The organism is Geopseudomonas sagittaria (assembly GCF_900115715.1).
Lineage (GTDB): Bacteria > Pseudomonadota > Gammaproteobacteria > Pseudomonadales > Pseudomonadaceae > Geopseudomonas > Geopseudomonas sagittaria.
In genome coordinates this window covers 57,303-169,706 of record NZ_FOXM01000004.1, presented here as the reverse complement: position 1 = coordinate 169,706, position 112,404 = coordinate 57,303, and the positions used below count along the sequence as shown (strand labels likewise).

105 protein-coding genes and 1 pseudogene (2 of these 106 running past the window's edge) are annotated in these 112,404 nt (G+C 68.2%); 50 read left to right on the top strand and 56 right to left on the bottom strand.

All coding sequences use genetic code 11. The features are described 5' to 3' along the window. From BM297_RS06760 to BM297_RS06745, 4 genes are all read right to left on the bottom strand, one after another. On the bottom strand, positions 1-61 hold the 5' end (the start) of the coding sequence (locus BM297_RS06760; protein ID WP_092429577.1) for a DUF2790 domain-containing protein. It extends 200 nt beyond the left edge of the window; only the first 61 of its 261 coding nucleotides appear in the window; its start codon is at positions 59-61; the stop codon falls past the left edge of the window. 199 nt (positions 62-260) lie between these two features. After that, a complete protein-coding gene (locus tag BM297_RS06755; RefSeq protein ID WP_092429575.1) occupies positions 261-779 on the bottom strand; it encodes a hypothetical protein in 519 nt (172 codons plus the stop codon). Between the two features lie 274 nt (positions 780-1,053). After that, positions 1,054-1,500, bottom strand: coding sequence for a thioesterase family protein (locus BM297_RS06750; protein WP_092429573.1), 447 nt, complete (start codon positions 1,498-1,500; stop codon positions 1,054-1,056). 56 nt (positions 1,501-1,556) lie between these two features. Then, complete coding sequence (locus BM297_RS06745) at positions 1,557-2,183, bottom strand: DNA-3-methyladenine glycosylase family protein (RefSeq protein ID WP_092429571.1); 627 nt, start codon at positions 2,181-2,183, stop codon at positions 1,557-1,559. 157 nt (positions 2,184-2,340) lie between these two features. Between BM297_RS06745 and BM297_RS06740 the strand changes: the two are divergent. Beyond that, positions 2,341-2,850 (top strand): annotated as a pseudogene (locus BM297_RS06740) (methylated-DNA--[protein]-cysteine S-methyltransferase); the annotation flags it as partial. Positions 2,851-2,909: 59 nt separating this feature from the next. Here the strand turns inward: BM297_RS06740 and BM297_RS06735 are convergent. Both BM297_RS06735 and BM297_RS06730 read right to left on the bottom strand, forming a co-directional pair. Further along, positions 2,910-3,212 carry a hypothetical protein gene (locus BM297_RS06735; RefSeq protein WP_092429567.1) on the bottom strand — a complete coding sequence of 101 codons (303 nt, stop codon included), beginning with the start codon at positions 3,210-3,212 and terminating at the stop codon, positions 2,910-2,912. A 175-nt stretch (positions 3,213-3,387) separates the two neighbouring features. After that, positions 3,388-4,335 (bottom strand): LysR family transcriptional regulator, encoded by a 948-nt coding sequence (locus BM297_RS06730; RefSeq protein WP_092429565.1) that lies wholly within the window; start codon positions 4,333-4,335, stop codon positions 3,388-3,390. Between the two features lie 242 nt (positions 4,336-4,577). Between BM297_RS06730 and BM297_RS06725 the strand changes: the two genes are divergently transcribed. The 4 genes from BM297_RS06725 (at position 4,578) to BM297_RS06710 (ending at position 9,524) form a co-directional block, all read left to right on the top strand. Then, entirely contained in the window at positions 4,578-6,047 is a 1,470-nt protein-coding gene (locus BM297_RS06725) for an efflux transporter outer membrane subunit (protein ID WP_245768223.1), read from the top strand. A gap of 41 nt (positions 6,048-6,088) precedes the next feature. Then, positions 6,089-8,269, top strand: a complete 2,181-nt coding sequence (locus tag BM297_RS06720) for an FUSC family protein (protein ID WP_092429563.1) — start codon at positions 6,089-6,091, stop codon at positions 8,267-8,269. A 137-nt stretch (positions 8,270-8,406) separates the two neighbouring features. Then, positions 8,407-8,607: a DUF1656 domain-containing protein gene (locus BM297_RS06715; RefSeq protein WP_092429561.1), complete on the top strand. Its 201-nt coding sequence runs from the start codon at positions 8,407-8,409 to the stop codon at positions 8,605-8,607. A 23-nt stretch (positions 8,608-8,630) separates the two neighbouring features. Beyond that, positions 8,631-9,524: an efflux RND transporter periplasmic adaptor subunit gene (locus BM297_RS06710; RefSeq protein ID WP_092429559.1), complete on the top strand. Its 894-nt coding sequence runs from the start codon at positions 8,631-8,633 to the stop codon at positions 9,522-9,524. Positions 9,525-9,578: 54 nt separating this feature from the next. Here the strand turns inward: BM297_RS06710 and BM297_RS06705 are convergent, their stop codons facing one another. From BM297_RS06705 to BM297_RS06665, 9 genes are all read right to left on the bottom strand, one after another. Further along, positions 9,579-9,911: a hypothetical protein gene (locus tag BM297_RS06705; RefSeq protein ID WP_092429557.1), complete on the bottom strand. Its 333-nt coding sequence runs from the start codon at positions 9,909-9,911 to the stop codon at positions 9,579-9,581. Between the two features lie 136 nt (positions 9,912-10,047). Further along, complete coding sequence (locus BM297_RS06700; protein ID WP_092429555.1) at positions 10,048-10,449, bottom strand: MerR family transcriptional regulator; 402 nt, start codon at positions 10,447-10,449, stop codon at positions 10,048-10,050. A 332-nt stretch (positions 10,450-10,781) separates the two neighbouring features. Then, on the bottom strand, positions 10,782-11,411 hold the full coding sequence (locus tag BM297_RS06695; protein ID WP_092429553.1) for a CoA transferase subunit B: 630 nt from the start codon (positions 11,409-11,411) through the stop codon (positions 10,782-10,784). Between the two features lie 2 nt (positions 11,412-11,413). Further along, positions 11,414-12,127: a CoA transferase subunit A gene (locus BM297_RS06690; RefSeq protein ID WP_092429551.1), complete on the bottom strand. Its 714-nt coding sequence runs from the start codon at positions 12,125-12,127 to the stop codon at positions 11,414-11,416. Between the two features lie 148 nt (positions 12,128-12,275). Further along, a complete protein-coding gene (locus tag BM297_RS06685; protein ID WP_092429869.1) occupies positions 12,276-13,175 on the bottom strand; it encodes a hydroxymethylglutaryl-CoA lyase in 900 nt (299 codons plus the stop codon). 162 nt (positions 13,176-13,337) lie between these two features. Beyond that, on the bottom strand, positions 13,338-15,290 hold the full coding sequence (locus BM297_RS06680; protein WP_092429549.1) for an acetyl/propionyl/methylcrotonyl-CoA carboxylase subunit alpha: 1,953 nt from the start codon (positions 15,288-15,290) through the stop codon (positions 13,338-13,340). Next, on the bottom strand, positions 15,287-16,087 hold the full coding sequence (locus tag BM297_RS06675) for a gamma-carboxygeranoyl-CoA hydratase (protein ID WP_092429547.1): 801 nt from the start codon (positions 16,085-16,087) through the stop codon (positions 15,287-15,289). Before BM297_RS06675 ends, BM297_RS06680 begins: the two co-directional genes overlap by 4 nt. 124 nt (positions 16,088-16,211) lie before the next feature. Beyond that, a complete protein-coding gene (locus BM297_RS06670; RefSeq protein ID WP_092429545.1) occupies positions 16,212-17,819 on the bottom strand; it encodes a carboxyl transferase domain-containing protein in 1,608 nt (535 codons plus the stop codon). 113 nt (positions 17,820-17,932) lie between these two features. Next, on the bottom strand, positions 17,933-19,096 hold the full coding sequence (locus tag BM297_RS06665) for an isovaleryl-CoA dehydrogenase (RefSeq protein ID WP_092429543.1): 1,164 nt from the start codon (positions 19,094-19,096) through the stop codon (positions 17,933-17,935). A gap of 272 nt (positions 19,097-19,368) precedes the next feature. Here BM297_RS06665 and BM297_RS06660 point away from each other — a divergent pair, with 272 nt between their 5' ends. From BM297_RS06660 to BM297_RS06615, 10 genes are all read left to right on the top strand, one after another. Next, positions 19,369-21,048 carry an AMP-binding protein gene (locus tag BM297_RS06660; RefSeq protein WP_092429541.1) on the top strand — a complete coding sequence of 560 codons (1,680 nt, stop codon included), beginning with the start codon at positions 19,369-19,371 and terminating at the stop codon, positions 21,046-21,048. Between the two features lie 182 nt (positions 21,049-21,230). Next, positions 21,231-21,824, top strand: a complete 594-nt coding sequence (locus BM297_RS06655; RefSeq protein WP_092429539.1) for a peroxidase-related enzyme — start codon at positions 21,231-21,233, stop codon at positions 21,822-21,824. Between the two features lie 132 nt (positions 21,825-21,956). Beyond that, positions 21,957-22,733, top strand: coding sequence for an ABC transporter ATP-binding protein (locus BM297_RS06650; RefSeq protein ID WP_092429538.1), 777 nt, complete (start codon positions 21,957-21,959; stop codon positions 22,731-22,733). Further along, complete coding sequence (locus BM297_RS06645) at positions 22,730-23,455, top strand: ABC transporter ATP-binding protein (RefSeq protein ID WP_092429536.1); 726 nt, start codon at positions 22,730-22,732, stop codon at positions 23,453-23,455. Before BM297_RS06650 ends, BM297_RS06645 begins: the two co-directional genes overlap by 4 nt. A gap of 102 nt (positions 23,456-23,557) precedes the next feature. Then, positions 23,558-24,784, top strand: a complete 1,227-nt coding sequence (locus BM297_RS06640; protein WP_092429534.1) for an ABC transporter substrate-binding protein — start codon at positions 23,558-23,560, stop codon at positions 24,782-24,784. Positions 24,785-24,882: 98 nt separating this feature from the next. Beyond that, positions 24,883-25,770 carry a branched-chain amino acid ABC transporter permease gene (locus BM297_RS06635; RefSeq protein ID WP_092429532.1) on the top strand — a complete coding sequence of 296 codons (888 nt, stop codon included), beginning with the start codon at positions 24,883-24,885 and terminating at the stop codon, positions 25,768-25,770. A gap of 2 nt (positions 25,771-25,772) precedes the next feature. After that, positions 25,773-26,780, top strand: coding sequence for a branched-chain amino acid ABC transporter permease (locus BM297_RS06630; protein ID WP_092429530.1), 1,008 nt, complete (start codon positions 25,773-25,775; stop codon positions 26,778-26,780). 26 nt (positions 26,781-26,806) lie between these two features. Further along, complete coding sequence (locus BM297_RS06625; protein ID WP_092429528.1) at positions 26,807-27,556, top strand: electron transfer flavoprotein subunit beta/FixA family protein; 750 nt, start codon at positions 26,807-26,809, stop codon at positions 27,554-27,556. Then, on the top strand, positions 27,556-28,485 hold the full coding sequence (locus tag BM297_RS06620; RefSeq protein ID WP_092429527.1) for an electron transfer flavoprotein subunit alpha/FixB family protein: 930 nt from the start codon (positions 27,556-27,558) through the stop codon (positions 28,483-28,485). Before BM297_RS06625 ends, BM297_RS06620 begins: the two co-directional genes overlap by 1 nt. A gap of 114 nt (positions 28,486-28,599) precedes the next feature. Further along, complete coding sequence (locus BM297_RS06615) at positions 28,600-30,018, top strand: homospermidine synthase (protein ID WP_092429525.1); 1,419 nt, start codon at positions 28,600-28,602, stop codon at positions 30,016-30,018. Between the two features lie 55 nt (positions 30,019-30,073). Here BM297_RS06615 and BM297_RS06610 read toward each other — a convergent pair whose 3' ends face one another. The 6 genes from BM297_RS06610 to BM297_RS06585 form a co-directional block, all read right to left on the bottom strand. Next, positions 30,074-30,814 carry an ABC transporter ATP-binding protein gene (locus BM297_RS06610; protein ID WP_092429523.1) on the bottom strand — a complete coding sequence of 247 codons (741 nt, stop codon included), beginning with the start codon at positions 30,812-30,814 and terminating at the stop codon, positions 30,074-30,076. Next, on the bottom strand, positions 30,807-32,027 hold the full coding sequence (locus BM297_RS06605; RefSeq protein ID WP_092429521.1) for an ABC transporter permease: 1,221 nt from the start codon (positions 32,025-32,027) through the stop codon (positions 30,807-30,809). Before BM297_RS06605 ends, BM297_RS06610 begins: the two co-directional genes overlap by 8 nt. 4 nt (positions 32,028-32,031) lie before the next feature. Next, positions 32,032-33,204 carry an efflux RND transporter periplasmic adaptor subunit gene (locus BM297_RS06600; protein ID WP_394328009.1) on the bottom strand — a complete coding sequence of 391 codons (1,173 nt, stop codon included), beginning with the start codon at positions 33,202-33,204 and terminating at the stop codon, positions 32,032-32,034. A 96-nt stretch (positions 33,205-33,300) separates the two neighbouring features. Then, positions 33,301-33,657, bottom strand: coding sequence for a histone-like nucleoid-structuring protein, MvaT/MvaU family (locus BM297_RS06595; protein WP_092429517.1), 357 nt, complete (start codon positions 33,655-33,657; stop codon positions 33,301-33,303). A gap of 228 nt (positions 33,658-33,885) precedes the next feature. Beyond that, positions 33,886-34,572, bottom strand: a complete 687-nt coding sequence (locus BM297_RS06590; RefSeq protein ID WP_175526610.1) for a UPF0149 family protein — start codon at positions 34,570-34,572, stop codon at positions 33,886-33,888. 134 nt (positions 34,573-34,706) lie between these two features. Beyond that, complete coding sequence (locus BM297_RS06585) at positions 34,707-35,054, bottom strand: YajD family HNH nuclease (protein WP_092429513.1); 348 nt, start codon at positions 35,052-35,054, stop codon at positions 34,707-34,709. Between the two features lie 404 nt (positions 35,055-35,458). On the opposite strand from BM297_RS06585, the gene BM297_RS22370 reads away from it, so the two are divergent. Then, positions 35,459-35,791: a restriction endonuclease gene (locus BM297_RS22370; protein WP_092429511.1), complete on the top strand. Its 333-nt coding sequence runs from the start codon at positions 35,459-35,461 to the stop codon at positions 35,789-35,791. Between the two features lie 54 nt (positions 35,792-35,845). Further along, positions 35,846-36,631 carry an HNH endonuclease gene (locus BM297_RS06575; protein WP_092429509.1) on the top strand — a complete coding sequence of 262 codons (786 nt, stop codon included), beginning with the start codon at positions 35,846-35,848 and terminating at the stop codon, positions 36,629-36,631. A gap of 48 nt (positions 36,632-36,679) precedes the next feature. Here the strand turns inward: BM297_RS06575 and BM297_RS06570 are convergent, their stop codons facing one another. Continuing rightward, a complete protein-coding gene (locus tag BM297_RS06570; RefSeq protein ID WP_092429507.1) occupies positions 36,680-37,324 on the bottom strand; it encodes a TetR family transcriptional regulator in 645 nt (214 codons plus the stop codon). 203 nt (positions 37,325-37,527) lie between these two features. Between BM297_RS06570 and BM297_RS06565 the strand changes: the two genes are divergently transcribed. From BM297_RS06565 to adeC, 3 genes are read left to right on the top strand one after another with little or no spacing between them, the layout of a single operon-like run. Continuing rightward, positions 37,528-38,703, top strand: a complete 1,176-nt coding sequence (locus BM297_RS06565) for an efflux RND transporter periplasmic adaptor subunit (protein ID WP_092429505.1) — start codon at positions 37,528-37,530, stop codon at positions 38,701-38,703. A 12-nt stretch (positions 38,704-38,715) separates the two neighbouring features. Continuing rightward, positions 38,716-41,856, top strand: a complete 3,141-nt coding sequence (locus tag BM297_RS06560) for an efflux RND transporter permease subunit (protein WP_092429503.1) — start codon at positions 38,716-38,718, stop codon at positions 41,854-41,856. Beyond that, positions 41,853-43,247: an AdeC/AdeK/OprM family multidrug efflux complex outer membrane factor gene (adeC, locus tag BM297_RS06555; protein WP_092429501.1), complete on the top strand. Its 1,395-nt coding sequence runs from the start codon at positions 41,853-41,855 to the stop codon at positions 43,245-43,247. The genes BM297_RS06560 and adeC overlap by 4 nt, the downstream gene beginning before the upstream one ends. Before the next feature lie 143 nt (positions 43,248-43,390). On the opposite strand, the gene BM297_RS06550 is transcribed toward adeC, so the two are convergent. From BM297_RS06550 to BM297_RS06515, 8 genes are all read right to left on the bottom strand, one after another. After that, positions 43,391-44,605: a methyltransferase gene (locus BM297_RS06550; protein WP_092429499.1), complete on the bottom strand. Its 1,215-nt coding sequence runs from the start codon at positions 44,603-44,605 to the stop codon at positions 43,391-43,393. 8 nt (positions 44,606-44,613) lie between these two features. Then, entirely contained in the window at positions 44,614-45,306 is a 693-nt protein-coding gene (locus BM297_RS06545; RefSeq protein ID WP_092429497.1) for an ABC transporter permease, read from the bottom strand. Further along, complete coding sequence (locus BM297_RS06540; RefSeq protein ID WP_092429495.1) at positions 45,303-45,998, bottom strand: ABC transporter permease; 696 nt, start codon at positions 45,996-45,998, stop codon at positions 45,303-45,305. Before BM297_RS06540 ends, BM297_RS06545 begins: the two co-directional genes overlap by 4 nt. A gap of 47 nt (positions 45,999-46,045) precedes the next feature. Next, a complete protein-coding gene (locus tag BM297_RS06535; protein ID WP_092429493.1) occupies positions 46,046-46,798 on the bottom strand; it encodes an ABC transporter substrate-binding protein in 753 nt (250 codons plus the stop codon). A 61-nt stretch (positions 46,799-46,859) separates the two neighbouring features. Next, on the bottom strand, positions 46,860-47,633 hold the full coding sequence (locus tag BM297_RS06530) for an ABC transporter ATP-binding protein (RefSeq protein WP_092429492.1): 774 nt from the start codon (positions 47,631-47,633) through the stop codon (positions 46,860-46,862). A gap of 111 nt (positions 47,634-47,744) precedes the next feature. Continuing rightward, the gene (gene trmA, locus BM297_RS06525) at positions 47,745-48,824 is read right to left on the bottom strand and encodes a tRNA (uridine(54)-C5)-methyltransferase TrmA (RefSeq protein ID WP_092429490.1); all 1,080 of its coding nucleotides are present in this window, start codon (positions 48,822-48,824) and stop codon (positions 47,745-47,747) included. A 107-nt stretch (positions 48,825-48,931) separates the two neighbouring features. Continuing rightward, positions 48,932-50,152, bottom strand: coding sequence for a serine/threonine transporter SstT (sstT, locus tag BM297_RS06520; protein WP_245768222.1), 1,221 nt, complete (start codon positions 50,150-50,152; stop codon positions 48,932-48,934). Positions 50,153-50,316: 164 nt separating this feature from the next. After that, positions 50,317-51,444, bottom strand: a complete 1,128-nt coding sequence (locus BM297_RS06515) for a methyltransferase (protein ID WP_092429488.1) — start codon at positions 51,442-51,444, stop codon at positions 50,317-50,319. A 71-nt stretch (positions 51,445-51,515) separates the two neighbouring features. Here BM297_RS06515 and BM297_RS06510 point away from each other — a divergent pair, with 71 nt between their 5' ends. Together BM297_RS06510 and BM297_RS06505 are read left to right on the top strand one after the other, a co-directional pair. Beyond that, positions 51,516-52,292: a ferredoxin--NADP reductase gene (locus BM297_RS06510; RefSeq protein WP_092429487.1), complete on the top strand. Its 777-nt coding sequence runs from the start codon at positions 51,516-51,518 to the stop codon at positions 52,290-52,292. Between the two features lie 287 nt (positions 52,293-52,579). Then, the gene (locus tag BM297_RS06505) at positions 52,580-54,142 is read left to right on the top strand and encodes a TerC family protein (protein ID WP_092429485.1); all 1,563 of its coding nucleotides are present in this window, start codon (positions 52,580-52,582) and stop codon (positions 54,140-54,142) included. A 66-nt stretch (positions 54,143-54,208) separates the two neighbouring features. Here the strand turns inward: BM297_RS06505 and mscL are convergent, their stop codons facing one another. Together mscL and BM297_RS06495 are read right to left on the bottom strand one after the other, a co-directional pair. Next, positions 54,209-54,619 carry a large-conductance mechanosensitive channel protein MscL gene (mscL, locus tag BM297_RS06500; RefSeq protein WP_092429483.1) on the bottom strand — a complete coding sequence of 137 codons (411 nt, stop codon included), beginning with the start codon at positions 54,617-54,619 and terminating at the stop codon, positions 54,209-54,211. A 76-nt stretch (positions 54,620-54,695) separates the two neighbouring features. Beyond that, on the bottom strand, positions 54,696-54,947 hold the full coding sequence (locus tag BM297_RS06495) for an HP1242/YdcH family protein (protein ID WP_092429481.1): 252 nt from the start codon (positions 54,945-54,947) through the stop codon (positions 54,696-54,698). Positions 54,948-55,066: 119 nt separating this feature from the next. On the opposite strand from BM297_RS06495, the gene radA reads away from it, so the two are divergent. Continuing rightward, the gene (radA, locus tag BM297_RS06490; RefSeq protein ID WP_092429479.1) at positions 55,067-56,428 is read left to right on the top strand and encodes a DNA repair protein RadA; all 1,362 of its coding nucleotides are present in this window, start codon (positions 55,067-55,069) and stop codon (positions 56,426-56,428) included. A gap of 169 nt (positions 56,429-56,597) precedes the next feature. On the opposite strand, the gene glyA is transcribed toward radA, so the two are convergent. Beyond that, positions 56,598-57,854, bottom strand: coding sequence for a serine hydroxymethyltransferase (glyA, locus tag BM297_RS06485; protein ID WP_092429477.1), 1,257 nt, complete (start codon positions 57,852-57,854; stop codon positions 56,598-56,600). A 272-nt stretch (positions 57,855-58,126) separates the two neighbouring features. Here glyA and ettA point away from each other — a divergent pair, with 272 nt between their 5' ends. Next, a complete protein-coding gene (ettA, locus tag BM297_RS06480; protein ID WP_092429475.1) occupies positions 58,127-59,791 on the top strand; it encodes an energy-dependent translational throttle protein EttA in 1,665 nt (554 codons plus the stop codon). A gap of 73 nt (positions 59,792-59,864) precedes the next feature. Here the strand turns inward: ettA and BM297_RS06475 are convergent, their stop codons facing one another. Then, positions 59,865-61,511 carry a response regulator gene (locus tag BM297_RS06475; RefSeq protein ID WP_092429473.1) on the bottom strand — a complete coding sequence of 549 codons (1,647 nt, stop codon included), beginning with the start codon at positions 61,509-61,511 and terminating at the stop codon, positions 59,865-59,867. A 229-nt stretch (positions 61,512-61,740) separates the two neighbouring features. Here BM297_RS06475 and BM297_RS06470 point away from each other — a divergent pair, with 229 nt between their 5' ends. Continuing rightward, positions 61,741-62,064, top strand: a complete 324-nt coding sequence (locus tag BM297_RS06470) for a TraR/DksA C4-type zinc finger protein (protein ID WP_092429471.1) — start codon at positions 61,741-61,743, stop codon at positions 62,062-62,064. Positions 62,065-62,079: 15 nt separating this feature from the next. Here BM297_RS06470 and BM297_RS06465 read toward each other — a convergent pair whose 3' ends face one another. Further along, the gene (locus tag BM297_RS06465) at positions 62,080-62,580 is read right to left on the bottom strand and encodes a GreA/GreB family elongation factor (RefSeq protein ID WP_092429469.1); all 501 of its coding nucleotides are present in this window, start codon (positions 62,578-62,580) and stop codon (positions 62,080-62,082) included. Between the two features lie 300 nt (positions 62,581-62,880). Between BM297_RS06465 and BM297_RS06460 the strand changes: the two genes are divergently transcribed. The 7 genes from BM297_RS06460 (at position 62,881) to BM297_RS06430 (ending at position 69,538) form a co-directional block, all read left to right on the top strand. Then, positions 62,881-65,370 (top strand): Lon protease family protein, encoded by a 2,490-nt coding sequence (locus tag BM297_RS06460; protein WP_092429467.1) that lies wholly within the window; start codon positions 62,881-62,883, stop codon positions 65,368-65,370. Positions 65,371-65,579: 209 nt separating this feature from the next. Further along, a complete protein-coding gene (locus BM297_RS06455) occupies positions 65,580-65,915 on the top strand; it encodes a PA4575 family protein (protein WP_092429465.1) in 336 nt (111 codons plus the stop codon). Positions 65,916-66,096: 181 nt separating this feature from the next. Further along, positions 66,097-66,585, top strand: a complete 489-nt coding sequence (locus BM297_RS06450; RefSeq protein ID WP_092429463.1) for a TIGR00645 family protein — start codon at positions 66,097-66,099, stop codon at positions 66,583-66,585. Positions 66,586-66,728: 143 nt separating this feature from the next. Then, on the top strand, positions 66,729-67,034 hold the full coding sequence (locus tag BM297_RS06445) for a DUF6482 family protein (RefSeq protein ID WP_092429461.1): 306 nt from the start codon (positions 66,729-66,731) through the stop codon (positions 67,032-67,034). Positions 67,035-67,098: 64 nt separating this feature from the next. Continuing rightward, positions 67,099-68,634: a cryptochrome/photolyase family protein gene (locus BM297_RS06440; RefSeq protein ID WP_092429459.1), complete on the top strand. Its 1,536-nt coding sequence runs from the start codon at positions 67,099-67,101 to the stop codon at positions 68,632-68,634. Then, positions 68,631-68,780, top strand: coding sequence for a DUF2256 domain-containing protein (locus tag BM297_RS06435; protein WP_092429457.1), 150 nt, complete (start codon positions 68,631-68,633; stop codon positions 68,778-68,780). The genes BM297_RS06440 and BM297_RS06435 overlap by 4 nt, the downstream gene beginning before the upstream one ends. Before the next feature lie 140 nt (positions 68,781-68,920). Then, positions 68,921-69,538, top strand: a complete 618-nt coding sequence (locus BM297_RS06430; RefSeq protein ID WP_092429455.1) for a BamJ family beta-barrel-assembly machinery protein — start codon at positions 68,921-68,923, stop codon at positions 69,536-69,538. Positions 69,539-69,623: 85 nt separating this feature from the next. Here BM297_RS06430 and BM297_RS06425 read toward each other — a convergent pair whose 3' ends face one another. Beyond that, complete coding sequence (locus tag BM297_RS06425) at positions 69,624-70,592, bottom strand: polyprenyl synthetase family protein (RefSeq protein ID WP_092429453.1); 969 nt, start codon at positions 70,590-70,592, stop codon at positions 69,624-69,626. Between the two features lie 243 nt (positions 70,593-70,835). On the opposite strand from BM297_RS06425, the gene rplU reads away from it, so the two are divergent. The 5 genes from rplU (at position 70,836) to BM297_RS06400 (ending at position 74,409) form a co-directional block, all read left to right on the top strand. Continuing rightward, positions 70,836-71,147 (top strand): 50S ribosomal protein L21, encoded by a 312-nt coding sequence (rplU, locus tag BM297_RS06420; RefSeq protein ID WP_092429451.1) that lies wholly within the window; start codon positions 70,836-70,838, stop codon positions 71,145-71,147. 26 nt (positions 71,148-71,173) lie between these two features. Further along, positions 71,174-71,431: a 50S ribosomal protein L27 gene (gene rpmA, locus BM297_RS06415; RefSeq protein WP_090308561.1), complete on the top strand. Its 258-nt coding sequence runs from the start codon at positions 71,174-71,176 to the stop codon at positions 71,429-71,431. A gap of 97 nt (positions 71,432-71,528) precedes the next feature. Further along, positions 71,529-72,749, top strand: a complete 1,221-nt coding sequence (gene cgtA, locus BM297_RS06410) for an Obg family GTPase CgtA (RefSeq protein ID WP_092429449.1) — start codon at positions 71,529-71,531, stop codon at positions 72,747-72,749. Positions 72,750-72,811: 62 nt separating this feature from the next. Then, the gene (gene proB, locus BM297_RS06405; RefSeq protein ID WP_092429447.1) at positions 72,812-73,930 is read left to right on the top strand and encodes a glutamate 5-kinase; all 1,119 of its coding nucleotides are present in this window, start codon (positions 72,812-72,814) and stop codon (positions 73,928-73,930) included. An 8-nt stretch (positions 73,931-73,938) separates the two neighbouring features. Then, a complete protein-coding gene (locus BM297_RS06400) occupies positions 73,939-74,409 on the top strand; it encodes a CreA family protein (protein ID WP_092429865.1) in 471 nt (156 codons plus the stop codon). A 195-nt stretch (positions 74,410-74,604) separates the two neighbouring features. Here the strand turns inward: BM297_RS06400 and nuoN are convergent, their stop codons facing one another. The 16 genes from nuoN to BM297_RS06320 all read right to left on the bottom strand — a co-directional run bounded on the left by nuoN (position 74,605) and on the right by BM297_RS06320 (position 95,609). Then, on the bottom strand, positions 74,605-76,062 hold the full coding sequence (gene nuoN / locus BM297_RS06395) for an NADH-quinone oxidoreductase subunit NuoN (RefSeq protein ID WP_092429445.1): 1,458 nt from the start codon (positions 76,060-76,062) through the stop codon (positions 74,605-74,607). Between the two features lie 8 nt (positions 76,063-76,070). Next, a complete protein-coding gene (gene nuoM / locus BM297_RS06390; protein WP_092429443.1) occupies positions 76,071-77,600 on the bottom strand; it encodes an NADH-quinone oxidoreductase subunit M in 1,530 nt (509 codons plus the stop codon). A gap of 15 nt (positions 77,601-77,615) precedes the next feature. Further along, on the bottom strand, positions 77,616-79,466 hold the full coding sequence (gene nuoL, locus BM297_RS06385; protein WP_092429441.1) for an NADH-quinone oxidoreductase subunit L: 1,851 nt from the start codon (positions 79,464-79,466) through the stop codon (positions 77,616-77,618). Beyond that, positions 79,463-79,771, bottom strand: a complete 309-nt coding sequence (gene nuoK, locus BM297_RS06380) for an NADH-quinone oxidoreductase subunit NuoK (protein ID WP_090308544.1) — start codon at positions 79,769-79,771, stop codon at positions 79,463-79,465. Before nuoK ends, nuoL begins: the two co-directional genes overlap by 4 nt. Next, positions 79,768-80,277 carry an NADH-quinone oxidoreductase subunit J gene (nuoJ, locus tag BM297_RS06375; protein ID WP_092429439.1) on the bottom strand — a complete coding sequence of 170 codons (510 nt, stop codon included), beginning with the start codon at positions 80,275-80,277 and terminating at the stop codon, positions 79,768-79,770. Before nuoJ ends, nuoK begins: the two co-directional genes overlap by 4 nt. 12 nt (positions 80,278-80,289) lie before the next feature. Continuing rightward, the gene (nuoI, locus tag BM297_RS06370; RefSeq protein WP_090308538.1) at positions 80,290-80,838 is read right to left on the bottom strand and encodes an NADH-quinone oxidoreductase subunit NuoI; all 549 of its coding nucleotides are present in this window, start codon (positions 80,836-80,838) and stop codon (positions 80,290-80,292) included. Between the two features lie 12 nt (positions 80,839-80,850). Beyond that, a complete protein-coding gene (gene nuoH / locus BM297_RS06365) occupies positions 80,851-81,840 on the bottom strand; it encodes an NADH-quinone oxidoreductase subunit NuoH (protein ID WP_092429437.1) in 990 nt (329 codons plus the stop codon). After that, entirely contained in the window at positions 81,837-84,545 is a 2,709-nt protein-coding gene (nuoG, locus tag BM297_RS06360) for an NADH-quinone oxidoreductase subunit NuoG (protein ID WP_092429435.1), read from the bottom strand. Before nuoG ends, nuoH begins: the two co-directional genes overlap by 4 nt. Positions 84,546-84,694: 149 nt before the next feature. Then, positions 84,695-86,047, bottom strand: coding sequence for an NADH-quinone oxidoreductase subunit NuoF (gene nuoF / locus BM297_RS06355; RefSeq protein WP_092429433.1), 1,353 nt, complete (start codon positions 86,045-86,047; stop codon positions 84,695-84,697). After that, positions 86,044-86,544: an NADH-quinone oxidoreductase subunit NuoE gene (nuoE, locus tag BM297_RS06350; RefSeq protein WP_092429863.1), complete on the bottom strand. Its 501-nt coding sequence runs from the start codon at positions 86,542-86,544 to the stop codon at positions 86,044-86,046. The genes nuoF and nuoE overlap by 4 nt, the downstream gene beginning before the upstream one ends. A 17-nt stretch (positions 86,545-86,561) precedes the next feature. Beyond that, positions 86,562-88,343: an NADH-quinone oxidoreductase subunit C/D gene (gene nuoC / locus BM297_RS06345; RefSeq protein ID WP_092429431.1), complete on the bottom strand. Its 1,782-nt coding sequence runs from the start codon at positions 88,341-88,343 to the stop codon at positions 86,562-86,564. A gap of 54 nt (positions 88,344-88,397) precedes the next feature. Next, a complete protein-coding gene (locus tag BM297_RS06340) occupies positions 88,398-89,075 on the bottom strand; it encodes a NuoB/complex I 20 kDa subunit family protein (protein WP_092429429.1) in 678 nt (225 codons plus the stop codon). 10 nt (positions 89,076-89,085) lie between these two features. Next, the gene (locus tag BM297_RS06335; RefSeq protein WP_092429427.1) at positions 89,086-89,499 is read right to left on the bottom strand and encodes an NADH-quinone oxidoreductase subunit A; all 414 of its coding nucleotides are present in this window, start codon (positions 89,497-89,499) and stop codon (positions 89,086-89,088) included. A 323-nt stretch (positions 89,500-89,822) separates the two neighbouring features. Further along, entirely contained in the window at positions 89,823-92,633 is a 2,811-nt protein-coding gene (locus BM297_RS06330; protein ID WP_092429425.1) for an FAD-binding and (Fe-S)-binding domain-containing protein, read from the bottom strand. 68 nt (positions 92,634-92,701) lie between these two features. After that, on the bottom strand, positions 92,702-93,847 hold the full coding sequence (lldD, locus tag BM297_RS06325; RefSeq protein WP_092429423.1) for an FMN-dependent L-lactate dehydrogenase LldD: 1,146 nt from the start codon (positions 93,845-93,847) through the stop codon (positions 92,702-92,704). A 67-nt stretch (positions 93,848-93,914) separates the two neighbouring features. Continuing rightward, entirely contained in the window at positions 93,915-95,609 is a 1,695-nt protein-coding gene (locus tag BM297_RS06320; RefSeq protein WP_092429421.1) for an L-lactate permease, read from the bottom strand. 310 nt (positions 95,610-95,919) lie between these two features. Between BM297_RS06320 and BM297_RS06315 the strand changes: the two genes are divergently transcribed. Beyond that, entirely contained in the window at positions 95,920-96,696 is a 777-nt protein-coding gene (locus BM297_RS06315; RefSeq protein ID WP_092429419.1) for a GntR family transcriptional regulator, read from the top strand. A gap of 56 nt (positions 96,697-96,752) precedes the next feature. Here BM297_RS06315 and smpB read toward each other — a convergent pair whose 3' ends face one another. Then, on the bottom strand, positions 96,753-97,235 hold the full coding sequence (gene smpB, locus BM297_RS06310) for an SsrA-binding protein SmpB (RefSeq protein ID WP_092429417.1): 483 nt from the start codon (positions 97,233-97,235) through the stop codon (positions 96,753-96,755). A 121-nt stretch (positions 97,236-97,356) separates the two neighbouring features. On the opposite strand from smpB, the gene BM297_RS06305 reads away from it, so the two are divergent. Together BM297_RS06305 and BM297_RS06300 are read left to right on the top strand one after the other, a co-directional pair. Then, positions 97,357-97,791, top strand: a complete 435-nt coding sequence (locus BM297_RS06305; RefSeq protein WP_092429415.1) for a type II toxin-antitoxin system RatA family toxin — start codon at positions 97,357-97,359, stop codon at positions 97,789-97,791. Beyond that, entirely contained in the window at positions 97,784-98,104 is a 321-nt protein-coding gene (locus BM297_RS06300) for an RnfH family protein (protein ID WP_092429413.1), read from the top strand. The genes BM297_RS06305 and BM297_RS06300 overlap by 8 nt, the downstream gene beginning before the upstream one ends. Positions 98,105-98,201: 97 nt before the next feature. On the opposite strand, the gene BM297_RS06295 is transcribed toward BM297_RS06300, so the two are convergent. Next, complete coding sequence (locus BM297_RS06295) at positions 98,202-98,771, bottom strand: outer membrane protein assembly factor BamE (protein WP_092429411.1); 570 nt, start codon at positions 98,769-98,771, stop codon at positions 98,202-98,204. Positions 98,772-98,867: 96 nt separating this feature from the next. Here BM297_RS06295 and fur point away from each other — a divergent pair, with 96 nt between their 5' ends. Next, on the top strand, positions 98,868-99,272 hold the full coding sequence (gene fur, locus BM297_RS06290) for a ferric iron uptake transcriptional regulator (protein WP_092429409.1): 405 nt from the start codon (positions 98,868-98,870) through the stop codon (positions 99,270-99,272). A 72-nt stretch (positions 99,273-99,344) separates the two neighbouring features. Here the strand turns inward: fur and recN are convergent, their stop codons facing one another. Then, the gene (gene recN / locus BM297_RS06285) at positions 99,345-101,018 is read right to left on the bottom strand and encodes a DNA repair protein RecN (protein WP_092429407.1); all 1,674 of its coding nucleotides are present in this window, start codon (positions 101,016-101,018) and stop codon (positions 99,345-99,347) included. 169 nt (positions 101,019-101,187) lie between these two features. On the opposite strand from recN, the gene grpE reads away from it, so the two are divergent. The 8 genes from grpE to BM297_RS06245 all read left to right on the top strand — a co-directional run bounded on the left by grpE (position 101,188) and on the right by BM297_RS06245 (position 111,404). Further along, positions 101,188-101,730, top strand: a complete 543-nt coding sequence (gene grpE, locus BM297_RS06280; protein WP_092429405.1) for a nucleotide exchange factor GrpE — start codon at positions 101,188-101,190, stop codon at positions 101,728-101,730. Positions 101,731-101,851: 121 nt separating this feature from the next. Further along, positions 101,852-103,774, top strand: a complete 1,923-nt coding sequence (gene dnaK / locus BM297_RS06275) for a molecular chaperone DnaK (RefSeq protein ID WP_092429403.1) — start codon at positions 101,852-101,854, stop codon at positions 103,772-103,774. 123 nt (positions 103,775-103,897) lie between these two features. Continuing rightward, positions 103,898-105,028 carry a molecular chaperone DnaJ gene (dnaJ, locus tag BM297_RS06270; RefSeq protein WP_092429401.1) on the top strand — a complete coding sequence of 377 codons (1,131 nt, stop codon included), beginning with the start codon at positions 103,898-103,900 and terminating at the stop codon, positions 105,026-105,028. A gap of 58 nt (positions 105,029-105,086) precedes the next feature. Next, on the top strand, positions 105,087-105,890 hold the full coding sequence (gene dapB / locus BM297_RS06265) for a 4-hydroxy-tetrahydrodipicolinate reductase (RefSeq protein ID WP_092429399.1): 804 nt from the start codon (positions 105,087-105,089) through the stop codon (positions 105,888-105,890). A 228-nt stretch (positions 105,891-106,118) separates the two neighbouring features. After that, positions 106,119-107,255: a glutamine-hydrolyzing carbamoyl-phosphate synthase small subunit gene (gene carA / locus BM297_RS06260; RefSeq protein WP_092429397.1), complete on the top strand. Its 1,137-nt coding sequence runs from the start codon at positions 106,119-106,121 to the stop codon at positions 107,253-107,255. Positions 107,256-107,291: 36 nt separating this feature from the next. Further along, positions 107,292-110,513, top strand: coding sequence for a carbamoyl-phosphate synthase large subunit (gene carB, locus BM297_RS06255; RefSeq protein ID WP_092429395.1), 3,222 nt, complete (start codon positions 107,292-107,294; stop codon positions 110,511-110,513). Further along, positions 110,510-110,986: a transcription elongation factor GreA gene (gene greA, locus BM297_RS06250; RefSeq protein WP_092429393.1), complete on the top strand. Its 477-nt coding sequence runs from the start codon at positions 110,510-110,512 to the stop codon at positions 110,984-110,986. Before carB ends, greA begins: the two co-directional genes overlap by 4 nt. A gap of 22 nt (positions 110,987-111,008) precedes the next feature. Next, entirely contained in the window at positions 111,009-111,404 is a 396-nt protein-coding gene (locus tag BM297_RS06245; RefSeq protein ID WP_092429861.1) for a DUF4149 domain-containing protein, read from the top strand. A 43-nt stretch (positions 111,405-111,447) separates the two neighbouring features. Here BM297_RS06245 and yhbY read toward each other — a convergent pair whose 3' ends face one another. Beyond that, positions 111,448-111,759, bottom strand: a complete 312-nt coding sequence (gene yhbY / locus BM297_RS06240; RefSeq protein WP_092429391.1) for a ribosome assembly RNA-binding protein YhbY — start codon at positions 111,757-111,759, stop codon at positions 111,448-111,450. Positions 111,760-111,841: 82 nt separating this feature from the next. On the opposite strand from yhbY, the gene rlmE reads away from it, so the two are divergent. After that, positions 111,842-112,404 carry the 5' portion of a 23S rRNA (uridine(2552)-2'-O)-methyltransferase RlmE gene (gene rlmE, locus BM297_RS06235; protein ID WP_092429389.1) on the top strand. 61 nt of this gene lie beyond the right edge of the window, so 563 of the gene's 624 nt are visible here — the first part of the coding sequence; its start codon is at positions 111,842-111,844; its stop codon lies beyond the right edge, outside the window.

Below are 112,404 nucleotides of genomic sequence, written 5' to 3'. Positions count from 1 at the left end.
CGGCCGCCAGGGCCACGGCCGAGCAGGCCACCAGGGGCAGCAGGATGTATTTGATGTTCATGGGTACCTCAGCGATGCGACAGGAAACCTCCCTACCAGGCGAGTCAGCGGTCCCGTGCTGCTTACAGCGTCACGCCTTGGTCAAATTCTAGTCGGCTTGCGGATACGCAAAGGCCAGCGGCGTGGCCGCTGGCCAATCGATAGGAAGTAGCACCAGGGCTACTGATTGCCGGATTTTCTGAGGGCCAAGCCGCGGCGCCTCAGCTCGGCGGCGTGGCCGGCCTGGACGGCGGCGGTGCGCCGTCCGGGGTGCCGAAGCGGCAGCGGGCCACCTGGTTGTCGAGCAGGTTGCTGCCGCGCGGCAGGCAGCGCTCGAGATCCCTGGGGGCGGTCGCTCTGGTTGGCGCGGCGGCCTGCTGGGCCGGAGTCGCGGGCGGCGCGCCGTCCGCGGTGCCGAAGCGGCAGCGGGCCACCCGGTTGTCGAGCAGGTTGCTGCCGCGTGGCAGGCAGCGCGCAAGGTCCTTGGGCGCGGCCGCCTTGATCGGCGGTGGAGCCTTGGGCGCAGCGACCGGCGCAGCTGGCGGCGGGGGCGGCTCCGGCGGCGGGCTGCTTTCCACCAGCGGCGCCGGTGGCGGGGGCGCTGCCGGTGGCGGCGGGCTCGGGCGCTCCAGGCGCATGACCAGCAGCAGGGCCAGGCCGAGACCGAGCACCAGGGCGGGCAGGATGAACCTCTTCTGGCCGGCCTGGGACGCGCGAGTCCGCGCAGTCTGGCGGTTCATGGCCACAGCCCGGCAAGCGGCGGGAGGGTGGGGCAGGCCAGCCGGGCTGGCCGATCAGGGGTGACGCGCATGGCAACCTCGGGAGCCGACAGGCAATCTCCTTACCGGGCCCAGCCGACGTTCCCCTGTACCGCCCAAGGCGCGAGGCCTCGATGCAAGTCTAGCCAGTGCGCAGCGCCCGAGGCGGCAGGAGCGGCGCTGGCGGTCAACCGATGCGTGCTAGCGGCGCCGGCGCTGATAACCGTTGGCGCTGACAAGCGTGGCTGCCGAGCCGTCAGGTGGCCTGGCTGACACCGGGGAAGCGCGCGCGGAAGGCCTCCGGCATCGCTGTCACCTTGCCGGCGCGGTAGTCGAAGAACACGAAGCCGTTCTTGGCCAGAGCGACCAGCGTGCCGTCGGCCGGGCGGCTGACGCGGAAGGTGATGTCGCCGCCATACTTGTTGAAGTCCATCACGCCGACCTCGAATAGCAGGACGTCGCGCTCGTGGGCCTCGGCCTTGTACAGGGTGGCGAGGTCGGTGACCACGACGCCGAGGCCTTCGGCATTGCCGCCGCCGGCGATGCCGTGTTCAAACAGGAAGCGCGAGCGCGCCTCGGAGAGCATGGAGATCAGCGCATCGTTGCCCAGATGGTTGCCGGCGTTGATGTCGGTGCTGCGCACGGTCATGCGCGTGGTGTAGCGGAAGGCGTCTTCGGGGAGTTCGAGCTGCAGGCGGGCCATGGGCGATCCTCGCGTGATGGGCGTGTGGCGAGTCTAATCGGCGCCGCCGGTCGCCGTCATGTCGGCACCCGCCACAGATACCAGGCCGCCACCGTGCGCCACGGGCGGTACGCCTGGCCGATGCGCGCCAGCTCGCGCGGCGTCGGCAGCTGGTCCAGGCCCTTGAGGCGGCGATAGCCGCTGCGCACGCCGAAGTCGTCGACCGGCAGCACGTCGGGGCGCTCGAGGGTGAAGATCAGCAGCATCTCCACCGTCCAGCGGCCGATGCCGCGCAGGCTGACCAGCCGCTCGATCAGCGCCTCGTCGTCCAGCGCCATGGCTTCCTCGCGGTCCGGCACCAGGCCGCTCAGCGCGCCGGCGGCGATGCCCTGCAGGGTCTCCACCTTGCGCGCCGACAGGCCGCTGCCGCGCAGGGCGTCGAACTCGGTGGCCAGCAGCTGCGCGGGCGTGGGGAAGTCGCTGTCCGGGTAGAGGGCCAGCATCCGGGCGAGGATGCTCTCGGCGGCGCGGGCGTGCAGCTGCTGGTAGGCCACCGCGCGCACCAGTGCCTCGTAGGGTTCGCGCGCTGCCCTGGGCTGCAGGGTGCAGGGGCCGACCTGTTCGATCAGCCGCGCCCAGTCGGCATCGAGCGCCGCCAGATGGGCGCTGGCGGCGCGGTAGTCGGGGGTGGCGCTGCTCGGCATGGGCAAGTCTTCCAGGAGGTGAGGGCAGGCGGCCGATCGGTGGCGGGATGCGGCCGCGGCCGGTCGCGAGTACAGTCATCTTTACCCAGAGACCCCGCGAAAGGAACGTCCGATGCACAGCGTCCGCAAGATTCCCCAACCCGGCCAGCCGGCCATGCCGATCCGTTTCGCCCTCGGCGAGTGCGCGCTGGGCGCGTTGCTGGTGGCGCACAGCGAGCACGGGCTGTGCGCCATCCTCCTCGGCGACGAGCCGGAGGCGCTGCGTGCCGAGCTCCGCCAGCGCTTCCCGCAGGGCGAGCTGGTCGACGGCGACGTGGACGCCGAGCGGCTGCTGGCGCAGGTGGCCGCCTTCGTCGAGGCGCCGCAGCTCGGCCTCGACCTGCCGCTGGACCTGCGCGGCACGGCCTTCCAGCAGCGCGTCTGGCAGGCCCTGCGCGCCATCCCGCCGGGCAGCACGCTCAGCTACGCCGAACTGGCCGAGCGCATCGGCGCGCCCAGGGCGGTGCGCGCGGTGGCCGGCGCCTGCGCGGCCAATGCCCTGGCGGTGGCCATCCCCTGCCACCGCGTGCTGCGCAGCGACGGCGGCCTGTCCGGCTACCGCTGGGGCGTGGCGCGCAAGCGCGCGCTGCTGGAGCGTGAGGGGCGGGTGCAGCGTTTTCCGAGTTGACGCACGCCGGGTTCGGCGCGCTCTGGTGATCGCCTGGTCTTCAGCGGTCGCCTGACCGCCTACCAGCGACGGTCGCTGTAGTAGTGGTCGCGATGATGGCGGCGGTGGTGGTGGTGATGGCGGTGCGCATGGCGATAGCGCTCGTGGCGGTAGCGGGGCGCGTCGCGGTAGACCGGTGCCGGCCGGTAGTAGCGGTCGCGGTAGACGGGGCGCGGCTCGTAGTAGTACGCCGGCGCGCGATGGACCTCGACGTAGCGGTCGTGGCGGTAGTAGCCATCGCGGTCGGAAGCGTGCGCGGGGGACTGGATGAACAGCGCTGCACCGGCGAGCAGGGCGATGACGAGGACAAGACGCGAAAGCATGATCGGGGCTCCTGTGGTGCCGGTATGGCCGGCCACTTCCTATGACCACCGCGCCGGCGGAAATTTCAGTCCGCCGCTGTAAAACTTTGTGTCGGCGCGGCCAGCTCGGCCGGCGAGAGGGCTGCGGCGTTGCGCCGGCCCCGCTCCGGAGTCCGCTGCAGCCTTTGGCGGTCGATCACTTGCCGGGTGGCACGCTGCACGCCAGCAACTGCTGCTCGTCGGCGGCGAGGCGCGCCGGCAGGCAGTCGCGCAGGAACTCGACCCAGGTGCGGATCTTGGCGTCCAGGTACTGGCGCGACGGGTAGAGCGCGAAGACCCCCAGCGGATACAGGGTGTGCCCGGGCAGGACGCGCACCAGGCTGCCGTCCAGCAGGCTGTGCAGCGCCGAGTACACCGGCAGCGCGCCGATGCCCATGCCGGCCTTGAGTGCCACGGTCATGGCGTCGACGGTGTTGACCTGGAAGTGGGTGCGCTCGACGCTGACCAGCTGCTGGCCGGCGGGGCCGTCGAGCAGCCACTGGTCGAGGCTCATCACCGGGTAGACCAGGCGCAGGCAGCGGTGCTGCTGCAGGTCGGCGGGTTGCTGCGGTGCGCCGTGCCTGGTGAGGTAGCCGGGCGCGGCGCACAGCACGCTGTAGGTGCTGCCCAGCTGCTTGGAGATGAAGCCGGAGTCGGGCAGTTCGCGGGCGGTGATCACCGAGACGTCGTAGCCCTCGTCGAGGATGTCGGTGGTGCGGTTGGCCAGGGTCAGGTCGAAGCTGACCTCGGGGTAGGTCTCGCTGTACTCGGCGGCCGCCTGGATCAGGTAGTGGTGGCCGATGCCGGTCATCGCGTGGACCTTGAGGTTGCCGGCCGGGCGCGCGTGGGCGTCGCTGGCCTCCGCCTCGGCTTCCTCGATGGCGCCGAGGATCTGCTGGCAGCGCAGCAGGTAGCGCTGGCCGGCCTCGGTCAGGGCGATGCGTCTCGTCGTGCGGTGCAGCAGGCGCGTGCGCAGGTGGGTTTCCAGGGTGGCGACCGCGCGCGAGATGTAGGAGGTGGTCAGGTCGAGGCGCACGGCGGCGGCGGTGAAGCTGCCGGTCTCCGCCACGCAGACGAAGGCACGCATGTTGAAGAGAGTGTCCATCGGTCGCCTTTCTGGCAGGGGTGAGCGGTGCGGCTGCGTGGGACATCCCTGATCGTGCGGCGCGGTCGCGGCCGTGGCGCACACGGCGGCGGCTGGCGGCGCCGATTCTGTCACGAAGCCTGCCAGGGATTATGACCTGTCAGTACACAATCCATCATCCAACCGTGCGCTTATCCTCGCCTCCGGCCGGTCCTAGAATCGCCATCCCTCCCGGCTTCCCGCCCCTTCCAGGATCCGCTGCAGTGCCCGCCATCGTTCGGCCCGGTCTGTTCCTCGCCAGTCTGCTGGTTTCCGTGTTTTCTTCCCTGTCCGGCTGCATCGCCAGCGGCGGCATAGCCCCGCAGGCCGAGCTGGCCGACGGCGGCGAATTGCCCACCGACGCGGCCATCCGCCACGCCGCGCAGAGCGCCGACTGGCCGCGCGCGCAGTGGTGGCAGGCCTACGGCGATGCGCAGCTGAACGCCTGGGTCGAGCGCGCGCTGGCCGGCAGTCCCGGCCTGGCCATGGCCGCGGCGCGGGTGCGCCGGGCGCAGGCGCTGGCCGGGGTCGCCGCGGCGGCGCAGGCACCGCAGGTCGGCCTGGAGGCCAGCGTGCAGCGCAAGCGCTGGCCGGACGACAACTTCTACGGCCCCGGTCCGCTGGCGCGCACCACCAGCTGGAACAACACCGCCGCCTTCGGCCTGAGTTACGACCTCGACCTGTGGGGCCGCCTGCGCAGCCAGCGCGCGCAGGCGCTGAGCCAGGCGCGGCTGGCGGCCACCGAGGCGCGCGCCGCGGCGCTGGAGCTGCAGGGCAGTGTGGTGCGCGCCTACATCCAGCTGGCGCGCCAGTACGCCGAGCTGGACATCGCCAAGGCCGAACTCAAGCAGCGCGAGGAGCTGCTGGCGCTGGCCGTGGAGCGCCGGCGCATCGGCCTGGGTACCGAGCTGGAGGTCAGTACGGCCGAGGCGCCGCTGCCGGAGGCCCATCGCCAGCTCGACCTGGCCCACGAGGCCATCGCCCTGACCGGCAACCAGCTGGCGGCGCTGGCCGGTGCCGGGCCGGGCGCGGCCGCCGAACTCAAGCGCCCGCAGCTGGCGTTGCACGCCGCGCCGCGCCTGCCCAGCCGCCTGCCGCTGGAGCTGCTCGGCCGCCGGCCCGACGTGGTCGCCGGGCGCTGGCAGGTGGCGGCGGCGGCGCGCGGCATCGAGGTGGCCAAGGCCGACTTCTATCCCAACATCGACCTGCTCGGCAGCCTCGGTTCGGCGGCGACCCAGGGCGGCGTGCTGGACTTCCTGCGCTACGACAAGCTGACCTACGGCCTCGGCCCGGCGCTGAGCCTGCCGATCTTCGATGGCGGGGCGCGGCGCAGCCGGCTCGGCGCCGAGACGGCTGGCTACGACCTGGCAGTCGAGCAGTACAAGCAGACCCTGGTGCAGGCGCTGCGGGGCGTCTCCGACCTGCTGATCCGCCTGCATTCGCTGCACGAGCAGGAGGGCTTCGTCGCCAGCGCGCGGGCCACTGCCGAGCGGCGCTACCTGCTGGCGCAGGAAGCCCACGAGCGCGGCCTGAGCGACGCCCGCGAGCTGCTCGAAGCGCAGAGCCTGGTGTTCGAGCAGCGGCGCCTGCAGCAGCAGGTGCTGGCCGGCCAGCTGGGCGCCCAGGCCGAGCTGTGGGTAGCGCTCGGCGGCGGCGTGCTGGCCGCCGGCAGCGCCCCGGCGGACGGCGCGTGACGTGCGCCTGCAGCTGCCGGGCCGGCGGTGAGGGGCGCGCCATGACCACTTCGAGTTCGAGCGCGCCCGCGCTGCCCGGCGCCTTTCGCCGCGGCCTGGACGAGTGGGCGCAGAGCGAGGGGATGACCTGGGCCTTCATCTTCAAGGCCCTGCTCACCGCCTTCATCGCCCAGTGGCTGGCCTATCGCCTGGAGCTGCCGCAGGCCAACACCGTGCTGGCCACGGTGTTCATCGTCATGCAGCCGGAGAGCGGCCAGGTGCTGGCCAAGAGCTTCTACCGCTTCCTCGGCACCCTGCTGGGGCTGACGGTGACGGTGCCGCTGATCGCCCTGTTCGCCCAGGAGCGGGTGCTGTTCCTGCTCTGCCTGGCGCTGTGGATCGGCGTGTGCACCGCCGGTGCGGCGCGCTACCGCGACTTTCGCGGCTACGGCTGCGTGCTGGCCGGCTACACCGCCGCGCTGATCGGCCTGCCGGCCATCGCCGCCCCGCAAGGCGCCTTCATGCAGGCGCTGTGGCGGGTGCTGGAGATCAGCCTGGGCATCCTCTGCTCGGGGCTGGTCAGCGCGCTGATCCTGCCGCAGAACAGCAGCACCAGCCTGCGCCGCCTGCTGGCCACGCGCTTTCGCGACTTTGCCGGCTTCGCCAGCGCGGCGCTGGCCGGCCAGCTCGACGGCCAGCGCCTGGAGCAGCTCAATGCGCGCTTCGCCGGCGAGGCGGTGGCGCTCGACAACCTGCGCAACGCCAGCGCCTTCGAGGACCCGCATTTCCGCCTGCGCAGCGGCCGGCTGGGCCGCCTCAACCACGAGTTCATGGTGCTCTCGACCCGCTTCCACGGCCTGCACCAGCTGCTGCAGCGCCTGCAGGGCGAGGCCGGCGAGCAGGTGCGCACGGCGCTGGCGCCGTGCCTGGCCGGGGTCGGCGCGGTGCTGGCGCCGCTCGGCCAGCACCTGTGCAGGGAGGCCGACGCCGAGGTGCTGGCCCTGCGCCTGGAGGGCAGCCAGCGCGAGCTGATGCAGCAGATCCGCGCTGCCCGCCGGCAGCTGGCCGCGCAGCAGCCGAGCGACGAGCAGCTGCTCGACTTCAATACCGCCGCCGAGCAGCTCTACCGCTTCACCGGCGACCTGCACGACTACGCGCTGACCCACGCCTCGCTGCGGGTCCACCGCCATGCCCGCGAGCAGTGGCAGGACAGCTTCACCCCGCGCGCCAACAGCCTGGCCACGGCGGTGACCGGGATGCGCAGCGCCCTGCTGGTGCTGCTGCTCGGCGGCTTCTGGATCGCCACCGCCTGGCCCAGCGGCGAAACCTGCGTGCTGACCGCGGCGATGGTCGCCGGCCTGGTGGCCAGTGCGCCCAGCCCGCGTCACCAGGCGCTCAAGCTGCTGATCGGCGCGCTGGGCAGTGCGCTCGCCGGCGGCCTGCTGCAGTTCTGGGTGCTGCCCTGGCTGGACGGCTTCGCCCTGCTGTTCTGCGCGCTGGCGCCGGTGTTCGCCTTCGGCGCCTGGCTGCTGGCGCGCAGCCAGACCGCCGGTTACGGCACCGGCCTGCTGCTGTGGTTCTGCATCGTCGCCCTGCCGGCCAACCTGCCGGCCTACGATTTCCAGCGCCTGTTCAACGAGTACCTGGCCGCCCTGCTGGCGATCGGCCTGACCACCCTGAGCCTGGCGCTGATCCTGCCGCCCGACCGCCCCTGGCTGTGGCGGTGCCTGGAGCACGATCTGCGCATGCGCGTGGTGTTCGCCGTCAGCGGCCGGCTCAAGGGCCTGGGCGCCGGCTTCGAGAGCGGCACCCGCGACCTGCTCAACCAGGCCCAGGTCAGTGCGGTCGGCCGCCCCGAGGTGCAGCGCCGCCTGCAGCGTTGGATGTTCGCGGTGCTGGAGATCGGCCAGGCGGTGATCGAGCTGCGCCAGGAGCAGGCGCGCCTGCCGGCCGAGCCCTGCTACGGCGAGGGCATGCCCTGGCAGGTCGCCATCCGCGCCCTCGGCCGCGCGCTGGTGCGCCTGTTCATCCAGCCCGACGAGGGCAACCGCCTGCGCGCCCTGGCCGCGGTGGAGCAGGCCATCGCCACCGTGCGGCAGACCCCGGAGACGCGCCCGCCGCAGTTCGACAGCTCGCCGCTGCGCCGGGTGCTCAGCTATCTGCACTTCATCCGCAGCTCGCTGCTCGATCCCCATTCGCCGCTGGCCGCCGGGAGCCGGTGGCCTGTGCGGTTGGTTGATTGAGGCAAGTTCGGATGACCGGGGGCACGAGACAAGGCGCCGCGACGAGTCATAGCAGGGCTATGGCGAGGAGTGGCAACGCAGTATCGGGGCCTCGGGCGCCGAAATTGACCAAGCGAACCAACCAAACAGGCCACTAGATGCCGCGTGAAATCGCCCTGTTCGGCGTCTACCTGCCGAACCTGACCCTGCTGTTCGTCATCACCCTGGCCGTCGGCTGGGGCATCGACCGCCTGGTGGCCTGGAGCGGCCTGTACCGCCACGCCTGGCACCCGACGCTGTTGCGCGCCAGCCTGTTCACCTGCCTGTATGGCGCCCTGATGCTGTACGTCTACCACTGAATCTGCCGCGAACGAGCCTGGATATGCCCTGGAAAAGAGTCATCAGCGTCGTCTTCACCCTGCTGGTCTTCGCCGCCGCCGTGCTGCTGGTGCGCACGCTCTGGCTGCACTACATGGACTCGGCCTGGACCCGCGACGGCCGGGTGCGCGCCGAGGTGGTCAACATCGCCCCCGACGTCGCCGGCTTGGTGGTCGAGGTGGTGGTGCACGACAACCAGACGGTGCACAAGGGCGACCTGCTGCTGCGCATCGATGCCGAGCACTACCGCACCGCGGTGCGCCAGGCCGAGGCGCTGGTCGCGGCGCGCCAGGCCGAGCTGAGCATGCGCGAGGACAATGCCGCGCGGCGCGCCGACATGAACGAGCGGGTGGTGTCGCGCGAGAGCCGCAGCGACGCCAGCCACCTCGCCGCCGCCGCGCGCGCCGACCTGCTCGAGGCCCAGGCGCGGCTGGACGAGGCGCGCCTGCAGCTCAAGCGCACCGAGGTGCGCGCGCCGGTGGACGGCTACGTCACCAACCTCAACGTGTTCGCGGGCGACTTCGCCAACCGCGGCGAACCGGCGCTGGCGCTGGTCGACCGCCACTCCTTCTACGTCTACGGCTACTTCGAGGAAACCCGCCTGCCGCTGATCCGCGTCGGCGACCGGGCCGAGATGCGCCTGATGAGCGGCGAGCAGCTCAGCGGCCGGGTCGACAGCTTCGCCCGCGGCATCTACGACCGCGACAACCCGGAAAGCCGCGAGCTGATCGCCGACGTCAACCCGACCTTCAACTGGGTGCGCCTGGCCCAGCGCGTGCCGGTGCGCATCCACCTCGATGCGCTGCCGGAGGGCCTCGAACTGGCGGCCGGGATGACCTGCACGGTGATCATCACCCCGCCGACCGGCGCGGCGCGCGCGGTGCCGCTGCGCTGGTAGGGCGGCGCGGCAGGCAGGATGCACCTCGCTTGCCCGAGCATGACCCGAGCGGGCTCAGCGGCGATGGCGGTAGTCGCGATAGTGGTAGTCGCGGTGGTAGGGGCGGCCGTAGGGGCGGTGGTGGTGATGCCGCGGGTAGTAGCGCGGCCCGTAGTAGTGGTGGTGCGGCGGCGGATAGTAGTAGCGCGGCGGATAGTAGTAATAGGGGCGGTAGATCGGCCGCGGGCCGAAATGGATGCTGACCGGCGGCGCGTAGATCTCGACGCTGGGGTGACCGATGGTGATGACGGCGCCACGGTGATGGCGGTCGTCAGCCTCGACTGGCGCCGGGCTGGCCAGGGCCAGGCAGGCAAGCAGAGCGGTGATGAGGGACAGGTGCGCGAGCATGGTCGAATCCCCTTGGCTGCCGGGTATTGCCGGTTACTCGTTCGACCGCACCTCTGGGGGGAAAATCCGGCTCTGCCGATGGATGGCAGGGTGCGCCTGAAGAAAGCGGCGGCGCCTGCCTGCAGGCGCCGGGGGCTTACTCGGCGGCCGTTGTCTTGCTGGCGCTTTCCGCGAGGGCCGTGCGGCAGCGCTCCTCGGCGGTATCCAGTTCCAGCTGCATCTGCTGGATGTCGAGTAGCTGCTGCTCCAGCTGCGCGCGGCGCTCGGCGATCATGCCGAGCATGATGTTGAGCTGCTTCTGGTTGCCGGTCTGCGGGTCGTACAGCTCGATCAGCGTCTTGCACTCGGCCAGCGACAGGCCGAGACGCTTGCCGCGCAGGATCAGCTTGAGCGCCACGCGGTCCTTGGGGCTGTAGATGCGCTCCTGGCCGCGGCGCTGCGGCGTGAGCATGCCCTGCTCCTCGTAGAAGCGGATGGTGCGGGTGGTCACGTCCAGTTCCTGGGCGAGGTCGGAGATGCTGTAGGTCTGCTTCGCCATGGGGGATTCCAGATTCGTCGGCGTGCGCGCCCGGCGGCGTGTGGGCGCCGGGGTCGCTGCGTTCATGGGTGTTCGGCGGACAAGGCTACACCTTGGCCACCGCCGCTGCACAGGGTCGCGCGGGACGATTGGAGGGGGGAGGGCGTGTGCGGCGCGGAGCGGGCGCCTGCGCCGCGAGCGGCAGGGAAGACGACGTCGGGCATGTTGTTGTTCTCGTTGGGCGTCGTGGCAGTGGGGGGAGGGTGGGTAACCGCGCAGCGTTACCCACCCTCGCAAGGTGGATGGCCACCCCGTGGAAAATCGCTGCGCGAGTTTTCCACCCTACGGATGCATCAGCGCTGGATCGGGCAGCCGGTGGCGGCCTGCAGCTGCTCGAAGGTCACGCCCTCGGCCAGCTCGACCAGCCTGAGGCCCTGCTCGGTGACGTCGAGCACGGCCAGGTCGGTGATGATGCGGTCGACCACGCCGACGCCGGTCAGCGGCAGGTCGCAGCGCTCGAGGATCTTGTGCGCGCCGCCCTTGGCGGTGTGCTCCATCAGCACCACCACGCGCTTGACCCCGGCGACCAGGTCCATGGCGCCGCCCATGCCCTTGACCATCTTGCCGGGGATCATCCAGTTGGCCAGGTCGCCCCGGGCCGACACCTGCATGGCGCCGAGGATCGACAGGTTGATGTGGCCGCCGCGGATCATCGCGAAGCTCGCCGCACTGTCGAAGAAGCTGCTGCCGGGCAGGGTGGTGATGGTCTGCTTGCCGGCGTTGATCAGGTCCGGATCGACCTCGTCCTCGGTGGGGAACGGGCCGATGCCGAGCAGGCCGTTCTCGCTCTGCAGCCAGACGTCCATGCCGGCGGGAATGTAGTTGGCCACCAGGGTCGGCAGGCCGATACCGAGGTTGACGTAGAAGCCGTCCTGCAGCTCGGCGGCGGCGCGCTGCGCCATCTGTTCACGGGTCCAGGCCATGGTCAGGCGCTCCCTGCTTTGGAGTTGGAAAGCGTACGTTGTTCGATGCGTTTTTCCGGGGTGGCGTTGACCACGATGCGCTGCACGTAGATGCCCGGCAGGTGGATCTGGTCGGCGTCCAGCGCGCCGGTCTCCACCAGTTCCTCGACCTCGACCACGCAGACCTTGCCGGCCATCGCCGCCAGCGGGTTGAAGTTGCGCGCGGTCTTGCGGAACAGCAGGTTGCCGGCCTGGTCGGCCTTCCACGCCTTGACCAGCGCCACGTCGGCGGTCAGCGCGCGCTCCATCACGTACCACTCGCCGTCGAACTGGCGGGTCTCCTTGCCCTCGGCGACCAGGGTGCCGTAGCCGGTCTTGGTGAAGAACGCCGGGATGCCGGCGCCGCCGGCGCGCAGTTTCTCGGCCAGGGTGCCCTGCGGGGTGAATTCCAGCTCCAGCTCGCCGGCCAGGTACTGGCGCTCGAACTCCTTGTTCTCGCCGACGTAGGAGGAAATCATCTTCCTGATCTGCCGGGTGGCGAGCAGCTGGCCGAGGCCGAAGCCGTCGACGCCGGCGTTGTTGCTGATCGCGGTGAGGTTGCTCTTGCCGCTGTCGCGCAGGGCGGCGATCAGCGCCTCGGGGATGCCGCACAGGCCGAAGCCGCCGACGGCGATGGTCATGCCGTCCGCCACCAGCCCGTCGAGGGCGGCGTGGGCGTTGGGGTAGAGCTTGTTCATGGGTGTGCCTCGCTTGTTGTTCTGTCCTGTGGCGCCGGGTGTTGCTGCCGTTGTTGTGGGAGGCCCGACCTCGGGGCGAAGCTCTTGTTGCTTGCGGCGGACCTGCGGCCCGCATCGCCGCGAGGACGCGCCTCCTACGAAAACACCGCTAGGCGCTGCGCCAGGCGCGCGCCACCCGCGAGCCGTTGTCGCGGCCGAGCACCTGGCAGATGCGCTCGCCGGCCTGGATCAGCGCCTCCAGCTCGATGCCGGTGTGGATGCCCAGGCCGTCGAGCAGGTAGAGCACGTCCTCGCTGGCCACGTTGCCGCTGGCGCCCTTGGCGTAGGGGCAGCCGCCGAGGCCGGCGACCGAGCTGTCGAACACGTGGATGCCTTCCAGCAGGCTGGCGTAGATGTTCGCCAGCGCCTGGCCGTAGGTGTCGTGGAAGTGGCCGGCCAGCTTGTCGCGCGGGATGTTGCGGCCGACCGTCTCGAACAGCGCGCGGGTCTTGCCGGCGGTGCCGGTGCCGATGGTGTCGCCCAAGGAGATCTCGTAGCAGCCCATCTCGAACAGTTCGCGGGCCACCGCGGCGACCTGCTGCGCCGGGACCTCGCCCTCGTAGGGGCAGCCGAGCACGCAGGACACGTAGCCGCGCACGCGGATGCCCTGCTCGCGGGCGGCGTCCATCAGCGGCACGAAGCGCTGCAGGCTCTCGGCGATCGAGCAGTTGATGTTCTTCTGCGAGAAAGCCTCGGAGGCGGCGGCGAACACCGCGACCTCCTTGACCCCGGCGAGCATGGCCGCCTCGAAGCCCTGCAGGTTGGGGGTCAGCGCGGCGTAGGTGACGCCGGGCTTGTGCTGGATTCTCTCGAACACCTCGGCGGAGCCGGCCATCTGCGGCACCCACTTGGGCGACACGAAGCTGCCGACCTCGACGTATTCCAGGCCGGCGGCGCTGAGGTCGTCGACCAGGCGCACCTTGTCGGCCACGCTGATCGGCTGTTTCTCGTTCTGCAGTCCGTCGCGCGGGCCGACTTCGACCAGGCGGACGTGCTGGGGCAGTGCAATGGCGGTTGTCTTCATGTGCGCTTTCCGTTTCGGCTTCCAGGCTTTTGGGGCAGTGGCGATCGCGGTGGGCAATCGCTGCGCGAGTTGCCCACCCTACCAGTTGCGGAGCGTCCGCGAACGTAGGGTGGACAACGGCGCAGCCTTGTCCACCGGCGCTCCTTCTCAGGCCTCTTCCAGCTCCACCAGCGCGGCGCCTTCGCTGACCATTTCGCCCTCGCTGCAGTACAGGCCCTTGACCACCCCGGCCTGCGGCGCGCGGATGCTGTGTTCCATCTTCATCGCCTCCAGCACCACCAGCGCGGTGCCGGCCTCGACGTGCTGGCCGGCTTCCACCAGCACGCGGACGATGCTGCCGTTCATCGGCGCGGTCAGCCCGCCATGGTGGGCGTGGCTGGCCTCGGCCTCGGCGATCGGGTCGACGCGCTGCACGCTGCGCAGCTCGCCGGCCCACTGCAGGTACAGGCTGTCGCCGCGGCGGATCGCCAGGTGCTGGCGGCGCAGGCCGTCCTGCTCGATCACCAGCTGCTCGCCGACCAGCTGCGCCCTGGGGGCGCTGCCGGCGCGCAGCTGCACGCTCTGCTGGGTGTCGCCGCAGCGCAGGGTCAGGTCGGTCTCCGCCGGCAGGCCGGCGCGCCAGCCGCTGGCGTTGCTCCACGGCGAATGCGGATCGTCGCCGCGCACGCGTGCGGCCTCGCTCTGCACGAAGGCCTCGCCGGCCAGTTGCCAGAACACCTCCGGCAGCGCGCCGACCGGCGGCAGCAGCTGCGCCTGGTGGCGCGGGATGAAGCCGGTGTCCAGTTCGGCGGCGGCGAACGCCGGGTGGGCCAGCACGCGGTGCAGGAAGGCCAGGTTGGTCTTCACGCCGCCGACGGCGGTCTCGGCGAGCATGGCCAGCAGGCGCTGGCGCGCCTCCTCGCGATTCTCGCCCCAGGCGATCAGCTTGCCGAGCATCGGGTCGTAGAACGGCGACACCGTGTCGCCCTCGGCGACGCCGCTGTCGACCCGGCGGCCCGGGCCGGCGGCCGGCTCGCGGTACAGCGCCAGGCTGCCGGTGGCCGGCAGGAAGTCGTGGTCCGGGTCCTCGGCGTACAGGCGTACCTCGATGGCGTGGCCGATCAGCGGCACCTGCTCCTGAGTGATCGGCAGCGCCTCGCCGCGGGCGACGCGGATCTGCCAGGCCACCAGGTCGAGGCCGGTGATCGCCTCGGTGACCGGGTGCTCGACCTGCAGGCGGGTGTTCATCTCCATGAAGAAGAACTCGCCGCGCGCGTCGAGGAGGAACTCCACGGTGCCGGCGCCGACGTAGCCGATGGCCTTGGCCGCCTTCACCGCCGCCTCGCCCATGGCGCGGCGCAGCTCGGGCGACAGGCCCGGGGCCGGAGCTTCCTCGACCACCTTCTGGTGGCGGCGCTGGATCGAGCAGTCGCGCTCGTTGAGGTACAGGCAGTTGCCGTGGCTGTCGGCGAACACCTGGATCTCCACGTGGCGCGGCTTGAGCACGTACTTCTCGACCAGCATGCGCGAGTCGCCGAACGAGGATTGCGCCTCGCGCTGCGCCGAGGCCAGCGCCTCGGCCAGCTCGCTCTCGCGCTCCACCACCTTCATGCCCTTGCCGCCGCCGCCGGCGGTGGCCTTGAGCAGCACCGGATAGCCGATCACCTCGGCGGCGGTGCGGAAGGTCTCGTAGTCCTGGGCCTCGCCGTGGTAGCCGGGCACCAGCGGCACGCCGGCGGTTTCCATCAGCGCCTTGGCCGCCGACTTGCTGCCCATGGCGTCGATGGCGCTGGCCGGCGGGCCGAGGAAGATCAGCCCGGCCGCCTCGATGGCGCGGGCGAAGCCGGCGTTCTCGGAGAGGAAGCCATAGCCGGGGTGGATGGCCTGGGCGCCGCTGGCCTTGGCCGCGGCGATCAGCTTGTCGACCAGCAGGTAGCTGTCGGCCGGCTTGGCGCCGCCGAGGTCGACGCGGATGTCGGCTTCGCGGGCGTGGCGGGCGTCGCGGTCGATGGCGCTGTGCACGGCCACGGTGGTCAGGCCCAGGGCCTTGGCGGTGCGCATCACCCGGCAGGCGATCTCGCCGCGGTTGGCCACCAGCAGGGTGTCGATGTGTCGGCTCATTGGTGGCTCTCCTGCCAGGCGGGGGTGCGTTTGTCGAGGAAGGCGTTGAGTCCCTCCTGACCTTCGGCGCTGACGCGCAGGGTGGCGATGGCGCGTTCGGTGAACTGGCGCAGTTCGTCGTCGAGCTGCGCCGGACCGACCTCGACCAGCAGTTCCTTGCAGGCCTTGAGCGCCTGCGGGCTGTTCAGCCGCAGGTTGGCGAGCCACTGCTCCAGCGCGGCGTCCAGCTCGCTGGCCGGGTAGGCCTCGGCGAGCAGGCCCAGTTCGCGGGCGCGCTTGCCGTCGAAGCGCTCGGCGGTGAGGGCGTAGCGGCGGGTGGCGCGCTCGCCGATGGCCTTGACCACGAACGGGCTGATCACCGCCGGGGCCAGGCCGATGCGCACTTCGGACAGGCAGAACAGCGCGTCGTCGGCGCCGATGGCCATGTCGCAGCAGGCGATCAGGCCCAGCGCGCCGCCGAAGGCCGCGCCCTGCACCACGGCCAGGGTCGGCTGCGGCAGGTGGTAGAGGCGGTGCATCAGCTCGCCCAGTTCGTGGGCGTCGCTGAGGTTGGCTTCATAGTCGAGTTTCGCCGACTGCTGCATCCAGGCCAGGTCGGCGCCGGCGCTGAAGTGCTTGCCGCGCCCGCGCAGGACCAGCAGGCGGATCGCCGGGTCGGCCTGCACCGCGGCCAGCGCGGCGTTCAGCTCGCTGATCACCGCGGCGTTGAAGGCGTTGTTCTTGTCGGCACGGTTCAGCCACAGGGTGGCGATGCCGTGCGGATCTTTATTCAGTTCGATGGTCTGGAAATCGGTCATGTCGGCTCCGGGGCATCGGTTGGCGCTCCCTCTCCCCGCTGGGGAGAGGTTGGGGTGAGGGGCGGCGGCGCCGGCTTCCCTCACCCCCGGCCCCTCTCCCGCGAGCGGGAGAGGGGAGCAGGGCTTACATGCGGAACACGCCGAAGCGGGTCGGCTCGATCGGCGCGTTGAGCGTGGCGGACAGCGCCAGCGCCAGGACCTCGCGGGTCTGCGCCGGGTCGATCACGCCGTCGTCCCACAGCCGGGCGCTGGAGTAGTACGGATGGCCCTGGCGCTCGTACTGCTCGAGGATCGGCTGGCGGATCGCTTCCTCCTCGGCGGCGGAGAACTGCTGGCCGCTGCGCTCGACCTGCTCGCGCTTGACCTGGGTGAGCACGCCGGCGGCCTGGGCGGCGCCCATCACGCCGATCCGCGCGTTGGGCCACATCCACAGGAAGCGCGGATCGTAGGCACGGCCGCACATGCCGTAGTTGCCGGCGCCGAAGCTGCCGCCGATGATCACGGTGAACTTCGGCACCTGGGCGCAGGCCACCGCGGTGACCAGCTTGGCGCCGTGCTTGGCGATGCCGCCGGCCTCGTACTTCTGGCCGACCATGAAGCCGGTGATGTTCTGCAGGAACAGCAGCGGGATGCCGCGCTGGCAGGCCAGCTCGATGAAGTGTGCACCCTTCTGCGCGGCCTCGGCGAACAGGATGCCGTTGTTGGCGAGGATGGCCACCGGGTAGCCGTGCAGGCGGGCGAAGCCGCACACCAGGGTGGTGCCGAACAGCGCCTTGAACTCGTCGAACTCGCTGCCGTCGACCAGGCGGGCGATCACCTCGCGCACGTCGAACGGCTGCTTGGCGTCGGCCGGGATCACCCCGTACAGCTCCTCGGAGGCGTACAGCGGCGCGCGCGGTGCGCTGGTCTGCACCTCGCCCAGCTTGCGCCAGTTGAGGTTGGCCACGCAGCGGCGGGCGATGGCCAGCGCGTGGGCGTCGTTCTCGGCGTAGTGGTCTGCCACCCCCGAGGTCTTGCAGTGCACGTCGGCGCCGCCCAGCTCCTCGGCGGTGACCACCTCGCCGGTGGCGGCCTTCACCAGCGGCGGGCCGGCGAGGAAGATGGTCGCCTGGTTGCGCACCATGATGGTCTCGTCGGCCATCGCCGGCACGTAGGCGCCGCCGGCGGTGCACGAGCCCATCACTACGGCGATCTGCGGGATGCCGGCGGCGCTCATGTTGGCCTGGTTGAAGAAGATGCGGCCGAAGTGTTCGCGGTCGGGGAACACCTCGTCCTGGCGCGGCAGGTTGGCGCCGCCGGAGTCGACCAGGTAGATGCACGGCAGGCGGTTCTCGCGGGCGATGGTCTGCGCGCGGATGTGCTTCTTGACGGTCAGCGGGTAGTAGCTGCCGCCCTTCACGGTGGCGTCGTTGGCGACGATCATGCATTCGACGCCCTCGACGCGGCCGATGCCGGCGACCACGCCGGCGGCCGGCACGTCCTCGCCGTAGACCTCGAAGGCGGCCAGCGGGGCCAGCTCGAGGAAGGCCGAGCCGGGATCGAGCAGGGCGTTGATGCGCTCGCGCGCCAGGAGCTTGCCGCGCGCGCTGTGACGCTGCTGGGCGGCGACGCCGCCGCCCTCGCTGATGCGACCGAGCAGGGCGCGCAGGTTGTTGACCTGCTCGCGCATCGCCGCGCTGTTGGCGGCGAACTCGGGCGAGCGGGTGTTGATCTGGGTGTGCAGGATGGCCATTGGCTCACTCCGTCGGGATCGATCGCTCCCACGCTCTGGTGTGGGAGTGCCGCTTGAGGACGCTGAGCGTCCGTCCGGGTGCCCACGCCGGAGCGTGGGCACCATCAGGTGACTCAGCGCGTCTCGTTGAACAGTTCGCGGCCGATCAGCATGCGGCGGATCTCGCTGGTGCCGGCGCCGATCTCGTAGAGCTTGGCGTCGCGCAGCAGGCGTCCGGTGGGGAACTCGTTGATGTAGCCGTTGCCGCCGAGGATCTGGATCGCCTGCAGGGCCATCTGGGTGGCGTTTTCCGCCGTATAGAGGATCACCCCGGCGGCGTCCTTGCGGGTGGTCTCGCCGCGGTCGCAGGCCTGCGCCACCGTGTACAGGTAGGCGCGGCTGGCGTTGAGCTGGGTGTACATGTCGGCGACCTTGCCCTGGATGAACTGGAACTCGCCGATGCTCTGGCCGAACTGCTTGCGGTCGTGGATGTAGGGCACCACCACGTCCAGGCAGGCCTGCATGATGCCGACCGGGCCGCCGGCGAGCACCACGCGCTCGTAGTCGAGGCCGCTCATCAGTACCTTCACGCCGCCGTTGACCTGGCCGAGGACGTTCTCCTCCGGCACCTCGACGTCGTCGAAGAACAGCTCGCAGGTGTTGGAGCCGCGCATGCCCAGCTTGTCGAACTTGTTGCCGCGGGAAAAGCCCTTCCAGTCGCGCTCGACGATGAACGCGGTGATGCCGTGCGGGCCCTTGTCGAGGTCGGTCTTGGCGTAGATCACGTAGGTGTTGGCGTCCGGACCGTTGGTGATCCAGGTCTTGCTTCCGTTGAGGACGAAGCGGTCGCCCTTCTTGTCGGCGCGCAGCTTCATCGACACCACGTCGGAGCCGGCGTTCGGCTCGCTCATCGCCAGGGCGCCGACGTGCTCGCCGCTGATCAGCTTGGGCAGGTACTTGGCCTTCTGCGCCGGGGTGCCGTTGCGGTTGATCTGGTTGACGCACAGGTTGGAGTGGGCGCCGTAGGACAGGCCGACCGAGGCCGAGGCGCGGCTGATTTCCTCCAGGGCCACCACGTGGGCCAGGTAGCCCATGCCGGCGCCGCCGTACTCCTCGGCCACGGTGATGCCCAGGAGGCCCATCTCGCCGAACTTCTTCCACATGTCGGCGGGGAACAGGTTGTCGTGGTCGATGGCGGCGGCGCGCGGCGCCAGCTCGCTGGTCACGAAGGCACGCACCTGGTCGCGCAGCATGTCGACGGTTTCACCGAGGGCGAAGTTGAGGCTGGAGTACGTCATGGAACCACCTTTGTCTGTCTTGTAGTTGTGCGGTTTGCGGTGTAGTAGGTTGCCGGTGCGCAAGGCTTCGGCCTGTTCGCCTGCCGCTCCGGCACGCTGTGCCGGAGTCCCATTCCAGCGTAGCGCCTGGCGCTCTGGAGTGGGTTGTCAGTCGATCACCTTTACGTTAACGTAAACAAACCCTGCAGCAACGTCAACTCCCGACGGTGGCTGCGGAATAGCAAGACTCAGAAGTAGCAAACCTCATAACAAACATAAGACTGAGGCACTCCATGAATCTTCCGAGCTACACCTGCGGACCGCAGGAGAAACCGCTGCTGGCCATGACTATCGGTGCAGCCTTCGATCAGACGGTCGCCCGTTTTGCCGAGCGTGAAGCGCTGGTGGTGCGCGAGCAGGGCCTGCGTTTCACCTGGGCCGAACTGGCCGCTGCGGTCGACCGCTGCGCGCGGGCCTTCATCGCCCTCGGCCTGCAGCCGGGCGACCGTCTGGGCATCTGGTCGCCGAACCGCGCCGAGTGGTGCATCAGCCAGTTCGCCAGCGCCAAGGCCGGGGTCATCCTGGTCAACATCAACCCCGCCTACCGCCTCAACGAACTCGAGTACGCGCTCAAGCAGTCCGGCTGTCGCTGGCTGATCTGCGCCGACACCTTCAAGACCTCCAACTACCACGCCATGCTCGGCGAACTGCTGCCGGAGCTGGCGACCAGCGCTCTCGGCGCCCTGCACAGCCACATGCTGCCGGAGCTGCGCGGGGTGATCAGCCTCGGCGCGCAGCCGGCCGACGGCATGCTCGGCTGGCAGCAGCTGCAGGCGATGGCCGAGCAGGTCGGCCCCGAGCAGCTGCGCCAGTGCGGCGAGCAGCTGCAGTTCGACGAGCCGATCAACATCCAGTACACCTCCGGCACCACCGGCTTCCCCAAGGGCGCCACCCTCAGCCACTACAACATCCTCAACAACGGCTACATGGTCGGCGAGAGCCTCGGCCTGACCGAGCACGACCGCCTGGTCATCCCGGTGCCGCTGTACCACTGCTTCGGCATGGTGATGGGCAACCTCGGCTGCCTGACCCACGGCAGCACCATGATCTACCCGAGCGCCGCCTTCGAGCCGCTGGCCGCGCTGCAGGCGGTGGCCGAGGAACGCGCCACCGCGCTGTACGGCGTGCCGACCATGTTCATCGCCATGCTCGACCACCCCGGGCGCGCCGGCATGGACCTGTCCAGCCTGCGCACCGGGATCATGGCCGGCGCCACCTGCCCGATCGAGGTGATGAAGCGGGTGATCGCCGAGATGCACATGAGCGAGGTGCAGATCGCCTACGGGATGACCGAGACCAGCCCGGTGTCGACCCAGACCGGGCCGAGCGACGATCTGGAGCGCCGCGTCACCAGCGTCGGCCGCACCCAGCCGCACCTGGAGAGCAAGATCGTCGACGAGCAGGGGCGCGTGGTACCGCGCGGCACCATCGGCGAGCTGTGCACCCGCGGCTACAGCGTGATGCTCGGCTACTGGAACAACCCGGATGCCACCCGCGAGGCCCTCGACGGCGCGCGCTGGATGCACACCGGCGACCTGGCGACCATGGACGACGAGGGCTACATCAAGATCGTCGGCCGCAACAAGGACATGATCATCCGCGGCGGCGAGAACGTGTACCCGCGCGAGGTGGAGGAGTTCCTGTTCACCCACCCGGCGGTGGCTGACGTGCAGGTGATCGGCGTGCCGGACAGCAAGTACGGTGAGGAGATCGTCGCCTGGGTCAAGCTGCATCCCGGTCACGCGGTCGAGGGCGAGGCGCTGCGCGAGTTCTGCAAGGGGCGCATCGCCCACTTCAAGACCCCGCGGCACATCAAGTTCGTCGACGACTTCCCGATGACCATCAGCGGCAAGGTGCAGAAGTTCCGCATGCGCGAGATCAGCGTGCTGGAGCTGGGGATCAGCCAGCACTGAGTGGCGCCGCGCCGAGCGTACCCGCGCTCTGCTGATCGTTCCCACGCTCCGCGTGGGAACGCCGCCGCCCGGACGCCCGCGTCCATCCCGCGTGGCGACGGGCGCAGGAGCGCCCCGTGCCGGGTACCCACGCGGGAGCGTGGGCACCATCGATCCGTCATAACAACAATAAGGAACATTGCATGACCGCCCCGATCAGCCGCTTCCCCGTTCCCGAATCCCTCGACGCCCTGCCCGCCGACCTGCGCGAGCGCATCCTCGCCGTGCAGGACAAGGCCGGTTTCATTCCCAACGTGTTCCTCATGCTGGCGCACCGCCCCGAGGAGTTCCGCGCCTTCTTCGCCTGGCACGACGCGCTGATGGAGCGTGAATCCGACAGCCTGACCCTGGCCGAGAAGGAGATGATCGTGGTCGCCACCAGTGCGCGCCACGGCTGCCTGTACTGCGTGGTGGCGCACGGCGCGGTGCTGCGCATCTACAGCAAGCAGCCGCACCTCGCCGACCAGCTGGCGATCAACCACCGCAGCGCGGCCATCGGCGAGCGCCAGCGGCTGATGATCGACTTCGCCATGCACCTGAGCTTCGAGCACGGCGTGCTGGACGACGCCTGGCAGGCGCGCCTGGCAAGCGTCGGTTTCAGCCTCAACGACATCTGGGACATCGGTGCCGTGGCCGCCTTCTTCAGCCTGTCCAACCGCCTGGTGTCGCTGGCCGGCACCCCGCCGAACGACGAGTTCTACCTGATGGGCAGGGTGCCGCGCGCGTCGCGAAGCTGATCACATCGCACTGCACTAAAGGCGTATGAAAGGCGCTTGCCGTGTGCGTCGGGATGCTGTTAACGTTTACGTAAAGGCCAGTGACGGCCAGCGCCATAACCAACAAAAACAATCAAGGTTAGAGGGCACCCCATGGCACCAGAGTTTGTGCTGGAAACACGCGGCCTGACCAAGGAGTTCCGCGGTTTCACCGCGGTCGATGCGGTCGACCTGCGCGTGCAGCAGGGTCACATCCACGCGCTGATCGGTCCCAACGGGGCCGGCAAGACCACCGTGTTCAACCTGCTCACCAAGTTCCTCACCCCCACCCGCGGCGAAATCCTCTACTTCGGCAAGCCGATCACCGCGATGAAGTCCAACGAGATCGCCCGCCTCGGCCTGGTGCGCTCGTTCCAGATCTCCGCGGTGTTCGGCCACATGAGCGTGCGTGACAACGTGCGCGTGGCGCTGCAGCGCCAGCAGGGCAACTCCTTCCACTTCTGGAAGTCGGCGCGCTGCCTGGACGAGCTCAACGAGCGCGCCGACCAGCTGCTCGCCGAGGTCGACCTGCTCGGCTTCGCCGACACCCTGACCATCGAACTGCCCTACGGCCGCAAGCGTGCCCTCGAACTGGCCACCACCCTGGCCCTGGAGCCCAAGGTGCTACTGCTCGACGAGCCGACCCAGGGCATGGGCCACGAGGACGTCGACATGGTGGTCGGCCTGGTGCGCCGCGCCGCGGTCGGCCGCACCGTGGTGATGGTCGAGCACAACCTCAGCGTGGTCAGCCGCCTGTGCGACCGCATCACCGTGCTGGCGCGCGGCGCGATCCTCGCCGAAGGCGACTACGCGGCGATGTCGGCCCACCCGCAGGTGCGCGAGGCCTATCTGGGCAGCGAAGCTGCCGTACTCGAGGAGGCCCACGCATGACCGGCCTGCACACCACCCCGGACTTCGAACAGCTGCGCATCAGCGACCTGCACGCCTTCTACGGCGAGTCGCACATCCTCCACGGCATCGACCTGCTGGTGCGTCGCGGCGAGCTGGTGACCCTGCTCGGCCGCAACGGCGCCGGGCGCACCACCACCCTGCGCGCGATCATGAACCTGGTCGGCCGGCGCACCGGCTCGATCATGATCAACGGCAACGAGACCATCGGCGTCGCCGCGCACCTGATCCCGCGCCTGGGCGTCGGCTACTGCCCGGAGGAACGCGGCATCTTCGCCAGCCTCAACGTCGAGGAAAACCTGCTGCTGCCGCCCACCGTGCGCAGCGGCGGCATGGACCTCGACGAGATCTACGAGATGTTCCCCAACCTCTACGAGCGCCGCTTCAGCCAGGGCACCCGGCTGTCCGGCGGCGAGCAGCAGATGCTGGCCATGGCGCGCATCCTGCGCACCGGCGCCAACCTGCTGCTGCTCGACGAGATCACCGAGGGCCTCGCCCCGGTGATCGTGCAGAAGCTCGGCCAGGTGCTGCTCAAGCTCAAGGACAAGGGCCTGACCATCGTCCTGGTCGAACAGAACTTCCGCTTCGCCGCGCCGCTGGCCGACCGTCACTACCTGATGGAGCACGGCCAGATCGTCGAGGAGATCGTCGCCGGCGAGCTGGCGGCCAAGCAGGAGCTGCTCAACACCTGCCTCGGCGTCTGAATCCCCGTAATACCCGTCGCGATCCGCCTGGCGCCCCGGCGCCGGGAGCCTCGGCGGTCTGTTCGTCTGTACAACAACAATAACCATGCACTGGGTGAATAGATGAAAGTTTTCCAGAAAACCGCAAGCGCCATCCTCGCCTCGACCCTGCTCGCCAGCGCCGCCCAGGCGTCGATCAGCAACGACGAAATCCGCATCGGCTACCTCGCCGACATGTCCGGCACCTACCGCGATCTCGCCGGGCCGGGCGGTCTGCAAGCGCTGAACATGGCGGTGGAAGACTTCGGCGGCACGGTCGACGGCAAGAAGATCGTCGTGTTCAGCGCCGACGACCTCAACAAGCCGGACGTCGGCGCCAACACCGTGCGTCAGTGGGTCGACGAGCGCAACGTCGACATGGTGACCGGTCTGGTCGCCTCCTCGGTGGTGCTGGCGGCCACCAAGGTGGTCGAGCAGGCCGACAAGCTGGCGCTGATCTCCGGCGCCGCCTCGTCGGGGATCACCAACGAATCCTGCTCGCCCAACCACATCCACTGGACCTACGACACCTACGCGCTGGCCAACGGCACCGCCAAGGCCGTGCTCGAGGCCGGCGGCAAGAGCTGGTACATGCTGACCGCCGACTATGCCTTCGGTCATGCCCTGGAGGCGGACATCACCAAGGTGGTGACCGGTGGCGGCGGCAGCGTGGTCGGCACGGTGCGTCATCCCTTCCCCAGCCAGGACTTCTCCTCCTACATCCTCCAGGCCCAGGGCTCCGGGGCCGAGGTGGTGGCGCTGGCCAACGCCGGTGCCGACACCGTCAACGCGCTGAAGACCGCCAGCCAGTTCGGCGTCACCCAGTCCGGGCAGAAGCTGGCCGGCATGCTGGTGTTCCTCAACGACGTCCATGCCATGGGCCTGGAAGTCACCCAGGGCCTGATGCTGACCACCGGCTGGTACTGGGACATGAACGACGAGACCCGCGCCTGGGCCAAGCGCTACTACGACCGCGTCGGCAGCATGCCGACCATGTCCCAGGCCGGCGTCTACTCGGCGACCATGCACTACCTGAACGCGGTCAAGGCAACCGGCAGCGACGACACCACCACCGTGCGCGCCAAGATGGCCGCCACCCCGATCAACGACATGTTCGCCAAGGGCGGCAAGATCCGCGAGGACGGCCGCATGGTCCACGACATGTACCTGGCGCAGGTGAAGACCCCGGCCGAGTCCAAGGGCGAGTGGGACCTGTACAAGATCCTCAGCACCATCCCCGGCGACCAGGCGTTCCGCCCGCTGGCCGAGAGCCAGTGCCGGCTGGTGACCGGCAAGGTGGCGCAGAACTGATCGACCGCCGCTCCCGCGCGCCGCAACTGCGCGCGGGAGCGAGCCATCCACCCGGCCCGCGCGGCCGGGTGTCGCGGACTTCCTCTGGGTGGTGAATCATGACTCTCCTGTTCGGTATTCCCCTGAGCGTTCTGCTCGGCCAGCTGCTGCTCGGCCTGATCAACGGCGCCTTCTATGCACTGCTCAGCCTGGGCCTGGCGATCATCTTCGGCCTGCTGCGCATCATCAACTTCGCCCATGGCGCCCAGTACATGCTCGGCGCCTTCGCCGCCTGGCTCGGCCTCAACTACCTGGGCGTCAACTACTGGGTCGCGCTGCTGCTGGCGCCGCTGCTGGTCGGTGCCATCGGCATGGCCATCGAGCGCCACCTGCTGCGGCGCATCGCCGGCGAGGACCACCTCTACGGCCTGCTGCTGACCTTCGGCCTGGCGCTGATCGTCGAGGGCAGCTTCGTCAAGCTGTTCGGCGTGTCCGGCGGCTCCTACCCGATGCCCGAGCTGCTCAAGGGCGGCTACAACCTCGGCTTCATGTTCCTGCCCACCTACCGCGCCTGGGTGGTGGTGGCCGCGCTGGTGGTGTGCGTCGCCACCTGGTACATGATCGAGCGCACCCGCCTGGGTTCCTACCTGCGCGCCGGCACCGAGAATCCCAAGCTGATGCAGGCCTTCGGCATCAACGTGCCGCTGCTGATCACCCTGACCTATGGCTACGGCGCCGCCCTGGCGGCCTTCGCCGGCGTGCTCGCCGCGCCGATCTATCCGGTCAGCCCGACCATGGGCGCCAACCTGCTGATCGTGGTGTTCGCCGTGGTGGTGATCGGCGGCATGGGCTCGATCATGGGCGCCATCGTCACCGGTCTGGCCATGGGCCTGATCGAGGGCCTGACCAAGGTGTTCTATCCGCAGGCGGCCAACACCGTGGTGTTCCTGGTGATGGTGATCGTGCTGCTGGTTCGTCCTGCGGGACTGTTCGGGAAGGAGGCATGAGCATGTCGAGTCTGGAAAGCATTCAGGCGGCTGCGGCCGTGCAGCCCAAGGTCGAACAGCAACGCCAGCGCGCGGCGCTGTTGCGCAAGCGCGGCTTCTACCTGGCGCTGCTCGGCGTGGCGCTGGTCGCCCCGCTGGCGGTGTACCCGGTGTTCCTGATGAAGCTGCTGTGCTTCGCGCTGTTCGCCTGCGCCTTCAACCTGCTGCTCGGCTACGCCGGGCTGCTGTCCTTCGGTCACGCGGCGTTCCTCGCCACCGGCGGCTACGTCACCGGCTACCTGCTCAGCCAGTACTCGGGGCTGTCCACCGAGCTGGGCATCCTCGCCGGCACCGCGGCTTCCGGGCTGCTCGGCCTGGGCTTCGGCCTGCTGGCGATCCGCCGCCAGGGCATCTACTTCGCCATGATCACCCTGGCGCTATCCCAGCTGGTGTTCTTCCTCTACGTGCAGGCGCCGTTCACCGGCGGCGAGAACGGTCTGCAGGGCGTGCCGCGCGGCCAGCTGTTCGGCCTGATCGACCTGTCGAGCAACCTGGCGATGTACTACTTCGTGCTGGCGGTGTTCGTGTTCGGCTTCGCGGTGATCCAGCGCACCATCCACTCGCCCTACGGCCAGGTGCTCAAGGCGATCCGCGACAACGAGCCGCGGGCGATCTCGCTGGGCTACAACGTCGACGCCCACAAGCTGCTGGCCTTCGTCATCTCGGCGACCCTCACCGGTCTGGCCGGGGCGACCAAGACCGTGGTGTTCCAGCTGGCCTCGCTGACCGACGCCCACTGGCACATGTCCGGCGAGGTGATCCTGATGACCCTGCTCGGTGGCGTCGGCACCGTGCTCGGTCCGCTGGTCGGCGCCGGCGTGGTGGTGACCCTGCAGAGCTACCTGTCCAACGGCCCGCTGGGCGACTGGGTGCACGTGATCCTCGGGGTGATCTTCGTGCTCTGCGTGCTGCTGTTCCGCGCCGGCATCGTCGGCTGGCTGCAGAAGCTGATCCGTCGCAACTTCAAGTGAAATTCGTGGCAAGCAAGGGGTAACCGATGAAGATCCTCGTAGCTGTGAAACGCGTGGTCGACTACAACGTCAAGGTCCGGGTCAAGGCCGACCAGAGCGGCGTCGAGCTGGCCAACGTCAAGATGGCGCTCAACCCGTTCTGCGAGATCGCCGTGGAAGAAGCGGTGCGCCTCAAGGAACAGGGCGTCGCCAGCGAGATCGTGGTGGTCTCGGTCGGTCCGGCGACCGCCCAGGAGCAGCTGCGTACCGCGCTGGCCCTGGGCGCCGACCGCGCCGTGCTGGTCGAGTCCGCCGAGGAGCTGAGTTCCCTGGCGGTGGCCAAGCTGCTCAAGGCGGTGGTCGACCGCGAGCAGCCGCAGCTGGTGATCACCGGCAAGCAGGCCATCGACAGCGACAACAACCAGACCGGGCAGATGCTCGCCGCGCTGTGCGGCTTCGCCCAGGGCACCTTCGCCTCCAGGGTGGAAGTGGCCGGCGACAGCGTCAAGGTCACCCGCGAGATCGACGGCGGCCTGCAGACCGTGGCGCTCAAGCTGCCGGCGATCGTCACCACCGACCTGCGCCTCAACGAGCCGCACTACGCCTCCCTGCCCAACATCATGAAGGCCAAGAAGAAGCCGCTCGACCTGCTCACCCCGCAGGCGCTCGGCGTGTCCACCGCCTCGACGCTGAAGGTGCTCAAGGTCGAGGCGCCGGCGGCGCGCAGCGCCGGGATCAAGGTCAAGTCGGTGGCCGAACTGGTCGAGAAACTGAAGAACGAAGCGAAGGTGATCTGATGGCCATTCTCGTCATTGCCGAACACGACAACGCCGCGCTGGTGGCGGCGACCCTGAACACGGTCGCCGCCGCCCAGCAGATCGGCGGCGACATCCACGTGCTGGTGGCCGGCAGCGGCTGCGCTAGCGTGGCGGAAGCCGCCGCCAGGGTCGCCGGGGTGGGCACGGTGCTGGTCGCCGACCACGCCGCGCTGGCCCACCAGCTGGCGGAAAACCTCGCGCCGCTGGTGGCCAACCTCGGCAAGGGCTACAGCCACGTGCTGGCGCCGGCCACCACCGCCGGCAAGAACCTGCTGCCGCGCGTCGCCGCGCTGCTCGACGTCGAGCAGATCTCCGAGATCGTCAAGGTGCTCAGCGCCGACACCTTCCAGCGGCCGATCTACGCCGGCAACGCCATCGCCACCGTGCAGTCCTCGGCGGCCGTGAAAGTGATCAGCGTGCGCGGTACCGGCTTCGACGCGGTGGCCGCCGCGGGCGGCAGCGCCGTCATCGAGACGCTGGCGGGCGCCGAGGACCTCGGCCTGTCCGCCTTCGTCGACGAGGAGCTGGCCAAGTCCGAGCGTCCGGAGCTGACCGCGGCGAAGATCATCGTCTCCGGCGGCCGCGGCATGCAGAACGGCGACAACTTCGCGCTGCTCTACGGCGTGGCCGACCAGCTCGGTGCGGCGGTGGGTGCCTCGCGCGCGGCGGTCGACGCCGGCTTCGTGCCCAACGACATGCAGGTCGGCCAGACCGGCAAGATAGTCGCCCCTGAGCTGTACATCGCCGTCGGCATCAGCGGGGCGATCCAGCACCTGGCAGGCATGAAGGACTCCAAGGTGATCGTGGCGATCAACAAGGACGAGGAGGCGCCGATCTTCCAGGTCGCCGACTACGGCCTGGTCGCCGACCTGTTCGAGGCGGTGCCGGAGCTCGGTCGCGCGCTCTGAGCCCTGCCGTACCGGTCGCCCGCCAGGCGCGGCCGGTAACGCGCCACCGCCCTCCCGCGAGCCGCTTCCTATACTGAGGTCCGTACACAGGAAGTCAGTGAGGGGGTAAGGCCATTGGATAGTCCACAGCAGCGCCAGGCCTACGCCGGGCGCATCGTCCTGCTCGGCTTCGGTTGCATCGGCCAGGGCGTGCTGCCGCTGCTGCTGCGCCACATCGCCCTGCGGCCGACGCAGCTGGTGATCCTCGCCGCCGACGCCGAGGGGAGCGAGCAGGCCGTGCAGGCCGGCATCCCGCACCGGGTGGCGGCGCTCACCGCCAGCAACTACCGCAGGCTGCTCGCGCCGCTGCTCGATCCCGGCGACTTCCTGCTCAACCTGTCGGTGGACGTCAGCAGCGTGGCGCTGCTCGAACTGTGCCGCGAGCGCGGCGCGCTGTACCTGGACGCCTGCATCGAGCCCTGGGCCGGTGGCTACGTCGACCGCCACCTGCCGGCGGCGCAGCGCAGCAACTACGCCCTGCGCGAGGCGGCGCTGGCGTTGCGGCGCAGCGACGAGCCGGGGCCGACCGCGGTGCTGAACCACGGCGCCAACCCGGGCCTGGTGTCGCATCTGGTCAAGATGGCGCTGCTCGAACTGGCGGCCGGCAATGGCCTTGCGCAGCCCGCGCCGACCAGCCGCAGGCAGTGGGCGCAGCTGGCCCGGCGCCTGGGGGTGCGCGTCATCCACATCGCCGAGCGCGACTGGCAGGTGGACCAGCAGCGCAAGGTGCCCGACGAGTTCGTCAACACCTGGTCGGTGCCCGGCTTCGTCAGCGAGGCGCTGCAGCCGGCCGAGCTGGGCTGGGGCAGCCACGAGCGGCATTTTCCGGCCGACGGCCACCGTCACCACTACGGCAGCCGGGCGGCCATCTACCTGGAAAGACCGGGGGCGGCCACCCGGGTGCGCAGCTGGACGCCGCTGGCGGGACCGCAGCATGCCTTCCTGATCACCCACGGCGAGTCGATCTCGATCGCCGACTACCTGACCCTGGGCGCCGGCGATGCCCCCGAGTACCGGCCGAGCGTGCTGTATGCCTACCGCCCCTGCGACGACACCGTGCTGTCGCTGGACGAGCTGGCCGGGCGCAACTGGCAGCTGCAGCCGCGCCGCCGCCTGTTGCGCGATGGCCTGGTCAGCGGCGTCGACGAGCTGGGCGTGCTGCTGATGGGCCACGCCGGCGGCGCCTACTGGTACGGCTCGCGGCTGTCCGTCGAGCAGGCGCGCGCGCTGTGCCCGGCCAACAGCCCGACCAGCCTGCAGGTGACGGTGGCGGTGGCCGCCGGGGTGGTTTGGGCGATGCGCAATCCGCAGCGCGGGGTGGTCGAGCCGGACGAGCTGCCCTTCACGGAGATCCTCGACTTCTGCCGGCCCTACCTCGGCGAGGTGGTCGGCGTGTACAGCGACTGGACGCCGCTGCAGGACCGCTGCCGGCTGTTCGACGAAGATCTCGACGCCGACGATCCCTGGCAGTTCAAGAACTTCCGCGTGGTGTAGGCCGCGATGCCGCGGTGGCCCGCTGCGGCCCCGCGCGCCGCCGATGAGGCTGCGCCTACGCGGGGCGCGGCGGCGGATTGGCCTGGTCGCTGACGATGCTGCCGTCCACCAGCTCGATGGTGCGCGCGCAGCTGGCCGACAGGCGCGGGTCGTGGGTGACCACCAGCACCGCGCAGCCGAACTCGCGGTTGAAGCGGCGGAACAGCTCGAACACGCCTTCCGCCGTCCTGGTATCGAGGTTGCCGGTGGGTTCGTCGGCCAGCAGCAGCGCCGGCTGGGTCACCAGGGCGCGGGCGATGGCCACCCGCTGCTGCTGGCCGCCGGAAATCTGGTTGGCCTTCTTCTGCGCGAAATCGGCGAGGCCGACCGCGTCGAGCAGCTCGCGGGCACGCGCGATGTCGCCCGGCGTCGGCTTGCCGTGGCGGATCATCAGCGGCATCAGCACGTTGTCGAGCACGCTGAACGCCGGGATCAGGTGGTGGAACTGGAACACGAAGCCGATCGCCTGGTTGCGCAGGCGGGTGCGCTGCGCGTCGTCCATCGCCCGGGTCGGCTGGCCGAGCAGGTACAGCTCGCCGGCGCTGGGCGAGTCGAGCAGGCCGATGACGTTGAGCAGGGTGCTCTTGCCCGAGCCGGACGGGCCGATCAGTGCCGCCAGCTCGCCGCGCGCCAGGCGCAGGTCGAGCGCGTGCAGCACCTCCAGCTCCAGCGGCGTGCCGGGGTTGTAGGTCTTGCGCAGGCGCTCCAGGCGCAGCACTTCCTCGCCGTCGGTGAAGCCGCGGGTCAGCTCAGACATAACGGATCGCCACCGCCGGATCGAGACGGGCCGCGCGCCGCGCCGGCGCCGCGGCGGCCAGCACGCCGGTGACGGTCGCCACCGCCATGGCCACGGGAATCAGCGTCGGATCGACGGGAATGTAGAACAGTCCCGGGCCCAAGGTGTTGAACACCTGCACCAGCGACCAGCCGACCAGCCCGCCGACGCCGGAGCCGGCCATGCCGAGCAGGCCGCCCTGGAGCAGGAACACGCGCAGGATCTGCCCGCGCGGGCTGCCCATGGCGCGCAGGATGCCGATCTCGCGGGTGCGCTGGACCACGCTGACCGCCAGCACGCTGGCGATGCCGAAGGCCACCGAGAGGCCGACGAACAGGCGGATCATCTGCGTGGTCATGGTCTGCGAGCGCAGCGCGTTGAGCAGCTGGCCGTTGGTGGCCATCCAGCTTTCCACCTGCAGACCGGTGAGCCGCGCCAGGCGCGCGGCGATGGCCTCGGCCTGGAAGATCTCGCCGACCTTGGTTTCGATCACCGTCACCCCGCCGGGCAGATCGAGCAGGGTCTGCACCTGCTTGAGGCTGAGATACACGTAGCGCGCATCCAGCTCGCGTACCTCCTTCTCGAAGATGCCGGCGACGTCGACGATGCTCTCGCGGCCCTGGCCGGCGTCCAGGCGCAGCTTGTCGCCGATGCCCAGGCCCAGATCCTCGGCCAGCTCCTTGCCGATCACCGCATGGTCGGCGTCGACCAGGAAGCGTCCGGCGATCAGGTCCGGGGCGATGGGGATGATGCGCTGGTAGCGCTCGGCGTCGATGCCCAGCAGGTTGACCGAGTTGCGCGCCACGCCGCGCCGGGCGATGGCCGGGCCGCTGATCAGCGGCGACACGGCGAGCAGTTCGGGCTGCCCATCCAGCACATCGCGCACGTCCTGCCAGTTGAGGATCGAGCGCAGGCGCTGGGCGCGCGGGGTGCCCAGGTCCAGTGCCAGGCTGCCGGCAGGCGGCGCCAGCACGCGGTTGACCTCGTCCAGCGGCAGGATGCGGATGTGCGCCTGGGTGCCGAGGGTGCGTTCGATGACGTTGGCCTGCAGGCCGGTGATCAGCGCGGTGATGAAGACGATCACCGCCGAACCGACGCCGATGCCGACGATGATCAGCAGGGTCTGCATGCGGTTGTCGGCGAGAAAGCGCAGGGCGATCTTCCACTCGATCCACAGCGAGTCGAGCAGGTGCATCGGCTTACTCCGCCACGCCGCTGGGCAGCGGCTGCAGATTCAGGCGCACGCGCTGGCCGGCCTGGGCATCGGCGGCGAGCACCCGGTCGCCTTCCTGCAGGCCGTCGAGCACCTCGCTGAGGGCGATGCTGCGCAGGCCCAGGCGTACCGGCACGGCCTCGACCCGGCCGCCTTGCTCGCGCAGCACCTCGGCGCGGCTGCCGTCGATGCGCCGCAGGGCATCGTTGGCGATCACCAGGGCGCGTTCGCGGCGCGCGGTGTCGATGTTCACCGAGACGGTCATGCCCTGGCGCAGGAAGTCGGCCGGCGCATCCAGGTCCAGGTGCACGTCGACGGTGCCGCGGGCGGTATCCACCGCCGGGGCGATATAGCTGACGCGGGCATCCAGCACCCGCTCGGGCCAGGCGTCGGCGACGATCCGCGCCCGCTGGCCGAGAGCCACCGGGGCGAGATTCTTCTCGTCCAGCGGCAGGAGGATCTCGCGGCTGCCGGCGCGGGCGATCTCCAGCAGGGTGTCGCCGGGGCGCACCAGATCGCCCGGCTCGACGTTGCGCGTCTGCACGGTGCCTTCGAGCTGGGCATGGATGCGGGTTTTCGCCAGGGTGGCGCGCGCCTGCTCCAGGCGCTGGCGCAGCACCTGCTCCTCGCTGCCGCCGCTGGCCAGCGCGGCGGCGGCCAGCTCGGCGCGGGCACGGGCTTCGCGGGCGGTGACCTCGGCGCGGCGCGCCTGCTCGCGGGCCTCGGCGGAGAGCAGCTGGCGGGCGAACAGCGCCTCGCGGCGCTGGCGTTCGCGGCTGGCCTGGTCGAGATTGCTCTGCGCCTCGCGCAGTGCGGCGAGGGCCTGTGGCCGACTGGAGTCGGTCAGTTGGCGCAGCGCCGCCTCGGCTTCGCGCAGGCGCGCCTGCTGCTCGGCGTCGTGCAGCTCCAGCAGCAGGTCACCCGGCTGCACGGCGTCGCCCTCGCGCACATGGCGGGCCTTGATCACCCCGGTCAGCTCGCTGCCGATGCGCGCCAGCGACTGGCTGCTCACCTCGCCGCTGGCCACCACCCGTTGCACCAGCGGGCGCAGCTCCAGCTGATAGGCCGGCAGCAGCGGGCCTTGCCAGTGACGCCAGGCAAGATAGGCCAGCAGCGCCAGTGGCAGCAGGACAAGAAGGAGGGCAGGGCGAAGGCGCAAGGCGGCAGGCGACACGAATCACTCCCTGACAGGGTCGGTGTGGGTGGCCGCCAGTGTGCGAGAAAAGCGCGTGTCAGGCTACCTGCCGCGCGGATCTCAGTTCTTCTGCAGCCAGGTGCTGACGAACTTCTCGCCGTGTTCGGCCTTCCAGGCCTTGAGCGTCTTGTTGTTGCCGCTCTTGGTTTCCAGCACTTCGCCGGTGATCGGATTGGTCCAGATCTGCGTCTTGCGCACGCGGCGGCCAATTTCGAGTTCGGCAACCTGGATCGGCTGCGGGTCGAGAATGTCGACGATGTCCTGCAGCTTGAATCCGTATTCCTTCAGCAGCGACTTGAGCTTGTCTTCAAACTCGATTTCGCGCTCCAGTTCTTTGTCATGCTTGAACGATTCCAGGCGTGCCAGTTGCTCCCTGAGGGCCTGTTCGGCCTTGCGGAATTCCAACAGTTTGGACATCAAATTTCTCCGGGTGAATAGGGAAGGTCTGCAATAAGAAGAATATCCGGGTGCGCGAAATCCGCGCACTCCCTGCGCCTGTTTTTTCGCCACGGATAAGGTGATGCTTTTTATAGCGACTGTTACCGGCCGTCAACAGCGCGGCCGGATAACAGCCAACACCTATTCTCCCGCTCGCCGCAATAGGCGAGGGAGAATAGGCGGATTCAGTCGAATATCAGGACGGCATCAGTGCAGGCAGCACTGCTTGAACTTCTTGCCGCTGCCGCACGGGCACGGATCGTTGCGGCCGGTCTTCGGCGTCTTGGGTTTTTCCGCCTCGGTCATCCAGAAGTCGCGAATGGCGAACACCAGATCCGGCAGGCTTTCGCGCATTTCTTCGCGCTCTTCCTCGGTGATTTCCTCTTCGCCGTCCAGCGAATAGGCGCCGCTGAGCAGCATGAACGGCAGCAGCAACTCCGGCTGCGCTTCGCGCAGGGCTTCCCAGTCCTTCTCGCGCAGCTCGACGCCGCGCATGTAGCCGTAGCACCACTCGTCGACGACCACTTCCTCGCTGCCGTCCTCCTCGCTGATCTCGTAGATCGGCGCGAAGCTTTCCGGGTCCTCGAACAGGCTGTTGGCCAGCGAGTTCATGTGGCGCATCAGCAGGTCGGTGAGCTTCTGCAGTTCGGCTTCCGTCTCGAACTTCGGCAGCTTGCCGCGCCACAGCGCCGGCAGCCATTCCGATGGCGAGATCGGGTTGAGCCCGGTCAGTACCGCGGTGAGAAAGCCGTCCAGCTCGGAAATACTGAACACGCAGTCCACTTCCTGGCTGTCCTTGGCATGGTCCTGCTCGACCTTTTCCGAGTAGCCGAACAGCAGCTCGTTCAGTTCCTCGATTTCCGCCTCGTCGAGCGGCTTTTCGTACTCTTGCATGGAATTATTCCTGGTCATTCTGGTTGGCGCGCATGTTAACAGGCGCGCCGCTGGTCCTGCGGGAAAACCCGCCGCGTCGCGAGGGGTTTTCCGCGCCACTGGTCGGCCGCGCTCGCGGCGCGGCGGGCGGCGAGTTACTTCTTTTCGTCGATCAGCGACTTCAGATTGGCAAACGGGTTGTGCTTCACCTGCGGCGATTTCTCGCCGGGAATCACCGCGCTGCCGTTTTCGCCATTGTAGATCGAATACTTGGAGTGCTCGTGGTCGTGGCAGTACAGGCACAACAACTCCCAGTTGCTGCCATCGCCCGGATTGTTGTCGTGATTGTGGTCGATATGGTGGACCGTCAGCTGGCTCAGGTTGGAATAGGTGAACTCCCGCGCGCAGCGTCCGCACACCCAGGGATACATCTTCAGAGCCTTGTCCCGATACCCCGACTCGCGCTGCCTGTAGCTGGCGGTGCTGCCTGTTCTGTCCGACATGCTAGTGCTCACATTTTTCTGGATTGAACGAGGTGGCGCAGCTGGGCGCCACCGCTTGCTGCGAGTGTTGGGCATGTTCGCCGGGCAGGCAAGAGCGGCGCGCCGGACTGCAGTGTCCGCGCGGTAGCCAGCGGGTTACTTCGGTCAGCCTTTCTTGGCCTGATGGACCGGCTGGAGCGGGCGCTGGGGCGGCGCGACTGCGTACCATCACCAGCGATTGTCGCTACATCCAAGCCGGCAAGGTCGCGCCTTTCACCCATCACGGCGGTGCGCTACCGCGGCCATAGCGGTAGTGCGCCGATGGGTGTGGTGTCCGAGATGGTGGGGTAAGCTGCCGGGCCGTAATTGGTCCTCGTTCAAAAGGAGTTTGAAGTTGGCGAGAAGAAGGAAGAGTTCGCTGGTCGATGATTTGCTTCACATCGCTTCTCGACTGCCTTGTGGTTACCTCCGGGCAATTTACTCCGGAAGCGAAGAACTTCGCCGCAGGGCGCCATGTGACATTGATCGATGGTGACGCCCTCCGTAATTGGCTTCCTGGCGTCGTGGATCGTCCGCTACAACCCGCCCCGTTAAATCCGCTTGCTTCGAATGTGCGGCCTGCGCCATCTATGCCTGCGCCAGCCTGCCCAATCTGCCAATCCATCATGTTGCGCCGTACGGCAAAGCGCGGAGTCAATGTCGGGCGGCAATTCTGGGGCTGTTCGAAGTTTCCGGCGTGCCGTGGTGTCAGGGCATAGCTACTGCGATCAATTCGTAAGGAGGGCGGTTGCCCTTGGCGGGAGCCGGACACGATGAGCCTCAAGCGTTGGACTACTGGCCAGCTCAAGCTGGCCTTTCATCTGTATTGCCATCTGCCGTTCGGTCAGTTGCACAGCCGCCACCCGGAAATCGTTGAGCTGGCTGGTTTGATCGGGCGCACCCCTTCAGCGGTGGCGATGAAACTGGTCAATTTCGCCAGCCTGGATCCGGCCATCATAGCCAGCGGGCGCAGAGGCCTGGATGGCGCGTCCAAGCTGGACCGTGAGGTCTGGACGCAGTTCCATGCCGACTGGGAGGGACTGGCGCTGGAGTGCGCCGGTCTGCTTGCCGTCTTGCGCGCTGAACACAACATGCCGGCTGACGACCAGGAGCGGGACGAGGCCGGCGACGGGCTGGCGCTGGCCGATTTCACCGGCGCCACCCGCCAGGTCGTGGTCGAGCAGCGCATCAAGCAGCAGTTCTTCCGCCGCGCGGTGCTCGGCAGTTATCGCGGGCGCTGCTGCATGTCCGGACTGGCCGAGCCGCGTCTGCTGCTGGCCAGCCATATCGTGCCCTGGCGTGCGGACAAGGCGAACCGGCTGAATCCGGCCAATGGCCTGTGCCTGTCTGCCTTGCACGACCGCGCCTTCGACCAGGGGCTGATTACCCTCGAGGACGACTTCACCATCAGGCTCTCCGCGCAGTTGCGCCAGCGTGACGAGCCCTTCGTGCGGGAGGTGCTGCGGCCGCTGGCCGGCCGGCAAATCGAGCTGCCTGAGCGCTTCCTGCCCAGCGTCGAGTTCGTCGCCTGGCACCGGCAGCAGGTGTTTGTCGGTTGAGTGAGGTGCTGGTTGCCGGCAATCGCGTCACGAGCCCTGCCTGCTGCGCTACTCCTGCGAGGGATGCCGCAACGCCGGGCTGAACCTGAGCATGTCGAGCATGGCATCCACCAGGGCTTCGGCCTCGCGGTCGAGGGGATAGCTGTCGGGGCGCAGCAGCCAGTTGTCGATCAGGCCGTGAATATAGGCATGCACGGCGATGGCGGAGCGACGCAGGTCGAGATCGGCGGGCAGCTGGCCGCGCTGCACGGCGTTGCGCAGGGACAGGGCGATGTCCTGGTCGATCTCGTCGCCGGTGGCCTGCAGGTGCTGGCGCAGGTCGGCCTGTTCGCCGGCCAGCTCGCACTTGTGGTGGAGGATTTCGCTGACCCGGCGCTGCTGCGGGTCGTCCACCACCTTGCTGAGGAAGTGGCTGAGGATGCTGCGCATCTGGCCCATCGGGTCCGCTTCCTCGGGATCACGGGCAGCGGCGCAGACGACCTTGTTAGCGTCATGTTGGCGGACGAACATGGCATGGAAGATGTCGGTCTTGCTGGTGAAGTGCCAGTACAGGGCGCCGCGCGAAACGCCGGCATCGGCGGCGATGTCGGCCATGGTGGTGTGGGCCACGCCCTTGGCGGCGAACACGCGCTCGGCGCTGTCGAGGATCTGCTGGCGGGTGATTTCGGCTTCTTCTTTTGTTCTACGGGCCATCGGGAATCTCATGCGCCGGTCGGGTGGGGTCTTCGGGGGCTCGCGGCCTGGCAAGGGCGCCCGTTGGGGCGTACGGTGTTCAAAAATTGCTACAGGTCTGCGTTTACAAACAAACGTGAACGTAAGTATATTAGCAAGTCTTGGAGATTCAACCACTCCCACACTCATTCTCTTGCTTGTGCACACGAATTCGAGGCTTCCCGATGAATAGCGCATCCGCACGCGCGGCGCTGGGTTTTGTCGCCCTGTCGTCGCTCCTGTTGCTGGCCGGCTGTGGCAAAGAGGACGCGGCCGGGCCGCAGGCTCGCCCCGCGCCGCAGGTGGGGGTGGTGACCCTCGAGGCCCAGCCGTTCACCCTGACCACCGAGCTGCCGGGCCGTACCGCAGCCTACCGGGTGGCCGAGGTGCGTCCGCAGGTCGACGGCATCGTGCAGAAACGCCTGTTCAAGGAAGGCAGCGAGGTCAAGGCCGGCCAGCAGCTGTACCAGATCGATCCGGCGATCTATCAGGCGACCCTGAAAAGTGCCGAGGCCAGCGTGCTGTCCAGCCGTTCGCTGGCCGAGCGCTACAAGGTGCTGGTGGCCGACCAGGCGGTCAGCCGTCAGCAGTATGACGAGGCGCGCGCGGCGCAGCTGCAGGCGGAGGCGGCGCTGGATAAGGCGCGCATCGACCTGCGTTACACCAAGGTGCTGGCGCCGATCGGCGGGCGCATCGGCCGCTCGGCGGTGACCGAGGGTGCGCTGGTGAGCAACGGGCAGAGCCAGGCGCTGGCGGAAATCCAGCAGCTCGATCCGATCTATGTGGACGTGACCCAGTCGGCCAGCGAGCTGCTGCGCCTGCGCCGCGAGCTGGCCAGCGGCCAGCTGGAACAGATCGACGGCGCGGCCAAGGTCAACCTGACCCTGGCCGACGGCAGCACCTACGCCCATGCCGGGCGCCTGGAGTTCTCCGAGGTGTCGGTGGACCAGGGCACCGGCTCGGTGGTGCTGCGCGCGGTGTTCCCCAACCCGGAGCAGGTGCTGCTGCCGGGGATGTTCGTCCAGGCGCAGCTGCAGACCGGCGGCAAGCGTGCGGCGATCCTCGCCCCGCAGCAGGGCGTGGCGCGCAACGCCAAGGGCGAGGCCACCGCGATGGTGGTCAATGCCGACAACAAGGTGGAGCCGCGGGTGCTCAAGGCCGAACGCACCGCCGGCAGCTTCTGGCTGGTCAGCGAGGGCCTCGCGCCTGGCGATCGGCTGATCACCGAGGGCCTGCAGTTCATCAAGCCGGGTGACGTGGTCAACCCGCAGCCGGCCAGCAATGTGTCGGCGCTGTCGAGCGCCGCCGCGGCCCCGCCGAGTGAACAGAAGCCCGCCCAGCAGCCGGCTCAGAGCCGTTAAGGGAGCGCTGTCATGTCGAGATTCTTCATCGACCGGCCGATCTTCGCCTGGGTGATCGCCCTGGTGATCATGCTGGCCGGCGGTCTGTCGATCCTCAAGTTGCCGATCAACCAGTACCCGAGCATCGCGCCGCCGGCGGTGGGGATTTCCGTGCGCTATCCGGGCGCCTCGGCGCAGACGGTGCAGGACACCGTGGTGCAGGTGATCGAGCAGCAGCTCAACGGTATCGACGGCCTGCGCTACATCGCCTCGGAGAGCAACTCCGACGGCAGCATGACCATCACCGCGACCTTCAACCAGGGCACCGATCCGGACATCGCCCAGGTGCAGGTGCAGAACAAGCTGCAGCTGGCCACGCCGCTGCTGCCGCAGGAGGTCCAGCAACAGGGCATCCGCGTCACCAAGGCGGTGCGCAACTTCCTGCTGGTCATCGGCCTGGTGTCCGAAGACGGTAGCATGGACCGCAACGACCTGGCCGACTACATCGTCTCCAACATCCAGGATCCGCTGTCGCGGACCCGCGGCGTCGGCGATTTCCAGGTGTTCGGCGCCCAGTACGCCATGCGCATCTGGCTGGATCCGGCCAAGCTGAACAACTTCGCGCTGACTCCGGTGGACGTGAAGAGCGCCATCCAGGCGCAGAACGTGCAGATCTCCTCCGGCCAGCTCGGCGGCCTGCCGGCCTCGCCGGGCCAGCAGCTGACCGCCACCATCATCGGCAAGACCCGCCTGCAGACCCCCGAGCAGTTCCGCGACATTCTCCTCAAGGTCAACGCCGATGGCTCGCAGGTGCGTCTCAAGGACGTCGCCCGCGTCGAGCTGGGCGGCGAGAACTACAGCATCAGCGCCGAGTACAACGGCCTGCCGGCCACCGGCATCGCGGTCAAGCTGGCCACCGGCGCCAACGCGCTGGATACCGTGGCGGCGGTGCGCCAGACCCTCGCCGAGCTGGAGCCGTTCTTCCCGCCGGGGATGAAGGCGGTGTATCCGTACGACACCACGCCGGTGATCTCGGCGTCGATCATGGGCGTGGTGATGACCCTGTTCGAGGCCATCGCCCTGGTGTTCCTGGTGATGTACCTGTTCCTGCAGAACTTCCGCGCCACGCTGATCCCGACCCTGGCGGTACCGGTGGTACTGCTCGGCACCTTCGGCATCCTCGCCGCGTTCGGCTTCAGCATCAACACCCTGACCATGTTCGCGATGATCCTGGCCATCGGCCTGCTGGTCGACGACGCCATCGTGGTGGTGGAGAACGTCGAGCGGGTGATGAGCGAGGAGGGCCTGTCGCCGCTGGAGGCCACGCGCAAGTCGATGGGGCAGATCCAGGGCGCGCTGGTCGGCATCGGCCTGGTGCTGTCGGCGGTGTTCGTGCCGATGGCGTTCTTCCCCGGCTCCACCGGGGTGATCTACCAGCAGTTCTCGATCACCATCGTCTCGGCCATGGTGCTGTCGGTGCTGGTGGCGCTGATCTTCACCCCGGCGCTGTGCGCGACCCTGCTCAAGCCGATCGCCAAGGGCGAGCATCACCACAAGGGCGGTTTCTTCGGCTGGTTCAACCGCAACTTCCAGCGCGGCGTCGACGGCTACGAGCGTGGCGTCAAGGCGGTGCTCAAGCGCAAGGCGCCCTACCTGCTGCTGTATCTGGTGATCGTCGCCATCATGGCGTGGATGTTCACCAAGATTCCCACCACCTTCCTTCCCGAGGAAGACCAGGGCGTGCTGTTCAGCCAGGTGCAGACCCCGGCCGGCTCCAGCGCCGAGCGCACCTACGAGGTGGTCCGGCAGATGCGCGAGTACCTGCTCGAGGAGGAGGGCGACGTGGTCAGCTCGGTGTTCACCGTCAACGGCTTCAACTTCGCCGGTCGCGGGCAGAGTTCGGCCATGGCGTTCATCAACCTCAAGCCGTGGAGCGAGCGCAGCGAGCCGGGCCAGAGCGTGTTCGAGCTGGCGCAGCGTGCGCAGCAGCGCTTCTTCGGCTTCCGCGACGCCATGGTGTTCGCCTTCGCCCCGCCGGCGGTGATGGAGCTGGGCAACGCCACCGGCTTCAACGTGTTCATCCAGGATCGCGCCGGCGTCGGCCATCAGGTGCTCACCGCGGCGCGCGACCAGTTCCTCCAGCTGGCCGGGCAGAACCCCAAGCTGGCCGGCGTGCGCGCCAACGGCCTGCGCGACGAGGCGCAGTACCAGCTGCTGATCGACGACGAGAAGGCGCGCGCCCAGGGCGTGGCGCTGGCCGAGATCGACCAGACTCTGTCGATCGCTTGGGGCGGCAGCTACGTCAACGACTTCATCGACCGCGGTCGGGTGAAGAAGGTCTACCTGCAGGGCGATGCCGGGGCGCGGATGAACCCGGAGGATCTCGACAAGTGGTTCGTGCGCAACGACCAGGGCCAGATGGTGCCGTTCAGCGCCTTCGCCAGTGGTCAGTGGATCTACGGTCCGCCCAAGCTGTCGCGCTACAACGGCGTACCGGCGATGGAAGTGCTGGGCGCCGCGGCACCGGGTTACAGCTCGGGTGAGGCGATGATCGAGGTCGAGAAGCTCGCCGCCGAGCTGCCGCCGGGGGTGGGTCTGGCCTGGACCGGACTGTCCTACGAGGAGCGCCTGGCCGGTGGCCAGGCGCCGGCGCTGTATGCGCTGTCGCTGCTGGTGGTGTTCCTCTGCCTGGCGGCGCTGTACGAGAGCTGGTCGATCCCGTTCTCGGTGATGCTGGTGGTGCCGCTGGGCATCATCGGTGCGCTGCTGGCCACCTACGGCCGCGGCCTGTCCAACGACGTGTACTTCCAGATCGGCCTGCTCACCACCATCGGCCTGTCGGCGCGCAACGCGATCCTTATCGTCGAGTTCGCCAAGTCGCTGCACGCGCAGGGCATGAGCCTGGTCGACGCGGCGGCGCAGGCCTGCCGCATGCGTCTGCGGCCGATCGTGATGACCTCGCTGGCGTTCATCCTCGGCGTGGTGCCGCTGGCGATTTCCAGCGGCGCCGGCGCCGGCAGCAAGCACGCCATCGGCACCGGGGTGATCGGCGGCATGCTCTCCGCACTGGTGCTGGCGATCTTCTGGATCCCGCTGTTCTATGTGCTGGTCTGCTCGCTGACCGAACGCAAACGCAAGCCGGCAGTGCAGGCCGAGAAGGAGTCCGTGCAGTGAACAAGTCGATCCTGACCCTGAGCATCGTCCTGGCGCTGAGCGGCTGCTCGCTGATCCCCGACTACCAGCGTCCCGAGGCGCCGGTGGCGGCCAGCTGGCCGCAAGGGGCAGCCTACGCCGAAGCGGGCTCGGCGGTTGCCGAGCTGCCGGAGTGGCGCAGCTTCTTCCGCGATCCGGCGCTGCAGCAGCTGATCGGCGTGGCGCTGGACAACAACCGCGACCTGCGCGTGGCCGCGCTGAACGTCGAGGCCTACCAGGCGCTGCACCGCATCCAGCGCGCCGAGCTGTTCCCGCAGCTCGACGCCCGTGGCAGCGGCACCCGTCAGCGTCTGCCGGCCGACCTGACCCGCACCGGTCAGGCCGAGACCAACGGCGAGTACGGCGCCACGATCGGGGTCACCGATTGGGAGCTGGACCTGTTCGGTCGTCTGCGCAGCCTCAACCAGGCGGCGCTGGAGCAGTACTTCGCCACCGCCCAGGCGCAGCGCGCCACGCAGATCAGCCTGGTGGCCAGCGTCGCCGACGCCTGGCTGACCCTGCAGGCCGACCGCGAGCTGCTGACCCTCAGCGAGGAAACCCTCAAGACCTACGAGCAGAGCCATGCGCTGACCCAGCGCAGCTTCGACGTCGGCGTGGCCTCGGCGCTGGAGTTGCAACAGTCGCGCACCGCGGTGGAGGGCGCGCGGGTCAGCGTGGCGCAGTTCACCCGTCTGCTGGCACAGGATCGCAACGCCCTGCAGCTGCTGCTCGGCAGCGCTCCGCCGGCCGACCTGCCGGCGGCGCAGGCGTTGGATCAGGCCGTGCTCGCCGAGCTGCCGGTCGGCCTGCCCTCCGCGCTGCTGCAGCGTCGCCCGGACATCCTCCAGGCCGAGCACCAGCTCAAGGCGGCCAACGCCGACATCGGTGCGGCGCGCGCGGCGTTCTTCCCGAGCATCAGCCTGACCGCGCGCGCCGGCACCACCAGCAGCGAACTGTCCGGGCTGTTCAAGGGCGGCAGCGGCACCTGGCTGTTCCAGCCGCAGATCAACCTGCCGATCTTCACCGCCGGCAGCCTCAAGGCCAATCTCGACTACGCCAGCCTGCAGAAGGACATCCGCGTGGCGCAGTACGAGCAGGCGATCCAGGCCGCGTTCAGCGAGGTCGCCGACGGCCTGGCGGCGCGCGGCACCTATCACCAGCAACTCGCGGCGCAGCGCGACCTGGTCGAAGCCAGCGCCGAGTACTACCGTCTGGCCGAGACCCGCTATCGCACCGGCGTCGACAGTCAGTTGACCCTGCTCGACGCCCAGCGCCAGCTGTTCGCCAGCAGCCAGCAGCTGATCGACACCCGCCTGGCCCAGCTGGGCAGCGAGATCGCCCTGTTCAAGGCGCTCGGTGGTGGGGTGGAGTGACACCGCTCCAGCCGTGTGTGCTGTGGGAGGCGCGACCTCGCGGCGATGCGGGCCACAGGCCCGCCCGAAGGGCAAGTGCTGCAGTGTGGTGAACGGATCGAAGGCGCCTCTTGCGGGCGCCTTTTTCATGTCTGGTCGTGCGGCTAATCCCGCTCGGCCAGCAGCAGCAGGTTGCGCGGGGTCAGCCGGTAGGCGCAGAAAGTGCCGAGGCGCACCGCGTAGCCCTGCTCCTCCAGGTACAGGGCGCGATCGAGCAGCAGCCACACTTCCAGCGGGCGGCGGAACAGGCCGCGCAGCAGCTCCAGATTGCGCACCTCGGCGAGGCGCTGCCAGCCGCGGGCTTCCAGCGCCGCCCAGTCGCGCGCGGCCGGCGCCGGCAGGCCCTTGAGCGCGGCGAGGTCGCGGCACCAGTCGGCGAACGGCTTGTGCAGCCAGGCCGGCGGCAGCGAGGGGGTCGGCAGGTAGGCGTCCACCCCGCGCAGCTCGCGCTGCAGGTAGTCGAAGGCCAGCCGGCGGGCCATCGAGTGGTCGCGCTGGCGGCGCACGCGGCTGCCGGCGGTGACGGTTTCCTGCAGCGGCAGGCCGAGGTCGTCGCGGCCGAGCAGCAGCGGCGAGGCCTGGGCGAGCTGTGACAGCGGCGCGTAGAGCTCTGCGTCGATGCGGTTGTAGCAGCACGGCGCCACCGCCAGCTGGCGGCAGCCGCCGCGGCTGGCCAGCTGCAGCAGGCGCATGTGCAGCGCGCCGCAGGCGTGCAGGGCCACCGGGGTGTGCTCGGCGTGCAGGTGGCCTTCGGCGCTGGCGGCCAGCACATCCTGCTCGAGGTGCCGGGCGTCCAGCGCCAGGCGCCGGCTCAGGCGCTGGCCGTCGGCGACCAGCGCGGCATCGTATTCCAGACAGGTCAGCGGCGTGCCGGCATGCGCCAGGCGGCGGCCCAGGTGGCCCTTGCCGGCACACCAGTCGAGCCAGTGGTGGACCGGCTGGCGGAAGTCCAGGCTGGCGGCGAAGGCGTCGATCTGCTGCCACTTGCGTCCCGGCACGTCGACGCTGAACGACGCCGGCAGGCTGGCCAGCGCGGCGGCCGGCAGCGGGCCGACCGCGGCCAGTTCGGCGGCGCGAGCGGCGAGCTCCGGGAATGGCGCCGGAGCGTCCAGCAGCTGTTCGGGATGGTTGTGCAGCGCCTCGGCCTGCTCCAGGCTGCGCCCGCGCAGCCAGCCGGCCAGCGCCGGGTGCGCGGCTTCCCAGGCCAGCGTGCGCTGGACGAACGGCTTCTCGCGCCACAGCGCCTGGTGGGCGAGCAGGAAGGCCTCCAGTTCGGCGAAGCGCTGGCGCAGCAGGGGGCCTTGGAGGATCTCGGACACGGCCAGCCTCAGCGTCCCCGCGCCGCGTCCACCCGCAGCCAGCGCTCGATGCCGCGGAAGATCCAGGTCAGACCGATGGTGATGATCAGGTACAGCGCCCCGGCGTAGACGAAGAAGAACATCTGCTCGTAGGTGCGCGAGCTGATGGTCTTGGCCATGCCCATGATGTCGTAGAGGGTCACGGTGTAGACCACCGCGCTGGCCTTGAGCATCAGGATCACTTCGTTGGTGTAGGCCGGCAGGCCGATGCGCGCCGCGCGTGGCAGGATGATGTGCCACAGCGTCTGGCGCTTCGACATGCCCAGCGCGCGCGCCGCCTCCACCTCGCCGACCGGCACGGTGTGGATCGCTCCGCGCATGATCTCGGCGATGTAGGCCGCGGTGTGCAGGGTCATGGTCAGCAGCGCGCACCAGTACGGGTCGCGCAGGAACGGCCACAGCACGCTCTGGCGCACCGCCGGGAACTGCGCCAGGCCGTAGTAGACGATGAACAGCTGCAGCAGCAGCGGCGTGCCGCGGAAGAAGAAGATGTACGCCGAAGGCAGGGCGCGCACGTGCCAGTGCCGCGAGGCGCGGCCGATGCCCAGCGGCAGGGCCAGCAGCAGTCCGGCGACCACGGCGATCGCCACCAGCTCGAGGGTCAGGGCGACGCCGTCGAGCATCTTCGGCGTCCACTTGACCAGCAGTTCCCAGCCGCTCATAGCTCGTTCCTCGCGATGCCGCGGCCGGCGCGTTTTTCCAGATGATTGAGGACCAGCATGACGATCACGGTGAGGGCGAGGTAGATGGCCGCGGCGCTCATGTAGAAGGTGAAGGGCGCCTTGGTGGCGTTGGAGGCGATGCCGGCCTTGCGCATGATCTCTTCCAGGGAGATCAGCGACACCAGCGCGGTGTCCTTGAGCAGGATCATGTACAGGTTGCCGAGGCCGGGCAGCGCGGTGCGCCACAGCTGCGGCAGGATGATGCGCCAGAAGATCCGCATGCCGGACAGGCCCAGCGCCTGGCCGGCCTCGCGCTGGCCCCTGGGGATGGCCAGCAGCGCGCCGCGGAACACCTCGGTGGCGTAGGCGCCGAAGCACAGGCCGAGCGCCAGGGTGCCGGCGGCGAACGGGTCGAGGGCCAGCTCGGGGTAGCCGAGCGGCGCGCCGACGGCGTTCAGGCCGCTCACCGTGCCGTAGTAGATCATCAGCACCCAGAGGGTTTCCGGCACGCCGCGCACCAGCGTGGTGTAGCCGCCACCGAGCAGGCGCAGGGGCAGGTTGGCCGAGGTCTTGGCGAGGGCGCCGAGCAGGCCGAGGAGCAGCCCGACGCTGACGGCAGCGAGGGACAGCTTGATGGTCATCCAGGTGCCGGCGGCCAGCGCCGGCCCGAAGCCTTGAAGGTCAGGAATCATGGTTTGTCGGCGGCGCGCCAGCGTGGCGATGGCGCGCCGCTACGGGCTCAGTAGATGCTGAAGGGGAAGTACTTGGCGTTGATCTGCTGGTAGGTGCCGTCCTCGACGATCGCCTGCAGCGCGCTGTTGAGCCGCTCGCGCAGGGCGTCGTCGCCCTTGCGTACGGCGATGCCGATCTTGTCGTCGTCGAACACCGGCTCGCCCTTGAACTCGAAGTCCTTGCCGGCGTCGCTCTTCAGCCACTCCCAGTTGACCAGCTTGTCGGCCAGCACGCCGTCGACGCGGCCGCTGGCCAGATCGAGGTAGGCATTCTCCTGGGTGTCGTAGAGCTTCACCTCGACCACGTCGCCGAGGTTGTCCTCCAGCCAGGTACCGGCGATGGTGGCACGCTGGGCGCCGATCACCTTGCCGTCCAGGCTCGCCTCGTCGGTCTTGAAGTCGACCGACTTGGGCGCGATGAACTGCAGCTTGTTGGTGTAGTAGGGGTCGGTGAAGTCGACCGCCTGCTTGCGCTCGTCGGTGATCGACATGGAGGCGGCGATGAAGTCGAACTTCTTGGCGTTGAGCGCCGGGATGATGCCGTCCCAGTCGGAGGTGACGATCTCGCACTCGGCCTGCATCTTCACGCACAGCGCCTTGGCGATCTCCACGTCGAAGCCGGTCACGTTGCCGCTGGCGTCGATCTGGTTGAAGGGCGGGTAGGCGCCTTCGGTACCGATGCGCAGCTTGTCGGCGGCCAGCGCCGGGGCTGCGAACACCAGGGCTGCGGCCACGGCCAGCAGCGAGTTGCGGATTTTCATGGGTAGGGCTCCTTGTAGGCTTTCCGTCGCCGGCCGTGCGGCAGGCGCTTGGGCCGAGTTGTTATTTGAGGCTAGACATGAACTGGCGGCAGCGCTCCGAGTTCGGGTTGCCGAACACCTGGTCCGGCGGCCCCTGCTCCTCGACCAGGCCCTGGTGGAGGAACACCACCTCGCTGGACACCTGGCGGGCGAAGTTCATCTCGTGGGTGACCAGCAGCATGGTGCGGCCTTCCTCGGCCAATGCACGGATCACGTTGAGCACTTCCTGGACCATCTCCGGGTCGAGCGCCGAGGTCGGCTCGTCGAACAGGATGACCTTGGGTTCCATGCACAGGGTGCGGGCGATGGCCGCGCGCTGCTGCTGGCCGCCGGACAGCTGGGTCGGGTAGCTGTGGCGCTTGTCGGCGATGCCGACCTTGGCCAGCAGCGCCTCGGCGCGCTCGCTGGCCTCGGCCTTGCTCAGGCCCAGCACGCGGCGCGGCGCCTCGATGATGTTGTCGAGAATGCTCATGTGCGGCCAGAGGTTGAAGTTCTGGAACACGAAGCCGAGCTGGCTGCGCAGGCGGTTGATCTGCTTGCTGTCGGCGGCGACCAGCTCGCCGTCCTTGCCCGGCTTGAGCTTGAGTTCCTCGCCGGCGACGAAGATCTGCCCCTGGTACGGGCTCTCCAGCAGGTTGATGCAGCGCAGGAAGGTCGACTTGCCGGAGCCGGAGGAACCGAGGATGGAAATGACGTCGCCGTCGTTGGCGGTCAGCGAGATGCCCTTGAGCACCTCGAGGTCGCCGTAGCGTTTGTGCAGGTTGCGGATTTCCAGTGCCGGAATGGCTGCGGCCATGGGGGGATTCCTGATGTTGTTATCCAGATCAAGCTAGCACGGCGCCCCCGGCGGGCGCCACGGGGCCTGGCGGGCCTGTGTAGAGGATTTTGCGACAGATACTGCTGTGGCTCAGCGCCGCTCGAGCAGCACGCCGCTTTCCATGTGGTGGGTCCAGGGGAACTGGTCGAACAGCGCGCAGCGCACGATGCGGTGGGTGTCGTTGAGCTGGGCGAGGTTGGCGGCCAGGGTCTCCGGGTTGCAGGAGATGTACAGGATGCGCTCGAAGCGCCGGGTCAGCTCGCAGGTGTCCGGGTCCATGCCGGCGCGCGGCGGGTCGACGAACACGCTGCCGAACTGGTAGCCCTTCAGGTCGATGCCGGCCAGGCGGCGGAACGGGCGCACCTCGTTGAGCGCCTGGGTCAGTTCCTCGGCGGACAGGCGCACCAGCTCGATGTTGTCGATGCCGTTGTCGGCCAGGTTGGCCAGCGCGGCGTTCACCGAGCTCTTGCTGATCTCGGTGGCCAGCACGCGGCGCACGCGAGTGGACAGCGGCAGGGTGAAGTTGCCGTTGCCGCAGTACAGCTCGAGCAGGTCGTCGTCGCGCTCGCCGAGGGCGTCGAAGGCCCAGTTGAGCATCTTCTGGCAGACGAGGCCGTTGGGCTGGGTGAAGGCGCCTTCCGGCTGGCGGTAGCGGAAGGTCCGCCCGGCGACCAGCAGCTCCTCTTCCACATAGTCTTTGCCGATGACGATGCGCTTGCCGCGCGAACGGCCGACCAGGCTGACGCCCAGCTCGGCGGCGACGCCCTCGGCGGCCACCCGCCAGGCGTCGTCCAGCGGGCGATGATAGCACAGGGTGATCAGCGCATCGCCGGCCAGGGTGGTGAGGAACTCGACCTGGAACAGCTTGAAGCCGATGACCGGGTCGGCCCAGGCGGCCTTGAGGCGCGGCATCAGCGCGTTGATGCGCTGGCTGGCGACCGGGAAATCCTCCAGCAGGATCGGCGTGTGCTTGTCGCCGGCGGCGAACATGGCGTAGTGGCGATCCTCGCCCTCGCGCCACAGGCGGAACTCGGCGCGCAGGCGGTAGTGCTCGCCGGGCGAGTCGAACACTTCCGGCTCGGGGGCATCGAACGGCGCCAGCAGGGTCTGCAGGCGGGCCTTCTTCTCGGCAAGCTGGGCGGCGTAGTGGGTCGGATCGAACTGGGACATCGGTCGCTCATGGAATGCGGGGCTGCGGCCCGGGTGGGAACTTCCGGGGCCACAGCCCCGGAATTACAGGCGCGCATCATAGCAAAGCGCGCCGGCACGGCGAGGACTCAGCGCTTGCGCGCCATGCAGGCCGCGGCGGTGAGCAGCACGTCGGTGGAGGAGTTCAGCGCGGTCTCGGTGGAGTCCTGCACGATGCTGATGATGAAGCCGATCGCCACCACCTGCATGGCCACCTCGGCGGGGATGCCGAACAGGCCGGCGGCCAGCGGGATCAGCAGCAGCGAGCCGCCGGCCACGCCGGAAACGCCGGCGGCGCTGAGCGAGGCGACCACGCACAGCAGCAGCGCGCTGGGGATGTCCACGGCGATGCCCAGGGTGTTCACCGCGGCGAGGGTCAGCACGCTGATGGTGATGGCGGCGCCGGCCATGTTGATGGTGGCGCCCAGCGGGATCGATACCGAGTAGGTGTCCTCGTGCAGGCCCAGGCGCTCGCACAGCTGCAGGTTGACCGGGATGTTGGCCGCCGAGCTGCGGGTGAAGAAGGCGGTCAGGCCGCTCTCGCGCAGGCAGGTGAACACCAGCGGATAGGGGTTGCGGCCGATCTTCCAGAACACGATGAGCGGGTTGACCACCAGGGCCACGAACAGCATGCAGCCGACCAGTACCGCCAGCAGGCGGGCATAGCCGAGCAGCGCGTCCAGGCCGGTTTCCGCCAGGGCCGCGGCGACCAGGCCGAAGGCGCCGAGGGGCGCGAAGCGGATCACCACGTGGACGATGGCCGAGACGCCCTTGGCCAGGTCGTGGATCACCCCGCGGGTGGTCTCGCTGCCATGGCGCAGCGCCACGCCCAGGCCGATGGCCCAGGCCAGGATGCCGATGAAGTTGCCGTTGAGCAGGGCGTCCACCGGGTTGACCAGCAGGCTCTGCAGCAGCCCGGCCAGCACCTCGCCGATGCTGCCCGGTGCGCTGGCGTCGATACCCTGGGTGGTCAGGCTCAGGGTCGAGGGGAACAGGAAGCTGGCAGTCACGGCGACCGCCGCGGCCGCCAGGGTGCTGATCAGGTAGAGGATCAGCACCGGACGAATGTGGGTGGGCTGGCCGCGCTTGTGACTGGCGATGGCCGAGGTGACCAGCAGGAAGACCAGCGCCGGGGCCACGGCCTTGAGCGCGGTGACGAACAGGTTGCCGACGAAGCCGACGGAGCGCGCCGCGTCAGGGAAGAACGCGGCCAACAGGCTGCCGGCGATCAGGCCGATGCAGATCTGCGCGATCAGGCTGGTGCGCGCCAGGCGCTGCAGCAGCGGGCGTGGGGTGGGGGTGTTGTTCAATGGCTGAGCCTCGAAGCTGTTCCGGATGCGCCGGCGCCGCGGACCGCAAGGCGAGCACAGCGCCGTCCATTGCTGCTGGCGTGGAGCGGAGCCGCGCGCGGGGGGCGGGATTGTACGGGGGAAACCCCTGCAGACCTAGCCTGGTCCGACCAATTGTCCGCTGCTCAGCCCTTGCGCGCCTTGAGGATGACGAACTTCGGGTTGGCCGCCACCTGCTCGACCTCGCGGAACAGGCGCTTGAGCTTGGCGTGGTAGCCGAGGTGGCGGTTGCCGACGATCCACAGCTCGCCGCCGCGCACCAGCGCGGCATGCGCCTGCTTGAACATGCGCCAGGCGAGGAAGTCGCCGACCACCTGCTGCTGGTGGAACGGCGGATTGCACAGCACCACGTCCAGCGAGTCGGCCGGCTGGCCGGCCAGGCCGTCGGCGGCGCGCAGCTCCACCGGCCGCTCGCCCAGCGCCGTGCGCCAGTTCTCCGCGGCCGACTGCACGGCCATGAACGACTCGTCGAGCAGCAGGTAGCTGGCGTGCGGATTGTCCAGCGCGCTGACGATCGCCAGCACGCCGTTGCCGCAGCCCAGGTCGGCCACCCGCGCCGCGCCCAGGCCCACCGGCAGGTGCGGCAGGAAGGCGCGGGTGCCGATGTCCAGACCCTCGCGGCAGAACACGTTGGCGTAGTTGACCAGCTCAAGCGGCGGGCTGTCCAGCCGGTAGCGGCTCGGGTAGGGCGACTGCGGCGCCGGCCTGGCCTCGGGGCTGGCGCTGAGCAGGCGCGCCTTCTTCACCGCCAGCGAGGCCTGCACCGGGCCGATGTATTTTTCCAGCAGTTCGCCGGCGGCGCGCGGCAGGTGCTTGACCATGCCGGCGGCGATCACCCGCGCGCCGGGGGCCAGTTGGCCGTGCAGGCGGATCAGCTGTTCCTCGAGCAGCGCCAGGGTCTTCGGCACGCGGATCAACACCACGTCGAACGGCCCCTCGGCGCGCGCGTTGGCCGGGACGAACTGCACGGCGTCCGTCGCCAGGCCGTTGCGCGCCAGGTTCTTGTGCAGCGCCAGGGCGCCGAGGAACGAGTCGCCGCTGCTGAGCACCGTGGCATGGGCGGCCAGCGCGCAGGCCAGCGCGCCGAAGCCGTCGTTGAGCAGCAGCACGCGGCTGCCCGCGGCGAGGCCCTGTTCGTGCAGGTGCTCGAGCAGGTACTCGTCGGCGGCGTCGAAGGCCTGCAGCGGGTCGTGGCGCTGTTCGGGCTGGCGCAGCAGGTCGAGGCTGGCGAAGGGGGTGACGAACTGGGGCATGGGCGGGCGATTTGCGCTATATGAAGGAGGCCCTGCCGCAGCACCGGCCGCGGCAGCAGAGGGAGGCAAGTATGACCGCCAGCGCGGAGAAGTTCACCCGCCAGCGCCTGCTCGAGGTGTGGCGCTGGTCGCCGAGCCTGTTCAGCCTGCGCTGCACGCGCGATCCGGGCTTTCGCTTCCGTGCCGGCCAGTTCGCCCGCCTCGGCGTGCGCAAGGCCAGCGGCAGCATCGTCTGGCGCGCCTATTCGATGGTCTCGGCGCCCCACGACGAGTTCCTCGAGTTCTTCTCCATCGAGGTGCCGGACGGCGAGTTCACCGGCGAGCTCAAGCAGCTGGCCGTGGGCGACGAGCTGCTGGTGGAGCGCCAGGCCTACGGCTATCTCACCCTCGAGCGCTTCCCGGATGGCCGCGACCTGTGGCTGCTGGCCAGCGGCACCGGGGTGGCGCCCTTCCTGTCGATCCTCCAGGATCTCGAAGTGTGGCAGCGCTTCCAGCGCGTCGTGCTGGCCTACAGCGTGCGCACGGCCGCCGAGCTGGCCTATCAGCCGTTGCTCGCCGATCTGCCGCGGCGTGAGTGGCTGGAGGGGGCGGCGCACAAGCTGGTGTACCTGCCGGTGGTGACCCGCGAGCAGGTGCCGGGCTGCCTGGGAGCGCGGCTGACCGCGCTGCTCGACAGCGGCGAGCTGGAGCGTGCCGCCGGCCTGGCGATCAGCCCGGAGCACTCGCGGCTGATGCTCTGCGGCAACCCGGCGATGGTCGAGGAACTGCATGCGCGCCTCAAGCTGCGCGGCCTGCAGCTCAGCCTGAGTCGCCGGCCGGGACAGCTGGCCCAGGAGAACTACTGGTAGTGCGTCGCCCCGCTAAAGAACTGGTTACGATTTTTCGCCAAACCGACACACTCCAGGCCTTATCATCGCCAGCTTGTTCCCTGTTGATGGTTGTCGATGGACAGCGAAAGTTGTCAGCCGCCCGTGGCTTCTGCTCCGCGTGCGGCCTATCCCCCTGCCTTGCCTGCTGCGTGGCGCGCTCCCTGCGTGGCCGCTTCCCCGTTGTTTGTCCGCCCTCGGCACGCCGACCATCTGGTCGTTGGCGTGCCGCTGCGCGTTCGTTCGTCTGCTGAGAGAGTCTGACTGCTATGGAATGGATCGCCGATCCGACGGCCTGGATGGGTCTGCTGACCCTGATCGTCCTGGAAATCGTGCTGGGTATCGACAACCTGGTGTTCATCGCCATCCTTGCCGACAAGCTGCCGCCGCACCAGCGTGACCGCGCGCGGCTGATCGGTCTGGGCCTGGCGCTGCTGATGCGCCTGGGCCTGCTGGCCAGCATGGCCTGGCTGGTGACCCTGACCAGCCCGCTGTTCGAGGTGTTCGGCCAGAGCTTCTCCGGGCGTGACCTGATCATGCTGTTCGGCGGCGTGTTCCTGCTGTTCAAGGCCACCATGGAGCTGCACGAGCGCCTCGAGGGCCACGCCCAGCACAGCGCCGGCAGCCGGACCTACGCGCAGTTCTGGCCGATCGTGGCGCAGATCGTGGTGCTCGATGCGGTGTTCTCGCTGGACGCGGTGATCACCGCGGTGGGCATGGTCGAGCAGCTGTCGGTGATGATGATCGCGGTGATGATCTCCATCGGCCTGATGATGGTGGCGAGCAAGCCGCTGACCGCCTTCGTCAACGCGCGGCCGACGGTGATCATGCTGTGCCTGGGCTTCCTGATGATGATCGGCTTCAGCCTGACCGCCGAGGGCTTCGGATTCCATATTCCCAAGGGCTACCTGTACGCGGCCATCGGCTTCTCGATCCTCATCGAGGTGTTCAACCAGCTGGCGCGTTTTCGCCGCAAGCGCAGCCTGCAGGGCGAGCGCAGCCACCGCGAGCGTACCGCCCATGCGGTGCTGCGCCTGCTCGGCGGCAAGGTGCAGCCCGACGAGGTGGGCGAGGAGATCGCCGACATGCTCGACGGTGCCGCCGCCGGCGAGAGCGAGCTGTTCGACCGTCGCGAGCGGGTGATGATCAGCGGCGTGCTGCACCTGGCCGAGCGCTCGATCCGCACGGCGATGACCGAGCGCCACGAGGTCGACCATATCGACCTGGACGATGCGCCGGAGCAGATCCAGCGGATCCTGCTCGAATCGCCGCATTCGCGCCTGCTGGTGCTGCGCGGCGGCGCGGTGGACGAGCCGCTGGGCTACGTGCACAAGAAGGAGCTGTTCAAGGAGCTGCTGCGCGGCGAACAGCCGAACCTCGAGGGTCTGCTGCGCGCGCCGCTCAACCTGCCGGACAGCTGCACGGTGCTGGGCGCCCTGGAGCAGATGCGCCAGGCTTCGACCCACGTGGCCTTCGTGGTCAACGAATTCGGCGAATTCCAGGGCCTCTTGACTCTCACCGACATCCTCGAGGCGATCGCCGGCGAGCTGCCGGATGCCAGCGAGGTGGAAGGGCCGGACATCGAGTCCTGCGCCGAGGGCTACAAGGTCAGCGGCGCGCTCAACCTCAGCCTGCTGCGCGAGCGCCTGGGCTTCCAGGCGCGGCCGACCGACGACTACCAGACCCTCGCCGGCCTGACCCTGAGCCTGCTCGACCGCCTGCCGATGATCGGCGATGCGCTGGAGTTCGCCGGCTGGCAGCTGCGGGTGATCGAGGTGAAGGAGCGCCGGGTGAGTCGGCTGCTGCTCAAGCCGCCGGCCGAGATGGCCTGATTCCGGACGCAGGCCGCAGAACGCACAACGGCGCCCAGTGGGCGCCGTTGTGCGTTCTGCGGCAGGCTACTTGCCCTGCTGCGCCCTGAGCAGGTCGCGGATCTCGCCGAGCAGTTCCTGGTCCTTGGTCGGCGCCGGCGGGGCGGCCGGGGCGGCCTCTTCCTCGCGCTTGAGGCGGTTGATCACCTTGATGCCCATGAAGATGGCGAAGGCGATGATCACGAAGTCGATGATGGTCTGGATGAACTTGCCGTAGGCCAGCAGCACTGCCGGCGCGTCGCCTTCGGCGGCCTTGAGGGTGACGGCCAGGTCGGAGAAATCCACCCCGCCGATGATGATGCCCAGCGGCGGCATGATCACGTCGCCGACCAGCGAGGAGACGATCTTGCCGAAGGCGGCACCGATGATGATGCCTACCGCCATGTCGATCATGTTGCCCTTGACGGCGAAGGTCTTGAATTCCTGCAGCAGGCTCATGGTTCACTCCCTGAGGTTTTGATTGTTGCCAGTATAGGCCGACCGTGCGGGTTGGATATGTGCGGCAGTGGGTGGTTCAGCCGCCGTTGCCGGCCTGGCGCAGGCGTTCGGCGATCTGGTCCTTGAGCAGGACTCGCTCGTGCTTCAGCGTCTGCAGGGCGAGGTCGTCGAGGGGCTCGCGACCGTCCTCCGCCGCGTAGATGCGCTTGTCCAGGGTCTCGTAGCGCAGGGCCTGCTGGGCGAACGGGCCATCGCTGGCGAGCAGTTCGCGCAACTGCTCGAGGTGCTCGGGGAACTCGCGGCGCAATGGATGGTGGGCGTGGGGCATGGTGCTCGCTCCGTCGGTGACTGTCTCACACAGCCTAGCTCAACAACCCGGCGTGTCATGGCGAGCGACGGATGGAGCGGGGCGCTATCATCGGGACTTTTCCGCCCGAGGAGTTCCCGATGGCCAAGGCCAAGCGCATCTATGGCTGCACCGAGTGCGGCGCGACCTTTCCCAAATGGGCCGGCCAGTGCGGCGAGTGCGGGGCCTGGAACACGCTGGTGGAAACCGTGCTGGAGAGTGCGGCGACGCCCGCCGGACGCGGTGGCTGGGCTGGCCAGCAGGCCAACGTGAAGACCCTCGCCGAGGTCAGCGTCGAGGAGACGCCGCGCTTCTCCACCGCTTCCAGCGAACTGGATCGCGTGCTCGGCGGCGGCCTGGTCGACGGCTCGGTGGTGCTGATCGGCGGCGATCCGGGCATCGGCAAGTCGACCATCCTGCTGCAGACCCTGTGCAGCCTGGCCCAGCGCATGCCGGCGCTGTACGTCACCGGCGAGGAATCCCAGCAGCAGGTGGCCATGCGCGCGCGGCGCCTGGGCCTGCCGGAGGACAGGCTCAAGGTGATGACCGAGACCAGCATCGAGACCATCATCGCCACCGCCCGCCACGAGCAGCCGCGGGTGATGGTGATCGACTCGATCCAGACCATCTTCACCGAGCAGCTGCAGTCGGCCCCCGGCGGCGTGGCCCAGGTGCGCGAGAGCGCGGCGCTGCTGGTGCGCTTCGCCAAGCAGAGCGGCACGGCGATCTTCCTGGTCGGCCACGTCACCAAGGAGGGCGCGCTGGCCGGTCCCAGGGTGCTCGAGCACATGGTCGACACCGTGCTGTACTTCGAGGGCGAGTCGGACGGCCGCCTGCGTCTGCTGCGCGCGGTGAAGAACCGCTTCGGCGCGATCAACGAGCTGGGCGTGTTCGCGATGACCGACCGCGGCCTCAAGGAGGTCAGCAACCCCTCGGCGATCTTCCTCACCCGCGCCCAGGAGGAGGTGCCGGGCAGCGTGGTGATGGCCACCTGGGAAGGCTCGCGGCCGATGCTGGTGGAGGTGCAGGCGCTGGTCGACACCAGCCACATGGCCAACCCGCGCCGCGTCACCTTGGGCCTGGACCCCAACCGCCTGGCCATGCTGCTCGCCGTGCTGCACCGCCACGGCAGCATCCCCACCTACGACCAGGACGTGTTCCTCAACGTGGTCGGCGGGGTCAAGGTGCTGGAGACCGCCTCCGACCTGGCGCTGCTCGCCGCGGTGATGTCCAGCCTGCGTAACAAGCCGCTGCCCCACGACCTGCTGGTGTTCGGCGAGATCGGCCTGTCCGGCGAGATCCGCCCGGTGCCCAGTGGCCAGGAGCGCCTCAAGGAAGCGGCCAAGCACGGCTTCAAGCGCGCCATCGTGCCCAAGGGCAACGCGCCCAAGGAAGCGCCGCCCGGCCTCAGCGTGGTCGCGGTGACCCGCCTGGAGCAGGCGCTGGATGCGTTGTTCGAGTGAGGCCTGTAGCCTCGTCCCGGCTGTGGGAGGCCCGACCTCGGGGCGAAGCTCTTGCCTGGGGCGGGTCTGCGCATCGCGGCGAGGGCGCGGTGCGATCGGTTGCGTGACCGATTCGCAGGCAAAAAGAAACCCGGCCGAGGCCGGGTTTCTGCACTGCAGCGCGTGAGCCTTAGTTGCCGTACACCGGCAGCTTGGCGCAGATGGCCTTGACCTTCTCGCGCACGGCGTCGATCACCGACTCGTCGCCCATGTTCTGCAGGATGTCGCAGATCCAGCCGGCCAGCTCGCGGCACTCGGCTTCGCCGAAACCACGGGTGGTGACCGCCGGGGTGCCGATGCGCAGGCCGGAGGTGACGAACGGCGAACGCGGGTCGTTCGGCACGGCGTTCTTATTCACGGTGATGAAGGCGCGACCCAGGGCGGCGTCCGCGTCCTTGCCGGTGATGTCCTGCTTGATCAGCGAGAGCAGGAACAGGTGGTTCTGGGTGCCGCCGGAAACCACGTCGAAGCCGCGCTCGACGAACACCTCGGCCATGGCTTGGGCGTTCTTCACCACCTGCTGCTGGTAGGCCTTGAACTCGGGGCTCAGCGCTTCCTTGAAGCACACCGCCTTGGCGGCGATCACGTGCATCAGCGGGCCGCCCTGGCCGCCCGGGAACACGGCGGAGTTCAGCTTCTTCTCGATCTCTTCGTTGGCCTTGGCCAGGATCAGGCCGCCACGCGGACCGCGCAGGGTCTTGTGGGTGGTGGTGGTGACCACGTCGGCGAACGGCACCGGGTTCGGGTACACGCCGGCGGCGACCAGGCCGGCCACGTGGGCCATGTCGACGAACAGGTAGGCACCGACCTTGTCGGCGATAGCGCGGAAGCGCGGGAAGTCCAGCACCTGCGAGTAGGCGGAAAAGCCGGCGATGATCATCTTCGGCTGGTGCTCGACGGCCAGGCGCTCGACCTCGTCGTAGTCGATCAGGCCGGTTTCCGGGTTCAGGCCGTACTGCACGGCGTTGTAGATCTTGCCGGAGAAGTTGACGCTGGCGCCGTGGGTCAGGTGGCCGCCGTGGGCCAGGCTCATGCCCAGCACGGTGTCGCCCGGCTTGACCAGCGCCTGGAATACCGCGGCGTTGGCCTGGCTGCCGGCGTGCGGCTGGACGTTGGCGTAGTCGGCGCCGAACAGCGCCTTGGCGCGGTCGATGGCCAGCTGCTCGACGATGTCGACGTACTCGCAGCCGCCGTAGTAGCGCTTGTGCGGGTAGCCTTCGGCGTACTTGTTGGTCAGCACGCTGCCCTGGGCTTCCATCACCGCCGGGCTGGTGTAGTTCTCCGAGGCGATCAGCTCGATGTGCTCTTCCTGGCGCTGGGCTTCTTGCTCCATGGCGGCAAACAGGTCGGCGTCATAACGGGCGAGGGTCAAATCACGGCTGAACATGGCGGTCCTCTGGGGAGCAGGGCAAATAAGGGATAATCAAGCGCGATATTCTACCCGAATGGCGCGGCACTGGCACATGAATGGCGATCAAGCAGCGGACAAGCGGCCCTCATCGGCCGTGCCGCGCGTGGCGAGTCCCGCCAGTCCCGCTGGTTTGCCCTGCACGGCGCATTTCGGGTAGCTTTGCGCCACGCGCGCGGGCCTGTGCCGGCGAAGCAATTCGCCGCGAGCGCTGCCCCGCCCATCTGTACCGTCAACCATTCAGGTCAGTCATGGCTCAATACGTGTTCACCATGCATCGGCTCGGCAAGGTCGTGCCGCCGAAGCGTCAGATTCTCAAGGACATCTCCTTGTCGTTCTTCCCCGGCGCGAAGATCGGCGTGCTCGGCCTGAACGGCTCGGGCAAGTCGACCCTGCTGCGCATCATGGCCGGCGTGGATACCGAGTTCGAGGGTGAAGCCCGGCCGATGCCGGGGATCAAGATCGGCTACCTGCCGCAGGAGCCGCAGCTCGATCCGGAAAAGACCGTGCGCGACATCGTCGAGGAGGCGGTGGGCGAGGTGAAGGACGCCCAGGCGCGCCTGGACGCCGTATATGCCGCCTACGCCGAGCCGGACGCCGACTTCGACGCGCTGGCCGCCGAGCAGGCCAAGCTGGAGGCGATCCTGCAGGCCTCCGACGGCCACAACCTCGAGCGCCAGCTGGAAGTCGCCGCCGACGCCCTGCGCCTGCCGGCCTGGGACGCCAGGATCGAGCACCTCTCCGGTGGCGAGAAGCGCCGCGTGGCGCTGTGCCGCCTGCTGCTGTCGGCCCCCGACATGCTGCTGCTCGACGAACCGACCAACCACCTGGACGCCGACTCGGTGGCCTGGCTGGAGCGCTTCCTCCACGACTTCCCCGGCACCGTGGTGGCGATCACCCACGACCGCTACTTCCTCGACAACGTCGCCGGCTGGATCCTCGAACTCGACCGCGGCCAGGGCATCCCCTTCGAGGGCAACTACTCGCAGTGGCTGGAATCCAAGGCCGCCCGTCTGGCCCAGGAGGCCAAGCAGGAAGCCTCGCACCAGAAGGCCATGAAGGCCGAGCTGGAGTGGGTGCGCCAGGGCGCCAAGGCCCGCCAGGCCAAGTCCAAGGCGCGCCTGCAGCGCTTCGAGGAGCTGCAGTCGCAGGAATTCCAGAAGCGCAGCGAGACCAACGAGATCTACATCCCGGCCGGTCCGCGCCTGGGCGACAAGGTCATCGAGTTCAACGGCGTGTGCAAGGGCTACGGCGACCGCCAGCTGATCGACGACCTGACCTTCAGCCTGCCCAAGGGCGCCATCGTCGGCGTGATCGGCGGCAACGGCGCGGGCAAGTCGACCCTGTTCCGCATGATCCTCGGCAAGGAGCAGCCGGACTCCGGGACCATCGACATCGGCGAGACCGTGCAGATCGCCAGCGTCGACCAGAGCCGCGAGCACCTCGACGGCAGCAAGACCGTGTGGGAGCAGGTCTCCGACGGCTTCGACATGATCAAGGTGGGCAACTACGAGGTGCCGTCGCGCGGCTACGTCGGGCGCTTCAACTTCAAGGGCGGCGACCAGCAGAAGTTCGTCAAGGACCTCTCCGGCGGTGAACGCGGCCGCCTGCACCTGGCGCTGACCCTCAAGCAGGGCGGCAACGTGCTGCTGCTCGACGAGCCGTCCAACGACCTCGACGTGGAAACCCTGCGCGCCCTGGAAGAGGCGCTGCTCGACTTCCCCGGCGCCGCCATCGTGATCTCCCACGATCGCTGGTTCCTCGACCGCATCGCCACCCACATCCTCTCCTACGAGGATGACGCCAAGGTGTACTTCTTCGAAGGCAACTACACCGAGTTCGAGGCCGACCGCAAGAAGCGTCTCGGCGACGCGGCCGCCCAGCCGCACCGCGTGCGCTACAAGAAGCTGGCCTGACGGTCGCGGCAATGAAAAAACGGAGCCTTCGGGCTCCGTTTTTTTATCTGCGCGTTTCCGCTCCGGGCGCGGCTCAGGCCAGCGCTTCGTGCAGGTGGCGCAGCGAGGTGGCGAAGGTCTCCACCCGGTTGCGGCCGGCATGCTTGGCGCGGTACAGCGCCTCGTCGGCATGGCTGGCCAGCACCTTGGCCTCCTGTTCGCCCTGCAGCTCGGCGATGCCGCAGCTGAACGAGCAGCTCAGGTCCTGCGGCTGGGCCGGGAAGTGCATCTCGGCAAAGCGCCGACGGATGTCGTCGAGCACCCGCGTGGCGGTGGCGGCGTCGGTATCGGGGAGGACCACGGCGAACTCCTCGCCGCCGTAGCGGCCGATGTGGTCGCTCTTGCGCAGGCGCTGCTTGAGGAACAGCGCCAGGCTCTTGATCACCCGGTCGCCCATCGGGTGGCCGTAGCGGTCGTTGACCTGCTTGAAGTGGTCGATGTCGAGCATGGCGAAGCTCAGCGGCTGCTGGTCGCGGCGCGCGCGCACCCGGGCATCCTCGAGCAGCTGGAGGATGTGGGTGTGGTTGTACAGCCCGGTCAGGCTGTCGCGCACCATGCGCGCCTTGAGGTAGCGCGCGCGCGCCGCGCGGTTGCGCACCGTGGCGATCAGGTGGCGCGCCTGGATCGGCTTGGTCAGGAAGTCGTCGCCGCCCTCGCCCATGGCGTCGAGCTGCTTGTCGAGGTCGTCCTCGGCGGACAGGTAGATGATCGGCACGCTGACGTAGCGCTCGTGGTGGCGGATCACCTTGGCCAGCTCGGTGCCGCGGCACTCGGGCATGTACATGTCGAGGATGATCAGGTCGGGCTGGAACTCGGCGAGCGCGGCCATCACCTGGATCGGGTCGGTGAGGCTGCGGGTGATGATCCCGGCGCTGTTGAGCATGCGCTCGGTGAAGGTGGTCTGCGCCCGCGAGTCGTCGACGATCAGCACCTTGTAGGGCTCGGTCTGGGTGAGGCGGGTCAGGTCCTCGAGGCGCTCGAGCAGCGCCGAGGCATCCAGGCTGCCGCTGAAGAAGTCCTCGCCACCGGCGCGCACCGCGGCCAGACGGGTGCGGGTGTCGGCCTCCTGCTCGCTGAAGAACAGCACCGGCAGCTTGTGCTCCAGGCCCTGCTGGGCCTCCTCGGCCAGCTGCAGGCCGCCGCCGTCGCCGGCGAAGTCGACTTCCATGACGATGGCGGCGGGATGGCGCTGGCGCAGCGCCTTGCGGAACGCGGCGACGCTGTCCAGCGGCAGCGCGGTGAAGCCGAAGAACTCCAGCTGGCGGGCCAGACGTTCGCTGCGCTCGCCATCGCGCAGGGCCAGGTAGATCGGCTTGCGCAGCAGGCTGAGGATACCCGGGGCGCTGTCATCGCCCTGGCGCAGGCCGCTGCGGGCCAGGCGCTGCATCAGGCTGTCGAGCTCGCCGATCAGCGCGCTGTTGAGGCGCCCGCGGTTGGCCTCGACGGCCTGCAGGCATTGCTCGATGGCGCTGGCCAGCTGGGCGTGCAGCGGTTGCTGGAAACGCTCGGCGCACTGGCCGAGGCGCTGGCTGGCGGCCAGCAGTTCGTCCCGGTAGACGCTGCTCCAGGCGCTGCGCTGCAGGCGCTGCCAGAGCTCCAGCACCTGGCGGGCCTGGTGGAGCACCCGCTGGGCGAAATGCTGTTTGAGGCGATCACTGCTGAGCTCTGCATGCTCGGTCATGTTGCCGGTTCCCTGGCTTGTTTGCGGCAGAAGGACGTACTGGCTGCAAGCTGTCGCCCATCCCTGGTGAGTAAACGCTCGAGTGTAGCTGCCGTTTGTGGCGTCTGCGTGATTAGCTGCAACGGCTGATTCTGCGCGTCGGCGGCGGACGATTAGTTGATCGACATCAGTGCAAAGCGGTCAGAAGCAACCAGACTGTAAGCCAATATCGACTGCCGGAGTGCTCGAGATGACCGCCATTGCCGACCCCCGTGCCACCCTCGATGCCCTGGCGAGCGAGTATGCCCAGCGCGCCGAGGCGATTCGCCGCAATCTGCTCAGCCCGCACTCGTCGAGCTTCCCCGAGCAGGCCGTGGAGCGGCAGAACGACGATGTGCTGCGCTCCCTGCTCGCCGAGGCCGAGCACGGTCTCAAGGAAGTGGCCCACGCCCGCGCACGTCTGGCCGAGGGGCGCTACGGCATCTGCACCGCCTGTGGCGCGACCATCGCGCCGGCGCGCCTGGCTGCGCTGCCCGCCGCCGAGCTGTGCGTGGACTGCGCCGCGCGCTCCTGAGGCAGCGGCCGGCCGCTACGGGCGTTGCGGGATGATTTCGAGGATGTCGATCAGGCAGTCGCCGGCCGGGCGCCGCCAGACCACCTCGTCGCCGGGGGCGGCGCCGAGCAGGGCGCGGCCCAGCGGCGAGCTCCAGTTGATCTTGCCCGCGGCGGCATCGGCTTCGTCCTCGCCGACCAGCTGCACCTCGTGTTCGTGGCCGCGGGCATCGGCGAAGGCCACCCGGCTGCCGATCTGCACCTGGTCGCGCGAGGTCGCCGGCGGCACCAGCTGCGCGCTCTGCAGCCGCTGGCGCAGGTAGCGCAGGTCGCGCTCGAGCTCCGCCAGCCGCTGCGGGTCCGCCTGCTCGCCACGGGCCTGTTCCACGGCCAGCGCCTGGAGGCTTGCCGCCAGGCGGTCCTGCAGCTGCTGCAGGCCGTGGGCGGTGACATAGTTGGGCTGGTCGCTGACGCTGCGCTCGACCGGCGGGTCGGTCTGGTCGGCAGCCCGATCCTCGTTGACGAATGCTCGGCTCATGGCGGCGGCTCCTGCAGCGTTTTGCACGACTGAGTGTCGCGCGCCTGGCGGCGGCGGCCAACCGCCGCGCGACGAATGCGTCGTCATGGCGCCTGGCGGCCGTGGCCGGGCGCCGCCGCCGCTGTTGGCTGCGGCACATCACGCCGGCACCGCCCGATCCTTGTCAATCCGGGGCGATGGGTCAACAATCGGCGGCAGTCCGGTCCGGAGCCGCGTCACTGTCGACAGTGGCGCGCCCGGGCCGCAGCAGCGTGGCGCCCAGCCTGCCGCGCACGCCTGTCACCTTTGCGGAACCCCTTGATGGCCGATTTCCAACAGTCCCTGCGCCTGCAGCCCGAACAGCTCGGCAGCCAGTTCAGCTCCGAACTCCTGACCTTCGCCAACACCGACGAACTGGAGCCGTTCCGCGGCGTGCTCGGTCAGGAGCGCGCGGTCGCGGCCCTGCAGTTCGGCGTGGCCATGCCGCGCCCCGGTTACAACGTGTTCGTAATGGGCGAGTCCGGAACGGGGCGCTTCTCCTTCGTGCAGCGCTACCTGAAGGCCGAGGCCAAGCGCCAGGCCACCCCGCGCGACTGGCTGTACGTCAACAATTTCGACGAGCCGCGCGAGCCGCGCGCCCTGGAGCTGACTTCCGGCAGTGCGCAGGCGCTGATCACCGACGTCGACCAGCTGATCGACAACCTGCTGGCGACCTTTCCGGCGGTGTTCGAGACGCCGACCTACCAGCAGAAGAAGAGCGCCATCGACCGCGCCTTCAACCAGCGCTACGACCGTGCCCTGGACGTGATCGAGAAGCTGGCGCTGGAGAAGGACGTCGCCCTGTATCGCGACAGCACCAACATCGCCTTCACGCCGATGAAGGACGGCAAGGCGCTGGACGAGGCGGACTTCGCCCAGCTGCCGGAAGCCGAGCGCGAGCGCTTCCACGACGACATCGCCAGCCTCGAGGAGAGCCTCAACGAGGAGCTGGTCGGTCTGCCGCAGTGGAAGCGCGAGTCGAGCAACCAGCTGCGCCAGCTCAACGAGGAAACCATCACCCTGGCCCTCGAGCCGCTGCTGGTGCCGCTGTCGCGCAAGTACGCGGAAAACGCCGGCATCTGCGCCTGGCTGCAGGCCATGCAGGTCAACCTGCTGAAAACCGTGGTCGACCAGCTGGTCGAGGACACCCGCCCGGATGCGCAGAAGCGCCAGTCGCTGGTGGAGTTCTACAGTCCCAGCCTGGTGGTCGGCCATGCCCGCGATGGCGGTGCGCCGGTGGTGTTCGAGCCGCACCCGACCTACGACAACCTGTTCGGGCGCATCGAGTACAGCTCCGACCAGGGCGCGCTGTACACCAGCTACCGCCAGCTGCGCCCGGGCGCGCTGCACCGCGCCAACGGCGGCTTCCTGATCCTCGAGGCGGAGAAGTTGCTGTCCGAGCCGTTCGTCTGGGATGCGCTCAAGCGTGCCCTGCACTCGCGCCAGCTGAAGATGGAGTCGCCGCTGGCCGAACTCGGCCGCCTGGCCACCGTCACCCTGACCCCGCAGGTGCTGCCGCTGCAGGTCAAGGTGGTGATCGTCGGCGCCCGGCAGATCTACTACGCGCTGCAGGAGCTGGATCCGGACTTCCAGGAGATGTTCCGCGTGCTGGCCGACTTCGAGGAGGACATCGCCCTGGGCGAGGACAGCCTCGAGCAGTTCGCCCAGCTGCTGAAGACGCGCACTTCCGAGGAGGGCCTGGCGCCGCTGACCAGCGACGCCGTGGCGCGCCTGGCGACCTACAGCGCCCGTCTCGCCGAGCACCAGGGGCGCCTGTCGGCGCGCATCGGCGACCTGTTCCAGCTGGTCAGCGAGGCCGACTTCATGCGCCAGCTGGCTGGCGACGCGCTGACCGACATCGGCCACATCGAGCGCGCACTCAAGGCCAAGGCCACCCGCACCGGGCGGGTGTCGGCGCGTATCCTCGACGACATGCTGGCCGGGGTGATCCTCATCGATACCGCCGGCGCGGCGATGGGCAAGTGCAACGGCCTGACCGTGCTGGAAGTCGGCGACTCGGCGTTCGGCGTGCCGGCGCGCATCTCCGCCACCGTCTACCCGGGCAGCTCGGGGATCGTAGACATCGAGCGCGAGGTCAGCCTCGGCCAGCCGATCCACTCCAAGGGGGTGATGATCCTCACCGGCTACCTCGGCAGCCGCTACGCCCAGGAGTTCCCGCTGGAGATCTCGGCCAGCATCGCCCTCGAGCAGTCCTACGGCTACGTCGACGGCGACAGCGCCTCGCTCGGCGAGGTGTGCACGCTGATTTCGGCGCTGTCGCGCACCCCGCTCAAGCAGTGCTTCGCCATCACCGGCTCGATCAACCAGTTCGGCGAGGTGCAGGCGGTCGGCGGGGTCAACGAGAAGATCGAGGGCTTCTTCCGCCTCTGCGAGGCGCGCGGCCTCTCCGGCGAGCAGGGGGTGATCATTCCCCACGCCAACATCTGCAATCTGATGCTCGACGAGCGGGTGATCCAGGCGGTGCGTGCCGGACTGTTCAGCGTCTACGCCGTGCGCACGGTGGACCAGGCGCTGAGCCTGCTGGTCGGCGAGGACGCCGGCTGCGCCAACGAGGACGGCGTGTTTCCCGAGGGCTGCGTGAATGCAAGGGTGGTCGAGCGCCTGCGCGAGATTGCCGAGATCGACAGCGACGACGAGGACGACGAGGAGGAGGAAGCGGACAAGGCGAGCACGGCGGACAAGGTCGAGGCCGCCGCAGCCGTTGTCGAGGCGGAGCGGCCGGTCCGCAAGGCGCGCCGCCTGCGGCGCTGAGCCTGGCGCTGGGCGATTCACGGGAGGGCAGGCCGGCGCGGCTGGCGATTTTTTGTCCAGCCGGTCGCGGGCGGCATGCCATGGCCTTCCGGCCCATCTGCCCCCGCGCCATGCACAAGGTTATCCACAGAACGCGGGGATAACCGGTGACTTTCCACATGGCCATCACGCGACTAGGATCAATACAGGTCCCTGCGAGGAGCTTGGCCATGTTGCGTCAATTCTGTCTGACCCGGCAGAGCCCGGGAATCGTCACTCGCATCGAGTGCGCCATCCGCCCGCTGGCCGGTGAGCAGGGCTTGTGGACACTGCTGTGCGCCGCCGGCCTGAGCGCCACCCAGCCTTCGGCGATCAAGGCGCAAGGCCCGTTCCACGGGCCTGCCGAGGCCGAGGGGGTGCTTGAGGAGATCATCGAGAACCTGCAGTGCCAGGGCTACAAGCCGGTCGACGAACCGTCGATCTGGTGCCTGCATCTGCAGGCCGAGCTGCGCCGGCAGAACGCCGGGCGAGGCCATCCACCGCGGGGCTTCGGTCTGCTGTCCTGAATCCGCACAGGCGCCGCCGTCGCCTGCATGGCTGCGCCTGTGTCAGGAGCGCTGCGCCCTGGCGCCATTCATTCAGGTTTAGTCCACACAGTTATCCACAGCGTGATGCACAACTGCGGCTGCCGGAGGGAGGGCGTCGCCGCTATACTGGGCGCCCCTTGTTCACTGCTGTGCCTTCCTCATGGAACGATTCATCGAAAACACCATGTATGCCGCGCGCTGGCTGCTGGCGCCGATCTATCTCGGTCTGTCGCTGGCCCTGCTGGCGCTGGTCCTGAAGTTCTTCCAGGAAATCTTCCACGTCCTGCCCCACGTGTTCGAACTGGCCGAGGCCGATCTGATCCTGGTGCTGCTGTCGATGATCGACATGGCGCTGGTCGGCGGCCTGCTGGTGATGGTGATGATTTCCGGCTACGAAAACTTCGTCTCCCAGCTCGACATCGACGAGGGCAAGGAGAAGCTCGACTGGCTGGGCAAGATGGACTCCAGCTCGCTGAAGCTGAAGGTGGCGGCGTCGATCGTGGCGATCTCCTCGATCCACCTGCTGCGCATGTTCATGGACGCGCAGAAGATTCCCAACGACAAGTTGATGTGGTACGTGATCATCCACATGACCTTCGTTGCCTCGGCCTTTGCCATGGCCTACGTGGACAAGCTGACCAAGCACTGAAAACCAGTTCTTGGTGACGCCCGCACCGCCCGTCTTGCCTCCGGCAGACGGGCGGTGGCGTTTTCGCCTTGCGCAGGCCTGATCTTGTACAAATACTGTACTTGTTGCATTGTTTGTACAGATTCACTGCCGAGGTGATTGCCATGAACCTGCACGACCTGTCCGCCCACGCCCTTGCCGGGCGCATCGACGGCCTCGACCTGATCTCCCTGGAGGGCGGCATCTACGTTCTCGAGGCGCAGATGGACGGCCGCCCGCACAGCGTGGTCGACGAGCGCGGCCGCGTCTGCCACCTGCGCTCGGTGGAGCACGCCCGCGATCTGCTGCAGGAGGTGCCGCTGCTGCCGTTCCATCTGGTCCACCACTCGCCCTACGACGAGATGTGCGGCCTGGCCGAGGGCAGTCGCGAGCCGCTGCGCGTGCCGATCGGCATGCGTTCGCACTGGTGATGGATGCGGTGTTGCCGGCGCCGCCATTCCGACATGGGGATCGTCGAACTGTGAGTGCCGCACCATGAGCATCAATGCCCTGCGCCTGGTGCTCGGCGACCAGCTTTCCTTCGACCTGGCCGCGCTGGACGGCCTCGACCCGGAACGCGACCGCGTGCTGCTCGCCGAGGTGGCCGAGGAGGCCGGTCACGTGCCGCACCACCCGCAGAAGATCGCCTTCCTGTTCAGCGCCATGCGCCACTTCGCCGAGGCGCTGCGCGCGCGCGGCGTTACGGTGGACTACGTGACCCTCGACGATCCGGCCAACTGCGGCTCGCTGGCCGGCGAGCTGGCGCGCTTCGCCGCGCGGTACCGGCCGGAGAGCATCCACGTCACCGAGGCCGGCGACTGGCGGGTCGAGCAGGCGCTGAAGGCCAGCGGCCTGCCGATCGTCTGGCACGCCGATACGCGCTTTCTCTGCGCGCGCGCCGAGTTCGCCCGCTGGGCGCAGGGCCGCAAGCAGCTGCGCATGGAGTTTTTCTACCGCGAGATGCGCAGGATAAGCGGCCTGCTGCTGCACCCGGACGGCACGCCGGAGGGCGGCGCCTGGAACTTCGACGCGGAGAACCGCAAGAGCCTGCCGAAAGGCCGGCGTGGACCCATGCCGCTGCGCTTTGCCGCGGACGCGATCAGCCGCGAGGTGCTGGCGCTGGTCGCCGGGCGCTTCGCCCACCACTACGGACGCCTCGACGGCTTCGCCTACCCGGTGACCCACGCCGAGGCCGAGCAGCTGTGGCAGCACTTCCTCGACTTCGGTCTGGCCGCCTTCGGCGACTATCAGGACGCCATGGCCGCGGGCGAGCCGTTCCTGTTCCACGCGCGGATCAGCGCCGCGCTCAACGTCGGCCTGCTCGACGTGCGCCGGCTGTGCGCCGACGTCGAGACGGCCTACCGGCAGGGGCGGGTGGCACTGAACGCCGCCGAGGGCTTCATCCGCCAGCTGATCGGCTGGCGCGAGTACGTGCGCGGCATCTACTGGCTGCAGATGCCGGACTACGCGCAGCGCAACGCCTTCGCCAACACGCGGGCGCTGCCGGACTTCTACTGGAGCGGCGACACGCGGATGAACTGCTTGCGCCAGGCCATCGGCCAGACCCTGGAGCACGCCTACGCCCACCACATCCAGCGGCTGATGGTCACCGGCAACTTCGCCCTGCTCGCCGGCATCCAGCCGCGCCAGCTGTGCGACTGGTACCTGGCGGTGTACATGGACGCCTTCGACTGGGTCGAGCTGCCCAACGTGCTGGGCATGGTGCTGCACGCCGACGGCGGCTATCTGGGTTCCAAGCCCTACTGCGCCAGCGGCCAGTACATCAAGCGTATGTCCGACTACTGCCAGGGCTGCGCCTACCGGGTGGGCGAAAGCACCACGGAGGACGCCTGCCCGTTCAACGCGCTGTACTGGCACTTCCTCATGCGTCACCGCGAGCCGCTGCAGGGCAATCCGCGGATGACCATGGTCTACAAGAACCTGGCGCGCATGGACGAGGCGAAGCGCGAGGCGCTGTGGCGGCGCGGCGAGGCGCTGCTGGCGCGCCTGGATGGCGGGGAGGCGCTGTGAGGAAGAAGAGCGAACTGGCGGTGAAGACCTGCGTGCGGTGCGGCCTGCCGTTCGCCTGGCGCAAGAAGTGGGCGCGCTGCTGGGACGAGGTGCGCTACTGCTCGGAGCGCTGCCAGCGCGGGCGGGTCGGCGCCAGAGGGCTGTAGGCGCGGCGCTCTTGGCAGGTTTGCGCCGGTCCCGTGGCGTTCAGGCGCTTGCCCTGGCCAGGGTGTCTGGCTGCAGCGAGCCCGCGGCGCCCGGCTGTGCTAGTCTGGCCGGCCATTTTTTCCGCCTCAGTGGAGCTCCCATGTCCCAACTCGACCTTTCCACCGACGAAGCCCGCGTCAGCTACGGCATCGGCCGTCAGCTCGGTGGTCAGCTGCGTGACAACCCGCCGCCCGGCGCCAGCCTGGAAGCCATCCTCGCCGGTCTGGCCGACGCCTACAACAACGCCGCCAGCCGCGTGCCGGACGAGGCGATGAACGCCAGCTTCCAGGTGATCCGCGAGCGCATGCAGGCCGAACAGGCCGCCAAGGCCGAGCAGGCTGCCCAGGCCGGTCGCGACTACCTGGCCGAGAACGCCAAGCGCGCAGGCGTCACCGTGCTGGCCTCCGGCCTGCAGTTCGAGGTGCTGGTTGCCGGCGAAGGCGCCAAGCCGAGCGCCGAGGACCAGGTACGTACCCACTACCACGGCACCCTGATCGACGGCACCGTGTTCGACAGCTCCTACGAGCGTGGCCAGCCGGCGGAGTTTCCGGTCGGCGGCGTGATCCCCGGCTGGGTCGAGGCCCTGCAGCTGATGAGCGCCGGCAGCAAGTGGCGCCTGCACGTGCCGAGCGAGCTGGCCTACGGTGCCCAGGCCGTCGGCAGCATCCCGGCGCACAGCGTGCTGGTGTTCGACGTCGAGCTGCTCGATATCCTGTAACAGCTTCCCGCGCCCTGGCGGCGCGGGAAAACACAAACGCCCGTCACGGCCAGGCCGGACGGGCGTTTTGTTGTGTGCAGGAAACTCAGTGGGTGCGGGCGACGGCGAACTCGGTCAGTTCGATCAGCGCATCGCGGTACTCGCTGGCCGGCAGGCTTTCCAGGCAGGCGATGGCGCGGGCGGCGTGCTCGCGGGCCTGGCGGGCGGTGTAGTCCAGCGCGCCGGAGGCTTCCACGGCGGCGAGGATGGCGTCGAGGTCCTCGATGCCGCCCTGCTGGATGGCCTTGCGCACCAGCGCGGCCTGCTCGGGCGTACCTTCGCGCATGGTGTAGATCAGCGGCAGGGTCGGCTTGCCCTCGGCCAGATCGTCGCCGACGTTCTTGCCCAGGGTGGCGGCGTCGCCGCGGTAGTCGAGCAGGTCGTCGACCAGCTGGAAGGCGATGCCCAGCGCGTCGCCGAAGGTGCGCAGGGCCTCGGCCTGGGCGGCGCTGGCGCCGGCCAGCAGGGCCGCACTGTGGGTGGAGGCCTCGAACAGCATCGCGGTCTTGCCGCGGATGACTTCCATGTAGATCTCTTCGGTGGTGCTGGCGTCGCGGATCTTCGACAGCTGCAGCACCTCGCCCTCGGCGATCACCCGGGTGGCATTGGCCAGCACCTGCATCACCGGCAGCTCGCCGAGCTCGACCAGCATCTCGAAGGAGCGCGCATACAGGAAGTCGCCGACCAGCACGCTGGGCGCGTTGCCCCACAGGGCGTTGGCGGTGGAGCGGCCACGGCGCATGCCCGACTTGTCGACCACGTCGTCGTGCAGCAGGGTGGCGGTGTGCAGGAATTCGATGGTGGCGGCGAGCAGGTTGAGACGCTCGCTGCGCGCGCCGAGGGCGTTGCCGGCCAGCAGCACCAGCAGCGGACGCAGGCGCTTGCCGCCGGCCGAGGTGATGTAGTCGCCGATCTTCTCCACCAGGGGGACGCGGGAGGCGAGCTGGCGGCGGATGATGCCGTCGACGGCGGTGAAATCGTCCGCCACCACGCGGTAAAAGACCTGGGGTTGCATCAGCGGTCAAGGCTCCTCTAAGGTTGCGCGGCATGCTAGGTGCCGGGTCTGGCACTGTCAAGGCGGGTCGGGGGCGCACTTGCCTGGCCGCGCGGCTTTGCGTACAATCGCCGGCCCGAACTTCCCTGGCACTCCCTGCCTTACGCAATTGCATCGACGACCTTGTTCCAGCGTCATGCAGCCATGCTGGCCAATAACTCCTTCACTAAAGCGCCAGGTGAGCAGGTCTAACGGAGACATTCCATGTACGCAGTAATTGTTACCGGCGGCAAGCAGTACAAAGTCGCTGAAGGCGAATTCCTCAAGATCGAAAAGCTCGACGTAGCGACCGGCGAAAGCGTTGCTTTCGACAAGGTCCTGCTGGTTGCCAATGGCGACGACGTGCAGATCGGCGCCCCGGTCGTGGCCGGTGCCAAAGTCACCGCCGAAGTGATCGCCCAAGGCCGTCACGACAAGGTGACCATCATCAAGTTCCGTCGCCGCAAGCACCACATGAAGCGTCAGGGCCACCGTCAGTGGTTCACTGAAATCAAGATCACCGGCATTCAGGCCTGATCCCTTTTTACTGGAGATATTGACTCATGGCACACAAAAAAGCCGGCGGTTCTACCCGCAACGGTCGCGACTCAGAAGCTAAACGCCTTGGCGTGAAGATGTACGGTAGCCAGGCTGCAGTAGCCGGCAACATCCTCGTGCGTCAGCGCGGCACCAAGTTCCACGCCGGTGTCGGCGTGGGCATGGGCAAGGACCACACCCTGTTCGCCAAGGTGAACGGCGTGGTGAAGTTCGAGACCAAGGGCGCCTTCGGTCGCAAATACGTGAGCATCGTGGCCAACTGACCACCTGCTTGCCGAGAAAGCCCTGTCTGTCGACAGGGCTTTTTTGTTTGTAATATCCCAAGCTTTAATGACCCGCCAGGCGCGGGAGGCGTTACCAATGAAATTCGTCGATGAAGTGTCCATCCATGTGCAGGCCGGTGACGGTGGCAACGGCTGCATGAGTTTTCGCCGCGAAAAATTCGTGCCCAATGGTGGTCCGGATGGCGGCGACGGCGGTGACGGCGGCTCGATCTGGCTCGAGGCCGACAGCAACCTCAACACCCTGGTGGATTATCGCTACACCCGCCGTTTCAATGCCCAGCGCGGGCAGAACGGTGGCAGCAAGGACTGCACCGGCAGCAAGGGTGAAGACATGACCCTGCCGGTGCCGGTCGGCACCACGGTGATCGATGCCGGCACCCAGGAGATCATCGGCGACCTGACCAAGTCCGGGCAGCGTCTGCTGGTGGCTCATGGCGGCTGGCACGGCCTGGGCAACACCCGCTTCAAGTCGAGCACCAACCGGGCGCCGCGGCAGACCAGCCACGGCAAGCCGGGCGAGGCGCGCGACCTCAAGCTGGAGCTCAAGGTGCTGGCCGACGTCGGCCTGCTGGGCATGCCCAATGCCGGCAAGAGCACGCTGATCCGCGCGGTGTCCGCCGCCAAGCCGAAGGTCGCCGACTACCCGTTCACCACCCTGGTGCCGAACCTCGGCGTGGTCAGCGTGGGTCGCCTGAAGAGCTTCGTGATCGCCGACATTCCCGGCCTGATCGAAGGCGCTGCCGAAGGCGCCGGCCTGGGTATCCGCTTCCTCAAGCACCTGGCGCGTACCCGCCTGCTGCTGCACCTCGTCGACATGGCGCCGCTGGACGAGTCCGATCCGGCCGAAGCCGCCGCGGCGATCATCAACGAACTGGGCCGCTTCAGCCCGGCGTTGACCCAGCGCGACCGCTGGCTGGTGCTCAACAAGGCCGACCAGCTGCTCGACGACGAGCGCGAGGAGCGCATGCGCGAGGTGATCGCACGGCTCGACTGGAAGGGCCCGGTGTACGTGATCTCCGCGCTGGAGCGCGAGGGCACCGACAAGCTGTGCGGCGACATCATGAACTACATCGACGAGCGCACCCAGCGGATTGCCGAGGAACCGGCGTTCGCCGAGGCCGTCGCCGCGCTGGACCAGCAGATCGAGGACGAGGCGCGTGCCCGCCTGCAGGAACTCGACGATGCCCGCGCGCTGCGCCGTGCCGGGGTCAAGAGCGCCGAGGCGGTGGAAGACGAGGACGACGGCTTCGACGACGAGGATGACGGCGACGGGCCGGAAATCTTCTACGTCCGCTGACGTCCGTGTGAGGCGGGGCCGCCTGGCGGCCCCGCTCAAGCCTGATTGCAAGGTTGCAGAACATGCGTGAGAAGGTGAGCAAGGCCCGCCGCTGGGTGGTGAAGATCGGCAGTGCGCTGCTGACCGCCGACGGCCGCGGCCTCGACCGCGACGCCATGGCGGTGTGGGTCGAACAGATGGTGGCGCTGCGCCGTGCCGGCGTGGAGCTGGTGCTGGTGTCCTCCGGGGCGGTGGCGGCAGGGATGAGCCGGCTGGGCTGGAATGCCCGGCCGAGCACCATCCACGAGCTGCAGGCGGCCGCAGCGGTGGGCCAGATGGGCCTGATCCAGGCCTGGGAATCGAGTTTCGCCGAGCACCAGCTGCAGACCGCCCAGGTGCTGCTGACCCACGACGACCTCTCCGACCGCAAGCGCTACCTCAACGCGCGCAGCACCCTGCGCACCCTGGTCGACCTCGGAGTGATCCCGGTTATCAACGAGAACGACACGGTGGTCACCGACGAGATCCGCTTCGGCGACAACGACACCCTGGCCGCGCTGGTGGCCAACCTGGTGGAAGCCGACCTGCTGGTGATCCTCACCGACCGCGACGGCATGTTCGACGCCGATCCGCGGCACAATCCCGACGCCCAGCTGATCTTCGAGGCACGTGCCGACGATCCGTCGCTCGACGCCGTGGCCGGCGGTACCGGCGGCGCCCTCGGTCGCGGCGGCATGCAGACCAAGCTGCGCGCCGCACGCCTGGCCGCGCGCTCCGGGGCCAACACCATCATCGTTGGCGGGCGCATCGAGCGGGTGCTCGATCGCCTCAAGGCTGGCGAGCGCCTCGGCACCCTGCTGACCCCCGAGCGTGGCCGGCATGCGGCGCGCAAGCAGTGGCTGGCCGGCCACCTGCAGATGCGCGGCACCCTGAGCCTGGACGGCGGCGCGGTGCGCGCGCTGCTCGAGCAGCGCAAGAGCCTGCTGCCGGTCGGCGTCGTCGCGGTGGACGGCAACTTCCGCCGCGGCGAGATGGTGGTCTGCCTCGGCCCGGACGGCCGCGAGGTGGCGCGCGGGCTGGTCAACTACAGCGCCGCCGACGCCCAGCGCATCATCGGCCTGGGCACCGAGGCCATCGAGCAGGAACTCGGCTACATCGACGAGCCCGAGCTGGTGCACCGCGACAACCTGGTGCTGGTATGAGGATGGCCATGAACAAGCTGCTCAAGCCGCTGGTTGCCACCCTGGCGCTGCTCGCCACGGGCGTCCAGGCCGAGACCGTCGGTGAAGTGTCCACGGTGTTCAAGCTGCTCGGCCCCAACCACAAGATCGTCGTCGAGGCGTTCGACGATCCCAAGGTGGAGGGGGTGACCTGCTACCTGTCGCGGGCCAAGACCGGCGGCATCAAGGGCGGTCTGGGTCTGGCCGAGGACCGCGCCGAGGCGTCGATCGCCTGCCGCCAGGTCGGCCCGATCCGCTTCCGCGAGGCGCTGGAAGACGGCGAGGAAGTGTTCAAGGAGCGCACCTCGCTGGTGTTCAAGACCATGCAGGTGGTGCGCTTCTTCGACGAGAAGCGCAACACGCTGGTGTACATGGTCTACAGCGACCGCCTCATCGAAGGCAGTCCGCAGAACTCGGTGACCGCCATCCCGATCCTGCCCTGGACCAAAGCGGTGAACTGATTCCGTGACTGGAGGGTGGGTTAGGCCGCAGGCCGTAACCCACCGAGCTGGCCACCAGGCCGGCCATGGCGATGCCTGGCGGCATCGATGGTGGGTTACGCCGCTGCGCGGCTAACCCACCCTACGCAGGCAGCAGCAACAAAAAAAGCCGGTCGGGGCAACCCCCGACCGGCTTTTTCATGCCCGCGGTATGGCTCAGAAACCGACGTTCTGCACCACCGCCAGCAGCGGCTGCGGATAGACCCCGAGCAGCAGGGTCAGCCCGGCCACCACCAGCAGCATGATGCCGCCGGCGCGCTGCGCCCAGTGCAGCGGCGCGTCGCGGCGCTGCAGGCTGGGCTCGACCAGGAACAGGGTGACCATCACCCGCAGGTAGTAGAACACCGCGATGGCGCTACCGAGGATCAGGCTGCCGAGCAGCCACCACTGCTGCGATTCGACACCGGCGGCAACCACGTAGAACTTGCCGATGAAGCCGGCGGTCAGCGGGATGCCGGCCAGCGACAGCATCATGGTGGCCAGCACCGCGGTCAGGTACGGGCGGCGCCAGAACAGGCCGCGGTACTCGAACAGCGCATCACAGTCGCGACCCTGGTAGGGCGTCGACATCAGGGTGATCACCCCGAAGGCGCCCAGGCTGGTCAGCACGTAGGTGAACAGGTAGACGCCGATGGCCTCGCTGGCGATGCCCTGGCTGGCGATCAGGGCGATCAGCAGGTAGCCGAAGTGGGCGATCGACGAGTAGCCGAGCAGACGCTTGAGGTTGTTCTGCAGCAGCGCCAGCAGGTTGCCGACCAGGATCGAGGCGACCGCCAGCAGGCTGAGCAGCTGGCCCGGCCAGCCGTCGGCGAACGCTGGGGAGATCTGGTACAGGCGCAGCAGCACGGCGAACACGGCGACCTTGCTGGCGGTGGCGAGGAACGCCGCCACCGGCGCCGGGGCGCCCTCATAGACGTCCGGGGTCCACAGGTGGAAGGGCACCAGCGACAGCTTGAAGGCCAGGCCGACCAGCATCATGCCCACACCGATCTGCACCAGCTGCGCCGGCTCCCCGGCGGCCAGCGAGGCGCCGATGCCGGCGAAGCTCAGGCTGCCGGACTCGGCGTACAGCAGCGCCATGCCGAACAGCAGGAAGGCCGAGCCGGCGGCCGACAGCACCATGTACTTGATGCCGGCTTCCAGCGAGCGGCGGTTGAAGAAGGCGTAGGCGATCAGCCCGTAGGTCGGCACCGACAGCAGTTCCAGGCCGATGAACAGACCGGCCAGGTGCTGGGCGCTGACCAGCACGATGCCGCCGGCGCAGGCCAGCAGCATCAGCAGGTACAGCTCCTCGCGGTTGCCCGGATAGCCCTTGCCCGACGCGCCGCCCAGATAGGCGTGGGTCAGGGTCAGGCAGGCCAGGGTGGCGGCGATGATCAGCGCGCTGTAGTAGGCGGCGAAGCTGTCGATGCGCAGCAGCGGCGTCACCTCCAGCGGCGCCACGCCGAGGGACGGGATGATCGCCAGCAGGGCCAGGTTGAGGCCGAGCACCGAGAGCAGGAAGGTCTGCCCGTGGTGGCGCTTCCAGGCGATCGCCAGCATGACGACCACCGCGGTGGCGCCGGTGACCAGCAGCGGCAGCAGGGCGGTCAGGTGTTGAGTGGTGAATTCCATAGCGCTACTTACCGGGCCGATTCAAGTTGGGAGAAGGCGGCGCCCAGCCATTGCTGCACGCCCTGCATGCTGGCGGCCGAGGTGTCGAGCACCGGCTGCGGGTAGACGCCGAGCAGGATCAGCAGCACCGCCAGACCCAGCACCATGGCCAGTTCGCGGGCGTCCAGGCCGGGCAGGGCGCTCTCCGCCTTGGCCGGGCCGAAGTAGGCGCGATGGATCATGCACAGCGCGTACACCGAGCCGAACACCAGGCCGCTGGCGGCCAGCACGGCGATCCACGGCTGGCTCTGGAAGGTGCCGAGCAGCACGAGGATCTCGCCGACGAAGTTGCCGGTGCCGGGCAGGCCCAGCGCCGCGGCGGCGAAGAACAGGCTGATCGCCGGCAGCCACGGCATGCGTCCCCACAGCCCGCCCATGGCGCGGAAGTCGCGGGTGTGCAGGCGCTCGTAGAGCTGGCCGCTGAGGATGAACAGCGCGGCGGCGGACAGGCCGTGGGCGAGCATCTGCACTACCGCGCCCTGCAGCGCCAGCAGGCTGCCGGAGTAGATGGCGATGAGGATGAAGCCCATGTGCGACACGCTGGAGTAGGCGATCAGGCGCTTGATGTCGGTCTGCGCGAAGGCTGCCAGGGCGCCGTAGACGATGGCGAACACGCCAAGGCCCATGGCGATCGGCGCGAATTCCGCCGAGGCGTTGGGGAACAGCGGCAGGCAGAAGCGGATCATGCCGTAGGCGGCGGTCTTCAGCAGGATGCCGGCCAGATCCACCGAGCCGGCGGTCGGCGCTTGGGCGTGGGCGTCCGGCAGCCAGGAGTGCACCGGCACCACCGGGAACTTCACCGCGAAGGCGACGAAGAAGCCGAGCATCAGCAGGTACTCGGTGCCCGCCGCCAGTTCGGTCTGCAGCAGGTCGGCGTAGTTGAAGGTCAGCACGCCGCTCTGCTCGAAGTGCACAAACACCAGGGCGAGGATCGCCACCAGCATGATCAGGCCGCTGGCCTGGGTGTAGATGAAGAACTTGGTGGCCGCGTTGATGCGGCTCTTGCCGGTGCTGCCGCTGTGCCCCCAGAGCGCGATGAGGAAGTACATCGGCACCAGCATCACTTCCCAGAAGAAGAAGAACAGGAACAGGTCGACGGCGAGGAACACGCCGACCACGCCACTGAGGATCCACAGCAGGTTGAGGTGGAAGAAGCCGACGCGCTTCTGGATCTCGTTCCACGAGCAGACCACCGAGAGCACGCCGAGCAGGCCGGTGAGCACCACCATCAGCACCGACAGGCCGTCCAGGGCCAGATGGATGCTGATGCCGAAGCGCTCGATCCACGGCGTCTGGAACTCGTAGGCCCAGGCCGGCGCGGTGCCCGGCGCGGGCGCCAGGCTGAAATCGGCGCTGGCCCACAGCCACAGGCCGAGGCCGAGCAGCAGGGACATGCTCAGCAGGGCGATCCAGCGGGTCAGGATGGCGCTGGAGCGCTCGGCCTGCCAGCACAGCAGGCCGCCGATGAAGGGAATCAGGATTAGCCAGGGCAGAATCATGACGGGCCGTTTTCCTTAATTCAGAAACAGGAGGGTGGCGAGCACGAGCACGGCCCCGCCGACGATGGAGGTGGCGTACCAGCGCAGGTTGCCGGTCTGGCTCTGGCGCAGGGCGAGATGGCCGCCGCGGGCCAGCAGCGGCAGCAGGCCGATGCTGAGGTCGATCGGGTCGCGGCCGAGCAGGCGGCAGATCAGCAGGTAGGGACGCACGAACAGCTTGTCGTACAGCCAGTCGAAGCCCCAGGCAGCGAACCACCAGGCCGACAGCAGGCGACCGGGCGCGCTCTGTGCCACGGCGGTCGCGAAGCGGCGCTGGCCGAGGAACAGCAGCGCGGCCAGCACGATGCCGGCGATGGCGATGACCCCGGAGGCCAGTTCAAGGCTGTGCTTGGCTTCGCCGCCGGCGTGGCCGACGCTCTGCGGCAGCACGCCGGCCAGCGGCGGGGTGATCAGCGCGCCGAGCACGGTGGACAGCACGATCAGCACCGCCAGCGGCAGGTTGTGGGCAATGCCGTGGCCGGCGTGGGCCTCGCTCTTCGCCTCGCCGTGGAAGGCGATGAAGATCAGCCGGAAGGTGTACAGCGAGGTCAGGAAGGCACCGGCCAGGCCGGCGTAGAGCAGGCCGCTGTGACCGCTGGCGAAGGCTTCCCAGAGGATCTCGTCCTTCGAGTAGAAGCCGGCGGTAAGCAGCGGCAGGGCGGCCAGCGCCGCGCCGCCGACGATGAAGCTGGCGTAGGCCAGCGGCAGCTTCTTCCACAGGCCACCCATCCGGAAGATGTTCTGCTCGTGGTGGCAGGCGTGGATCACGCTGCCGGAGGCGAGGAACAGCAGGGCCTTGAAGAAGGCGTGGGTCATCAGGTGGAAGATCGCCGCGTCCCAGGCGCCGACGCCGAGGGCGAGGAACATGTAGCCGATCTGGCTCATGGTCGAGTAGGCGAGGATGCGCTTGATGTCGGTCTGCACCAGCGCGGTGAAGCCGGCCAGCACCAGGGTCACGCCGCCGACGATGCCGACCAGCTCCAGCACGTCCGGGGTGAGCAGGAACAGGCCGTGGGTGCGGGCGATCAGGTAGACGCCGGCGGTGACCATGGTCGCCGCGTGGATCAGCGCCGACACCGGGGTCGGGCCGGCCATGGCGTCGGCCAGCCAGGTCTGCAGCGGCAGCTGGGCGGACTTGCCGACCGCGCCGCCGAGTAGCATCAGGGTGGCCAGCCACAGCCAGGTGTCACCTTCGACGTACTTCTGCGGCGCCAGCACCAGCAGCTCCTGGATGTTCAGGGTGCCGAGGTTGAGCAGCAGGATGAACAGGCCGATGGCCATGAACACGTCGCCGATGCGGGTGACGATGAACGCCTTGAGCGCGGCGTTGCCGTTGGGCACGTGCTTGAAGTAGAAGCCGATCAGCAGGTACGAGCACAGGCCCACGCCTTCCCAGCCGAAGTAGAGGAACAGCAGGTTGTCGCCCAGCACCAGGAACAGCATGCTGGCGATGAACAGGTTGGTGTAGGCGAAGAAGCGCGAGTAGCCCTCCTCGCCGCGCATGTACCAGCTGGCGAACAGGTGGATCAGGAAGCCGACGCCGGTGACCACGCCGAGCATGGTGACCGACAGGCCGTCCAGATACAGGGTGAAGTTCGGCGCGAAGCCAGCGACGTTCATCCACTGCCAGAGCAGCTGGGTGTACACGCCGCCTTCCGGCGGCGCGACGTTGAACTGCCAGATGACCCAGGCGGCGGTCAGCGCAGACAGGCCCACCGAGCCGACGCCGATCAGCGCGGCCAGGTTCTCGGACAGACGGCCGCGGGAGAAGGCCAGCAGCAGCCAGCCGAGCAGCGGGAACAGACAGGTGAGGAATAGTAGGTTCATCCGCGCATCTCGCTGGCAGCGTCGATATCGAGGGTATTGAAGCGGCGATACAGCTGCAGCAGGATCGCCAGGCCGATGCTGGCCTCGGCGGCGGCCAGGGTGATCACCAGAATGAACAGGATCTGGCCGTCGGCCTGGATCCAGCGGCTGCCGGCGACCACGAAGGCCAGCGCGCAGGCGTTCATCATCACTTCCAGGCTCATCAGCACGAACAGGATGTTGCGCCGCACCATCAGGCCGACCAGGCCGAGGCTGAACAGCACGGCGGCCAGGGCCAGGCCGTGCTCCATGGGAATCGCATTCATGCGGTGGGCTCCTTGGCTTCGTGGCGGCCGAGGTGGTAGGCGGCGACCAGCGCCGCGAGCAGCAGCATGGAGGCCAGCTCCACCGCCAGCAGGTAGGGACCGTACAGCTGGGTGCCGACCGCCTTGGCGTCGACGGTCTGCAGGCCGATGGCGGCGCCGCCGGGGTTGCCCAGCAGCACCCAGAGCAGCAGGGCCAGCAGGGCGGCGGAGAGCAGGCCGGGGCCGATCCACACGCCGGGGGTGAGCCACTGGCGCTCCTGGTCGGCGGTGGCCGGGCCGAGGTTGAGCATCATCACCACGAAGACGAACAGCACCATGATCGCGCCGGCGTAGACGATGATCTCCAGCACGCCGGCGAACGGCGCGCCGAGGGCGAAGAAGGTCATCGACACGGCGAGCAGCGAGACCACCAGGTAGAGCAGTGCGTGCACCGGGTTGGTGTGGGTGATCACCCGCAGGGTGGCTGCCACGGCCACTCCGGCGGCGAAATAGAAGGCGAATTCCATTTTTTCCGTCCTTTAAGGCAGCAGGCCTTTCACGTTGATCGGCTCGGCCTCGTCCTGCGCGGCGCCTTTCGGCTTGCCGGCGATGGCCATGCCGGCGACGCGGTAGAAGTTGTAGTCCGGGTTCTTGCCCGGGCCCGAGATCAAGAGGTCTTCCTTCTCGTAGACCAGGTCCTGGCGCTTGTACTCGGCCATCTCGAAGTCCGGGGTGAGCTGGATCGCGGTGGTCGGGCAGGCTTCCTCGCACATGCCGCAGAAGATGCAGCGCGAGAAGTTGATGCGGAAGAACTCCGGATACCAGCGACCATCGTCCTTCTCGGCCTTCTGCAGCGAGATGCAGCCGACCGGGCAGGCCACCGCGCACAGGTTGCAGGCCACGCAGCGCTCCTCGCCGTCGGGGTCGCGGGTCAGCACGATGCGCCCGCGGTAGCGCGGCGGCAGGTACACGGGTTCTTCCGGATATTGCAGGGTGTCGCGCTTGCGGAAGGCGTGGGAGAACACCATCACCAGGCTGCGTAGCTGGGTCCAGGTGCCGTGCAGCACCTCGCCGATGTATTTGAACATGGGGGTTTCTCCTTACTGGGCGGCCAGCACCAGGGCGCCGGTCACCAGCAGGTTGAGCAGGGTCAGCGGCAGGCAGAACTTCCAGCCGAAGGACATCATCTGGTCATAGCGCGGGCGCGGGATGGAGGCACGCAGCAGGATGAACAGCATGATGAAGAAGCAGGTCTTCAGGGCGAACCAGAGGAACGACAGCTGCGGCAGGATGCCGAACGGGCCGTGCCAGCCGCCGAAGAACAGGGTCACCAGCAGCGCCGACACCAGCACGATGCCGATGTACTCGCCGACGAAGAACATGCCCCACTTCATCCCCGCGTACTCGATGTGGTAGCCGTCGGCCAGTTCCTGCTCGGCCTCCGGCTGGTCGAACGGGTGGCGGTGGGTCACCGCCACGCCGGCGATGAAGAAGGTGCAGAAGCCGAGGAACTGCGGAATGATGAACCACAGGTTCTGCGCCTGGTAGTCGACGATGTCGCGCATGTTGAACGAGCCGACCTGGGCGACGATGCCCATCAGCGACAGGCCGAGGAACACCTCGTAGGACAGCGTCTGCGCCGAGGCGCGCAGGGCGCCGAGCAGGGCGAACTTGTTGTTGCTCGACCAGCCGGCGAACAGCACCGCGTAGACGGTCAGGCCGGCCATGGCGAAGAAGAACAGCAGGCCGATGTTGAGGTCGGCGACACCCCAGGTCGCGGTGATCGGGATCACCGCGAAGGCGATCAGCAGCGCACTCATGGCCACGATCGGCGCCAGGGTGAAGATCAGCTTGTCGGCGAACGGCGGGGTCCAGTCCTCCTTGAAGAACATCTTCAGCATGTCGGCGGCGATCTGGAACATGCCGAACGGGCCGACCCGGTTGGGACCGTAGCGGTCCTGCCAGAGGGCGAGCAGGCGGCGCTCGACGAAGCTGAGCAGGGCGCCGCAGACCACCACGGCGAGGAGGATGACGATGGCCTTGAGCACGCCGACGATGACGGCGATCACTTCCGGTGTGAGCCAGCTCATTGCGCCACCTCCTGCAGGGCTTCGGCGAACAGGTTGCCGGCCAGCGGCGGGATGCCGTCGAAGCCGGCGGGCAGGCCGAGCAGGCCGTCGGCCAGCTCGTCGATCACCCGCAGCGGCAGGCGCAGCTCGCGGCCGGAGACCTTCAGGCTGAGCAGGGCGCCGTCCTTGAGGTTCAGGCGCACGGCGGCGTCGCCGCCGAGGGCGGCGTAGGCGGCCGGGATGCGCTGCTGCACCGGCGCGGCGCGCGAGGAGGTCTCGTCGCTGCCGAACAGGTGGTGCAGGGCGACCACCTGCCAGCGGCCGGCGGCGCTGAGCGGGGCGGCCGGCGCGGCGAACCACTCGACACGGTTGGCCGGGGCGTCGAACAGGCGCACGCCCGGATCGCCGGCGCGCAGGTGGCCGCCGACCTCGTCCTGGAACTTGTTCCAGGCCTGCGGCGAGTTCCAGCCCGGCGACCAGGCGAAGGGGATCTGCTGGCGGGCCTCGGCGCTGCCGGCGTAGCCTTCCATGGAGAAGGCGAACGGGCTGTCCGGGTCCTGCGGCTGGCGCGGCTCGTGCACGTCGAGGTTGGCGCGCATCGAGGTGCGGCCGCTGTAGCGGTGCGGCTCGCGGGCCAGCTTGAGGCCCTTGATGCGGAAGGCGGCGGTCGGCGCGGCGTCCTTGATGCCGGCCAGCTGCGGCTGCACGGCGGCGCAGGCCGCGGTGACCTGATCGAGCTGGGTCCAGTCGACGGGTCGGCCCTGCACGGTGCTGTGCAGCGCGTGCAGCCAGCGCCAGCCCTCGCGCACCAGAATGTCGGCGTCGTAGTAGCTGGCGTCGAACACCTGGAAGAAGCGCTGGGCGCGGCCTTCCTGGCTGACCAGGGTGCCGTCGCCTTCGGCGAAGCTGGCGGCCGGCAGCACCAGGTCGGCGCGGGCGCTGGTGGCGGTGTGCTGATGGTCGGCGACGATCAGCGCCTGGGCGGCGTTGAGCGCGGCGTCGACCTTGGCCGAGTCGGCGCGGCGGTACAGGTCGTTTTCCAGCACCACCACGGCGTCGGCCTGGCCGCTGGTCAGGGCGTCCAGCGCGGCGTCCACCGATTCGCCACCCAGCAGGGCGAGGCCCAGGCTGTTGGCCTCATTGACGACCAGGCTGAGGCCGGCGTGCTTCTCGCGCTGCTTGAGCGCCTTGGCGATGTTGCCGGCGGCCTCGAGCAGCGCCTGGGAGCCCAGCGAGGCGCCGGCGACGATCAGCGGACGCTGGCCGGCCAGCAGCGCGGCGGCGATGCGCTCGGCCAGCGCCGCGGCCTCGGCATCCAAGCCGGCCACGGCCGGGGCACTCGGGTCGATGGCATGCGCCACGGCGAAGCCGAGGCGGGCCAGGTCGTCCGGGGCGGCGCGCACGCACTCCTCGGCGGCGTCGTCCAGACGGGTGGCGGTGACGCTGGCGATGAACAGCGGATTGAGCGCCTTCTGGGCGACGTTCTGCACCGCCAGCTGGTGCCACTCGGGGATCTTCGCCGCGGCGGCGATCTCGCTGGCCTTGCCCTTGGTCGCCTGGCGCAGGGCCAGGGCGATGCGCGGCGCGGTCTGGGTGAGGTCCTCGCCGAGCACGAACACCGCGTCGAAGTCCTCGAGCTCGCGCAGCGACGGGGTCGGCAGCGGGCCGTTGTCCAGCAGCTCGCGGATCAGGCGCAGGTTTTCCAGTTCGCTGGCGGCGATGCCGCTGTAGAAGTTGCCGGCACCGACCAGCTCGCGCAGGGCGAAGTTGCTTTCCAGGCTGGCGCGCGGCGAGCCGATGCCGATCACCTTGCGGCCCTCGAGCAGGGCGGCGGCCTGGTCCAGCGCGGCGTCGATGCCGAGCTTGGCGCTACCGAGCAGGGGCTGGCGCGGACGGTCCTCGCGGTTGACGTAGCCGTAGCCGAAGCGGCCGCGGTCGCAGAGGAAGTAGTGGTTCACCGAGCCGTTGAAGCGGTTCTCGATGCGGCGGATCTCGCCGTAGCGCTCGCCGGGGCTGGTATTGCAGCCGACGCTGCACTGCTGACAGATGCTCGGCGCGAACTGCATGTCCCACTTGCGGTTGTAGCGCTCGGAGTGGGTCTTGTCGGTGAACACGCCGGTCGGGCAGACCTCGACCAGGTTGCCGGAGAACTCGCTCTCCAGCACGCCGTCCTCGACGCGGCCGAAGTAGACGTTGTCGTGGGCGCCGTAGACGCCCAGATCCTCGCCGCCGGCATAGTCCTTGTAGTAGCGCACGCAGCGGTAGCAGGCGATGCAGCGGTTCATCTCGTGGGCGATGAACGGGCCGAGGTCCTGGTTCTGGTGGGTGCGCTTGGTGAAGCGGTAGCGGCGCTTGTTGTGGCCGGTCATCACCGTCATGTCCTGCAGGTGACAGTGGCCGCCTTCCTCGCACACCGGGCAGTCGTGCGGGTGGTTGGTCATCAGCCATTCGACGACGCTTTCGCGAAAACGCTTGGCTTCCTCGTCGTCGATGGAGATCCAGGACTTGTCGCTGGCGGGCGTCATGCAGGACATGACGATGCGCCCGCGGGTGTCGTTCTCGTCGTTGTACTGCTTCACCGCGCACTGGCGGCAGGCGCCGACGCTGCCCAGCGCCGGGTGCCAGCAGAAGTAGGGAATGTCGAGGCCGAGGGACAGACAGGCCTGCAACAGGTTGTCTGCGCCATCGACTTCGAACGACTTGCCGTCTACGTGGATAGTGGCCATGGTTCAGGTTTCTTCTTTGCCCGCTCGCGCGGACTGGCTAATGGAATTCTCTGCTGCCGCGCGCCTGCGGGGCGCGCCGCGCCGGGAGCGGGGGAATGCGCCGTGCGCAACGTCCCGCCTGCCGGCTTGCATCCGCTGGTGCCGGCGCCTCAGGCGCCGGCCGTCTGTACCGCGTCGCTGCGCGGCGCACTGTCTGGCGCCACGCCGGCCTCGAACTCGCTGCGGAAGTACTTGATCGCGCTGCCCAGCGGCTCCACCGCGCCCGGTGCGTGGGCGCAGAAGGTCTTGCCAGGGCCGAGGAAGTCGACCAGCCCCAGCAGGATGCCGATGTCCTCCGCGGTGCCCTGGCCGCGTTCCAGCGCGCGCAGGGTCTTCACGCTCCACGGCAGGCCGTCGCGGCACGGCGTGCACCAGCCGCAGGATTCGCGGGCGAAGAACTCTTCCATGTTGCGCAGCAGCGAGACCATGTTGACGGTGTGGTCGATGGCCAGGGCCAGGCCGGTGCCCATGCGGGTGCCGACGTGGGCGATGCCGGCGCTGTGCATCGGCGCCGACAGGTGCTCGGGGAGCAGGAAGCCGGTGCCGGCGCCGCCGGGCTGCCAGCACTTCAGCCGGTAGCCATCGCGCATGCCGCCGGCGTAGTCCTCGAACAGCTCGGCGGCGCTGATGCCGAACGGCAGTTCCCACAGGCCGGGGTTGTTCACCTTGCCGGAGAAGCCCATCAGCTTGGTGCCGTGATCCGAGCTGCCCGCCCTGGCCAGGGAGTGGTACCACTTGACGCCGTTGCCGATGATCGCCGGCACGTTGCACAGCGACTCGACGTTGTTGACGCAGGTCGGCTTGCCCCACACGCCGACCGCGGCGGGGAACGGCGGCTTGGCGCGCGGGTTGGCGCGGCGGCCTTCCAGCGAGTTGATCAGCGCGGTTTCCTCGCCGCAGATGTAGCGCCCGGCGCCGGTGTGCACGAACAGCTCGAAGTCGAAGCCCGAGCCGAGGATATTCCTGCCGAGCAGGCCGGCGGCCTTGGCTTCCTTGATGGCGCGGTTGAGATTGGCGGCGGCGTCGACGTACTCGCCGCGCAGGAAGATGTAGCCGCGATAGGCCTTGAGCGCGCGCGCGCTGATCAGCATGCCTTCGATCAGCAGGTGCGGCTGCTGCTCCATCAGCATGCGGTCCTTCCAGGTGTTGGGCTCCATCTCGTCCGCGTTGCACAGCAGGTAGCGGGTCTTCAGCGACTCGTCGGCCGGCATCAGGCTCCACTTCACCCCGGTGGGGAAGCCGGCGCCGCCGCGGCCCTTGAGCCCGGACTCCTTGACCTGGTTGACGATGTCGGCCTCGGCCATCTCCCTGAGCGCCTTGCGCGCGGCGCTGTAGCCGTCCTTGCGCTGGTACTCGTCGAGCCACACCGGCTGGGCGTCGTCGCGCAGGCGCCAGGTCAGCGGGTGGGTTTCCGGCGTGCGGGCGATGCGGTTGGCCGGACCTACGGAGGTGAGCGTCTTCATGCGTAGGTCTCCAGCAGTTGGCCGACGGAGGCGGCGCTGACATTGCCGAAGGTATCGTCGTCGATCATCAGCGCCGGGGCCTTGTCGCAGTTGCCCAGGCAGCACACCGGCAGCAGGGTGAAGCGGTTGTCGGCGGTGGTCTGCCCGGGGGCGATGCCCAGCTGCTGCTGGATGGCGCCCAATACGCTTTCGTGGCCGCCGATGAAGCAGGTCATGCTGTCGCAGACGCGGATGATGTGGCGACCGACCGGCTGGCGGAAGATCTGGCTGTAGAAGGTGGCCACGCCCTCGACGTCGCTGGCCGGGATGCCCAGCACCTCGGCAATCGCGTGGATGGCGCCGTCCGGTACCCAGCCGCGCTGCTTCTGGACGATCTTCAGCGCCTCGATGGACGCCGCGCGCGGGTCCTCGTAGTGGTGCATCTCATGTTCGATGGCCGCGCGTTCGGTTTCGCTGAGGGCGAAACGGTCGGTGTGGATCAGGTTTTGCGAAGAAATAGAGGCCTGGTTCATTGTCAGCGGTCCACGTCAGCCATCACGAAGTCGATACTGCCCAGATAGGCGATCAGGTCCGGCACCATGCTGCCGCGGATCACCGCGGGGATCTGCTGCAGGTGGGCGAAGCTGGGGGTGCGGATCCGCGTGCGGTAGCTCATGGTGCTGCCGTCGCTGGTCAGGTAGTAGCTGTTGATGCCCTTGGTCGCCTCGATCATCTGGAAGCTCTCGTTGGCCGGCATCACCGGGCCCCAGGACACCTGCAGGAAGTGGGTGATCAGGGTCTCGATGTGCTGCAGGGTGCGCTCCTTGGGCGGCGGCGTGGTCAGCGGGTGGTCGGCCTTGTACGGGCCTTCCGGCATGTTGCGCAGGCACTGGTCGATGATGCGGATGCTCTGGCGCATCTCCTCGACGCGCACCAGGCAGCGGTCGTAGGCGTCGCCGCTGTGCGCCAGCGGCACCTCGAACTCGAAGTTCTGGTAGCCCGAATACGGCCGGGCCTTGCGCAGGTCGAAGTCGAGACCGGTGGCGCGCAGGCCGGCGCCGGTGACGCCCCACTCCAGCGCTTCCTTGGTGTTGTACTGGGCGACGCCCTTGGTGCGGCCGATCAGGATGCTGTTCTTCAGCGCGGCCTTCTCGTACTCGTCGAGGCGCTTGGGCAGCCAGTCGACGAATTCCTTGACCAGGCGGTCCCAGCCGCGCGGCAGGTCGTGGGCGACGCCGCCGATGCGGTACCAGGCCGGGTGCAGGCGGAAGCCGGTGATCGCCTCGATCACCTGGTAGGCGCGCTGGCGGTCGGTGAAGGTGAAGAACACCGGCGTCATGGCGCCAACGTCCTGGATGTAGGTGCCGAGGAACAGCAGGTGGCTGGTGATGCGGAAGAACTCGGCGAGCATCACGCGGATGAAGTCGACGCGGTCGGGAACGGTGATGCCGGCCAGCTTCTCGACCGCCAGCACGTAGGGCAGGTTGTTCATCACCCCGCCGAGGTAGTCGATGCGGTCGGTGTAGGGGATGAAGCTGTGCCAGCTCTGCCGCTCGGCCATCTTCTCGGCGCCGCGGTGGTGATAGCCGATCTCCGGCACACAGTCGACGATCTCCTCGCCGTCCAGCTGCAGGATGATGCGGAAGGCGCCGTGCGCGGACGGGTGGTTGGGGCCGAGGTTGAGGAACATGTAGTCCTCGTGCGCGCCGCCGCGCTTCATGCCCCAGTCCTCGGGCTTGAAGCGCAGGGCTTCCTGTTCCAGGTCCTGCTTGGCGGCGGACAGGCTGAACGGGTCGAACTCAGTGGCGCGCGCCGGATAGTCCTTGCGCAGCGGGTGGCCCTGCCAGGTCGACGGCATCAGCAGGCGGCTCAGGTGCGGGTGGCCGCTGAAGGTGATGCCGTAGAGATCCCAGACCTCGCGCTCGTACCAGTTGGCGTTGGGCCAGATGGCGGTGGCGGTCGGCACGTTGAGATCGCCTTCGCGCAGGGCGACCTTGATCATCACGTCGCTGTTCCGCTCGATCGACAGCAGGTGGTAGAACACGCTGAAGTCGGCGGCCGGCAGGCCGCGGCGCTGGGTGCGCAGGCGCTCGTCGACGCCGTGCAGGTCGTAGAGCATCACGTAGGGCTTGCTGACCTGGCGCAGGAAGCTCAGCACTTCGATCAGGCGCGCGCGCGGCACCCACAGCACCGGCATGCCGGTACGGGTGGGCTGGAGGGTGAAGGTGTCGGCGCCAAAGCGCGCCTGGAGTTCAACGACGATATCCTGGTCATCGGCCTGGTACGGCGGGATGGCCAGAGCGGTGTCTGCAGTCATGGTCTCGATCGCTCGGTCAACGGATGGGCGCGCCCGCGTGTGGCGGGCAGGGGCTCACACTTCGTCGGGGCTGCGCAGGTTGGTCACCTGGATGCGCTGTTCACGGCGTACGTCGCGCTGTGCCGGCATGTCGGGGCGATAGACGCCCTGGTCGCCAACCACCCAGGACAACGGACGCCGCTCCTCGCCGATGGAGTCCTGCAGCAGCATCAATGCCTGCAGGAACGCCTCGGGACGGGGCGGGCAGCCGGGAACGTAGACGTCGACGGGAAGGAACTTGTCCACCCCCTGGACGACCGAGTAGATGTCGTACATGCCGCCGGAGTTGGCGCATGCACCCATGGAAATCACCCACTTGGGCTCCAGCATCTGCTCGTAGAGACGCTGGATGACCGGCGCCATCTTCACGAAGCAGGTGCCGGCCACCACCATGAAGTCGGCCTGACGCGGCGAGGCGCGGATCACCTCGGCGCCGAAGCGGGCGATGTCATGGGGCGCGGTGAACGCGGTGGTCATCTCCACGTAGCAGCAGGACAGGCCGAAGTTGTACGGCCACAGGGAGTTCTTGCGCCCCCAGTTGACGGCCTTGTGCAGGACGTCCTCCAGCTTGCCCATGAAGATGTTCTTGTGGATCTCGTCCGCTAGCAGGGGATCGGAAACGGTCTCCCGCTGGCCGATCGGATACTGGTCATTGACCGCATCCGGATCGATCCGGGTAAGTTCATATCGCATTGCCAAAGCCTCATTGTTTCAGCTTCGCCTGCCGCTTGCGGCGTGCTTCGGGCGCCCAGTCGAGCGCGCCGATACGCCAAAGGTAGACAAGACCCGCCAACAGAATTGCTATGAATACGGTAGCTTCGATGAGGCCCGCCCAGCCGCTTTCGCGCACCGAGACGGCCCAGGCAAAGAGAAACAGGGCTTCGACGTCGAAGATCACGAAGAGCATCGCGACCAGATAGAACTTGGCGGAGAGGCGCAGGCGCGCGCTGCCGGTGGGCACCACGCCGGCCTCGAACGGCTCGTTCTTGCTGCGCCCCCAGGCGCGGCTGCCGAGCAGGCTGGAGACGCCGAGCATGAAGGCGATCAGACCGAAGACGCCGAGCAGGAAGACGGCGAAACTCCAGTTGTGGGCAAGCAGGGCGCTTGATTCGGTCATGCCGGAAACTCTCCGAAAGCGGGAGGTGCGTGTTCAGGCTGCTGTTGTTCGGGGGTGACGCCCTGTAGTTGCGTCACTTTGTCGCGGCCTGAAACAAAGTGACGCAATTCTATGCTTGTGCGCTGCGTAAGTAAATTTGTCCGTTGGGATTATCTTTTTCGTCACAGGGAACAATCCCGCAGCCCGGAAACCGCTTGAGGTCGCGGGTTTGCGGTTTCCTGTGGACAAAAAAGACCCCGCCGAGGCGGGGTCGAATGTGCCGTAGCACGACCTTGATGGGGGCAACGCGGCGGCGCCTCGTTGCTGGCTGGCATGCAGCTTGCTCAGCGGGTTTTCGCGGTGGTGACCCGATCCACCAGATAGACCAGGCCGTGGTAGTCGATGCCGCCGTGCTGCGACAGGCCGATCTCGCAGGTGCGGCTGGTGGAGATACCCTCGCCGCACTGCTGCACGGCGTCCTGCAGCGAACGCAGCGCGTGGGCGTTGAGCTCCGGAACGTTGAAGCCCTTGTCGCCGGCGAAGCCGCAGCAGTGGATGCCTTCCGGTATGACCACGGTCTGCGTGCAGCGTTGCACGATGTCGATCAGCCCCTGCGCCTCGCCCAGATGCTGGGTGCTGCAGGTGACGTGCACCGCCACCGGCGCGGCCTGCGGGGTGAACTGCAGGCGCTCGAGCAGGTGTTCGCGGATGAACTTCACCGGGTCGTAGATCTTCAGCCGTTCATCCTGCAGATCCTGTAGCAGGCGCAGGGTGCACGGGCTGGTGTCGCAGTAGATCGGGTCGAGGCCGCCGCGGCTGGCCTTGACCAGCGCATCGAGCAGCTCGCGGCGCTTGGCCTCGGCCTGCTCGGGGTAGCCCTTGGAGGCGAACGGCTGGCCGCAGCACAGGTTGTCCAGCTCGTCCGGGAACACCACCTGATAGCCGGCCTTTTCCAGCAGGGCGTGGGTCTTGTCGAGCAGCGGCAGCTGCTCGGCGTCGGCGAACGCCGGGCCCATGGCGCGCGACACGCAGGCGGCGAGATACACCACCCGCGGCTTGTCGTTCGGTTGCGGTGCGCTCGGCAACTGCAGGCGCACCGGCTGCGGCATCACCGCGCTCCACTGTGGCAGGCGTTCGCCGGACAGGCGGCGCAGACCGGCGCTCAGCGCGGCCAGGCGCGGCGCACCGAGCAGGCGGCGCGCGCTGTCGGCGGCGGCCAGGGTCAGGCGGGTGCCCTTGAGCGCGCTCGCGAAGTGCTCGGCCAGCCAGCTCGCGGTGCCGGGGTGTCCGGCGCCTTCGGCGCGCAGCTTGCGCACCAGGTCGCCGGTGTTGATGCCCACCGGGCAGCGCTGCGCGCACAGGCCGGTGGCGGCGCAGGTGTCGAGGCCGTGGTAGTGGTAGGCGCGCTCCAGCTCCGTGGTGTCGATGCCGGCGCGTTTCTTCGCCTGGATGTCGCGCCAGATGACGATGCGCTGGCGCGGGGTCAGGGTCAGGCCGTTGGACGGGCACACCGGCTCGCAGAAGCCGCACTCGATGCACTTGTCGACGATCTCGTCGGCGGCCGGCAGCGGCTTGAGGTTCTTCAGGTGGATCTGCGGATCCTCGGAGAGCACCACGTCGGGGTTGAGGATGCCGCGCGGGTCGAGCAGGCGCTTGATCTGCCACATCAGCGCGTAGGCCTCGGCGCCCCACTCCAGCTCGACGAACGGCGCCATGTTGCGCCCGGTGCCGTGCTCGGCCTTCAGCGCGCCGCCGAACTCCACCGCCACCAGCTGCGCCACCTCGCTCATGAACGCCTCGTAGCGTGCCACCTGGGCCGGATCGTCGAAGCCCTGGGTGAACACGAAGTGCAGGTTGCCCTCCAGGGCATGGCCGAAGATGATCGCCTCGTCGTAGTGGTGCCGGTCGAGCAGCTCGAGCAGGCGGTTGACGCCCTCGGCGAGCTGCTCGACCGGGAAGGTGACGTCCTCGATGATCACCGTGGTGCCGGTCTGGCGCACCGCGCCGACGGCCGGGAAGGTGTCCTTGCGGATCTTCCACAGCTGGTTGTAGACCGCCGGGTCCTCGCTGAAGTCGACCTGCTTCTCCACCGGGAAGTGGGCGATGGACGCCATGATCCGGCCGATCTGCTCGTGCAGCAGGCTCTGGCTGGCGGCGCGCGACTCGATCAGCAGGGCGCAGGCGCCATTCGACAGCTCCTTCACCCAGCCCGGCATGCCCTGCATGTCCTGCACCGAGCGCAGGCTGCGGCGATCGAGCAGCTCCACCGCGGACACCGGCTGCTGCTTGAGCAGCGGCACCGCGCGGCAGCAGTTCTCCACGTCGGGGAACACGATCAGCGCGCTGGCTTTGTGCGGGTAGTCGGGCACGGTGTCGTAGGTCACCGCGCTGATGAAGCCCAGGGTGCCCTCGGAGCCGACCATCAGGTGGTTGAGGATGTCCAGCGGCTCGTCGAAGTCGACCAGCGCGTTGAGCGAGAAGCCGGTGGTGTTCTTCAGCCGGTACTTGTGGCGGATCTTGTCGGCCAGCGCGGTGTTGGCGCGGGTCTGCCGGCCCAGTTCGGCCAGTTCGGCGAGCAGCGCGCCGTGACTCTGGCGGAAGGCGCGCACGCTGGCCGCATCCTCGCTGTCGACCACCGTGCCGTCGGCCAGCACCAGGCGCAGGCCGGCGAGGGTCTGGTAGCTGTTCTGCGCGGTGCCGCAGCACATGCCGCTGGAATTGTTGGCGACGATGCCGCCGATCTTCGCCGCGTTGATCGATGCCGGGTCCGGGCCGATCTTGCGCTGGAAGGGCGCCAGCACGGTGTTGGCGTTGGCGCCGATCACCCCCGGCTGCAGGCGGATCTGCGCGCCATTGGCGCGGATCTCGCGGCCGTTCCAGTGGTCGCCGAGGACGATCAGCACCGAGTCGCTGATCGCCTGGCCGGACAGGCTGGTGCCGGCGGCGCGGAAGGTCACCGCGACCTGCTGGGCGTGGGCCAGTTTGAGCAGCTCGACCACCTCGCGCTCGGACTCGACACGCAGCACCAGTTGGGGGATCAGCCGGTAGAAGCTGGCGTCGGTGCCGAAGGCCAGGGTGGACAGCGGGTCGTCGAAGCGCCGCTCGCGGGGGATCAGGCATTCGACGGCGGCGAGGAAGGCGGCGGGCAGGCTCATGGGCAACTCCGGCAATCACGGTTCTTGCGGGAGCCCGCTGGCTGGCTCCTGCAGTGGTGGCTGTGGCGTCAGGCGCCCAGTTCGCGGACCAGCGAGTCGCGGCTGATCTCGGCGATCGATTTGGCGCCGGTCAGGGTCATGGCCACGCGCATTTCCTTCTCGATCAGCTCCAGCAGGTTGCTCACCCCGGCCTCGCCGTCGGCGGCCAGGGCGTAGACGAAGGCGCGGCCGAGCATCACCGCGTCGGCGCCGAGGGCGAGCATGCGCACCACGTCGAGGCCGGTGCGGATGCCGGAGTCGACGAGGATCTTCAGTTCGCCCTTCACCGCGTCGGCGATCGCCGGCAGGGCGCGGGCGCTGGACAGCACGCCGTCGAGCTGGCGGCCGCCGTGGTTGGAGACGACGATGCCGTCGGCGCCGAATTTCACCGCGTCGCGGGCGTCATCCGGATCGAGGATGCCCTTGATCACCATCGGGCCGTCCCAGAAGTCGCGGATCCACTGCAGGTCCTTCCAGGAGATCGACGGGTCGAAGTTGTTGCCCAGCCAGCCGATGTAGTCCTCGAGACCGGTGGGGTTGCCGCGGTAGGTGGAGATGTTGCCCAGGTCATGGGGCTTGCCGAGCAGGCCGACATCCAGCGCCCAGCGCGGGTGGGTGACCGCCTGCAGGTAGCGGCGCATCGCGGCATTGGGGCCGCTCATCCCGGAGTGGGCATCGCGGTAGCGGGCGCCGGGCACCGGCATGTCGACGGTGAACACCAGGGTGGTGACCCCGGCGGCCTTGGCGCGCTCCAGGGCGTTCTTCATGAAGCCGCGGTCCTTGAGCACGTAGAGCTGGAACCACATCGGCCGGTCGATGGCTGGTGCGACTTCCTCGATCGGGCAGACCGACACGGTGGAGAGGGTGAAGGGAATGCCCTTGGCGGCTGCCGCCCGGGCGGCCTGCACCTCGCCGCGCCGCGCGTACATGCCGGTCAGGCCGACCGGGGCCAGCGCCACCGGCAGGGCTAACTGCTCGCCGAACAGCTCGGTGCCGAGATTCAGCTCGGACATGTCGCGCAGCACCCGCTGGCGCAGGGCGATGTCGGCCAGGTCCGCGACGTTGCGCTTGAGGGTGTGTTCGGCATAGGCGCCGCCGTCGATGTAGTGGAACAGGAAGGGCGGCAGGCGGCGCTGGGCGGCGGCGCGGTAGTCGGTAGAGGCGGAGATGATCATGCGACGGCTCCCGATGGGTTCGCGAGGACCTCGCCCCGGGCGGGCCGGGGCGAGGTCGGGCTTTGACTTAACCGGCTACCAGCGGGTCGCTGACGCCGAGGACGTGGATCGCGAACAGGGCGATCAGGCCGGTGAACAGGATGTAGTAGAAGGTCGGCCACACGGTCTTGCGCAGGGTGGTGCCCTCGCGGCCGAGCAGACCGACGGTGGCGGAGGCGGCCACCACGTTGTGGATCGCCACCATGTTACCGGCGGCGGCGCCGATGGCCTGCACGGCGACGATCAGCGCACCGGAGATGCCCAGGCTCTCGGCCACGCCGAACTGGAACTGGCTGAGCATCATGTTGCTGACCGTGTTGGAGCCGGCGATGAAGGCGCCGAGGGCGCCGACGCTGGGCGCCAGCAGTGGGTAGATGCTGCCGACGCTGTCGGCCACCCACTGCGCCATGGCGATCGGCATGCTCGGCAGGTCGCTGGTATTGACCCCGGAGTTGATCAGGATGCGCACCATCGGCACGGTGAACAGCAGCACGAAGCCGGCGCCGAGCAGCACCTTGCTCGACTCGCCGACCGCGGTGCCCAGATCACGCAGCTTCATGCCGTGCAGGAAGAAGGTGGCGATAACCACGGCGACCAGGATGCCGCCCGGCAGGTACAGCGGCATGAAGTCGGCCTTGATGCCGGTCTCGCCGAGCAGGTCGGGGAACACCAGCACCACCGATTTCAGCGCGGTGCTGACTTCCGGGAACACCCGGCTGATCACCAGCAGCAGGCCGACCAGCACGTAGGGCAGCCAGGCGCGCAGGGTGCCCATCGGCTTGGCGGTCAGCTGGTCGAGCTTCATTTCCACGCTGCCCAGCCACTCGCTCGGCCAGTCCTTGGCATCGGCGAAGTCCCAGGTGTTCTTGGGCATCAGGAAGCCGAAGCGGGCGGCGGTGGTGACAATGGCCAGACCAATCAGTCCGCCGGCCAGCGAGGGGAACTCGGGGCCGAGGAACACGCCGGTGGCGGCGTAGGGCAGGGTGAAGGCCAGGCCGGCGAACAGCGCGAACGGCAGCACCTCGAAGCCGGCCTTCCAGCTTTTCTCCTTGCCGAAGAAGCGCGTCAGCATCAACACCATGAACAGCGGCATCACGGTGCCGACGATGGCGTGGATGATCGCCACGTTGCTGGTGATCAGCTGCAGGAAGACTTCCCAGTTGGAACCCTGCTCGACCAGGCGGGCGCCGAGGCTGGCGGTGTCCAGGCCGCTGTTGACGCCGATGATGATCGGCGTGCCGACCGCGCCGAAGGATACCGGGGTGCTCTGCACCATCATGCCGAGCATCACCGCGGCCAGCGCCGGGAAGCCGATGGCGACCAGCAGCGGGGCGGCGATGGCGGCCGGGGTGCCGAAGCCGGAGGCGCCCTCGATGAAGCAGCCGAACAGCCAGGCGATGATGATCGCCTGGATGCGCCGGTCGGGACTGATCACGGCGAAGCCGGCGCGGATCGCGGTGATGCCGCCGGAGTGCTTGAGAGTGTTGAGCAGCAGGATGGCGCCGAAGATGATCCACAGCACGCCGAGGGTGATGATCAGGCCCTGCAGGGTGGAGGCGAGGATACGATTGAGGCTCATCTCCCAGACGTACAGGCCGATGCCGGCGGTGAGCAGGTAGACCAGGGGCATGGCGCGCCTGGCGGGCCAGCGCAGGCCGACCAGCAGGATGGCGGCGAGCAGGATCGGGGAAAACGCGAGTAGCGCGAGAATGCCGGGTTGCATGACGATGACCTCGGATCAGTGGCGCGCGACGCGCGAGCAGGCAAGAGGGGGGTGGCAGGTGTGGCAGCTAAGCGGAGCGGGCATGGCAGGACCTCGTCGGCCGGTTATTGGATTTGTTGGTGTTAATTGGTAATACCAATTTACAATCGGCGCCGGTCAGGGTAAAAGTCGGCCGTGGAGCTGTCAATCCATGCTCCTACGACTTTGGTCGGGAGGTGCCGCGCTGTAAGCTTCTTGGTCGCGGCGTTAGTCTTGCCGGTCACGCGCCCGGGCAAGGGCTGCAGTGGTCAAACCAGTGGAGAAACGAGCAATGGGATTCGGTCCGGTGCGACAGCGCCGTCTGTCGGATGACATCGTCGAGCGCCTCGAGGCGATGATCCTCGAGGGCTCGCTCAAGGCCGGCGAGCGTCTGCCGGCCGAGCGCGTGCTGGCCGAGCAGTTCGGCGTGTCGCGCCCCTCGCTGCGCGAGGCGATCCAGAAGCTGGCGGCGCGTGGCCTGCTGGTCAGCCGCCAGGGCGGCGGCACCTTCGTCGCCGAGACGCTGGGCTCGACCTTCAGCGATCCGCTGCTGCACCTGCTGGAAAACAGCGTCGAGGCGCAGCGCGACCTGCTCGAGTTCCGCCATACCCTGGAAGGCGCCTGTGCCTTCTATGCCGCGCAGCGTGCCACGCCGGTCGATCACACGCGCCTGCGCGAGGCGTTCGAGGAGCTGCAGCGCTGCTATGCGGCGTCGGTGCCGGGCGGCGGCGCCGAGGAGGGGCTGGCCGATGCGCGCTTCCATCTGGCGATTGCCGAGGCCAGCCACAACGCGGTGCTGCTGCACACCATCAAGGGGTTGTTCGACCTGCTCAAGCGCAACGTGGTGACCAATATCGGCGGCATGTACGCGCAGCGTACGGAAACCCGCGACATGCTGATGCGCCAGCATCAGGAGCTGTTCGAGGCGATCGTCGCGGGGCGGGCCGAGGAGGCGCGGGCGATTTCCAACCGGCACATTCACTACGTGCAGGAGGTGTTGTCCGAGGTGCAGCAGGAGGTGCGCCGCGAGGCGCGTTCACGGCGGCGGCAGAGCGTGCAGGAGGGGTAGGCGGAAGCGGGCGGCGCCGGGAGCGGGCGCCGCGCTGGGCGGGTGGGCGAAGCGCCTTACTCGTCCTTGCCCTTGCTGCGCACGGCGCGCTGGATCTCGCGGTTGGAGTCGCGCTCCTTCTCCACGGCGCGCTTGTCGTATTCCTTCTTGCCCTTGCCCAGGGCGATCTCGCACTTGACCAGGTGCTTCTTCCAGTACAGGGCCAGGGCCACGCAGGCGAAGCCCTTCTGCTGGACCGCGCTGTGCAGCTTGTCCAGCTCTTTGGCGTGCAGCAGCAGCTTGCGCGTGCGCGTCGGGTCGGCGATGACGTGGGTGCTGGCGGCGTTCAGCGGGGTGATGTGGCTGCCGAGCAGCCAGGCCTCGCCATCCTTGAGCAGCACGTAGCTGTCGGTGAGCTGGCCCTTGCCAGAGCGCAGACTCTTGATTTCCCAGCCGGCCAGGGCGATGCCGGCCTCGAGACGCTGCTCGATGTAGTAATCGTGCAGCGCCTTCTTGTTCAGCGCGATGGTTCCGGCGGGATGTTTTTTCTGTTTAGCCATAGGCTGCGCATTATAGGGATTTGCCCTGCGCCGCGCCATGCGTGTCGGTGGCCGGTGTGGTGCTTGAGCGGCTGCGGCGAATTTCGGACAATGTGCGGACATTTTCCGGCGAGCCTCCTGCATGAGCACGCGAATTCAACGCTCGGCCCTGTTGCCGTATCCGGCGCAGGCGCTGTACGACCTGGTCAACGATGTGGCCAGCTACCCGCAGTTCCTGCCCTGGTGTTCGGCCGCCGAGGTGCTGGAGAGCAGCCCGGCGCGGATGCGCGCGACCCTCAAGGTCGGCAAGGCGGGGATCAGCCAGCAGTTCACCACCTGCAATACCCTGGTGCCGGGCGAGTCGATCGAGATGCAGCTGGAGCAGGGGCCGTTCCGCTCCCTGCATGGCGTGTGGAGTTTCCAGGCGCTCAGCGAGAGTGCCTGCAAGATCACTCTCGACCTGTCCTTCGAGTATTCCGGCGCGCTGGTCAAGGCGACCCTCGGGCCGTTGTTCAACCAGGCGGCGACCACCATGGTCGACGCCTTCTGCCAGAGAGCCAAGCAGCTGTATGGATAAGCCGGACACCATTGCCGTCGAGGTGGTCTACGCCCTCGCCGACAAGCAGAAACTGCTGCGCCTGAGCGTGCCCTATGGCACCAGCATGCGCGAGGCCGCCGAGCGCTCGGGTATCGCCGCGCTGTTCCCCGGTCTGGACCTGGCCACGGCGCCGATGGGCATCTTCGGCAAGGCGGTGGCCAAGCCCGAGGAGCGGGTGCTGGAGGAGGGCGAGCGGGTGGAGATCTACCGGCCGCTGATCGCCGACCCCAAGGAGGCGCGCAAGCAGCGTGCGGCCAAGGTCGCCAAGGCCAAGGCGGACGGCGAGGAGTAGGTGCGGCTGCGGCCTGCCGCTGCACCATGGCGCAGCTGAGCAGCTGAAATGAAAAAGCCCGAGTCGATGCTCGGGCTTTTTCGTGGGCGGCGGCTGCTTACTCGGCCTGTTCGGACTCGAGTTGCAGCGATTCCGGCTCCGGTACCGGGGCGGTTTCGGCCTCGTCGACTTCCTGCTGGATCTGTTCCAGCAGCGAGCCGGGGGCGGGTGCGGGCTCCGCGACGACCGGCGGCGGGGTGATGGCTTCCTGTTCCGCGGGAGCGCTCGCCTCGGGGCTGGCTTCTTCCAACTCGGTGGCGGCGCTGCTGCCGCGGATGGCTTCGTCGCGGCTCTGGCCGGGGACGAAGTCGCCGGACAGGCCGACCAGCTGGTCGTTGCCGTCGAACACCAGGCTGATGCGCTCCTGCTGGCGGGCACCGCCGCCGGGCTGCAGGCTGTACAGGTAATCCCAGCGATTGGCGTGGAAGGTGTCGGTGATCAGCGGGTTGCCCATGATAAACCGCACCTGGCGTCGGGTCATTCCGGGGCGCAACTGGTCTATCATGTCCTGAGTAACCACGTTGCCCTGCTGGATATCGATCTTGTAGACCCCCGGAAACGAACAGCCGGCGAGTGCTACGAGTCCCAGAAAGGTGAGGCCGGTCAGCATGAGCTTGGCTTTTTGCATCGGTGGGTCTCTTCCACTATCTTGGCAGGCAACAGACCCGGGATCATACCCGCATTGAGGGAGGCTGCGAAGCGCTCCCCCACGAGAAAGCTGAACATGGTTGAAAACAACGAATTGCGCAAAGTCGGGCTGAAGGTGACGTTGCCCCGGGTGAAGATTCTGCAGATGCTGGATTCCGCCGAGCAGCGGCACATGAGCGCCGAGGATGTCTACAAGGCGCTGATGGAGGCCGGCGAGGATGTCGGCCTGGCCACCGTGTACCGGGTACTGACCCAGTTCGAGGCGGCCGGTCTGGTGGAGCGGCACAATTTCGATGGCGGTCATGCGGTCTTCGAGTTGTCCGATGGCGCACACCACGATCACATGATCAATGTCGATAGCGGCGAGGTGATCGAGTTCATCGATCCGCAGATCGAGAAGCTGCAGCGCGAGATTGCCGCCCAGCACGGCTTCGAGCTGGTCGACCACAACCTGGTGCTCTACGTGCGCCCGAAGGCCTGACGCTACTGCCGAGCATGAAAAAAAGGCGACCGCAAGGTCGCCTTTTTTCGTGGTGCGCGCTTCGGGTTGGACTCAGGCCGGGGCGCCGCCGATCATCTGCCGGGCATGCGCGAGGGAGACCTCGGTGAGGTCGAGGCCGCCGAGCATGCGGGCGACCTCCTCGACGCGCTGGCCGTGACTGAGGCGGGCCACCGCGGTGCGCGTCTCGTCGCTGTCGCGCTGCTTGTGCACGAACAGGTGCTGGTGGCCCTGGGCAGCGACCTGCGGCAGGTGGGTGACGGTGATCACCTGGCCACGCTCGCCGAGGCTGCGCAGCAGCTGGCCGACCACCTCGGCGGTGGGGCCGCCGATGCCGACGTCGACCTCGTCGAACACCAGGGTGGGGATGCGCGAGGTCTGTGCGGTGATCACCTGGATCGCCAGGCTGATGCGTGACAGCTCGCCGCCGGAGGCGACCCTGGCCAGGCCCTTGAGCGGCTGCCCGGGGTTGGCGCTGACCTGGAATTCAATCAGCTCCTGACCCTGGGGTTGCGGCTCCTCGCCGGCGACCGGCTGCAGGGCGATGGCGAAGCGCCCGCCGGGCATGCCCAGGCGCTGCATCTCGGTCTCCACCGCAGCGGCCAGGCGCGCGGCGGCAGCGCGGCGCAGCTGGGTCAGCTCGTCGGCCTTGTCGTGATAGTGGCGGGCGTAGGCCTCCAGCTCCTCGCCCAGGCGCTCGACGGCACTGTCGTCGGCGTGCAGCGCCTGCAGCTCGTGGCGCAGCTGCTCCTGCAGGGCGCCCAGCTCGCCCGGCTGGATGCGGTGCTTGCGCGCCAGGCTGTAGATGCTGTCCAGGCGCTCCTCGATCTGTTGCTGGCGCTGCGGGTCGGCCTCGAAATGGTCGATGAAGCGGTTGAGGCCGCTCACCGCCTCCTCGACCTGGATCTGCGCGCTGCTCAGCAGACCGACGGCCTCGTCGAGGGCGGCCGGCTGGCCGCTGCCGCCGCCCAGGCGATGGATGCTACTGGCCAAGGCGGCGAGCACGTTGCCGCTGTCGCTCTCGCTGCACAGTTCGAGCACCTGGCGGCAGGCGTCGAGCAGGGCGCCGGCGTTGCTCAGGGTCTTGTGCTGCTGTTCCAGCTCGTCCAGCTCGCTGGCGCCGAGGGCGAGATTGTCCAGCTCCTCGAGCTGGTAGCTGAGCAGCTGCTGGCGGGCGCGCTGCTCGTCGCCGTTCTGCGCCAGGCGCTGCAGTTCGCTGCGGGTCTGCCGCCAGCGCTGCGCGGCGAGCTGCACCTGGCGGGCCAGCTCGCTGGCGCCGGCATAGGCGTCGAGCAGGCGGCGGTGGGTGTCGGGCTTGAGCAGCGACTGGTGTTCGTGCTGGCTGTGGATGTCGATCAGCCGCTCGCCGAGGCTCTTCAGGTCGCCGAGCGGGCAGGGGGTGCCGTTGATGTAGGCGCGCGAGCGCCCCTCGCGGGTGATTACCCGGCGCAGGATGCACGGGCCGTCGCCGTCCAGGTCGCGCTCGGCCAGCCACTGCTGGGCCTCGGGAATCTCTCCGAGGTCGAAGCTGGCGAGGATGTCGGCCTTGTCGGCGCCGGGACGCACCACGCCGTTGTCGGCGCGATCACCGAGGGCCAGGCCGAGGGCGTCGAGCATGATCGACTTGCCGGCGCCGGTTTCGCCGGTGATGACGCTCATGCCGGCGCACAGCTCGAGATCGAGCTGCTCGACGATGGCGTAGTTGCGGATCGACAGGTGCACGAGCATGGCGTGGCCCTCGCGGTTTGGTGGTCTGTGTATTTGTACAGTATGTGTGAATTTATACAGTAGTCCATCCGGCGTCGGCAATCCCCCCTTGAAGCTGGCGCACGCGCCCCCATATAGGCGGCTGAATCGAGGGCCTTGCTGCCCGCCCCCTGTTTTCAAGGAGATATCCATGGCTGACGAACACAAGCTTGATCCGCAGAACCCCGAGGCCGAGGTGCCGGGTGCGGCAGAAGCCGCCGCCGGCGACGATCTGGCGCAGCGCGTGCAGGTGCTCGAGGAGCAGCTGGCGGAAGCCCGGGATCAGGCCCTGCGTGCGGCTGCCGAGCTGCACAACGTGCGTCGCCGCGCCGAACAGGACGTGGAGAAGGCGCACAAGTTCGCCCTGGAAAAATTCGCCGCCGACCTGCTGATGGTGGTCGACAGCCTGGAGCGCGGCCTCGAGCTGTCCGATCCGGCCGACGAGACGATCCGGCCGATGCGCGAAGGCATGGAGCTGACCCTCAAGGCGTTCCACGACACCCTCAAGCGCTACCAGGTCGAGGCGCTCGACCCGCACGGCGAGCCGTTCAACCCCGAGCAGCACCAGGCCATGGCCATGGAAGCCAGTGCCGGCGTCGAGCCGGGCAGCGTGCTCAAGGTGTTTCAGAAAGGCTATCTGCTCAATGGTCGCTTGCTGCGCCCGGCGATGGTGGTGGTGAGCAAAGCCGAGTGAAGTGAATTGCCGGGAATGCCCTTGAAAGCGGTCGGGGCATCCCCATCTGTAGTGCCAAGCATCCAGTCATCCGGGCGGCAGCCAGAAGCGCCGCCCCGAGTCAGAATTTCGGGAGAGTAATATGGGCAAAATCATCGGTATCGACCTGGGCACCACCAACTCCTGCGTATCCGTTCTGGAGAACGGCGTGGCCAAGGTCATCGAAAACGCCGAAGGTGGCCGGACCACCCCGTCGATCATCGCCTACACCAACGATGGCGAGATCCTGGTCGGCCAGAGCGCCAAGCGCCAGGCGGTGACCAACCCGCACAACACCCTGTACGCGGTGAAGCGTCTGATCGGCCGCCGCTTCGAAGAAGACGTGGTGCAGAAGGACATCAAGATGGTGCCCTACACCATCGTCAAGGCCGACAACGGCGACGCCTGGGTGGAAGTGAAGGGCCAGAAGATGGCGCCGCCGCAGATCAGCGCCGAAGTGCTGAAGAAGATGAAGAAGACCGCCGAAGACTACCTCGGCGAGCCGGTCACCGAAGCGGTGATCACCGTGCCGGCCTACTTCAACGACAGCCAGCGTCAGGCTACCAAGGACGCCGGTCGCATCGCCGGTCTCGACGTCAAGCGCATCATCAACGAGCCGACCGCCGCGGCGCTGGCCTACGGCATGGACAAGGCCCGTGGCGACCACACCGTGATCGTCTATGACCTGGGCGGCGGCACCTTCGACGTGTCGGTGATCGAGATCGCCGAAGTCGACGGCGAGCACCAGTTCGAGGTGCTGGCCACCAACGGCGACACCTTCCTGGGCGGCGAGGACTTCGACATCCGCCTGATCGACTATCTCGTCGACGAATTCAAGAAGGAAAGCGGCATCAACCTCAAGGGCGATCCGCTGGCCATGCAGCGCCTGAAGGAAGCTGCCGAGAAGGCCAAGATCGAGCTGTCCTCCAGCCAGCAGACCGACGTCAACCTGCCGTACATCACCGCCGACGCCAGCGGTCCGAAGCACCTGAACGTGAAGATTTCCCGCGCCAAGCTGGAAGCGCTGGTGGAAGACCTGGTGGCCCGCACCATCGAGCCGTGCCGCATCGCCCTCAAGGACGCCGGCATCGACGTGGCCAAGATCGACGACGTGATCCTGGTCGGCGGTCAGACCCGCATGCCGATGGTGCAGCAGAAGGTCGCCGAGTTCTTCGGCAAGGAGCCGCGCAAGGACGTCAACCCGGACGAAGCGGTGGCCATGGGCGCCGCCATCCAGGGCGCCGTGCTGGCCGGCGACGTCAAGGACGTGCTGCTCCTCGACGTCTCCCCGCTGACCCTGGGCATCGAGACCCTCGGCGGCGTGATGACCGCGCTGATCGAGAAGAACACCACCATCCCGACCAAGAAGTCGCAGGTGTTCTCCACCGCCGACGACAACCAGAACGCGGTGACCATCCACGTGCTGCAGGGCGAGCGCAAGCAGGCGGCGCAGAACAAGTCGCTGGGCCGCTTCGACCTGGCCGACATTCCGCCGGCGCCGCGCGGCGTGCCGCAGATCGAGGTCACCTTCGACATCGACGCCAACGGCATCCTGCATGTCGGCGCGAAGGACAAGGCCACCGGCAAGCAGCAGTCCATCGTGATCAAGGCCAACTCCGGCCTGTCCGAGGAAGAGATCCAGCAGATGGTCCGCGACGCCGAGGCCAACGCCGAGGAAGACCGCAAGTTCGAGGAGCTGGTGGTTGCGCGCAACCAGGGCGATCAGCTGGTGCACGCCACCCGCAAGATGGTCACCGAGGCTGGCGACAAGGCCACCGCCGAGGAGAAGGCCGCGATCGAGGTCGCGCTGGGTGAGCTGGAAGCGGCGGTGAAGGGTGACGACAAGGCGGCCATCGAGGCCAAGATCAATGCCCTGTCCCAGGTGACCGCGCCGCTGGCGCAGAAGATGTACGCCGAGCAGGCGCAGGACGCCACCCAGGCCGGCGGCCAGCAGGACAAGGCGGCCGGTGACGACGTGGTCGATGCCGAGTTCGAGGAAGTCAAGGAAGGCAAGGACAACAAGTAAGCGTCACGCTTGCTTCCGCCCTGACCCGCGGCAGTCCGTCTGCCGCGGGTCCTGACCGCCGCGCGGGAGCTTGCTCCCGCGTCGGCGTGTCTGGGGAAGACGAAATCGGAGTGCATGAGATCCATGGCAAAACGTGACTATTACGAGGTGCTCGGTGTCGAGCGCGGCGCCAGCGAGGCGGAGCTGAAGAAGGCCTACCGCCGTCTGGCCATGAAGTACCACCCGGACCGCAATCCCGACGACAAGGCGGCCGAGGAGAAATTCAAGGAGGCCAACGAGGCCTACGAGGTGCTCTCCGACGCCGGCAAGCGCTCGGCCTACGACCAGTACGGGCATGCCGGGGTCGATCCGAGCATGGGCGGTGGCGGCGGATTCGGCGCCGGCAATGCCAACTTCTCCGACATCTTCGGCGATGTGTTCAGCGACTTCTTCGGTGGTGGCGGTCGCGGCGGCCAGCGTGGCGGTCCGCAGCGCGGCAGCGACCTGCGCTACACCCTCGAGCTGGATCTGGAAGAGGCGGTGCGTGGCACCACGGTGACCATTCGCGTGCCGACCCTGGTGGCGTGCAAGCCCTGCGAGGGCAGCGGCGCCAAGAAGGGCAGTGCGCCGGTCACCTGCACCACCTGCGGCGGTGTCGGCCAGGTGCGCATGCAGCAGGGCTTCTTCTCGGTGCAGCAGACCTGCCCGCGCTGCCACGGCAGCGGCAAGATGATTGCCGACCCGTGCGGCAGCTGTCACGGCCAGGGGCGCGTGGAAGAGCACAAGACCTTGTCGGTCAAGGTGCCGGCCGGCGTCGATACCGGCGACCGCATCCGCCTGACCGGCGAGGGCGAGGCGGGTACCCAGGGTGGTCCGGCCGGTGACCTGTACGTCGTGGTCAATGTGCGCGAACATGCGATCTTCCAGCGCGACGGCAAGCACCTGTACTGCGAGGTGCCGATCAGCTTCGCCGACGCGGCGCTGGGCGGCGAGCTGGAAGTACCGACCCTCGACGGTCGGGTCAAGCTGAAGATTCCCGAAGCGACCCAGACCGGCAAGCTGTTCCGGCTGCGCGGCAAGGGCGTGGCGCCGGTGCGTGGCGGCGGCGCGGGCGACCTGATGTGCCGGGTGGTGGTGGAAACCCCGGTGAATCTCGACAAGCGCCAGCGCGAGCTGCTCGAGGAGTTCCGCAGCAGCCTGCAGGGCGACAGCTCGCACTCGCCCAAGGCCAGTGGCTGGTTCGAAGGCGTGAAGCGCTTCTTCGACGATCTTTAACCGAACAGGAGGGCGGGTCGGCGCGTGCCGCCCGCACTCAGGAGCAGAGTGCAGAGTTATGCGACGTATTGCAGTGATGGGCGCCGCCGGGCGCATGGGCAAGACCCTCATCGAGGCGGTCCAGCAGGCGCCGGGCGCCGCGCTGAACGCGGCGGTGGATCGCCCGGACAGCAGTCTGCTGGGGGCCGATGCCGGCGAACTGGCCGGTGTCGGCCGACTCGGCGTGGCGCTGGCCGGTGACCTGGCGCAGGTGCTCGACGATTTCGACGTACTGATCGACTTCACCCATCCGAGCGTGACCCTGCAGAACCTGCAAGTCTGCCGGCGGGCCGGCAAGGCCATGGTCATCGGCACCACCGGCTTCACGCCCGAGGAGAAGCAACTGCTGGCCGAGGCGGCCCGGGAGATCCCGATCGTCTTCGCCGCCAACTTCAGCGTCGGCGTCAACCTGTGCCTGAAGCTGCTGGATACCGCGGCGCGGGTGCTGGGTGACGACGTCGACATCGAGATCATCGAGGCGCACCATCGCCACAAGGTCGATGCGCCGTCCGGCACCGCCCTGCGCATGGGCGAGGTGGTGGCCAATGCCCTGGGTCGCGACCTGCACAAGGTGGCGGTCTATGGCCGCGAAGGCCAGACCGGCGCGCGCGCCCGCGAGACCATCGGTTTCGCCACCGTGCGCGCCGGCGACGTGGTCGGCGACCATACCGTGCTGTTCGCCGCCGACGGCGAGCGGGTGGAGATCACCCACAAGGCGTCCAGCCGGATGACCTTCGCCAAGGGCGCGGTGCGTTCCGCGCTGTGGCTGGAAGGCCGTGCGCCGGCGCTGTACGACATGCAGGATGTGCTGGAACTGCGCTGAGGCGTGCCGACCGGAAGGTCACCGGCTGCACCGCGAGCGTGCAGTCGCTATCGCCCATGGGCGGTAGACCTTTCCGTTGGACGATTTTTGCTCTAAAATTCAGCTTTAGTGCGTCCACTACGAGCATGCAGACAACATGGAAAAAAGCGGGGTGATGTGGTTCTCACGTCATTCCGCTTTTTTGCAACCTGAATTTGCATGAAACGGCTCTATTTACGGGAGGTCTTCTTGACTAAGCCAGCCATACTCGCGCTTGCCGACGGCAGCATTTTCCGCGGTGAAGCCATCGGTGCCGACGGGCAGAGCGTCGGCGAGGTGGTATTCAATACCGCCATGACCGGCTATCAGGAAATTCTCACCGATCCTTCCTACTGCCAGCAGATCGTCACCCTGACCTATCCGCACATCGGCAACACCGGCACCACGCCGGAAGACGCCGAGTCCAATCGCGTGTGGGCCGCCGGCCTGGTGATCCGCGACCTGCCGCTGGTCTCCAGCAGCTGGCGCGACAAGCAGCCGCTGGACGAATACCTGCAGGCCAACAACGTGGTGGCCATCGCCGGCATCGACACCCGCCGCCTGACCCGCATCCTGCGCGAGAAGGGTTCGCAGAACGGCTGCATCCTCGCTGGCGACGACATCAGCGAAGAGAAGGCCCTGGAACTGGCGCGCAGCTTCCCCGGCCTCAAGGGCATGGACCTGGCCAAGGTGGTCAGCTGCACCGAGTCCTACGAGTGGAACTCCAGCGTGTGGGACCTCGACACCGACAGCCACGCCGACATCGCCGCCAGCGAGCTGCCCTACCACGTGGTCGCCTACGACTTCGGCGTCAAGCTGAACATCTTGCGCATGCTGGTGGCGCGCGGCTGCCGGGTGACCGTGGTGCCGGCGCAGACCCCGGCCAGCGAGGCGCTGGCCCTGAATCCGGACGGCGTGTTCCTGTCCAACGGCCCGGGCGACCCCGAGCCGTGCGACTACGCCATCCAGGCGATCAAGGACGTGCTGGAGACCGAGATTCCGGTGTTCGGCATCTGCCTCGGCCACCAGCTGCTGGCCCTGGCCTCCGGCGCCAGGACCATGAAGATGGGCCACGGCCACCACGGTGCCAACCACCCGGTGCAGGACCTGGATACCGGCGTGGTGATGATCACCAGCCAGAACCACGGCTTCTGCGCGGACGAAACCAGCCTGCCGGGCAACCTGCGCGCCACCCACAAATCGCTGTTCGACGGCACCCTGCAGGGCATCGAGCGTACCGACAAGGTCGCCTTCAGCTTCCAGGGCCACCCGGAAGCCAGCCCGGGCCCGCACGACGTGGCCCCGCTGTTCGATCGCTTCATCGCCGAGATGGCCAAGCGTCGCTAAGCCTGCCGACAGATCAACGGATTCGTGTGAGAGACCATGCCAAAACGTACAGACATTAAAAGTATCCTGATCCTCGGCGCCGGCCCCATCGTCATCGGCCAGGCGTGCGAGTTCGACTACTCCGGCGCCCAGGCCTGCAAGGCCCTGCGCGAGGAAGGCTTCCGCGTCATCCTGGTGAACTCCAACCCGGCCACCATCATGACCGACCCGGCCATGGCCGACGCCACCTACATCGAGCCGATCAAGTGGCAGACCGTGGCCAAGATCATCGAGAAGGAGCGCCCCGACGCCCTGCTGCCGACCATGGGCGGGCAGACCGCGCTGAACTGCGCGCTGGACCTGGAAAAGCACGGCGTGCTGGCCAAGTTCGGCGTCGAGATGATCGGCGCCAACGCCGACACCATCGACAAAGCCGAGGACCGCTCGCGCTTCGACAAGGCCATGCGCGACATCGGCCTGGCCTGCCCGCGCTCCGGCATCGCCCACAACATGGACGAAGCCTATGGCGTGCTCGACAAGGTCGGCTTCCCGTGCATCATCCGCCCGTCGTTCACCATGGGCGGCACCGGCGGCGGCATCGCCTACAACCGTGAAGAGTTCGAGGAAATCTGCACCCGCGGTCTCGACCTGTCGCCGACCAGCGAGCTGCTGATCGACGAGTCGCTGATCGGCTGGAAGGAATACGAGATGGAGGTGGTCCGCGACAAGAAGGACAACTGCATCATCGTCTGCGCCATCGAGAACTTCGACCCGATGGGTGTGCACACCGGCGACTCGATCACCGTCGCGCCGGCGCAGACCCTGACCGACAAGGAATACCAGATCATGCGCAACGCCTCCCTGGCGGTGCTGCGCGAGATCGGCGTGGAAACCGGCGGTTCCAACGTGCAGTTCGGCATCAATCCGGCCGACGGCCGCATGGTGGTGATCGAGATGAACCCGCGCGTGTCGCGTTCCTCGGCACTGGCCTCCAAGGCCACCGGCTTCCCGATCGCCAAGATCGCCGCCAAGCTGGCGGTCGGCTACACCCTCGACGAGCTGCAGAACGACATCACCGGCGGCCGCACCCCGGCGTCCTTCGAGCCGGCGATCGACTACGTGGTCACCAAGATCCCGCGCTTCGCCTTCGAGAAGTTCCCCAAGGCCGACGCCCGCCTGACCACCCAGATGAAGTCGGTCGGCGAAGTGATGGCCATCGGCCGCACCTTCCAGGAGTCGGTGCAGAAGGCCCTGCGCGGTCTGGAAGTCGGCGTGGCCGGCTTCGATCCCAAGCTGGACCTGGGCAGCTCCGAAGCGCAGAGCATCCTGCGCCGCGAGCTGACCGTGCCGGGCGCCGAGCGCATCTGGTACGTGGCCGACGCCTTCCGCGCCGGCATGAGCTGCGACGACATCTACGCGCTGACCAAGATCGACCACTGGTTCCTGGTGCAGATCGAGGACCTGATCAAGGACGAGGAGCAGGTCAAGACCCTCGGCCTGTCCAGCATCGACCGCGACCTGATGTGGAAGCTCAAGCGCAAGGGTTTCTCCGATGCGCGCCTGGCCAAGCTGCTCGGCATCACCGAGAAGAACCTGCGCAGCCATCGCCACAAGCTGAAGGTGCTGCCGGTGTACAAGCGCGTCGACACCTGCGCCGCCGAGTTCGCCACCGACACCGCCTACATGTACTCGACCTACGAGGAAGAGTGCGAGGCCAACCCGTCGACCCGCGACAAGATCATGGTCCTCGGTGGCGGCCCGAACCGCATCGGCCAGGGCATCGAGTTCGACTACTGCTGCGTGCACGCCGCGCTGGCCATGCGTGAAGACGGTTACGAGACCATCATGGTCAACTGCAACCCGGAAACCGTCTCCACCGACTACGACACCTCCGACCGCCTGTACTTCGAGCCGGTGACCCTGGAGGACGTGCTGGAAATCGTCCGCGTCGAGCAGCCCAAGGGCGTGATCGTCCAGTACGGCGGCCAGACCCCGCTGAAGATCTGCCGCGCCCTGGAAGAGGCCGGCGTACCGATCATCGGCACCAGCCCGGACGCCATCGACCGCGCCGAAGACCGCGAGCGCTTCCAGCAGATGGTCCAGCGCCTCAACCTGCGCCAGCCGCAGAACGCCACCGCGCGCAGCGAAGACGAGGCCCTGGCCGCGTCCAAGGTCATCGGCTACCCGCTGGTGGTGCGTCCGTCCTACGTGCTGGGCGGCCGGGCGATGGAAATCGTCTACGAAGAGGAAGAGCTCAAGCGCTACATGCGCGAAGCGGTGAAGGTGTCCAACGACAGCCCGGTGCTGCTCGACCACTTCCTCAACTGCGCCATCGAGGTCGACATCGACGCGGTGTGCGACGGCGAGAGCGTGGTGATCGGCGCGATCATGCAGCACATCGAGCAGGCCGGCGTGCACTCCGGCGACTCCGCCTGCTCGCTGCCGCCGTACTCGCTGCCCAAGCACATCCAGGACGAGATCCGCAGCCAGGTCAAGAAGATGGCCCTGGAGCTCGGCGTGGTCGGCCTGATGAACGTGCAGATGGCCGTGCAGGGCGAGGACATCTACGTCATCGAGGTCAACCCGCGCGCCTCGCGTACCGTGCCGTTCGTCTCCAAGTGCATCGGCACCTCGCTGGCCAAGATCGCCGCCCGCGTGATGGCCGGCAAGACCCTGGCCGAAGTCGGCTTCACCGAGGAAATCATCCCGCCGTTCTTCAGCGTCAAGGAAGCGGTGTTCCCGTTCGCCAAGTTCCCCGGCGTCGACCCGATCCTCGGCCCGGAGATGAAGTCCACCGGCGAGGTGATGGGCGTCGGCGACAGCTTCGCCGAGGCCTTTGCCAAGGCCCAGCTGGGTGCCAGCGAGATCCTGCCGACCGGCGGCACCGCGTTCATCAGCGTGCGCGAGGACGACAAGCGCTTCGTCGCCCAGGTCGCCCGCGACCTGATCGACCTCGGTTTCGATGTGGTGGCCACCGCCGGTACCGCCAAGCTGATCGAGGCTGCCGGCCTGCCGGTGCGTCGCGTCAACAAGGTGACCGAGGGTCGTCCGCACGTAGTCGACATGATCAAGAACGACGAAGTCAGCCTGATCATCAACACCACCGAAGGCCGCCAGTCGATCGCCGACTCCTTCTCGATCCGCCGCAACGCCCTGCAGCACAAGATCTGCATCACCACCACCATCGCCGGTGGTCAGGCGATCTGTGAAGCGCTGAAGTTCGGCCCCGAGAAGACCGTGCGCCGGCTGCAGGATCTGCATGCAGGAATCAAGGCATGACCAAGTACCCGATGACTGTCCAGGGCGCGCGCGCCCTGGAGGAAGAACTGGCCCATCTGACCAAGGTCGTGCGTCCGAAGCTCAGTCAGGACATCGGTACCGCACGTGAACTGGGCGACCTCAAGGAGAATGCCGAGTATCACGCTGCCCGCGAGCAGCAGGGCATGGTCGAGGCGCGCATCCGTGACATCGAGGGGCGCCTGCAGCATGCGGTGATCATCGATGTCACCGCCATCGCGCATACCGGCAAGGTGATCTTCGGCACCACGGTGGAAATCGCCAACTGCGAGACCGACGAGAGCGTGACCTACCAGATCGTCGGCGAGGACGAGGCCGACATCAAGGCCGGCAAGATCTCGGTCGGCTCGCCGATCGCCCGCGCCCTGGTGGGCAAGGAAGAGGGCGATGTGGTAGTGGTGGTGACCCCCAGCGGCAAGGTCGAGTACGAGATTGTCGAGGTTCGCCATCTCTGACCTGAGCCGCCCCCGCACGCCGCTGCGTGCCGGCGCCATCAGCTGGCGCCTGGCACAGACCTTCTGGGTGGGCGGTCTGTGGCTGCTGTACTTCGTGCTGCTGCCGGCGCTGGAGCATTACGGCCTGGCGCCGCTGCTGCTCGAGGACATTTCCGCCAGCCTGATCCCGTTGCTGCTGGGCTTCGCCGGCTTCTGCGTGCTGTTGCAGAAGCTGGTGCTCATGCAGTTGCGTGGCCTGCGCAGCCTGTGGGCGGATTTTCGCGGTCAGCTGCTGCTGACCGTCCTGCTGCTGGTGGTGGGGTTCTTTGCCGGCCCCTGGCTGGGGTTGGCGGGCGCCAGCTGGCAGCTGTTCTGCTACATGGCCGTGGCGGCCTGCGGGCTGGTGCTGGTGCTGCAGCCGGTACCCGGCGAGCACTGAGGAGACGGGCGATGCCGTGCAGGCATCACCCGTGTCTGCCGCCTCAGATCTGGTGGCGGACGATGTTCGACAGCTGACGGTTCTGCTTGGCGGCCTTGCGATAGACCAGCGCCATCTTGCCGATGATCTGCACCAGCTCGCTGCGCGACTGCTGGCACAGGGCGTCGATCAGGGCGCGGCGGTCGTCGCGTTCGGTGATGGCGAACTTGATCTTGATCAGCTCGTGATCGTTGAGGGCGCGGTCCAGTTCGGCCAGCACGCCTTCGGTCAAACCGTTTTCCGCCACGATCAATACCGGATTCAGATGGTGGCCGATAGATTTGTATTGTTTTTTCTGCTCGTTGTTGAGCGGCATAATCCGACCTCTGCGTCTGATCCTGTTAAAAGCGGCGGCTAGTGTACCCGAGTGACCGGGAGCCGCACAGATGAGGTATCCCGTGGCCCGTTCCAAGACCAGCCAGCGTTGGCTGAAAGAGCATTTCGACGACCCCTACGTGAAGATGGCGCAGAAGGACGGCTACCGTTCGCGCGCCAGCTACAAGCTGCTGGAAATCCAGGAGAAGGATCGCATCCTGCGTCCGGGGATGACCGTGGTCGACCTCGGTGCGGCACCGGGCGGCTGGTCACAGGTGACCAGCAGGGTGATCGGTGACAAGGGGCGCCTGATCGCCTCGGATATCCTGGCGATGGACAGCATCGCCGATGTCACCTTCATCCAGGGTGACTTCACCGACGATGCGGTGTTCGCGCAGATCCTCGAGGCGATCGGCGGGCATCCGGTCGATCTTGTGATTTCCGACATGGCCCCCAATATGAGTGGTGTGCGCTCGGCCGACCAGCCGCGCGCCATGTACCTGTGCGAGCTGGCCCTCGACCTGGCCACCCGCGTGCTGCGTCCGGGCGGCGACTTCCTGATCAAGATCTTCCAGGGCGAAGGCTTCGACGCCTACCACAAGCAGGTGCGCGAGCTGTTCGACAAGGTGCAGATGCGCAAGCCACT

Coding starts and splice junctions, on each gene's coding strand:
- BM297_RS06755 (WP_092429575.1), bottom strand. CDS start 779: ATGAACCGCCAGACTGCGCGGACTCGCGCGTCCCAGGCCGGCCAGAAG.
- BM297_RS06750 (WP_092429573.1), bottom strand. CDS start 1,500: ATGGCCCGCCTGCAGCTCGAACTCCCCGAAGACGCCTTCCGCTACACC.
- BM297_RS06745 (WP_092429571.1), bottom strand. CDS start 2,183: ATGCCGAGCAGCGCCACCCCCGACTACCGCGCCGCCAGCGCCCATCTG.
- BM297_RS06735 (WP_092429567.1), bottom strand. CDS start 3,212: ATGCTTTCGCGTCTTGTCCTCGTCATCGCCCTGCTCGCCGGTGCAGCG.
- BM297_RS06730 (WP_092429565.1), bottom strand. CDS start 4,335: ATGGACACTCTCTTCAACATGCGTGCCTTCGTCTGCGTGGCGGAGACC.
- BM297_RS06720 (WP_092429563.1), top strand. CDS start 6,089: ATGACCACTTCGAGTTCGAGCGCGCCCGCGCTGCCCGGCGCCTTTCGC.
- BM297_RS06715 (WP_092429561.1), top strand. CDS start 8,407: ATGCCGCGTGAAATCGCCCTGTTCGGCGTCTACCTGCCGAACCTGACC.
- BM297_RS06710 (WP_092429559.1), top strand. CDS start 8,631: ATGCCCTGGAAAAGAGTCATCAGCGTCGTCTTCACCCTGCTGGTCTTC.
- BM297_RS06705 (WP_092429557.1), bottom strand. CDS start 9,911: ATGCTCGCGCACCTGTCCCTCATCACCGCTCTGCTTGCCTGCCTGGCC.
- BM297_RS06700 (WP_092429555.1), bottom strand. CDS start 10,449: ATGGCGAAGCAGACCTACAGCATCTCCGACCTCGCCCAGGAACTGGAC.
- BM297_RS06695 (WP_092429553.1), bottom strand. CDS start 11,411: ATGGCCTGGACCCGTGAACAGATGGCGCAGCGCGCCGCCGCCGAGCTG.
- BM297_RS06690 (WP_092429551.1), bottom strand. CDS start 12,127: ATGAACAAGCTCTACCCCAACGCCCACGCCGCCCTCGACGGGCTGGTG.
- BM297_RS06680 (WP_092429549.1), bottom strand. CDS start 15,290: ATGAGCCGACACATCGACACCCTGCTGGTGGCCAACCGCGGCGAGATC.
- BM297_RS06675 (WP_092429547.1), bottom strand. CDS start 16,087: ATGACCGATTTCCAGACCATCGAACTGAATAAAGATCCGCACGGCATC.
- BM297_RS06670 (WP_092429545.1), bottom strand. CDS start 17,819: ATGGCCATCCTGCACACCCAGATCAACACCCGCTCGCCCGAGTTCGCC.
- BM297_RS06665 (WP_092429543.1), bottom strand. CDS start 19,096: ATGACGTACTCCAGCCTCAACTTCGCCCTCGGTGAAACCGTCGACATG.
- BM297_RS06660 (WP_092429541.1), top strand. CDS start 19,369: ATGAATCTTCCGAGCTACACCTGCGGACCGCAGGAGAAACCGCTGCTG.
- BM297_RS06655 (WP_092429539.1), top strand. CDS start 21,231: ATGACCGCCCCGATCAGCCGCTTCCCCGTTCCCGAATCCCTCGACGCC.
- BM297_RS06650 (WP_092429538.1), top strand. CDS start 21,957: ATGGCACCAGAGTTTGTGCTGGAAACACGCGGCCTGACCAAGGAGTTC.
- BM297_RS06645 (WP_092429536.1), top strand. CDS start 22,730: ATGACCGGCCTGCACACCACCCCGGACTTCGAACAGCTGCGCATCAGC.
- BM297_RS06640 (WP_092429534.1), top strand. CDS start 23,558: ATGAAAGTTTTCCAGAAAACCGCAAGCGCCATCCTCGCCTCGACCCTG.
- BM297_RS06635 (WP_092429532.1), top strand. CDS start 24,883: ATGACTCTCCTGTTCGGTATTCCCCTGAGCGTTCTGCTCGGCCAGCTG.
- BM297_RS06630 (WP_092429530.1), top strand. CDS start 25,773: ATGTCGAGTCTGGAAAGCATTCAGGCGGCTGCGGCCGTGCAGCCCAAG.
- BM297_RS06625 (WP_092429528.1), top strand. CDS start 26,807: ATGAAGATCCTCGTAGCTGTGAAACGCGTGGTCGACTACAACGTCAAG.
- BM297_RS06620 (WP_092429527.1), top strand. CDS start 27,556: ATGGCCATTCTCGTCATTGCCGAACACGACAACGCCGCGCTGGTGGCG.
- BM297_RS06610 (WP_092429523.1), bottom strand. CDS start 30,814: ATGTCTGAGCTGACCCGCGGCTTCACCGACGGCGAGGAAGTGCTGCGC.
- BM297_RS06605 (WP_092429521.1), bottom strand. CDS start 32,027: ATGCACCTGCTCGACTCGCTGTGGATCGAGTGGAAGATCGCCCTGCGC.
- BM297_RS06595 (WP_092429517.1), bottom strand. CDS start 33,657: ATGTCCAAACTGTTGGAATTCCGCAAGGCCGAACAGGCCCTCAGGGAG.
- BM297_RS06590 (WP_175526610.1), bottom strand. CDS start 34,572: ATGCAAGAGTACGAAAAGCCGCTCGACGAGGCGGAAATCGAGGAACTG.
- BM297_RS06585 (WP_092429513.1), bottom strand. CDS start 35,054: ATGTCGGACAGAACAGGCAGCACCGCCAGCTACAGGCAGCGCGAGTCG.
- BM297_RS22370 (WP_092429511.1), top strand. CDS start 35,459: ATGATTTGCTTCACATCGCTTCTCGACTGCCTTGTGGTTACCTCCGGG.
- BM297_RS06575 (WP_092429509.1), top strand. CDS start 35,846: ATGAGCCTCAAGCGTTGGACTACTGGCCAGCTCAAGCTGGCCTTTCAT.
- BM297_RS06570 (WP_092429507.1), bottom strand. CDS start 37,324: ATGGCCCGTAGAACAAAAGAAGAAGCCGAAATCACCCGCCAGCAGATC.
- BM297_RS06565 (WP_092429505.1), top strand. CDS start 37,528: ATGAATAGCGCATCCGCACGCGCGGCGCTGGGTTTTGTCGCCCTGTCG.
- BM297_RS06560 (WP_092429503.1), top strand. CDS start 38,716: ATGTCGAGATTCTTCATCGACCGGCCGATCTTCGCCTGGGTGATCGCC.
- BM297_RS06545 (WP_092429497.1), bottom strand. CDS start 45,306: ATGAGCGGCTGGGAACTGCTGGTCAAGTGGACGCCGAAGATGCTCGAC.
- BM297_RS06540 (WP_092429495.1), bottom strand. CDS start 45,998: ATGATTCCTGACCTTCAAGGCTTCGGGCCGGCGCTGGCCGCCGGCACC.
- BM297_RS06535 (WP_092429493.1), bottom strand. CDS start 46,798: ATGAAAATCCGCAACTCGCTGCTGGCCGTGGCCGCAGCCCTGGTGTTC.
- BM297_RS06530 (WP_092429492.1), bottom strand. CDS start 47,633: ATGGCCGCAGCCATTCCGGCACTGGAAATCCGCAACCTGCACAAACGC.
- trmA (WP_092429490.1), bottom strand. CDS start 48,824: ATGTCCCAGTTCGATCCGACCCACTACGCCGCCCAGCTTGCCGAGAAG.
- BM297_RS06515 (WP_092429488.1), bottom strand. CDS start 51,444: ATGCCCCAGTTCGTCACCCCCTTCGCCAGCCTCGACCTGCTGCGCCAG.
- BM297_RS06510 (WP_092429487.1), top strand. CDS start 51,516: ATGACCGCCAGCGCGGAGAAGTTCACCCGCCAGCGCCTGCTCGAGGTG.
- BM297_RS06505 (WP_092429485.1), top strand. CDS start 52,580: ATGGAATGGATCGCCGATCCGACGGCCTGGATGGGTCTGCTGACCCTG.
- mscL (WP_092429483.1), bottom strand. CDS start 54,619: ATGAGCCTGCTGCAGGAATTCAAGACCTTCGCCGTCAAGGGCAACATG.
- BM297_RS06495 (WP_092429481.1), bottom strand. CDS start 54,947: ATGCCCCACGCCCACCATCCATTGCGCCGCGAGTTCCCCGAGCACCTC.
- radA (WP_092429479.1), top strand. CDS start 55,067: ATGGCCAAGGCCAAGCGCATCTATGGCTGCACCGAGTGCGGCGCGACC.
- glyA (WP_092429477.1), bottom strand. CDS start 57,854: ATGTTCAGCCGTGATTTGACCCTCGCCCGTTATGACGCCGACCTGTTT.
- ettA (WP_092429475.1), top strand. CDS start 58,127: ATGGCTCAATACGTGTTCACCATGCATCGGCTCGGCAAGGTCGTGCCG.
- BM297_RS06475 (WP_092429473.1), bottom strand. CDS start 61,511: ATGACCGAGCATGCAGAGCTCAGCAGTGATCGCCTCAAACAGCATTTC.
- BM297_RS06470 (WP_092429471.1), top strand. CDS start 61,741: ATGACCGCCATTGCCGACCCCCGTGCCACCCTCGATGCCCTGGCGAGC.
- BM297_RS06465 (WP_092429469.1), bottom strand. CDS start 62,580: ATGAGCCGAGCATTCGTCAACGAGGATCGGGCTGCCGACCAGACCGAC.
- BM297_RS06460 (WP_092429467.1), top strand. CDS start 62,881: ATGGCCGATTTCCAACAGTCCCTGCGCCTGCAGCCCGAACAGCTCGGC.
- BM297_RS06455 (WP_092429465.1), top strand. CDS start 65,580: ATGTTGCGTCAATTCTGTCTGACCCGGCAGAGCCCGGGAATCGTCACT.
- BM297_RS06450 (WP_092429463.1), top strand. CDS start 66,097: ATGGAACGATTCATCGAAAACACCATGTATGCCGCGCGCTGGCTGCTG.
- BM297_RS06445 (WP_092429461.1), top strand. CDS start 66,729: ATGAACCTGCACGACCTGTCCGCCCACGCCCTTGCCGGGCGCATCGAC.
- BM297_RS06440 (WP_092429459.1), top strand. CDS start 67,099: ATGAGCATCAATGCCCTGCGCCTGGTGCTCGGCGACCAGCTTTCCTTC.
- BM297_RS06430 (WP_092429455.1), top strand. CDS start 68,921: ATGTCCCAACTCGACCTTTCCACCGACGAAGCCCGCGTCAGCTACGGC.
- BM297_RS06425 (WP_092429453.1), bottom strand. CDS start 70,592: ATGCAACCCCAGGTCTTTTACCGCGTGGTGGCGGACGATTTCACCGCC.
- rplU (WP_092429451.1), top strand. CDS start 70,836: ATGTACGCAGTAATTGTTACCGGCGGCAAGCAGTACAAAGTCGCTGAA.
- rpmA (WP_090308561.1), top strand. CDS start 71,174: ATGGCACACAAAAAAGCCGGCGGTTCTACCCGCAACGGTCGCGACTCA.
- cgtA (WP_092429449.1), top strand. CDS start 71,529: ATGAAATTCGTCGATGAAGTGTCCATCCATGTGCAGGCCGGTGACGGT.
- proB (WP_092429447.1), top strand. CDS start 72,812: ATGCGTGAGAAGGTGAGCAAGGCCCGCCGCTGGGTGGTGAAGATCGGC.
- BM297_RS06400 (WP_092429865.1), top strand. CDS start 73,939: ATGAACAAGCTGCTCAAGCCGCTGGTTGCCACCCTGGCGCTGCTCGCC.
- nuoN (WP_092429445.1), bottom strand. CDS start 76,062: ATGGAATTCACCACTCAACACCTGACCGCCCTGCTGCCGCTGCTGGTC.
- nuoM (WP_092429443.1), bottom strand. CDS start 77,600: ATGATTCTGCCCTGGCTAATCCTGATTCCCTTCATCGGCGGCCTGCTG.
- nuoL (WP_092429441.1), bottom strand. CDS start 79,466: ATGAACCTACTATTCCTCACCTGTCTGTTCCCGCTGCTCGGCTGGCTG.
- nuoK (WP_090308544.1), bottom strand. CDS start 79,771: ATGAATGCGATTCCCATGGAGCACGGCCTGGCCCTGGCCGCCGTGCTG.
- nuoJ (WP_092429439.1), bottom strand. CDS start 80,277: ATGGAATTCGCCTTCTATTTCGCCGCCGGAGTGGCCGTGGCAGCCACC.
- nuoI (WP_090308538.1), bottom strand. CDS start 80,838: ATGTTCAAATACATCGGCGAGGTGCTGCACGGCACCTGGACCCAGCTA.
- nuoH (WP_092429437.1), bottom strand. CDS start 81,840: ATGAGCTGGCTCACACCGGAAGTGATCGCCGTCATCGTCGGCGTGCTC.
- nuoG (WP_092429435.1), bottom strand. CDS start 84,545: ATGGCCACTATCCACGTAGACGGCAAGTCGTTCGAAGTCGATGGCGCA.
- nuoF (WP_092429433.1), bottom strand. CDS start 86,047: ATGAAGACGCTCACCTCCGTAGGTCCGGCCAACCGCATCGCCCGCACG.
- nuoC (WP_092429431.1), bottom strand. CDS start 88,343: ATGACTGCAGACACCGCTCTGGCCATCCCGCCGTACCAGGCCGATGAC.
- BM297_RS06340 (WP_092429429.1), bottom strand. CDS start 89,075: ATGCGATATGAACTTACCCGGATCGATCCGGATGCGGTCAATGACCAG.
- BM297_RS06335 (WP_092429427.1), bottom strand. CDS start 89,499: ATGACCGAATCAAGCGCCCTGCTTGCCCACAACTGGAGTTTCGCCGTC.
- BM297_RS06330 (WP_092429425.1), bottom strand. CDS start 92,633: ATGAGCCTGCCCGCCGCCTTCCTCGCCGCCGTCGAATGCCTGATCCCC.
- lldD (WP_092429423.1), bottom strand. CDS start 93,847: ATGATCATCTCCGCCTCTACCGACTACCGCGCCGCCGCCCAGCGCCGC.
- BM297_RS06320 (WP_092429421.1), bottom strand. CDS start 95,609: ATGCAACCCGGCATTCTCGCGCTACTCGCGTTTTCCCCGATCCTGCTC.
- BM297_RS06315 (WP_092429419.1), top strand. CDS start 95,920: ATGGGATTCGGTCCGGTGCGACAGCGCCGTCTGTCGGATGACATCGTC.
- smpB (WP_092429417.1), bottom strand. CDS start 97,235: ATGGCTAAACAGAAAAAACATCCCGCCGGAACCATCGCGCTGAACAAG.
- BM297_RS06305 (WP_092429415.1), top strand. CDS start 97,357: ATGAGCACGCGAATTCAACGCTCGGCCCTGTTGCCGTATCCGGCGCAG.
- BM297_RS06300 (WP_092429413.1), top strand. CDS start 97,784: ATGGATAAGCCGGACACCATTGCCGTCGAGGTGGTCTACGCCCTCGCC.
- BM297_RS06295 (WP_092429411.1), bottom strand. CDS start 98,771: ATGCAAAAAGCCAAGCTCATGCTGACCGGCCTCACCTTTCTGGGACTC.
- fur (WP_092429409.1), top strand. CDS start 98,868: ATGGTTGAAAACAACGAATTGCGCAAAGTCGGGCTGAAGGTGACGTTG.
- recN (WP_092429407.1), bottom strand. CDS start 101,018: ATGCTCGTGCACCTGTCGATCCGCAACTACGCCATCGTCGAGCAGCTC.
- grpE (WP_092429405.1), top strand. CDS start 101,188: ATGGCTGACGAACACAAGCTTGATCCGCAGAACCCCGAGGCCGAGGTG.
- dnaK (WP_092429403.1), top strand. CDS start 101,852: ATGGGCAAAATCATCGGTATCGACCTGGGCACCACCAACTCCTGCGTA.
- dnaJ (WP_092429401.1), top strand. CDS start 103,898: ATGGCAAAACGTGACTATTACGAGGTGCTCGGTGTCGAGCGCGGCGCC.
- dapB (WP_092429399.1), top strand. CDS start 105,087: ATGCGACGTATTGCAGTGATGGGCGCCGCCGGGCGCATGGGCAAGACC.
- carB (WP_092429395.1), top strand. CDS start 107,292: ATGCCAAAACGTACAGACATTAAAAGTATCCTGATCCTCGGCGCCGGC.
- greA (WP_092429393.1), top strand. CDS start 110,510: ATGACCAAGTACCCGATGACTGTCCAGGGCGCGCGCGCCCTGGAGGAA.
- yhbY (WP_092429391.1), bottom strand. CDS start 111,759: ATGCCGCTCAACAACGAGCAGAAAAAACAATACAAATCTATCGGCCAC.